We start from the raw sequence: 115,343 nt of genomic DNA on the forward strand, positions 1-115,343 counted from the left end.
AGGTTTTTAATGAAGGAGAGGTAGGACATAGCAGGTAAGTTATACTCCTCAGCGACAGCACAGGCTGGGAATCAGGTCAGGGGATAGGTGCGACAAGCACGCGATCGCGATCGAAACAAGCACTCCGCTTTTATATTAGTTTCAGATTCTGAATTTTAATCTCAATTCTTTCCGCCCAAAATGCTTAAAAGCTAATTTTTAGGTTCTCTGACCCAATCGCCAAGACTGGAAAAAAAGCCCAAAAGTTGCCAATTTGCGGAAGTTACTGAAGAAATTAATCTACTGATTCCCTTGCTTGCACAATTAAAAGAGAAAAGTAAGGCAATTTCAGATTAGGGCGATCGCTTAACCCAGCATAAATTACCTGCTCTGGTAGCGTCGCCCTTTCTACGACCCAGCTGCGTTCCAACAACCCGCGCTGCTGCAACACTTTCCAAACTTGCTCGTAAACTGAACTCACTTTCATCAGTACCACCACATCTGCCCATTCTAGAACGGCTTCCAACTCTCCCACCGTGTAGATCGCCGGTAATACGACGAGGCGCTGAGAGCGAATTGTCAGCGGAATTCTTAACACCGCTGCGGCAGCTAAAGGGGAACAGATTCCCGGCACCGTCTGCACCCTCACTTCAGGATGCAGTTGTTGCAGTGTCTGCGCTAAATAGGTAAACGTGCTATAAAAACTGACATCGCCTTCCGAAACAAAAGCCACATCTTGACCCAATTTTAGAGATTGCCAGACTTCTTGGGCTGCCGTTTGCCACGCCTGAGTCAAAATCTCGGTTTCTTGTACGTAAGGAAAATTTAAAGCTAATTGCATTTGGCTGGGATTCAGCCATTGAGCCACCATCTGCTGAGCGATTCCTGGCTTGCCTGATAACCCAGCGGGAAAAGCCACCACCGGCACCCGTTGCAAAATGCCGAGTCCCTTCACAGTAATCAGTTCTGGGTCGCCGGGACCCACGCCAATGCCGTACAAGATACCTGATTGCACAATAAAATTTAAAATCTAAAAGCCAAAATCCCAAATCTCAAATGCCTTTACCGACTGTCATTTTGCCCGGATATCTAGAAGGCGCGATCGCCTACCGTCCACTGGAACAATCTCTACAACAGTTGGGTTTCCCCACTGTAACCGTACCTTTGCGAAGTCGGGATTGGGTGCCCACTGTAGGAGGACGGTCGATGATTCCGATTTTGCGGCAACTCGACCGCACGGTAAAAGAAATGTTGCAGCAATACAACGTTTCTCAGCTTAACCTGATTGGTCACTCCGCTGGCGGCTGGATTTCCCGGATCTACCTGGGAGAAAAACCTTATTCTATTCACGGAGATGTCACAGAAGACGCTGGTTTGTGGCACGCTCACCCTTATGTTGCCACTCTCGTCACCTTGGGAACCCCCCATATCAGCGGGGAACGTTGGACGCGGAAAAATCTAGATTTTGTCAAGATGAACTATCCGGGAGCCTTCTACTCAAAGGTGCGCTACATCTGCGTTGCCGGTAAATCTATCTACGGGGCGAGGCGTCCGGGACAATGGCTAGCCTACAGCAGTTACAAACTCACCTGCGGAACGGGTAACACTTGGGGAGACGGGATTACGCCGATTGAAGCGGCTCATCTGGAAGGAGCAACCAATCTGGTCATCGAAGATGTCAAGCATTCACCGAGAACTCCTGGTATTTGGTACGGATCGCCAGTCGCTTTACCGTCTTGGGTGGAGTATTTGGCATGAGATGGGTCATGGTGATTAGTCATTGGTCTTTGGCTAATCACTGATGACTAATCCCAACGATTCAGCCTTCAGGCATACGCTCTTAGGACAACGAAATTCCTTCGGAAACTGGCTAGCATTCGATTAAGTTAAGAAAAGTAAAGTTTAGCCATGAAAACCGAGCAGTATGAATTTGTCCTTCGGCGTCTGGCTACGATCCTGGCTGTTGGGATTCTAACCTTGAGCCTAATCGCGGCTGTGACCGGAATCCTGTTAGCCTTCTACTACGAACCGGCTGCGGGTGGTGCTTATGATTCCCTGCAAGCGATCGCTAATGAAGTTTCTAATGGCTGGGTGATTCTCCGCGTTCACGATCTCGCGGGAAATGGCTTAATTGCACTGTCTTTAATCGAAATTGTCGTGATGTTTCTGGGCCGACAATTTACGAGTAGTTGGCTAACCGCTTGGATTAGTGGCATTTTATTGACATTAACCGCGATCGCACTTGGTTGGACAGCCATGATTCTCGACTGGAGTCAACTCGGCTACTGGCGTCTGAGCATCGAATTGGGAACCATCGAAGCCATCCCTTTTATTGGCTCTCAGTTACGAGACATCCTTACAGGTGGTGGAGCCATCACGACAGCTACCGTCGAACACCTCTATACCCTACACAGCTACATTTTATCCGTGGGTGCGATCGCGATCGCGCTAATCCATTTAGGTGGGCTATTGATACAGGAAATACAACAAAAGCGGCTTCAAACAAAATTAGCCGCCATCAACTTAGCCGCCGAGTCAGAATTCACGCAAGCAGAGAACGATCCAAAATCTCTCAGCCTCAGCAGTGCTGAGTCACAGCAATAGCAAATTTATAGCCGCAAATCTAGTTCCACTTAGTAGCACTTTAGCTATTAAGAGCGATCGCTACACATTTTGAACTAAGCCCTGAGAATGGAATGCTGGGGCGATTGCATTCCAAGTCTCAAAAACGCGAACTAAACGAAAATGAAGGGTTTTGTCACCTACTCCTGGCAGGTTTCGGTTGTGTACTTGCTGTGGCTGTGCCGCGACTGCCATTCCTCAAGCCTCTGTAGGTTCTGTTTGAGGTTCTGGTTTGAGTTCTCCCAAAAGGACACCCACACTTGCAGATGAGATGGGCACCTCCTCAACTTCCGGCAGTTTCTCTAGCGCTAGACGAGAAGACGGACTCGCACCCGATAAACGCTTCAAGAGTTTTGGTCGAGGGTCATGAAGCACATAAATAATCTGATCTCCCGCTTCCCAATCCTCTGTCGCAGGCACCACTTGGAAACGCCCCTCCCGTAAAAACAGTAACGGTACTAGCTCTCCAGAACGAATTAAGGCTTGTAGATGAGCCTGTTGAAACGAAAACCCTGGCTCTTTGAGTGACGTTTTGCCTAACTTCACCTGTCCATCGTTCAGGTATTGATTCCAATTCTTAATTGATAAATTAGGAATGAAAGCTTGGTGAACCTTACTATTATTAGTCGGTGTGTTCGCTTGGGGAAATACTGCCAATACACGAGGAGGACGAAACTCCTCAATCGCACGCTGCGCCAACACTAAATTCACCTCCCCATTATTCGTCATTGCCAGGAAGGTTCCCATTGAGTCAAGTCCAGCCTCTTCCAGAACTTCCGTATCCAAACCACTGCTTAAGAATACCCGCAGATTTTCCTGCTCTGCTTTTTTGCACGCTTCGGGGTCTGTGTCAATTATCACTACAGACTCTCCCTGTTCCTGAAACAAACGGGCAACCAGGCGGCTTAAGGGATTACAACCAATAATCACAGCACCAGTTGCTTCCTGGAGGTTGATTTGCAGCCATTGAGCGACCCAACGTGCGGTCAGTCCTTGCAAAAATACGGTCAGGATAATCGTGAGGAAGACCAGCGCTTTGATAGAATCACCGCCGTTGATACCCCGTTGTGTCAGAAAAATGGCAAATAGAGAAGCAACCGACGCCGAAACAATTCCTCTAGGAGCAATCCAGCACAAAAACAGCTTCTGTCGCCAGTTCAGGTCGCTATTGAAGGTACATAAGCCGATGTTAATCGGTCGCACGATAAACATCAGTGCCAGAACTGTAAACACACTTCCCCACCCCAGCGCAAATACACTGGCGATGGACAAGTCAGCTGCCAGCAGGATGAACAAGACCGAAACGCCAAGAATCGTTAATTGGCCTTTAAATCGCCGTAACATCCGTTCCTCTGGGATTGAGGAGGCACCCAGAACAATTCCCGCCATCACAGTTGCCATCAACCCCGACTCGCTGCGGATTGTTTGCGCTAAACCAAATAAGCCCCACAACCCAGCCAGAACGACCAAGTTATTTAAGTCCTCTGAAAGAAACTTGGCGCGTTTGATAATCCAACCCATCAACCAGCCACCGACAACGCCAATACCGCCGCCGATGCCTAAGCGCAAGACGAGACCGATGAAAGCTTCGATAGGGTCGGTATCGGCGTTCAAAATGGTGTCTAGCACCACGACAGCCAAGATAGCCCCTACTGGGTCAATTAAGACGCCTTCTCCCTCCAGTAGTGCTGCCACTTGCCGGTCTACTTGCACCTGTTTCAGCAGAGGACTGATCACGGTTGGTCCTGTTACGACCACCAAGGAAGCGTAGAGAAAGGCGATAGGCCAGGGAAATTCACCCAACCAGTGAGCTGCCATACCGCCGCCCAGCAGCGTGATCAGCGTCCCCAATGTCACCAAGTTTCGCAGACTGCCGGAAACCTTCCCCAACTCTCTCAGCTCTAGGTTCAGCCCCCCCTCAAACAGAATGACTGCCACTGCCAGGGCAGTAATGACCTCTAAGCCCGTACCTAGAGAATGGGGGTGTAGCAGGCGCAAGCCATCTGGCCCCAGTAGAATGCCAAACAGTAGCAAAAATACGATGCTAGGAACCTGAAGATATTGGGCTAAAACCTGGGCGCTGATACCTGCAACGACCGTGATAACGATTTGCAGGGTAAGTTCAAAGGATGTTTCCATGTTGTAGATTTTGATAAAACCAGCGAAGTTTTATCAATATCAATATCTTTGGTAAAGGATAGTAAATATTAACCCTTCCTGGCTGCTATGCAATAGTCAACCTGTCTTTGCATCGCACATTTTGAGATGAGTATCTGTATTTTAGGACACTCTGTTGACCAAAAAATATACTGAAAAGGCAAAAATTTGTCTGTGGTGCGAACAGGGTATATATAGGAGATGCGAATAGAGCAGAGAACAAAAGTGCGATCGCTCCTTTACTGAATGGCTTGCGTTCAATCAAGCCTCTAAATCCGTTTTTTGAGAAAAATCCAGTAGAACCTCCCCCCAAATCTTCTCCCTGAGCAACCGTTCCTACACTCAGAATGCAAAGAACCTCCTCCTGCTGTGCTGGTTCGATCCTTGCAAGCTGTTCTCAGCAAGCCTGCTTCTTGCTGGCATTCCACAGGAGGTAAGGGCATCAATAAACCCGGTTAGCTGCACTTGTGTTACTTTTATCATTTCTACGGTATCTTTTCGGATACCGCCACTTGCCCCAGACTTGTAAACTTGATCAGCACACGACTTGGATGCCTAAGACCATGAACGCATCTGCGAATTTTGACTTCGACGACGACAGGTTCAACGCACCACCTTCTCAAGTTATCCCTTGGTGCCAGATGATCAATCCTCGATATGGGAAAACTGGCATCCAGCCGCACGGATTGGCGATTAAGCTAGATAACGCTAATGCGGTTGGCTTTAAGCCGGATGCCACTTGGGACCAGGTGCAGCATGAGTTTAGCACCGGAGTCGAAACGCTGTTTATCACTAGCACCCCCCGCTTAGTTATCGTGCGGCGGGGACCATTGTCTGTGAAAGACCGTGAAACTGGGATGAAACTGGGTACGTTTAAAGATAACTACGATGCTTTCTTGGCAGACAAGCTTAAGTTTAAGACGTTCACTCGCCACTTGATTTTTTTAGTAGGGGAGAAACAAAAGCTTTTACATCAATTGCCACTGCAATTGACAGTGAATGGTGCGGCAGGTGCTAGTTTTGGAAAATCCTACTGCGAGATGAAACAAGGTCAAGTAGTCGGTGGATTTATTGCTGAATTGGAAAAGGCTTATGCTCAGTACCGCAAGCAGCCTTTAACACCAAAAGGACCCTTGTTTCATGCTCATGGAATTTTTTGCCCGTTAATTGAAATGGAGGAAAGGGGCAGCGGCACAAATACTGCCCTGGTGGCTAGTACAGTAGATTATGAGCATCCCACTGCTAAGAATTTAACAGAATATCTAATTTCTTCCAGTTCTGAGGAGTCTGCGCTCATCTGCAAGACTTTTGAGGAGTACCAAGACTTCGGAAAGGAAAAACCGAAAGAGGAAACCCCCGCGCCCAAAATGGAGATGGCAGGGGTATCTAGTTCATACGATTATCACGATGAATTTGAGTACGGTGAACCTCCTTATTAAATAGGGCAGAAGTAAAAAGTTAAAGATAAAAAGGCAAAAGTAAAAACTTCTTACTTTTGCCTTTTTACGTTTAATTTATAGGTGGGATTGGAACGCGATCGCCTCAATTTTTTCTGTTGCGGGAGGCTGGAAAATTTATTGTTTCAGGAGCAGGTAATACAGTTGCCCATTCCCGCCGGTAACACCCGCGCGATCGCCCGCCCGTTTACCCGTTCCGATAAAATAATCTACGCGACCGGGACCGAGAATTGCACTTCCCTTATCTTGGTCGAGTACGTAGCGGCTCACCAGACGCTGTTCGATCTTACCGGCACGATTAAAGTAGGGAACTCTTGTATGAATTAAAGCTAAAGCACCGGGCGGCATCAAAGATTTATCCGTCGCAATCGAACGCTCAGGTGTCACCGGCACCCCAACGCTTCCCATCGCTGGGGCACCATTGGTTTCGTTGAAGAAAACAAAGCGCTGATTGCGCGGGATATAGTTACTCAGCTCCAAAGGATTTTGCTGGAAGTATTTGATCAGCACAGGTAACGTTAGACCGGATAGGGGCAGTTTGCCATCTTTAGCGAGTTCTTTCCCAACACTGGTGTATGGGTAATCGGTTCCACCCGCATAGCCGACTGTCATCACACCCCCATCGGTCATCTGGAGCTGAGCAGAGCCTTGGATTTGCACCAGGAAGGCTTCTAAGCGATCGCTCATCCAAGCGATTTCTAGCCCTTTTAGCGGACTGTTCGCTCCCAGCAAGCCATCCTCCCCTTCTAGCTGAACCCTTGTGGGGTGGGGTTTGGGCCAAGAGTTAAAGTTTGACGGCATCCCATAGAGGGGATAGCGATACTCTGCTGTCTGCTTGCGGCTGGCTGTATAGGTGGGTTCGTAGTAGGCGGTGTACTGAACGTTCCCCTTATTGTCCTTGCCTACAGACTGGTACAAGACAAACTCACGCTTGATTGCGGCTTGCAGTTCGGCAGCCGAACGAGAATTAACAACTAGCTGCCGAAAGCGCTCCAAAGATCGACGGACGCGATCGCGGGTAATCCCTGGCACCGGATACTGCTGGTAGGCTTGAGCAGCACTGTTTGTCTGTAGATATCGCAGACTGTTATCAATAGAGGCGATTAAAGCTTTTCGGTCTCCGGCTTGACCGTTTTTTCCCCAGATTTGCTCATCAAGTCCCAGTGCATCTGACCGGCAACAGACGAGATTTAACAGGTTTGAGTTGACTGGTATCAGCGGAACAGGCAGAGGATCGTTAGCGAGGGCAGGCAAAGCGACATTTCCCAGAGCTATACCGAAGCTCAGGGACAGCAAAGCGAATGTCTTTCTCATTACTTACACCAAAAGGGGAAGCGATAGCTATTCGTAGTCACTTCTATCGACACTTCCAGCGAAGACAGGTTCCACTCGGATTGCCCTAATGCTGACGGGACGTATAACCATGTACTCGCCCTGGATATTTTTGATCGGCACACTGATAAAGTCCGCGGAGGCGGCTTTGGGCATCAGCTCACCGCTGTACCACTTCTGAAACTCTTGAATGGTTGCAAAACGCACTTCTGCTTTGTGACCACCTTCTATCATCAGGTGTACAGCGTATTCGGTGGGAGTTCTCGGCATACAGTCGATTGATTTTCAATCCGTCCTGATTATTATGAGCTGAGAATGGTCGAAAATAACAGGCAATTTCTACGGAATTTTCTCAATAAGGTGATTCGCCATTAGTCTGTAGCGGCCCACGAATGAAGAATGGTACTGGCTGAAGAGCCTTGAATTAAAATTTAGGCTTCACTGTTAGAGCCTGTTTTAACAGGCTGAAATTTATATACTGCAAGGATTTTAGGGAGTTTCAACTTACGTCTGGCACCAGTCGCATTACCCACCAGGGGTTTAAACTCCTTCCTACGAAAAGAATCAAGCCTTCTGAAGAAGACTGAGTAAGAATCTCAGCCCACTTCAATGGACTTGAGTCATGAACTTGAGTTCAATGACGAATGACTAGGAAAACAAATTAAACCGATGCAGCAGAGTTTCCAGCAGAGGCGGTAAAGTTTGATGCAGTTCCGACGCGGTGTTGAACAACAGTTGTTGATGGTTGGGAAGGTCAAAGGGAAACTGCCCCGACATCTCCGAACGCTCCATTTGAGCCAGTAGAATTTGTTCAGAACGCTTACTCTGAAAAGCGTAGCCAATTTCTATAGAAACATTGGGGCTAGGAATGAGTAGGGGCGTTTCTTCCCTGGAAATGCTAGTAATGGGTGTCCCATCAGCAACAAATAGCAGACTCTTCCGGATTTTTCGCATCTGCGTGGTGTTGAGGCGATTTGAGGCACCTGTGGGGCGATTGGATACTTCTAAGGTCAAAGGAAGACGCGATCGCTTGTTTAATGCTTCTAGGGCGTCAGTCAGTCCCTCTCGCAGGGCTTCACTCGACGCCGCATATTCAGTCTGATGGCAGAGGAAGATAATCGGTTCCAGATTCGCCATCACCGTCTGTTTGGTGAAATAAATCTCGTGGCTTGTCAGGTCAATGTTGGAGATTATGTAGCCACCGCTGCCTTCGATGTAAAACTCGACCGATTCCCCTTCTAGATAACGCTGAAACCAAGCTGAGCGTTTAACATCCTGGCTGTCTTCTAAAAAATCTGCCCGTAATCCAGACTTTAGCAAGCTATTTTTGCTCAGTCGCAGATCGTGGGGACGTTTCTCTAATTCTTTAATCGGCTCATACTCTTGGAGATACCAGCCTCTCAGGGCAATGATAGCCATGATGTCCTATCAATAATGCACGAATCTTGCACGTCTTTTTTAAGACGCCTGAGAAGGAATCTTAGCAGTATGCGGTGACATCTTCTCCACATTCGTCTGCTAGATAGCACAGCGCCCGGAAACGTAGGCTTACTACTTCTTCGTAAAGCGGATTCAGCTTGCACATTGGCGGAATGTGAAACAGGGTGCGACCAAACACTTTGACGTCGCGCTCAAAGGGGCACTGGGAAGGGATCAACTTGCACAGGCGATGAGCGAGTGCGCGATCGCGCACTTGTATGTTGTCAATCCACTCGCGTAGAGGTTGCAGGAAGTTCAACTGTTTCCCTGCTTTCATGGGTTGTTGAATTGGGGATACCTTTTGGGAAACCTCTTCTTGAGGCATCCAGAACCAGCTTGTCAGGGAAATATTTTTTACTGTATACTGGGATACATTCATGATGCTTCTCCTGTGTTAGACCGTCAGACTTTCAAAAAACCTAAATTTAACTGCCTGTCCTTTATCTACAACTGCGACTCTGCTTTTACCGGATGCTGGCTGTGGAATTTGAGCGTTTCTAGAAACTTTAATCGTTAGACCTACTTATCTAAGACGCGCGATCGCTATTTTTTGTTCTTTGCTCATCCCCTTAAGGGAGCCACTTCGCTTTTCGATAACACCTGATGTAGAAACAGCATGGGAGTGATGCAGTTAACTTTACAGGGGCAGTAGTTGGTTCATCTCAAATGCCGGTTTGACAGACAAAAGGCTTCTGAGAACCTTCTGTTATCATCCTCTCTAATTTCTTGTCTATCTTGCGTGAGGAACATCACTGAATATTTGTGAGTGTCCTCTGGAGGTTTCAGTGATTACACGTATATATTGCCACTGCACTCTCGCATAAACTTGTCTGCATAGAGGCTGTAAGGTATGTGGTTGCTTTGCTTTCGGCAAAAATGTCCCTAGACGCTTCGTGGCTCGATCGCTTACTAACTTTTTTAGAGTCAGAGCCCTTTATTTTTATCTTACAACGATAAAATAGCCAATCATTGATAATTATAAGGAGGGGTGAAAGACGATGAAAGAAACTAGCCAAGTTAGGTAAAACCTTTTTTTCACCTATCGGTTTTAATTCAGCAATTTTGCTGATGAAATACGAAATAAATTTAGCTAATAATTTACTGAATTAAAGGGGGGATTAAAAACGAAAGTTAAAGCATGAAAGCTACAGCTAATTGATTTGGCTTTCGCAAAACTTCTAAAGAGTAAAATTTAAAAACATTAAAAGTATATTTCAGGAACTTACGTCCAAAGTTATACAGTAAAGGTAAATTATGATAGCTCTACAAAATATATGTGAGTTCAAGGTAAAGATGAACACCCGAACTTTAACAACCTCTCCAATTAAGACAAATATATTGGGAATTGGAGTCAGCCGCACTAAATATAAAGAATGCACAGACTTGATTATTCAAAGTGCCCAATCACGGCAATCTTGTACTGTTGCAGCAGTCAATGTTCATAGCATTACCTCCGCTTATCTTGACCCAGATGGTCATGGCTACCAACTCAATCAATTTACTCTGGTTGCCCCTGATGGTCAGCCGGTGCGTTGGGCGCTCAATCTTCTTCGTAATCGTGATGAAGAGATACTTAACGAGCGGGTGCGGGGTCCAGAGCTAATGTTAAATATTTGCGAACAAGCTGCTGCTAAAGAAATCAGTATTTTTCTATATGGCTCTACGGAAGCAGTTCTGGAAACTTTACAGAAGAATCTACAAGAAAAATTTCCCAGCTTGATGATTGCCGGAACCATTTCTCCTCCATTTCGCTCTTTAACGCCACAAGAAGATGCGGCATACACCAAACAAATTCAGGAATCTGGCGCGGGAATTGTATTTGTTTCTTTGGGTTGTCCTCGCCAAGAAGCATGGGCTTTTAATCATCGCCATCAGCTAGACTGTCCGTTGGTTGCTGTGGGTGCTGCTTTTGATTTTCATTCTGGCAACATTCCTGAAGCTCCATTCTGGATGCAAAGCCTGGGTTTAGAATGGCTTTTTCGCTTTTTACATGAACCAAAACGCCTATGGAAGCGCTATTGGTTACTTAATCCTCTTTATTTGATTCTCCTGGCTTTACAGCTGCTCAAATTACTTCCTGTCGATCAAGAATCAACTGTAGAAGTAGAAACTAGCAACGTCGAGCGTCGCCCAGAAGCAATCAATCGCTAGTTAAAAAATGGTGTACCTGTTGCGGATTGAAGTCAATAGCGATAATGAACCTTCATCTAGCTTAGTCACCCGCGATGTGAACAACGATTTCTCGATAATGACCGCGCTGCCGATGTTCCCAAATATAGATTCCCTGCCAGGTTCCCAATAGCAATTTACCGCCAGCGATGGGGATTTGTTCAGAAGTATGAGTCACAGCAGTGCGAATGTGAGCTGGCATATCATCAGGGCCTTCCGTACTGTGGAAGTAGCGATCGCTTTCTGGCGCGAGTTTTGTTAAAAAGTTCTCTAAATCTTTGAGAACATCTGGATCGGCATTTTCTTGAATCAGCAGACTGGCTGAGGTATGACGCAAAAACAGGGTGCAAAGCCCAGTCTGTATCCGCGAATCTGCAACGATCGCTTGAACTTTGGGCGTGATTTTGTATAAAGATTTGCCGGGGGTTTGAACGGTAAGTATCTGTTGGTAATGAGTCATTGCGGCTCGAAAAAATTAACGGTTTTGGAAATAGCTGACGACGGCACGGGCGATCGCTTCGGTTCCATCTGTCGCCACCATCTGAGACTGATGGGGTGGAAGCATTGGTTGATGGAGAAACTCCCAGTTGCTTTGGAAGAAATCAGCAGGGTTTAGAATTTGATGATAGGTATGATTTTGGATGCCTTCAAGCAGCAGAGGCGCTTCGGCAAAGCCCTCTCGTGTTAGTGTCACAATGGGTATTCCCAATCGCAAAGCTTCAGCAAAAGTGCTGTATCCAGGTTTGGAAACTACGCGCCCACATACTGGCATAAAATCGACTGGGCGGTAAGATTGGTCTGTAATTTTTATTAGATTGGGTAAATCGGGTGCATTCCGGTCAAAGGTGATAAATTGCCAATCGGAAAACTTCAGCAAATTGTCGTAGGGAATTTCTTGTAACCCCAAGCCACCGAAGGTGAGCAAGATGGTTCGCTCGGTCGGTGTGGTGATTCCCCATTTAGATCGTAGGGCGTCTGGGCTGTGGCGGGGAGTGCCGCCGGTTAAACCGACATCGACGATCTGGGGGAAAGCACTCATCGATTCGTGGAAGGGCAAGCGAAACAAGCGATCGCATTTTGCATAACATTCGCTGATCCAATCCGCAACTGCAATAAACTCTCCTCCCCACGCGCGATAGATAAAGTCCCAGCCAAAATTACTCAGCATCCAGCAAGGAATCCCAGCAGCTTTGCCGATTGACGCTGCCAGTGGTGGAATATCTGCCAAAATCAAACCCACTCGGTTTTGACGAATAAAGTTTACTTCACTTGCAATGATAGATTTTTCTTGGGCGCGAATTTGTTGCACTTTTTCCAAAGTCGCGGCTTTATCCATTGCGAAACTATCAGCTTGCACAACGCCGATATCAAAACCACGAGGGCGATGAATAAAATCCCCTGAAATATAAGATTCTAGTAACCAGCGGGGTGCTGTTGTTACCAGAATCAGCAGAATTTCCGGATACATTTGTTGAACTGCCGCTGCGACGGATGCCGCTCGGACTGCATGACCGAAGCCATGATTGGTGATAGCGATGTATAAAATTGGGTGCTTAGCAGTCATTAGTCAGTAGCCAGTCGTGATTAGTCATCAGTCTAGTTGCCAATTCCTAAGGTCTAATGACCAGTAACTACTGACTCAATTTTTGAATGGCTTCAACAAGTTGGTCAATGTCAGATGGCAGGGTGAAATAGTGAACGCAGGCGCGTACACAGTCGGGATTGCGGATTGTCCGAACCAGCAAGTTTTGATTTTCTAAAGATTGTACTAATTGCTGGTGATTGCCCCCGCCTGAAAGCTGGAAGGAGACAAGACCGGATTCTGGCGGTGCATTTCGCAGACATTTGATGTGAGGAAGTTCGGCTAAACGTTGCCAGAGATATTGGCTCAAATCTAGGATTTTTTGGAAGCGAGATTCTGGTGTTCCCCATTGCTGATGAATCGCGATCGCTGCCCTAAGCCCAGCATAGAGAGGATAGGCAGAAGTCGCTACTTCATATCTTCGCCCATCCGGTTGCCAGCCAATTGGTTGACCGGATGAATTGGCAATAATGCTGCGCCAGCCGATAAACGTGGGGTTCAGGCTTTCTAAAGCTTCCGGTCGCACATACAGACCACCGACGCCTTCTGGCCCGCACCACCACTTGTGACCCGTGAAAGCATAAAAATCAATCCCTAATTCTGTCAAATTTAATGGCATTGACCCCACGGATTGAGCTGCGTCCACCAGAATTCTGATGGGGTGATTCTCGGTGGAATGGTTGCGGCAGGCGGCAGCAATTTCAGCCAGCGGCAAGACTTGACCCGTGTTCCAGAGGATATGACTCAGCACTACCATTCTGGTCTTGGGGCGCAGATATTCTGTAATCGCTGTTACAGGATCGCCTTCATTCAAAGTTCCCATCAGCGGGCAGCAGGATACTTCGATGCCAAAGCGCCGTTGGAGTTCCTGCACAGTTGCTACAATGCCTGGATGTTCGCAGTCAGAAATTAGCAGATGGTCTCCGGCTTGCCAGTCCATGCCCCATAGAGCAATATTGCAGCCGACGGTGACATCTTCAGTCAGGGTAATGGTTTCGGCAGGAACACCCAGGGAAGACGCGATCGCAACTCTAGTTTCCGTTGCCTCCCGTACCACCCAACTCCCTACCTCATTGGAAAACGGCCCCACACGCTGCACGTATTCATAGGATTGGAAAATAGCATCCAATGCTGCTTGGGGCATTGGACCTTGACCGCCATAGTTGAAATACGCTTTATTCACTAGAGCTGGAAATTGCTGCCGATGGTGTTCTAGCAGCGTTTGTCCTGGAGAAATGCTCGTCATAGTATCAATATTAGACTTCACTTGAACAAGGAATCGTCACTTCGTAGCTTTGCTGGATACGGCAGCGGAGGCGTTGCAATTAGTTATTGCTGTGACCGTTGCTAGATCATGTTAACTTATTTAAAAATTCCCATAAATCCGGTTTTTGGACTTGACAAGTTTACAAGAGCGTGAATTTAGTTTCACGAAGTCTCTGTCTCAGATTTCCCTTGTATGCAGGTTACAAAATGGCGTTGAGTGTCGGTTAAGTTGCTGTGCGTCTAATACCAAGTTTTCTTGTTGATGCTACACAACATTTAAAAACCAGTCATTTCCCTAGTCAATAACAAACAACAAGGGAGAATCAAAAATCGGTTCAAAGTTCATCTTATAACGAGTAAAGGAACTCGCTATGAATCAGCCAATTGAATTATCTTTAGAGCAAAAATTCAGTATTAGAAGCTTCTCAGACCAAGTGCAAAATATGTCCCGCGAACAAGCACAGGAATTTTTGATTATGCTGTACGAGCAAATGATCGTCAAAGAAAATATGTACAAGTCCTTTCTGAAGCACGAGTGGGGACTTGATTCAGGCAAAATGTCTGCATGAATCTTATCCGTAGTGCCACATTCGGGATGAGAAGTTAATGCTGGGCGATCGCACTCTCTTTAGCGAGGGACGGCAATGGTGGTCAACCAGGTTAGGTAGTATGGGATAGCCTTGCTAAAATACGCTCTTGCGTCGCATCCCTCCAGTTGAACCATGACCACCACTACTGACTTCCTTAGCCACCTCAACCCCTCCCAGCGCCGCGCTGTTGAGCATTTCTGCGGGCCTTTGCTGGTTGTTGCCGGTGCTGGTTCCGGCAAAACGAGGGCGCTGACTTATCGGATTGCCAATCTCATTTTGAAGCACCGGGTCGATCCGGAAAATATCCTGGCGGTGACTTTTACCAACAAAGCCGCACGGGAGATGAAGCAGCGGATGGAAAAGCTGTTTGCCGAACAGCTTGCTGAAAAAGAATATGGGAAGCCGCTGACAGCGTTACCAGCGGATGAACAGACGAGATTGCGATCGCGCGTTTACAAAATTTACATCAAAGACTTGTGGATTGGGACTTTCCACAGTCTCTTCTCGCGTATCCTTCGATACGATATCGAGAAATATCAAGACGAAAGAGGACGCAAATGGAGTCGCAATTTTTCAATATTTGATGAATCCGACGCCCAAAGTTTGGTGAAAGAGATTGTCACCAAACAAATGAATCTGGATGAGAAAAAGTTTGAGCCGCGTTCGGTTCGCTATGCCATCAGCAACGCCAAAAATCAGGGATTTTCCCCCAAAGAGTTTGAGGCAGAACAGGCGAATTATCGCGGACGAGTAATCTCGGAAGTCTACAGTAAATACCAAGATAGATTGGCAGAAAATAACGCGCTTGACTTCGACGATCTAATTGCAATTCCGGTAAAGCTATTTCAGCAAAATGAGCAAGTCTTAGGTTACTGGCATCGAAAATTTGGTCACATTTTGGTGGATGAATATCAAGATACCAACCGGATTCAGTACGATTTGATTCGCCTGCTGACGACGAACGGAGAAACTAGGAAGAATGAGTGGGATTGGAAAAATCGCTCAGTTTTTGTTGTCGGTGATGCGGATCAATCCATTTACTCTTTCCGCATGGCAGATTTCACCATCTTGCTAGAATTTCAAGAAAACTTTGGGGATGGTTTGCCGGATGACGATACGCGGACGATGGTGAAGCTGGAGGAAAATTATCGCTCTAGGGAAAATATTCTCCAAGCGGCAAATAAACTCATTGAAAATAATACTCAGCGGATTGATAAAATTCTCAAAGCGACACGCGGGGCAGGCGAACAAATTTTTTGTCACAAGGCTGACAACGAGATTGCAGAAGCTGAATTTGTCGTGAATCAAATCCGCAACCTGAAACATAAAGATCCAGAGCTAGACTGGGGGAATTTTGCGATTCTCTACCGCACGAATGCTCAATCTCGTGCTTTTGAGGAGTCCTTGGTGCGTGCGGGTGTCCCCTACAACATTGTTGGGGGTTTAAAATTTTATGACCGCAAAGAAATTAAAGATGCGATCGCGTATCTGCGGCTAATTGTGAATCCAGCAGATGCGCTGAGTTTGTCGCGAATCATTAATACTCCGCGTCGCGGTATTGGCAAAGCAACCTTGGATGCGATCGCTGGTGTCGCCCAAGAATTAGGCGTATCGATGTGGGAAATCCTCAAAGACGAAACCTCCGTCAAGACTTTAGCTGGACGTGCGGCGAAGTCTATCAACAGCTTTGTGCAGATGATTTGCCACTGGCAGCTACAATTGGACACTCTGCCAGCTTCGGAAATCGTGCAGGGAGTGATGCAAGATTCTGGTTATATTCAGGATTTAAAAAGTCAAGGCACCGACGAATCGCAAAACCGATTGGAAAACGTTCTTGAACTCAAAAACGCCGTTCTGCAATTTGAGGAAGAAAACGAAGATTCAAGCTTAGAGAGTTTTCTCGCCAGTGCTTCCCTATCTTCTGATTTGGATGACGTGAAAGAAGAGCGATCGCGCTTGTCATTGATGACGTTGCACTCTGCTAAAGGACTAGAATTTCCAGTCGTCTTTTTGGTAGGAATGGAGCAAGGATTGCTTCCTCATAACCGTACTCTCAACGATCCGGCGCAGCTGGAAGAAGAACGTCGCCTCTGTTATGTAGGCATCACCCGCGCTCAAGAACGACTCTATCTCACCCATGCCCGCGAACGTCGCCTCTGGGGTTCCCGCGAACCAGCCATTCATTCTCAGTTTCTCAAGGAGTTACCCGCAGATTTGCTGAGTAGTAATTTACCCAAAGCAACTGCTAATAGTCGCGCTGGTATGGCGTCAACATCTCCGAGACAGACATCCAATGGTGCCAACAGTCTAGGGCAGAATTGGAGCGTGAGCGATCGCGTCCTCCACAAAGCCTTTGGTGTCGGTCAAATTACTAACATTTTCGGGCAAGGAAACAAAATAACTCTCGCCGTGAAATTTCCTGGCATTGGTATAAAAATCATCGATCCTAAGATTGCCCAACTACAACGAGCGGAATAAATAGTGAGGAGAGCGGATTGATTCATTCAAAACTCAAAACGATTGAGATTTGAGCCGTGAGTAAAATCACTCCAAAAGAATACCACTCGAAAACTGGAAATGTTGTTACAGTTCGGAGTGCCTTGATTGAGGATGCAAAAGCTCTCGTTGATCTTCAATTTTCAGTTGCTCAAGAAGGCAAGTATATGGTGACTGAGGCTGAGGAATTTGACTTAACCAAATCGGAGGAAAAAGAAACAATTGAACAACATTCTCAGCAACCAGGGCAGCTTTACTTGGTGGCTGAGATTGACAACACAGTTGTCGGATTTGTTGAATTTGAGAATGGCAACCGAAGACGCACCTCTCATAGCGGGATACTCTCCATTTTTGTTTACCGAGAATGGAGAGGAAAAGGCATCGGCTCGTTTTTGCTGCAAGAACTGCTTGATTGGGCAGCGAATGAGCCGCTGATAGAAAAGGTAACTCTTGCAGTGTTCGCTACAAATCGCAGTGCGATCGCTCTTTACAAAAAATTTGGCTTTGAAGAAGAAGGAAGATGTCCTAAAGATATGAAATTAGCCTTAGGTAAATATATCGATACTGTATTGATGTACAAATTTGTAAAAAAAATGTAGAGACGCAATATATCGCGTCTCTACATAATAAAGGAAAGATGCTCACTTGATATCGAGTCCGCGCATAGCTAATAATGCCGAACCATACGCAGCGGCTGTGTGCATTGGCGGAACAATTGGCACTTGTAGATAACGACCACGAATTTTTGTCCAAGCGGGATTTTTCGCCCCACCTCCAGCCGTATAAACACGAGTTAGAGGAGTGCTACCGAGTTGTTGTAAAAGTTGGTATCCCCGTGCTTCAATACGGGCGATACTTTCGAGCAAACCGTGTAGAAATTCTACTGGATTATCGGGACGGGGTTCCAGCCGTGGCGGTAGATGGGGGTCGTTAATCGGGAAGCGATCGCCTTCTTTTAATAAGGGATAATAATCAAGCTGGCTCTCTTTTTCTGCATCTATCTGATTGCTGAGACTTTCTAATTCAGCATCGGTGAAGAATTTTCGTAGCACTGCACCGCCAGTATTAGAAGCACCACCCACTAACCACAAATCCCCCAGGCGATGACTGTAAATTCCGTATTTTGCATCATCTACGCGAGTGCGACTTAACAGCTTCAGCACTAGCGTTGAACCGAGGGAGGTACTCGCTTCACCGGGAGACTTGGCACCGCTAGCAAGAAATGCCGCAATACTATCCGTGGTGCCAGCATATACTAAGCAATGTTTGGGTAATCCAAAGTTAGTAGAAATTTCAGGTTTTAATTCAGCAACAGGTGTCCCTGGATCAATAACTTCAGGAAGATTAACAGGTAAATCAAGATTTAATAACCACTCTGGATAACACAGATTTTCAACATCGTAGCCTAATTTCAAAGCATTGTGATAGTCACTTATGCCCAGCTTCCCATGTAATAAAAAGGCCAGCCAATCTGCCTGATGAAGGAAGTAATAATTTTGAATTGTAGGAGTAGAGCCTTGTACCTGCCCTAAATTTTGAAGGAACCACAAAAGTTTGGCGAGGCTGGAGGTAGCGCTTAATACCGTGTGATTTGGGGGAGCAATTTTCCTTAGCCTTTCCATTACTTCCACCCCTCGCGCATCATTGTAGAGGATAGGCTCAGCAACAGGTTTACCGGGGTGATCGCACAGCAGCACCGTGGAAGAAGTTCCATCGATAGCGATCGCTTTAATTTCCCCACGTACTTCCAAAGGGATTTGTTCAATCAAGGAAAACAAAGCTTTCTCCCAGCTTGCAGCCAATGCTGCTTCCTCAAAGGGATATTCCGCCTCAGCTTGGATTGTCCCATCCGTGTGAATTGCGACGGCTCGTGCGCCAGAAGTGCCAAAATCAATTCCGAGGTAGAGGTTCATAATGAGATTATTGACTCAGGTTTTAAAGAGACTCAAGTTATTTTATTCGCTGTCTCTATTCAATTAAATTATTAAAATAAGTCTTTAGAGATAGGAATTTCAACTAAGAAGATTGCAAGTTAGTATTACATGAATCAGGTGAGTAAATTTATGCCTTATAAACAAATTGATGAATTACCAGATTCGGTAAGAAATCACCTACCCAAGCACGCCCAAGAAATTTTTCTCGCTGCCTTTAACAATGCTAACGAAGAGTACAAAGAGGAAGAAACTGCCTTTAAAGTTGCTTGGAGTGCAGTAAAGCGGGACTACGAAAAGGGAGATGATGGGAACTGGCATAAAAAGCCGGAATAGATATGACAAAAATAAACTCAGGTTTGCTGGGGTGGAGCGTATGGGGAGCTTTTTCCAGGTAAATCAGTGGAATGCGCGATCGCTATCACCCTTGCGATCGCTGTGTAGAAAATAACATCAACTGATTTATCGATGCGATCGCCTCCGGACGCAAGCTGAAGCCGCTCAGCAGCAAGCCAAAGCTGCTGCTACCCTAATAGCGAGCTGGATTAGCACAGAAGCAGCACGACTAGCGGCGAAACTGCGCGAGTTAAAGATTGACTTGGACACCTGGGTTGACGAGCTGGGTTCATGATGTGGAAAGCGATCGCTTCGCGGCTTCTCTTGTGAGTAGCAACAGCGAACAGCACTGCATGCAAACGCAATCGCAGTGGAAAGAGATGCGATCGCGCTTATTAACATCTGCAAACAACTCTGGAGTCCCGATCCTCTAATGGGTAGACAATAGTGCTTCATACCCAAAGTACAGAGGTCACAATGTCTGAACCCACAAGAAGTCCCCAACCAATCATTTTGATTCGAGGTTTTGGCGGACTCGACGTTTCCGACGAGAAAAAAGACACTTACCAGCGATTCAACGTTGGCACTGTTTACCCTCAAAAACAAGGTGAAAACTATATCTACGAGGGGCTAATTTTGCGGTTTATGAAGTCGAACTGGAAGTACCAAGACACCACCAACGTCGTCGGGTACTACGGTAAAACTTATCCCTACGAACCGCTGCTGCCTGAGAAACTGAAGCGCTCCACGGATAAGGATATCGTGGGAAAATTTATGCGCTTGAAGGAGCTGGGCTATTTTTCTGGCAATAAAATCATTATCGACCCCGGTATGGCGCTACATCTGCTGGAAACGGTAGAACAACCCTGGCAAACTCTCTGGGTATTTCGTTACTACGACTTGGACGAGCGAAAATTCAACGTGTATGGTGAAGCTCTAGTTCGCTTAATCGACTTTATTCGGGAACTCACAGTCCAAAAGGAAGGCTTTAAGCCCAAGGTGAATATCATTGCCCATTCAATGGGTGGACTCATCGCACGCGAGGCAGTTCAACGCACTTATCCAACCTTTAAGAAACAGAAGGCAGAGGATTACATTAACAAAATTGTCACCCTCGGTACGCCGCACCAAGGCATCAGTTTTCAAATTCTCAAAAATTGGATCAATATTAGTGCGGAAGATGAGTTAAAGCATTTTAATCCTGATTTTCAAAAAGACCCTAGAAATGATGCGGCTTTCGTTAATTTTCACAACTATTTTCCCGGAGAACGACTGCTAACAGTGGTTGGAACGAACTACCGTAGTTACGACACCGCGATCGCATCCAGGTTAAATCGCGCCTTCTCTCTAGAGGGCGAGTATGGGGCAAACTACAATCGCAGCGATGGTTTAGTTAAACAAACTTCGGCGCAAATCCCTGGCACACCGCGCACTTTCGTCCACAAGTGCCACGGGGGCGACGACTCGCTGATTACTTCACGAGAAGCGTTTGAAGTGGCAACCCGCTTCTTTTTCGGGAATGTGCGATCGCGTCTGCGCTTGGTGAAGGGAAAAGTCACTCGTGGTAAGGATTTCTTCGGCAAGAGCGAATTTTTTCTGGGCGTTTCTATCAAGCCGCGTGGCGTAGACTTCGAGCTTTTCCATCAAAGTAAAGATGCCGAAAATTGCTATGGCCCCTTTAGTCAAGTTGACCCGCTTGACAAAAATGTTAACTTCTCGGAAGCCAATCAGAATCTAGGCTTTCCTTGGGCAGATAATAACAAACTCATCTGGCAAGGGTACCTCGACACGAAAAAGAGCCTCACTGCCAAAGACATGGTGCTGCGCGTAGAATTTTACATTGGTGAACGCGATCTTTATGGGTTTGGTTTCTCGGACAACAAGATTTTCAACAAGCAATACTACGTTCGTGCCTTGCTACCAAACGATCTACAGCCCAACCTGAAACTCTACCTCCATGCCGATGAGCAGTTTATGCGAGAAGGCTTCCAGCCTTCGCCGCAGGAGGAGATGCAGAAGGTGAACGGCGGCTGGCAGTTTGATGTCAGAGAAACCGGGTTTGAGGGAACCTTCCGCATCGAACTGGATAAAATTCCCGAAAATGGTCAGCCAATCCCGTTTGTATAGGCAATTCTTGTTACCTTTCCTCAACCTCTCTCCAGCATGGGAGAGCTTTTAATTGTCCTCCTTCCCTCGTAGGGAAGGGGATTAGGGAGTTAGGTGTGTCTTAAGTAGCGATCGCAGAGTGGGGGCTGAGGACAGTTTGCTTTTCTTTACGAAACTCACAACACTTTTGGTCGGATCTACCTCCAGAATGGTTTTGAGTAACAACGCCGATTACAGCAACCATCATGTCTCAGCCCACGATAGAATCCATCCTTCAAGAAAAACGCTTATTTCAACCACCGGCTGAATTTTCACAAAAGGCACATATTAAAAGCCTGGAGGAATACCAGCAACTTTATGACCGCGCTAAAGCTGACCCCCAGAAGTTTTGGGCGGAACTTGCAGAACAAGAGTTGCACTGGTTCCAGAAGTGGGATACGGTGCTGGATTGGCAACCGCCATTTGCTAAGTGGTTTGTCGGTGGTAAAACAAATATTTCCTACAACTGCCTGGATAGGCATTTAACTACCTGGCGCAAGAACAAAGCCGCTTTAATTTGGGAAGGGGAACCGGGAGACTCGCGCACCCTAACTTATGCCCAGTTGCATCGGGAAGTTTGTCAATTTGCGAATGCGTTGAAGCAGTTAGGGGTGGAAAAAGGCGATCGCGTCGGGATTTATATGCCGATGATTCCGGAAGCCGCGATCGCGATGTTAGCTTGTGCCAGAATTGGTGCAGCCCACAGCGTCGTTTTTGGCGGTTTCAGTGCCGAAGCTTTGCGCGATCGCTTAATCGATGGACAAGCCAAAGTAGTTGTCACCGCTGATGGCGGTTGGCGCAAAGATGCGATCGTTCCCCTCAAGGAGCAAGTTGATAAAGCTTTAGCTGATGGCGCTGTCCCTAGCGTGCAAAATGTCCTAGTTGTCAAACGCACTGGACAAGAAATTTATATGCAGACCGGGGGACGCGACCATTGGTGGCATGAGATGCAGCCAACTGTCTCCGCCGATTGTCCAGCCGAACCGATGGATAGCGAAGATTTGCTGTTCATCCTCTACACCAGCGGCAGCACGGGCAAACCGAAAGGCGTTGTGCATACCACTGCTGGTTACAATCTCTACACCCACATGACCACCAAGTGGATCTTCGACCTTCAAGATACCGATGTCTATTGGTGTACCGCTGACGTAGGCTGGATTACCGGACACAGCTACATTGTTTATGGCCCCTTGTCCAACGGTGCCACTACTGTAATGTACGAAGGTGCGCCTCGTGCCTCGAATCCCGGTTGTTTTTGGGATGTGATTGAAAAGCACGGTGTCAACGTTTTTTATACCGCACCAACTGCAATTCGCGCTTTCATCAAGATGGGCGAAGAGTTACCCAACGCCAGAAATCTCTCTTCCCTGCGATTGCTGGGAACGGTAGGCGAACCAATTAACCCGGAAGCGTGGATGTGGTATCACCGCGTTATTGGTGGCGAAAAGTGTCCGATTGTCGATACCTGGTGGCAAACTGAGACGGCTGGCATTATGATTACGCCGCTACCAGGGGCAATTCCCACCAAACCCGGTTCTGCTACTCTTCCCTTCCCTGGAATCCTCGCTGATATTGTGGATTTGGAAGGCAACACAGTCCCCAACAGCGAAGGCGGCTATCTAGTAATTAAACATCCTTGGCCTGGGATGATGCGAACCGTCTACGGCGACCCAGATCGCTTCCGCCGCACCTACTGGGAACACATCCCCCCGAAGGATGGGCAGTATGTCTACTTTGCTGGAGATGGTGCCAGACGCGATGAGGATGGTTACTTCTGGGTGATGGGGCGGGTGGACGATGTACTAAATGTGTCAGGACACCGCTTAGGTACGATGGAAGTGGAATCCGCTTTAGTTTCTCACCCTGCCGTTGCTGAAGCTGCGGTAGTGGGTAAGCCGGATGAACTTAAAGGGGAAGAAGTAGTAGCCTTTGTTACTTTAGAAGGTACGTATAGTGCCAGCGAGGAACTGAGTAAAGAACTCAAAAAACACGTTGTAGCGGAGATTGGCGCGATCGCGCGTCCCGGTGAAATTCGCTTCACCGACTCCTTACCCAAAACTCGTTCGGGTAAGATTATGCGGCGACTGTTGCGGAATCTCGCTTCTGGTCAAGAAGTCTCCGGCGACACCTCTACCCTAGAGGATCGTGGCGTGTTGGATAAACTCCGAGAAGAAGCGTAATTTTTTTAAAGCAAAGGTACGTCAAGGTAAACGCAGAGTTTTGCAGAGAATTTCCTTGGCAAACCTTTGGGGTAAGGGCGGGTTTTAAACCGCCCTTACTGCGTACCTTTGCGTTAAAAAAAGTGTTGGTAGACATTGCCTAGTTGACAATTAAACTATCTTTAAGGTGGACTATTTTGGCATAGATTTTTATGAAGCTAAAAAGCCACTTGAAGCCAGCATTTATTCAACCGCTTACCTGCATTAGTCTAGGCATCCTTGCGGGAATCGGCATATCCCCTGTAGTTCTGGCTGAACCGATATTCCCAGGCGATCCGATAATAGATCAATCAGTTTTCTCTAACCCTCACCCTCCTGTCTTCAAGGACGGGACTCTAGAAATTGATCACCGTCCTCCAAGACCCTGCCGAACTGGTGACGACATCAAGCTAGTTATAAAGATAGGAGGAGGGGGAGAGCGAGAGCGCCGATACAGACCGCGCACGGATCTAGAACAGCAAGATTGTGAAAGATTGCGGCAGGAACAAAAGGCGAGAGAAGAGGCGAGACAAAGACAGCGAGAGGAACAAGCACGAAAACGGGCAGAAGAAGTGCGGCAGCTAATGCAGCAATGGAGTAACCTCTACAGTGCCAACAAATTGTCTGAGGCAGAGGTAGTCTTTAGCAAACTCATAGAAATGCACCCAAATGACGCTAGTCAGTATTACCAGTCAGGGAAAGAACTGTATGGTCAAGGCAAAGCCGAAGCAGCGATAATTATATATCAGCAAGCGATTCGCCTCAATCCTCGTCATGCTGTAGCTCATAACGCTATTGGAGTTATCAGAGCAAGCCAAGGTCGATGGGAAGAAGCCATTGCAGAGTATCAGCAAGCGCTTTCGATTAATCCTGACTATGCTGATGCGCTGAAAAATCTGGGACAAGCGCTGTGGCAACAAGGTAAGCGGGAAGATGCGATCGCTTCCCTAGAAAAAGCCAAAAAACTATATACACAACAGCGTCAGCCTTACGAAGTTAACCAAGTCGATTCGCTTTTGCGGCGGATGAGTGGATAGTAGAGTAGCGCAACGCTGAATTAGAATTTAAGGAGCGCGATCGCGCGTCAGGCGAGAAATTCGCTTTACCGACTCTTTACCCAAAACTCGCTCCGGTAAGATTATGCGGCGATTATTGCGAAATCTCGCTTCCGGTCAAGAAGTCTCCGGTGACACCTCTACGCTAGAGGATCGTGGCGTGTTGGATAAACTCCGAAAAGAAGAGTAATCCATAGGAAGCGATCGCTTACAGCTAACTTTCGATTTGCGCGATCGCCTCCACCACCGAAAATCCAGTGCGATCGCGCTGGAAAATGTGAAATTCTCTCTAGCCAAAAAAGTATTCTGCAACACTTCCAATTTAGAACGGTGACGTTCTCAAAAAACTGTACCAAGAAGTATAATTATTGATTTTTAACCCAAATTTAACTCGTATTCAGAGGTTTATTTTGAATGCAGTTACGTTATTTTTTTTAACTTTTTAACTTTTTGAAATGCTTGCACTCATCAAGTAAATTTCAAACCTATTAAATAGTTTTACAGAACTAAGGAATGTTTTGAGAATCAAGGATGCGTTATACCTAATTCTGACCCTAATTGAGGCGGACATTTATGCCCAAACAACTGGTACTCATGGATCATGATGGCGGTGTTGATGATTATCTCGCCACGATGCTGCTGATGACAATGGATGGCATTCAGCCACTCGGCATCGTTGTGACGCCAGCAGATTGTTATGTTCAGCCAGCCGTGAGTGCCACGTGCAAGATTTTAGATTTGATGGGACGTTCAGAAGTGCCAGTGGCAGAAAGTACGGTGCGAGGAATTAATCCATTTCCGCGACTATTTCGCCGCGATTCGTTTGTGGTCGATCATCTCCCAATTCTTAATGAACGGGAAACAATTCAGACACCACTGGTGCCAGAAACGGGTCAAGAATTTATGGTGCGATCGCTCCAAGCTGCACCCGCACCCGTCACACTGATGGTAACTGGCCCTTTGACAACAGTCGCCACTGCACTGGATATGGCACCGGAGATTGAAGGGAAAATCGAGAAAATTGTTTGGATGGGAGGTGCATTGAATGTTCCTGGTAACGTTAGTCGCGATATCGAACCAGGACAAGATGGTTCGGCTGAATGGAATGTTTATTGGGACCCTATTTCAGCAAATCAAGTTTGGCAAACCTCAATCCCCATCGTACTTTGCCCGTTAGACCTCACTAACAATGTGCCCGTAACTTCAGAAGTAGTGCGCCAATTAGGTAAACAGCGGCGTTATCCTATTTCCGATTTAGCAGGGCAATGTTATGCGCTGGTGATTCCTCAAGATTATTATTTTTGGGATATTTTAGCTACAGCTTATCTTGCCCATCCGGAGTTTTATGAAGTGCAAGAAGAGGAGACAAGAATTGTCACGGCTGGCATCAGTCAAGGACGAACCACAGTGGAACCTGGTGGAAGGAAAATCGGGGTGATGCAGAAGGTAGATAAGCAGCAATTCTACGATTACATTTTGCAGCAATGGGCGCGTTAAAGAAAATTTTATTAAATAAAGATGTAGGTAAAAAAAGGTAGGCTCTTGACAGTTCAGCGTTTGGAATTCTTTGATTTTTCCTCTCCAGCCATATAAAACAGTAGAGACGCGATTAATCGCGTCTCTACTCATAAATAGACGATTTGGTAACAATCAGCTTAACTTAAAAATTAATTCTTCCCTCATTGAGCAACTTGTAGCCGCCAGCCAAAGCAGCAAAGCCGACAAAGAAGTTCCAGAGGCTAGTTTGTCTTAAAATAACGCCACCGCTCATAAAAACTAGCACAATTCCTAAACCCAACAAAAATGCTCCAAAGGTGCCCGTTTCTCTTCTAAAAAACATCAAACAAATCACACCGCCCATAATGGCTAAAACGGAACCCATTGCTGGTAAGTTCCGCCAATAGTAAGGGAAGTAGTGACTAGCAAAAATAATATTTTTACCTAAAAAGTAAACTCCAGCCAGAAGTAGGATGAATCCTATTAATTTGATGAAGAGTCTAGTCATAATTTTGGCTATGGTTTCTCACTAAAGTTATTGTATGGAGCCGATTCAATGCCGCAATCCTTAGTTTTGCCGAACTCTTATCTCAGGTTGCAACTTCTGGTAGAGGAAATTACTTAAGCCTAACACTACGTAATAGCTAGCCAGAATAAAAAAATCGTGCAGAACCGTTCCCTGGACAAGGAAATCAAGGAATTTATGAGAATCGTTGATTTAAGTTAACATTCGTAAATATTTGTTCTCCGATTGTCAGAAATCAGTAAGAATACTGAATACTCAATCTTAATTAAAGAATTTGTATAACTTTTGTGAAATGTTGGTAAAATACAAAACTATTTTGAAGTTTTGTATTTTTAGCAACAGATCCGGATGACCCTACCGTGTGTTTGCTTGATTTTTCCCGATTGAGAATCCTTGGCTAAATTGCCTTGGATGGCTAAATTTCCCTTTTTTTTAACAATTTTGGATTTTGTGATGACTCCCTCATTGGCATCTGCTCAGGCTAAAGTTCAGTCTCCTCACGTTGCAATCCGCAACTCATCGAAATCGAATGTTCATTCTCTGGCAGCACTGTGGGCACGAAAATACTATCGTGCGGTTACAGTAGACTATGATGCCGAGCATCTGAGACAAAATGAATTTTTAAAAGAAGTAACGTCCAAGGAAGGTCGAGCTTGCACAGCGAACAAGCTAATGCAAAACCTGACTTTGGCGAGTGCCAAAGCCTGGACTAAGACAGAAACGCTGTTATCAGAGGAGATTCGGCGTCACGGTATCAATCCCGACTTAATCAATCCCTTAGAAATTGCTGCTGATACTCGCTACTTATTTCAAAAAGTTTTGAATGGTTATGCTGACCGAGCTACAGCACAACGAGTGTCAGTGATGGCAGGTACTGACTTTGGGCAGGTACGCGACAAATACACCAACGCCGATCCCCGTGCCATCGGCTTTGTAAGTATGCAGTTTCATTACACAGGTCAGATGTTACTGGAGTGGCTTTCGCCGCCAGAGAAAGCGCTGTGGATGCCGTACTTAAAAATGATGGACGATCATATGTATATGCCGCTACGAGCTGCCTACTCAGCAGCGGCTGACTATGACTATGATTCTCCAGTTCTAGCCGCAGTTCAGCATCTTCTACCGATTAGTAGCAAAATTGCTGAAACGGTTTGTAATCAGGTTTGCCGCCTACATTCCAACCATCGCACCTACAGTGGATCTCTGAGCGAAGCAGTCGTCAGAACCGCCAGCATTCGCGATGCTGAGATGTTTCAGGTTTATCTGTGTTTATGCGTTTTGGAACATGATATCCGCTCCGTACAGCGAGAACTGTTTCCTTTATGCGTGATGTTATATCCTCGCTTAAATGTGAGCTGGAGATTGGTACAAGATATGCTTCAGGCGATGGGTTGGGCAATGCATACCCATCTGAGCGCTGATGATATGGCAATCTTGTTACCTTATCTACGGACGATGACGGAAATGTTTTCTCTGGAAGTGTTTCAAGGCGGCTGAGGTGATAAGGAATTAGTGAGTAGTCATTCTTAACGAATGACTACTTATAACCCCCTAAGCTTCCCGAAAAGCTTATGCATTACCGATAAGTTCCACAATCCTTTAGCTGCAAACCTAGCAGATTTCAACAGGTGTGGGTCATGCATAGACAGAAAAGCGGTGAGGGAGAATATCGAGATCCTTTCGCCTAAAGGTCGCCACAAATAAATTTTTGGATGTGCCTACTGGCAGAGATGGAATAACCCTAAGGAGTTCACAATTTGGATTGTGAACTCTAAAATCTAGAACGCAGTTCCTTTATCAATTCACTCCAATTGAGCGAATGGAGGCAGTGTCCTTAAATTGCTTGGTCTCAAAAAAGCCGCCCGATGCTGATTTTGAAGGATAAACTCCCATCAAGCTTGCATCATTTGCATTTCCAAGACGGAAGGAGATCCGCTTTGTTGGTTGATTGGCAAACTGGACGTATTCTCTGCCTTCATTGTCGAGGTTGTAAGACAAGGTGGCATCTCCGTAGGCTGCCTCTGCTTGTTTGAGAGAGGTTCCGGGACCGACTCCTTTTTCAGTTTTATAAGCGGAATTTTCGGTAACTAAAGCATCGATTTTGCCCGAATCAGTGAGGGGATTCCCGGCTGGGTAGAGGATGTAGTATTGCACCTTTCCACCTTGACTGACAGCGATCGCATCAAAATCCACGATGTAAGGCGACTGCACCTTAAATTCAGCTTTTGAACCCAGTTCTTTTTTGAGTTCGCCTAAAGTCATTCCCAGCTTAGCAGGGCCAATCCCTGTGGCAGAAATTTTCTGGCTTTCAGAAATTGTTTCAGAAATTGGGCTAGGACTTGGAGATTCGCTAGCCGGGCTGGGACTAGGTGGCGCTTGCACTGTCTGGGGTGCCGCGCTGCTGGCGGGTGCGGATGCTTCTGGGGTTGGTGGCGTCGCCGTGCTACAACCCACAAGTGTCATGAGCAAAAGTAAGGAACTAGAGAGAAAAAATCGAGATTTCACGGGCTAAACCTAATGCAATATTTATCGAGTCTGTTATTGGGATGAGGTAATGGGTAATTGTCATTATCCTTAGTCCTTAGTCCTGATTTTGTTGCTACTAACTAAGAACTAAGAGCTAATAACTAATTTTAGGGTTCATCCACTTCTTTCGCCTCAGTTAGAGCCTCAGCCGGAATTTCTAGGGCTAACTGATAGAGGTGGCGGCGGGAAAAAGAGGTGGCTTTTGCTAACTGGCGACTAGCTTGCGATCGCGAGATTCCCGCTTGCAGGAGATGTTGTAACTCGGCTTTTAGCGCCTCTTCCGACAGCATTGGCATCGTTAACTCGGCACCGGCAACGACGAGGGTAAATTCTCCTTGGGGTTCGCGGGTGGCATAGCGATCGCTTCCTTCCCCAATAGTGCCCCGCCAAAACTCTTCGTGCAACTTGGTTAATTCCCGCGCTAGTACAATTTGGCGGCTGAGTCCCAATACAACTCCTAAGTCTTGCAGTGTTTGTCGCAACCGATGAGGAGCTTCGTAAAATACGATCGTGCGGCTTTCGCTTTGTAAGGCTTCCAAACGTTCTTGCCGTTCTTGACCTTTTGGGGGTAAAAAGCCTTCAAACACAAATTTGTCTGGGGGAAGTCCGGCGGCACTTAAGGCAGTTGTGACAGCAGTACAACCGGGGATGGGAACGACGGAAATTGCTGCTTCGATACAAGCTTTCACCAGTTCGTAGCCCGGATCGGAGATTCCCGGCATTCCGGCATCGGTAACAAGCGCGATTGCTTTCCCGATTTTGAGTTGTTCCAACAACTCTGGAATCCGCTGCTGCTGGTTGTGTTCGTGGTAACTCCACTGGGGTGTTTTAATTTGAAAATGCTGCAACAGCTTCCCCGTGTGGCGCGTATCCTCGGCTGCGATCGCGTCCACCGTTTGCAAAATTCGCACCGCCCGAAAGGTCATATCTTCTAGATTACCTATCGGTGTCCCGACGATGTAAAGTGTCCCCAGTTTTGGCTCAGTTTGCATCAAATCAATTAAAAATTAATAAGTAAAAATTAAACAAGAAAAATTTTCTCTTTAATTTTTAATTCTACATTTTTAATTGAATTCTAGGGGCTGGGGTTGGGCAATGACATAACCTTGGGCATAATCTATCCCTAGGCATTTTACCTTCTCTAAAATCGAGTCATTCGCAACAAACTCAGCAATTGTTTGAAGACCCATCACGTGCCCAACGTGGTTAATCGCTTCCACCATCGCCAAATCAACCGGGTCATCGGCTATATCTCTGACAAAACTTCCATCAATTTTCAAGTAATCGAGCGGCAGATATTTGAGATAAGCAAATGAGGACATCCCGCTGCCAAAATCATCTAAAGCAAAACGACAACCCAAAGCTTTGAGTTCCTTAATTAACCCAGATGCTTTACTCAGATTGGCAATCGCGATAGTTTCTGTAATTTCAAAGCAGATCATCTTGGGTGGAATTTTATAGATAGAAAACTGCTCTTTCAGAAATTCAATAAACTGATCGTCATTAACGGTAGCACCTGATAGATTAATAGTATACAGGGTAAAAGATGAAGGAGGTAGGATATAGGGTGTTAGCGAAGGCGAAGGGGAAACATTGCTAGCACCAGCAACAAAGGAGTTGCTCACGCTTCCCGTTGGTGAAGATGAAAAATTCTCAACTTGGGGTTCTGAATTCTGAACTCCAGAGTGGTGAAGCAGCTCCATGAAGGTGCGGATCACCCAGCGGTCTATCGCAGGCATCAGGTTGTATCGCTCGGCGGCGGGGAGAAACGTCATCGGCGGGATTAACTCGCCTTTATCATCCACGAAGCGCAGCAGAACCTCATAGTGTTCCTCGGTTTTTGATTCAGCATTCAAAGGGGCGATGGGTTGGTAGTACAAGCAGAATCGACTCTTATCGCCTGGGAACGAATTTTCTGGAGCAGCGGAAAGGTTCAGAGGTGCGCTTTGAGCGATCGCTTGATTCAATCGAGTCAACCATTGCACTTCCCTTTGCTGTTGCGCTAACTTTTCATCGTCAGCTTGATAGACATACACGCGATTTCGTCCCCGATTTTTAGCTTCATAGCAAGCCGCATCGGCAGCACTAACGACGCCCGCCAAAGTAGAAGTATTCGCGTCAAATGTCACTACACCAATACTGACACCGACTGTGAAAGTTTTGTCCTCCCACGCAAATCGAAACTCCTGAATGCTTTCTTGTAGAGACTGAGCGACTCGCACTGCTTCCTCTGTCGGACATTGATACAACAGCACGGCGAATTCATCACCACCCAATCGTGCCAGAACATCAGTTCTACGCACTCTGCTTTGCAACAAACTGCTGATTTGACGCAACAATTCATCGCCAGCAACATGACCGCAAGTATCGTTGACAATTTTGAACCGATCGAGATCCAGATAGCAAAGCGTGTGTTCCTGGTTTTGCATTCTGGTATTCGACACGGCTTCTTGCAAACGTTGTTCAAATTCGTAACGGTTGGGGATTCCCGTCAGAGGATCGTGGTTAGCTTGCCAAGAGAGTTTTTCATTAACTTTAGTGAGTTCGGCGGTTCGTTCTCCCACCAATTTTTCTAGATGTTCTTGATACTGTTTGAGTGTTGTCTCAGCTTTCTTGCGTGCGGTGATGTCCTCTACTATGCGAATACCGAATTGCGGTTTGCCCTCGCCATCCCGTACCTGGGACACCGTGATATTGCACCACAGCATCTGCCCATTTTTTCCCAGGTAACGCTGCTCCATTTGGTAGCAATCACGACCCCAAATCAGATGTCCATCCTTTCCTAGATAACGCTTCGCCATCTCAGAATAGTCATGTTTGCCGATAATTAAATTGATATAACGATCCCAACCCATATCGTCTGGAAGCGTATCTTTTTGAAAATACCCTTCGGGCAATTTATTTTCGTTGTAGCCCAACATCCGTTGGAGTGCCGGATTCGTTGTCACAACATGACCTTCCATGTCTGTAATGGCAATTCCTATGCCTGCTCCCTCAAATATTGAGCGAAAGCGAGCTTCGCTATGCCGCAATGCTGCCTCTGCTTGCTGGCGTTCGGTGATTTCCTGGCTGAGTTTTTGGTTCGCCTCTTCCAGTTGTACCGGACTGAGAATCGCGAGTGCTTTGGGCATCAAACTCACCAGTTTGATGGCTGTGTAGCAGGACACAAAAGCTGTAATCGCTTTGAGGGCACCTGAAAGCCAGTAGGCGGGGTGCCAAAGCGTCCAGATTTCCATGAGGTGGTTAGTACCACAGGAAACGATGAAAACCCCAAACATCACCAAGACCCCGCGAAATTGCACATCCCGCCGTTGATGGACAAAGTAAAACAAAGTGAAGGAAATTGAGTAATAGGCGATCGCAATCAACGCATCTGCCACAATATGCAGCGAGACTAACCCTGGTTGCCAGAGATAGCAGTGCCCGTGGGGAATAAACCAATTTGGAGAGATTAAATTTTTTAAAAATTGCAGCATTAGTCGTGAATCCTTAAGGATTAGCGGTAGGTTTGATTAATCTGCAAGGATGTTCAACAAAGGTTCCCGCTACTTTTAGGATGCCCAAAAAATTTGCTGCATTTCACAATTAATTGGCTTTCTAGATAAACTTTTGAGTTAATTTTTATGTGTTTATCGTTGTCGGTAATAATTTTAGCAACTAGCATTTAACCCACTTATCCGTAGAGAATTGGGTCAGTCGGAACAGGAAAAATAATCAATGACTTTTCAGGGACTTTTTGTAGGATTAGTTACCTTAGACCTGGTGTATTTAACGACAGGTCTACCCGAACAAAATCAGAAAATTGTTGCATCTGACTATACGGTGGCGGCAGGAGGCCCTGCGACCAATGCAGCCGTGACTTTTAGTTATTTGGGCAATCGAGCAAGCCTTTTCGGTATAGTTGGTATTCATCCAATTAATGGCCTAATCCGGACTGATTTGGACAGTCACTCAGTGACGCTCATAGACCTGTCACCTAGCCAATCTGAACCTCCGCCGATATCTTCTATTATCACGACTCAGGCAACAGGCGATCGCGCTGTGATCTCGATCAATGCGACTAAAAACCAAGTTAGCAGCGAAAGTGTTCCCCTTGATATTTTACAGGAGATTGATATTGTACTCATTGATGGGCATCAAATGGCAGTTGGAGAGAAAATTGCCCGATTAGCTAAAGAAAATCAGATCCCGGTTGTCATAGACGGCGGTAGTTGGAAGCCTGGATTTGAAAGAATATTGCCCTTTGTAGATTACGCCATTTGTTCGGCAAATTTTTATCCCCCAAGTTGCGATCGCGCACAGCAGGAAGTTCTTTCTTATCTATCCGCACTAGGGATTCCTCACATCGCTATCACTGGCGGAGAGAAACCTATCCAATATCTTTCGCAGGGTACAAGCGGATCGATAGAAGTTCCCCAAATAAATCCCGTTGATACGATGGGTGCTGGGGACATTTTCCACGGTGCCTTTTGTAACTATATCCTACGGAAAAGTTTTGCCGATGCGATCGCATCGGCGGCGAAAATTGCCTCTCATTCCTGTCAATTTTTTGGCACTCGTCGATGGATGCAGCAAACAGCACCAAAGTAATCAGAATTAACTAATCTTAAACTTGGGAGAGGGAACCGGCAGCATATAATAAATCAACTGGCTTAAGACAGAAACTTTCAGAAATGGAAAGCACTTCTCAACAAAGCGGTTTGACCCGCAGACAACATCTTTGGATTGCTGGTAGCCTCTGGACGCTAGTCGGATTAGGGCTTTTTAGCATGGGGTTGGTATTCTGGTTTAAATTCCCTTATTTGGGATTGTTAGACGGACAGCATTTGGGGTGGGGCGCAGCAGCTTTTAGTCTTGGCCTAATGAAGGGAAAATTGATTCTTGACCGCACTGCAAATCGCGTCATTAATCGGGTAGAAACGCTACAGGAACCAAACCCGTTTAAGAGTATTTTCCAAATGTTTGGAGTGAAAACCATTACTTTAATTGTGGCAATGATGACCATTGGTATCGGATTGCGACGTGCGGGTGTTAGCTTTGAAGTGAGGGGTTTAATCTACATAGCGGTTGGCGCTGCCCTGCTGTGGAGTTGTCGCCGCTACTGGATAGCCTCCACCCAAGTGCCGACAGCCGAGGAAGCGTAAAGTGACAGCATTAAAATTGTTAGGCGAAAACCGATATGAGGGGCTAGAAGAAATTGTCGCGATCGCTCGAAGTGTAGGTTGGGGTGCCGCCGATATCCTCCAGTCATACTATCGTGGCGATCGTAGCACCGATGATTTGGAAGTTGAAAACAAAAAAGATGGCCCTGTCACGGCAGCAGATGTCGCCGTCAACGAATACATCCTCTATAACTTGCAGGCGTCTCTCAACAACCCAGATTTCGGATATTTAAGCGAAGAAACTTATAAATCTCAGACACCAGCAGTAGAGCAACCTTGGGTTTGGATCGTTGACCCCCTGGATGGAACGCGAGACTTTATCGATCGGACGGGTGAATTTGCAATTCATATTGCCTTAACGCACCAAGGGCGTCCGATTCTGGCAGTGGTCGCGTTGCCAGAGGCAGGAAAATTGTATTACGCAACCAAAGGCGGCGGCACCTATATGGAAACTCGTGAAGGTCAACCCAAGCCAGTTCGCGTATCGAAACGCAACAACCTTGAGGAACTCACCTTAGTCGTTAGTCGCACTCACCGAGATGAGCGCTTCAATCAGCTAGTGCAACACCTGCCGTTTAAAAATAAACACTATGTCGGCAGTGTCGGCTGCAAAATTGCCACCATTATCGACCACCAAGCAGACGTTTATATCTCTCTGTCTGGTAAATCTGCTCCCAAAGATTGGGATATGGCGGCTCCAGAGCTAATTTTGACGGAAGCAGGCGGACAATTCACCCACGCTGATGGCACTCCCCCCAAGTACAACCAGGGGGATGTGAATCAATGGGGTTGTCTAATTGGGAGTAATGGTCACTGTCACGACACGCTTTGCGCCCAAGCCTCAGAAATTCTGGCTCAATTGGACGCGGCCGCTTAGGTCGCACTGTGCGATCCGGTTTTAGACGCGATCGCGTTTCCCACCAGTAAAACCATGAATTTTTCCTAGCACCATCATCAATTAAAAATTAGAAATTAAAAATGCCAAGTTTTTAATTTTGCATTTTTAATTGATGATTGAGTAGTCTTACCAAGAATAAATCGGATTACCTAGGAGTCAGATGTCTCCGGGGGCCAATACCGGGATTGATGACAGATGCCAACTCCTCATCGGATAACTTCTCGATTTCATTATTCAGTTCTTCAACCGTGAAGTCATAGCCACGTTCACTAGCAATCTGGATGAATGTTTCGGGGTTAGTGGTTGCTTTGAGTCTTGCTTGTAATGCTTGATCTTCTTTAACTGCTTTGAACAAACTGGCAGCGCTTTCCTGTGCCATGACAATACATCTCCATTAAATATGTGTGATTTAAATGCATGATTCCGATGCACTAAAGATATTCAGATAGTGCATCGAGTCGGCATCACATCTGAAGGGAAGCGAGTCTGCCCCCGGATGTCATGTCGGCTGAACCTAGTTACCTTTTAGGATAAAGATTTCTGTGATACAAGTCACAAAATATTGACAAAAATTAAAGCTGCCGGTATCTGCAAATACCGGCAGCTAAATACACTTGTGCTAATACATACCAGTGCTAATACATACCAGCACGAAGATTTTAAATTTCGGCGGAGGCGCGTTCAATCAAGCGACGAGCCAAGGTTTGAGTGCCTGTGTGTTCGTAATAGTTTGTTGTCACATCTAGGAAAGCACCCAGATAGTCCAACTTGTCACCAGAAACTTCCACAAAATTTTGCAGGTTACTGACAACTTTTTGCGGGGTTAAATTGTGAGAGGTGACAAAACCACTCATCCAGCCTTTAACAGAATCAAAGCTTTGACCGATAAAGTTGAGCTTACCTTCCGGACTACCGCCAGGAATCAAATCGTGGACACGCTGGTATGTCTGATTTCCTTCTAGCTCTGCGGGACTCGCTTGATTCAATCCGGAGGTAGCTTTGAGGAGGAAGTCAGAGCCAAGGGGAACTAAACCATCAAAGCTAATTAAAGCCACCATCCGCATCAAAGATTCGCCACTATAATCACCTAAAGAGGCGACAAAATCTCCAATGCTGTCTCCTGGGATGCCGTTGATTTGGCAAAAGGCAACCAACTCAACCACCAATTTTATACACAAATCAATCGTTTGAGCTTTGTCCGCTTTAGGAGTGATGTTGTTTAAAAAACCGAAAAGCGGAATTTTTTCGCCTACTTTGTTCGCCAAGGCGGCTGTACCGAGAGCTTTATCTGCACTATCAACAGTTTGATAGAGCCACATGGCTCGCTGATATCCCTGCGATTTGTCGTTGTACAGATAGACGGCGCGTTCGCCAATTTGCTGAATTAACGCTTCATCAGTTTCGCCAGTGACAGCACGAATTGTGTTGTCAAAGCCAACAATATTTTGCCATTGCCCCGGAACGACAAAATCAAGCGATCGCAAAGCCATCGTGGTGATGTTATTGGTTGGTAGCTCATCAACCAGTTCAAAAATCGATTTGCTCACAGTCGTAGTCTCCTTGTTTTTTCAGTCGTCATTCATCAGTAGCCAGCAGTAATCAGTCATAAGTCATAAATTGCAAACGAATGACTCATGACTGATTCCTCAGGACTACTTACTTTAGTCGAGACAGACCATTGAGATTAAATTTTTGCAGCCAAGCTTCGCGATCGCTCTGAGTAAAGGAAGCATCGCGGGATTGAATTTTGACTTGGTAGCGATCGCCTACTAAAACAGCAGTGCCATTATTCCCCTGATTCACCGCTGGATAGCCAGCGATTGTTTTAGTGCTACTCTTAAATTTCGCTGCGGCTGTGGGAGTGCTGGTGGTATCAGAAATAGACAGCACGGCAACATCCTTGCCACCTTTTTTCAACTTATACTCAGCAAAGCCTTTTTTCTCTTGAGCTGGTACAGTTTGGAAGCCACTGCTACCTTTTGGAAAAAATTTGTTAAAGCTGCTACCCTGTTCAGCCTGTTTAGCAACTGCTGGAGGAGCATTCCTCTGAGTGCTTTCCTTTTGCGCTTGGTCATAACGAGAGGGAGCTTGGGTTGCACAAGAAGTTACTAGCAGCAACATCGAGAGCAACAACGCCGCGAAAATTCTCCGCCCATTCTGAAAAATCATTACCGCCTCCTGATAGCTTGAGGTTTCATTTTTATCACCATCTTTACATTTTTGGCATCTAGCTATGGAGAAACTTAAGCGATTCTCAAGAGGTTTACTCACTTAAGCTGTGACAAGTCTCAACCCCAATTCTTCTTTTCCCTACATTCTACTTGCGCGGGATTTGACATCAGAATTCCCCAAACCCTTTTTTCAGGGAGAGAAGTGAAGTGTAGCGCCAATCAAGGGGAGGGATTGGGTACCTCAGAATCCATTGTGGAGAAAGGGGGAGGAGGTTCTGCCGCTCAAGAGCGGTGAGCAATGACAGCATAGAAAGGATCTCCCCCACTGGCACCCATCCACTGTAGGAGCTTCGGCGCGGAGGATTGGTGAGTAATGACTTCTGGGGAGCTAAATCCGGGGACTGAGGTGAAGTAGCTTTTCACTAGCTCAACCCGACTAGCTTCGGAACTATCTCGCCATGCAGCGATCGCTTTTTGATAGAACATCCGGTTGGAAAAGCTGATAATTGCTATTCCGCCGGGTTTGAGGATGCGGTAAATTTCCGCAAATACAGCATCCGGGTATTGCAGATACTGCACCGAGACACAGTTGAGAACGGCGTCAAAATCTTCATTCGGTAGGGGTAGCTTCGGATTTTTGTTGATATCTTGAACAAAATAACGATCGAAGCGGGGATTTTTAGCCAGTTCCTCCTCGTTCAGTCCGTGTCCTTCGATATGAGCAAATTTCATCTCTTCTGGTAGATGGGAAACCCAGCTACTCATCATGTCCAAGATGCGGGTATTCGGCTTCAAGCGATCGCGGTATAGATCCGTCAGTTGTTGAATAAACCCTTCGTCTACGTGGGTCACAAACCGCGGATAGGAGTAAAACTCCGTATCATCGGTATCGTCTAACTTAGTGCGTTGATTCGGTCGCAGCATCATCATCTAAAACTGAAGCTATCTTTACATCACCAGTTTAGAAAAATTACGAACTGTAAAGATATGCCCCTAGGCTAAAGCCACACCCGTGAGAGTGACGGCTGTTCACTTTAACTTGGCGTACCTCTGCGCCCCCCTTTGCGTTCTTTGCGTTAAAAAAAACCTCCTTCAAATCCTGGCGGGGTTTCCCTTGCCAGCAACCAAAAAACAAAGCTAAATTAATATTACGTACGCTAACTAATTAACCAATGTCTTCTACATCTGCTGAGAGCAAGCCTTTTGAGCAATGGCACGAAGTAATGGCACCCTATAGTTTGGGCTACCGGATCAAACTGCTCTCCCAGGTGTTTAACCGCAAGTTTCAGGAACGGCTGGAGCCTTTGGGACTGACTCCCTTTCACTGGGTTGTATTGTGCTGTTTGTGGGAAGAAGACGGCTTAGCCACTTGCAGTATTGGGGAAAAACTACAGCAAGTGGGAGGTACGATCACCGGGGTGCTAGATCGGATGGAAGAGCGGGGGCTGATTCGTCGGGAACGCGACCTTCGCGATCGCCGGATTTGGCGCATTTGGTTGACGGAAGCAGGCAAGCAACTACAAGAAGTCCTACCGCCAATCGCGCTAGAAATTCGGGAACAGGCGATGAAAGGGATTCCGATGGCTGAACGCGAACATTTTTCTCAATTGGTAGATCAAGCGATCGCGAATCTCTCTTAAGGCTTGTAGAAGATAGCGACAATCTTCATCCGACTGGGTGAAGCATCGCATTAGGGATTCATCTAAAAATATTACGTATACGAAATAAATGCTGTTTACCAATGATTTCATAAATATTACATATACGGAATGACCGCTTATTAAATACTTTGCCGAGCAGGTAAAAAGTGATAACAACAAACTGAACCAAGGACAGATGCCTCTCTAGAGGAGCGTGTTGGTCTAGTAGCAACAGCCCAACAGACAGTAGATAGGCAATCAGAACTACCTACAAGCAACCCCTGAATCCCAAGATTTATGAAAAAAAACGCCATCAAGTTCATGCCAGTTTTACCGGCATTGAGATCGAGAAACTATCAGTTATTTTTCGCCGGTCAGGGGCTTTCGCTCGTTGGAACTTGGATGACGCAAATCGCCACGATTTGGCTAGTTTATAGTCTCACGAATTCAGCCTTATTACTGGGTATAGTTGGATTTGCAGGACAATTTCCCAGTTTTATACTGACTCCATTTGGTGGGGTTGTAGTCGATCGAGTCTCTCGTCATCGGCTCTTAGTCATTACTCAAAGCCTCGCCATGCTCCAGTCCTTAGCGCTAGCTTTTGTAGCGCTAACCGGAATCGCCCAAGTCTGGCATCTAATTGTTTTGAGTATATTTCAAGGAATCATTAACGCCTTTGATGCCCCCACTCGTCAAGCTTTCGTACCAGAAATTATCGAACGAAAAGATGATTTAGCGAATGCGATCGCGCTGAATTCTTCCATGTTTAATGGGGCGCGATTGATTGGTCCTGCCATTGGAGGGTTGCTTGTTGCCTCAGTTGGAGCAGGTTACTGTTTTTTAATTGATGGTCTCAGCTATATTGCCGTCATTACTGCTTTATTAGCAATGAAGGTAAAGCCCAGTAAAATAGCAGTCTCTCACGCTCATCCTTGGCAAAGATTGAAAGAAGGATTTGTGTATACCTTTGGCTTTCCACCAATTCGTTCTATCATCTTGCTGCTAGCGTTAGTTAGTTTTATGGGAATGCAATATACCGTTCTCACACCAATATTTGCCACGCAAATTCTTCATGGCAACGCTGAAACCCTGGGCTTTCTGATGGCGGCGGCGGGAGTAGGAGCGTTAATTGGTGCAGTTCATTTAAGTACGCGGAAAAATGTTTTAGGCTTGGGCAGATTGATTGCTTATTCTCCGGCTCTCATGGGGATGGGATTGATTGGTTTTTCTTTGTCTCGCGTGCTGGGACTTTCTTTACTAATGATGTTAGTGGTTGGCTTGAGTTTTACTTTGCAATTCACATCTAGTAATACAGTTCTCCAAACTATTGTCGAGGATGATAAGCGTGGCAGGGTGATGAGCATCTACACAATGGCATTTTTTGGTGTTGTTCCCTTAGGAAATCTATTTGCGGGTTCTTTAGCAAGTCAAATCGGTGCGCCCAATACGTTAATGATTGGGGGAATCTTTTGTATTCTCGGTTCTTTCCTATTTACAAAACAGCTACCTGGTATAAGACGCTTGGTTCGCCCCATTTATACAAAAATTGGCATTCTTCCCCAGCGTTCTTAAATAAGAGTGTTATTGAACCGCAAAGGCGCGTTGGCGTAGCCTGCGCGTCAGCGCTTAGTACACGAAGGAAAGACGCTAAGAACGCCAAGCAAGAGAAACCAGAGGATTTTATGAATCACTTAAGATTGCTATAGTGAGTGAATATTAAAGACTGGTGAATGAGTATTAAAAGCGGGTAAATGAGGATTCAAGACTGGAGATTGAAAATTAAAGACTGATGAATCACAATTGGGTGAAAACAGTAATCCCCTCTTTTTTTGCCCGCTTCTCTTCTTCTCTCCCGCTCCTCCTTATTTAGCCCAAGTGAAGCGGAACGTCGCTCCAGTGCCCGCTGCGGACTCCAGCCACACCCTTCCACCGCGACTTTCAACAATTTTCTTCACCACCGATAGACCGATACCCGTTCCTTCAACTTTGTCCCTCGCTTCCAGCCTTTGGAAGATGCCCCAAATCTTCTGATGGTACTTGGGTTCGATTCCTTGCCCATTATCAGCGACTGAGAACTCGTAGTATTTTCCTAGTTCCCGAACACCAACCTGAATACACATATCCGAGCGATTTGCGTACTTGATGGCGTTGCCGATCAAGTTCATAAACACCTGCTGTAATGGCACCCGTTCGGTTTGCAACGTCGGCATATTTGGTACAACAATCGCAACTTCGGGCGGCGGATCGAGCAGTTCGATGACTTCCGACAGCAAAGAGGAGACATTCACCGTCTCGATCTGTTGTTGCACCCTACCCGCCCGCGAATATTGCAGAATGCCGTTAATTAAAGCTTCCATGCGATGAACTCGTCCCCGCAATAAATTTAGATGTTCGCGGGAGTCTTCAGTCAGTTTATCTGCGAGGTCTTCCTCAATCCATTCTGAAAGCGTAGCGATCGCTCTTAAGGGTGCTTTCAAGTCATGAGATGCAATATAAGCAAACTGGTCTAAATCCCGGTTACTGCGTTCTAGCGCCTGGGTCATTTGAACCAGTTCTTCCGCCTTTTTCTCAATTTCCTGACGCGATCGCACTTGTTCTGTCACTTCCACGGCGTGGGTCATAATGCCGTTGACTTTACCATTGGCATCTACTAAGGGTTGGTAGACGAAATTCCAAAAACTCTCTTCTAGAATGCCATCGCTGTTGCGGTCGAACATCGCCCGCATCTCATTGCCGACAAAAGGTTCGCCACTGGTATAAACCTGGTCTAACAACTCGAAAAAGCCTTGCCCTTGCAAGTCCCAGAACGCCTCGCGCACGGGTTTACCGACGATATCCCGCTTTTCCACAATCTGCATATACAGTGGGTTCACCGTTTCCGTGACATGGTTCGAGCCACGGGTGATGGCAATTGCCGCCGGTGCTTGCATGAAGACTCGCTGTAGTTCAGCACGGGCTGCTTGGGCTTCGGCTAAAGCGCGATCGCGAATCTCCCGCTCTTGCTTGCGTTCGCTGATGTCGCGAGAAACCCCTACAATCTCCACAACGTTGCCATTGGTATCGAAAATTGGGGATTTAATCGTGTGGAAGAAGCGAGTTTCGCCGTCAGCGCGGACATTCGGCTCTTCCAGAACCTCGATTGGCTGACCTGTTGTGAAGACTTGCAGGTCGTCTTGCAGGTACTGCTGAGTGTAATCGAGTTGATTGTAGGGGACATCCGTGATGCCGTGAAGCTGCTCAAGAGTCATTCCATAATATTCGCAGGCAGCTTTGTTGGCATACACCACAACTGAGCCAGGAGCCTTACAAAACACCATATCCTGCACGGAATCGAGAATCTGGGCATAGCGGTGTTCGCTCTGTTTCAGGGCTTCCTCGGCACTTTTGCGATCGCTAATATCGGTGTGAACACCAATCCATTCCCGAATGCTGCCGTCCGCTTCAAATACGGGGACGGCGCGCACGCTCATATATTTATAAATACCGTCGGAACGCCGCAGACGATGCTCGATTTGGTAAAGGGTGCCATTGGCAACCGCATTCAACCACTCTTGCACGGTATGCGCTTGGTCATCTGGGTGAACGGCATTGAGCCACCCCCAGCCTTTTAGCTGTTCGTAGGATTGCCCGGTAAACGCACTCCAACCCGGCTGTGGAGTGACAAATTCTCCCTCAGCTTTGGTGTCCCAGATAATTTGAGCTGTGGCTTCCACAAGCGAACGGTAGCGTTCTTCACTCTTGCGGAGTGCTTCTTGCACCGTTTCCACCTCGATTCGTGCTGCCTGTTCGCGCAATAGAAGCTGAGTTTTTTCCTCAGCTTCCTTCTCCTTGGTGATATCGACCATCACGCCGCGTAGCAACTTGGGGCAACCTTGTTCATCGCAGACCACACGCACCACATCTTTGAGCCAGACGACGCGACCATCCGATGCGATCGCTCGATACTGAAATTCGTGGTCTTTTGCTTGATTGGTTGCACTCACGCAAAAATTAACGCACCAGTCGCGGTCTTCCGGATGCAGCAAGCAATCCTGCCAAAACGTCGGCTCATTTAACCACTGACTGATAGGATAGCCGAGAATATCTTGAGCGCGATCGCTAACAAACGTGAATTTCCACGTCACAGCATCCATTTCCCAGACAATCGCATCCAGTCCCTGCACTAGCTCGACAAAGCGCCGATGTGCCTCTGCTGCACTTCGTGCCGCTACTTCCTGCTCAGCCGCTTCGCTAATGCTAACAGCTAGCGCTGTTGTTGATGCCTCAGCGTCTCGCTGTGCCGCTTCTAACTCCGTCTCACTCATCCTCAAGTCTTCTTCTCAGTATGACCATCGATCTAGATGCCCGACTGTTTGCCCAGGCTCCAAACGTTCCAGGAGCTTACTTTTGAGTAAATTCCGGGGCAATCCGATCTGTCTTTGCCGCCATTATAAAATCGTTCCGGTGCAAACCAGAAATCGCGTGAGTCCACCACCTCACCGTCACCTTACCCCACTCCGTCAGCAAAGCCGGGTGATGCCCTTCCGCTTCCGCTGCTTCGCCGACTTTATTAGTGAAAGCTAGCGCCGTCTGAAAATCTGCAAACTTGTAGGTGCGCTTAAGCCGCGATTCTCCCTCCTCTTCCACAATGTTCCAATCTGGAATCTCTGGTTTCAGTTCTGCGATATCCGCCTCAGTAACGCGTGGCGCATCCTTATGACAGGCAATACACTTTTCTTGTGTCAGATTTGCCATATTTCCCTATTTTCGGCACTTAAGTTGTCCGATTTTACCCAAGTGTTGTTTTTCCCACGTCTGCCATAATGCGGATTTTGGCTAGAAGGATGGGTGGGAGTGTAACCCGTGTGTTTAATAAGTGGAACACGGGTTACACTCTTCCTAAAACTCATGACCAAAAGTTAAATTTATCAGGCTCGTTTTGCCAAGCTAATACCTATCTTCGGATTTCTGTAGCTTTATTACGTTAAAAGTTAATCTTCTACTTCTAACTTCATACTTTGGCGTAGACTTGAACTCAAAAATTTGTTAATAGAAATACCCCAATTATTGCCTAAATTCTCACTCAGAGGTAGACAAGAGCCAAAGTCATAGCTATTTTCTTTGTCTAGTCCTGGCTTACCATGAATAGCTATAACTCGGCTCTTGTCGTCAAACACGGGAGCGCCACTCATACCTCTAATAGTTGGATTCGTATATTTAACGTTATAACCTTCTTGATAATCGTCTTCTTTATAATTTTCTATATCATTGTTCTCTTGGTTTTGCACTTTTTTATTAAGATTCTTAATATATGTAACTGCCTCCTCTTTTGACTTAACTATATTTAATATTTTTCCCGTGTTAAATTCGTAACCCTTTTGTGAACAATCTTTCCATCCAGAAATATGAACAGGTTTATTTTCAAATAAACTTTTTGTCAATTTAGCAACCGGATACTTTTTACCCGGACTATCAAACTCTATAATTGCTAAATCTAGCTTTGGGTCTTTTCGTATATTTTTAATTGGATGATTTACCTGATCATGGGTTATAGCCTGGTATGGATCATCTATTTTTCCGGGTTGGATACCCACAACATGCTTAGCAGTCAGGACAGAATAGATATCATTATCTTTGTGAATGATTACCCCAGAGCCAGTCCCATTTCTTCCACGAATAAGAACAGTTGTCTTTTGATCTGTATCCTGCTCTAGCCCACAACTTACTAAAACTAAATTTAAAATAAAAACAGAAAATATTTTTTTTTCTATTTTGCTTAGCATATTTTAATTATTCCTAGCTTAACACCTAATAATTATCAAACTTTGCTTAGCATATTTTAATTATTCCTAGCTTAACACCTAATAATTATCAAACTTTATCATAACTAAATCCTCTTGGGATTCCTTCTTCTTATATAAAATCCAATGCTTAGGATTTTGGCGATCTACTAATTTTAATTTAAAACTCTTGTTAAAAGATGTTGCTTTAGGTTTTAGTCTATTATTTCCCCAAAAAATTTCACTACTATCAATTAATATTTTTATTCCTCCAATGTCCCGTTCTATGAATCTATTATATTTATTATCTTGCGGTTTGTTACTAATTAATATAGTTTTATTATTCTCATTTACTATAAATTCAACTTTTTGATTACTCTGATCTATAAAAATTTGACCCAAATATTGGTAGGTTTTCTCGTTTCTTATCCTACTTTTATACTTACTCCATAGAAGATACCCTAATAAGATTGTTAAGATTAGAATGCCCGTCATACCACTTATTATTAAAGTTAAATTATTATTTTGTTCTTGATGACGTAGCGTATATGTAGTCTCTATAGTTGGGGATTTTATTTTAGCGAATAGCTGCTTCGGGGCTAGGGTTAGATAAGTTTCTATTGGAATTCCTAAAGCTAAGTATCTCATTAGATTCTGAACTTCTGGAGGGGAGCCAGAACCATCCGCAAAGGTGTATTGGCGGTTTCCTGGTGGATATTTTCCTCTGCCATTGATACCCACTAGCCGTCCAGCAACGTCCATAACAGCACCGCCACTCATTCCTTCCTTGGTTTCATTAGTGTAGCCGAGCTGATAACCGTTAACTAAAGGCTTGTTGATTAAATATACTGCACCAGATGTAAATGTGAACTCTGCTGGACACGCCATACTAGGCGATGTTAATTCACAAGGGAACCCAACGACAAAGACCTTATCTTCAGTTTTTAAGTCTGATGATTTACCTATTACAGCTTTTTCATAATGATAACCACTGGAGAACCATAATAATCCAAGATCGTTGTCCCCAAACTTTTGTTTTGCTTCTGGATGTGGCAATGCTTTGTGAAGCCAACCGTCAGGAGTTTGGACATAATACTCATTGGCGGATGACTTTACATGGGCATTGCTCAGCACTAAGTATAGGTATGATGGTTGGTCGGATGTTGGATCTTGTCGGTCGAGCAAAATTCCTGAACCACTAATTTCCACCCCATTCTGAGGATCTCCTGAAAAGACTCTAACTGTAATCATTCGGGTTCTATCCCGTATTTCATCTTCTGTTAGTTGGGTTAGTGTACCTAGCTGAATGGGCTGAGCAGTTGGTGGAGATTTTCCGACAGGACCAGCCAAAGTAAGAGCCTGCATGGACGGTTCCAAGAAGAAAAACCCCACGCAGGCTATGTTCATAAATAGGGTAAAAGTCCGGTTCATAAAAGTATGGGCTATGGAGTGCTGCAAACCTGTCTGGCGTATGCACCGCGACCCTGGGTTTGAACCCAAGCTTTGATATCAATGTATGTAGCGCAGGAACTTTCCTTTAAAGGTCGACCTGAGAAGTTCCGGTCGGTCATTGCGAATATATCTTCTAGAACAATCTTGGGATCTTGGGAAGGCTTAAGCGTGTAAATTAGGTTGTTGCAGCCCTTGCCGACGCTATTTGTCGTGCAGATTACCGGCAGATCATTCATCTTCCCATGAGTGATAACTTGATCGTTTTGGCTGAACAAGGTATTCAGTCTTGCACTCACTTGCTCACATCTTACTAACGGAGAAAAGCCCTTTTTGCTGAAGTAAGGATCGACCCAGCGGATAAACTGCTTCTGCAATTGAGAGGTTATGATTACTGTGGTTGGTGCGTTTTGTATCATTTGACACTCAAATCTCACGCTTGGTGTGTCAGCGATAGCAGGAATACTGAACGTAGCTGTAGATACTGCTGTCACAGCAGATGCAAAAAAAATATATACACTCTGTTTAAGTTTCATTTGTAAGGCTCCTTCTTTTGCGACTGGACTTTAGCGAACTTAATGTTTCTAGCCATCAATCATAATACAAAAGTATTTCATCCAGCCACATTTTATACCAAATGTTTATTTCCAGACTAAGCACTGATTTTCTCGTCAGGGAGGCGTAGGATTTTCACTCGGAGACACTGAGTTAGATGTTGCTGGAGATGACTTAGGGCGCAAGAAGATACTTCTTGGCTCTGAATTGCTTGTCGTCGGGCTAGATGTTGGGGATGGTCGATTATTAATTGGTGAAGGGGAGGAAGTTGGCTGAGGCGACTCAGGACGTAAGAAGATACTTCTTGGCTCTGAATTGCTTGTCGTCGGACTAGGTGTTGGAGACGACTGATTATTATCTGGTGACGGGGAGGAAGTTGGCTGAGGAGGTAAGGGAGGAGCCGGAGATTTGAAAATTATAAATCCCACGCCCAGAGCTGCGATCGCTACTATAGAACCTAATATTACAAATGCCAGCCATAGCGGAATCAAGGGTTTTGGATTGGGATTAGGTAGGCGCTGAGTTTTTTGCAATTTTTGCAATTCATTGAGAATTTCTTCTAGAGACTGGTATCGTTGCTGATGGTTATCCTGCACCATCTTGTCCAAAATTTTTGCAAGTCCATTGCTCACCTGTGCCTTATCTCGCCATATAACTTCAGCCTTACAGGGATGTGTTGGTAATTTATTAGGATACACTCCTGTCACTGCTTGAATTGCAGTCATCCCCAGTGCGTAAATGTCACTGTTAAATTCTGGTTTACCTTGAAGTTGCTCTCTAGGAGCATAACCAAGTGTACCAATGATTGTCGGTTTAGTAGGGTTCGCTGAACGTGCAAGAGCTGTTTTTACTGCTACTGCACCAAAATCAATGAGGACTAATTTACCGTCCCCGTCTCTCCTGATTAGATTCTCAGGTTTAATATCACGGTGAATCACCTTTCTACCGTGAACGAATTTCAGAATTTTCAATACATCTTCTAAAAAACAGACAACTTTATTTTCATCAAGCTTTTTTCCAACTGGTAGTTCCTCAATAAGGGGATGACCTTCGATATACTCTTGTACAAGGTAAAACTCTTGATTCTCATCAAAGTAATCGAAGAACAGGGCAATCTGGTCATGTCTAGGTGGCTCATTTAATTTCAATAGGGTTTGCGCCTCACGCTCAAATAATTTTTTAGCTATTACGAAATTTACTGGATCATCAGGATTAAGGTGTTTAAGAGCACACTTACTGCCAAATCGCCTTGTGTCTTTAACTAGGTAAGTCGTACCAAACCCCCCTTTTCCTAGCTCTTTAATAATTTCATAACGTTTATTTATGATTGTTCCTGGGATTATAGCCATAAAACGCTACTATAGAGAGTGCTTTCATAATGATTTATATATTAGCCGATTATTTTAATAGAGTGAGTTGCAACGCGAATTTACAAAGATTTCAATACAAAGCGCGATCACATTCTCTCAATACCAAAAACGCGATCGCACTCTTCCCATCTCATACGAAAACGCGATCGCATCCTTCCCAACCCACAGCAGCGCGATCGCATTCTCCGCAACAGAAGAAACGTGATCGCATTCTTCTAATTTTTTCTCTAATTCCTTGATACCTTTAGATCGCAAACCCCAAAACCACATTTAAGCTAAAGCGAATCTGTTCCCAGTATTCTTCCTCTAGCACACCCACCAAACCCAAAACGCGACGATGATCGACAGCACGAATTTGCCCGACATCAATAAAACGGTCTTGGTCTAATCCATTGGAGGGTGTTGCTTTGACATTTACAACGTAGGGGGCTTCTTTCTTTCCCGGTCGAAACGGCATCACAATTGTCAGAAGCCCATATTGGTTCATAATGTCATTTTGCACAATCAAGCAAGCGCGGGTTTTTTGCGCCTCAGCCCCTACTGTCGGAGCGAGCGTCACCCAACGGATTTGTCCCCGCCGATAAGTTAAGTTACTCGCTGGCATTCATGCCATCCCCAGCGACACTATCCCAAGCTGCAATTTCAGCTTGGTACTCTGGATCTTTAGCATCCTGTTGGAGGGCGGTAATCATTTGTGCCTCCAAAATACGGCGGCGGTGTTCTGCTAGCAGATCATTAATATAGGCGCTGCGGTTGCCTTTTGCCTGCAAATCTACAAATCGCAGGATGTCATCTTCTAAAGAGATTGTGACTTTCTGCATCAGTATGAGTTTTGGGTATGGTAATTTCATCATACTCAAAATTCTCCCAGTTCATTTCAGGCATCGTGTGTAAAGCGAACAGAGCAAACCCAGTAAATCGCATCCTTCACCAAGACAAAGTGCGATCGCTTATGTTCGCCACTGGTTCAGCCAGCGTACTTGCCCGATCCACTCAGATGCGTGTGTCTCTGACAGCAGGCGATCTAGAGCAGCAATTAAATCCGAGAGTGTCCAACTGCTTTGAGCCGCCAGGATAATGCCGCCATGTTGGGGGTATTCGGCTAAAATCAAAAAATCGCGGATGTTAAAGGTAAAGATACACCGTCCTTGTGCAGTAGCCCCTAATAACTGAGCCTCATCGCTGGCATCTAAAGGCATCCAATCAGTTGGTGTTCGGGTGACATCGTGACCGCGAGAAATTAAGGCTTGATGTAGGGCTTTAATAGATGTATCGGCATCAAGGTGCAACAGCGGTTTAGACATTTGCCGCTTCAAGAGTTTCTTCAGATGCGATCGCCATCTCTATTTCCGCCGCGTGCGCTCCAAAGTAAGCTAGAGCCTGCTTCACCTGAGCCTCACTCAACCCATACTCAGCAGCAATCTCCTTCGGGAATAAACCCCAAAGTTTCGCAGCAACTACCACTGTCTGCACGCGCAAGCCAGTCCCGCGCAGAAAAGGCATTGGCTGACCGCTAGCGCCGCGACGGTATGTAATTTCAGGAAATGCCGGATCGTCGAGTTGCTGGCTTAGCGCCCCTACCTTCTCTGCCACAGCCCACAAAATGAATTGATTTAGCGAAACACCTTGGGAAGCTGCATATTTTTCGGCATCTTGCTTTAACTGAGTCGGTAAGTTCAAGGAGTAACGTGCCATTGATTCTTCCTCAGCGTGCCAATATTATACACATCATATATTACGTCGTATGATATGTCATTTAATCCACAAGCGTCGTCAAGACAACTGTTTGGCTATCCTAATTTGTATCGGCACGCGATCGCATCCTCGCCCTGCCACAGCCAAAGCGATCGCATTCTCCCCAGCAAAAGAAACGCCATCGCTCTTTATCGGGTCGGTTAACCATACTGGGGGATTCGCGAGTTCTATGAGCAAAGTAAGAATAAGGAGATCGAGTAGTAAGAGGTAAAAATGCAATCAACTATTGAGCGATCGGCAACCCAACTACCGCCGCTGATTCCCCGCGAGATTCTTTTCGGCAACCCAGAACGCACCAGTCCGCGACTTTCACCGGATGGTAAGTATCTGGCGTACATCGCCCCCGACGAAAAGAATGTCTTGCAGGTGTGGTTGCGGACAGTCGGACAGGAAGACGACCGCCAACTCACCGCAGATAAGAAGCGCGGTATCCGGATTTTCTTCTGGACTTATAACGCCGACCAGCTGATGTATATGCAAGACTCAGATGGCGACGAAAACTTTCACCTCTATTCGGTCAATATTCACTCCAATATTGTCCGCGACTTAACGCCATTCCAAGGGGTGAAAGCACAGCCAGTGGATCTTGACCCCAAGTTTCCCGATCAAGTCCTGGTGGGGATGAACTTGAAGGACTTGCAAAAGTTTGACGTTTACCGCATTAACCTGGCAAACGGTGCGGTTGACTTATACGCTGAAAACCCAGGCAATGTAGTTAGCTGGACAGTAGACGCCCAATTCCAGGTACGTGCCGCCACCGCTGCAACTCCTGATGGGGGTTCTGACCTGTTATTCCGGGAAACAACCCAAGGCGATTGGGAAACGCTGCGTCACTGGGGTCCAGATGATGAAGGCGGTGCCGTCAGCTTCTCGGAAGATGGCAAAACCCTTTATATCAGCGGCAGTCACGATGCCAACGCCAGTCGCCTGATTGCTTTCGATGTCACTACTCGCGAAGAAACAGTCATTGCCGAAGATCCGCAATACGATCTAGGCGGTATCGTCATTCACCCGATTACACGAGTGATCCAGGCGGTTTCTTTCTACAAAGAGAAACAAGAATGGCAGGTACTTGACCAAAGTATCGCCGCAGATTTTGAAGCGATCGCCCAAATTCGTCCCGGAGAGTTCGGCATTTCCTCCCGTGACCTTGCCGACAAAAATTGGCTAGTCGCTTTCCTCACCGATGATGGCCCAGTCTACTACTACGCCTATAATCGAGATTCCAAAACCAGCACCCTCCTGTTCAGCAACAAACCCACACTCGAAGGGTTGTCGCTGGCATCCATGCAACCGATTTCTTACCAAGCCCAAGACGGCTTGACGATTCACGGCTACCTAACAACACCTGTAGGAATAACCGCCCAAAATTTACCAACCGTGTTGCTGGTTCATGGCGGCCCTTGGGCGCGAGATACTTGGGGTTACGACCCGCAAGCGCAGTGGTTAGCGAACCGGGGTTACGCGGTGCTGCAAGTAAATTTCCGGGGTTCCACCGGCTACGGTAAAGCCTTTGTCAACGCTGGCAACCGGGAATGGGCGGCGAAGATGCACGACGATCTCATTGATGCCGTCAACTGGCTGGTGCAACAAGGCATCTCCGACCCGCAAAAGATTGCTATCATGGGCGGTTCCTACGGCGGTTACGCAACCCTAGTGGGATTAACTTTTACGCCGGATGTCTTTGCTTGTGGTGTAGATATCGTGGGTCCCAGTAACCTGATTACGCTGATGCAAAGTATCCCGCCCTACTGGGAACCGCTGAAGGCGAATTTCTACTATCGGGTTGGCAACTTGGAGACGGAAGAAGAATTTCTCAAGTCGCGATCGCCCTTATTTTTCGTTGACCGGATTACTAAACCACTGCTAATCGCCCAAGGTGCTAACGATCCACGGGTGAAACAGGCGGAAAGCGAACAAATCGTCGAGGCGATGCAAAAGGCAAATAAGCCTGTAGAGTACGCCCTTTACACCGACGAAGGACACGGTTTCGCCCGTCCCGAAAACCGATTGCACTTTTACGCGATCGCAGAAGAGTTTCTCTCTAAATACTTAGGTGGACGCTGCGAACCGCTAGGAGACATCCCCGGACATTCCGGCGTACTCACCTCATAGAACCCATCCTTATCAATTGAGGTACGCAAAGTCTAAACTTAGCGTACCTCTGCGCTTACCTTTGCGTACCTTTGCGTTTAAAACCGAGCCTTTTGCACAGAAAAGCAGTATTCTAAAAAAAACTGAATTCTCGACAACTAAACTGTTATGGACGACTTTATGACAGATGCGATCGCCCAAGCTAAACAAGGACTCAGGGAGGGGGGAATTCCCATTGGTTCAGTTCTAGTTAAAGATGGGCAAATTGTCGGTAGAGGACATAATAAGCGCGTCCAAGACAACGACCCTGTTACCCACGCAGAAATCGATTGCTTACGCAATGCTGGCAGAATAGGCAGTTACAAAGATACAACGCTTTACTCTACCTTGATGCCTTGTTACCTCTGTGCGGGTGCTGTTGTCCAATTTGGGATTAAAAAAGTCATCGCCGGTGAATCTGCAACTTTCTCCGGTGCCAAGGAATTCATGGAATCTCACGGCGTTGAAGTGATTGATTTAAACCTGGATGATTGTAAGCAGTTGATGAGCGATTTCATCCAGAAAAATTCCCAGTTATGGAATGAGGATATTGGCAAGTAATTTTCCAAAAAATAGTTTTTAACTTCAACTCAACAGGGAAAACTTTTTGTTTTATCCTCTAGAACTTATTAATTTTTTTTGATAGAATGAACTCGATAAGGAAGAACTGAGCTTTAATATTTAGTTGAGACAGATTCCCATTATTTAAGTATACCTTGAAAAGGCGGAATTATCGTTACCAAATAGGCCATTAATCATAAAAATCTACTGAATATTCTTCCCTTTTTCCACTCAACTATAGAATCCCTCGTTCTCTGAGAAATGTGTCGAACGTCTCTCTATCCGGCAGAGAAGGCTGGGCACCGGCAATAGTTGCCGAAATCGCACCAGCGGCAGCACCCCAAACAACTGCCTCCCGCAGAGAACGCCCAAAAGCCAAAGCTGCTGCCAATCCCCCATTAAACGCATCCCCAGCCGCAACGGTGTCAACTGCCTGAACGGGAAAAGCGGGGACGAAGAACGTTTCCGCCTCTGTGGCACAGAAGACACCGCGATCGCCTAGTTTCACAATTGCAGTATCCGCGCCCTGTTGACGTAATGCGGCGGCTGCCTTGGCAGCGGTTTCTTGCCCATCCACAGCAAAGCCTACCAACTGCGCCGCCTCAATTTCGTTGGGGGTAATGATATCTACGAACGGATAGAGGAGAGAGGCAAAATCCCCCAGCTCTATAGCCGGTGCGGGATCGAGAATGACCTGAACCCCGGCTTGTTGCGCTGCCTTAGCAGCTGCAACTACGGCTGGCATCGGAATCTCGAATTGAAGTAGCAATGCAGCCGCACCGTCCAACAAATCACTCAGGCGTCCCACATCCTCCTCGTTCACTCGCCCATTGGCACCGGGAACGATGATAATGTGATTTTCGCCAGCGTCGCCCAGCGCGATCGCGGCAACGCCAGAATGAGCCGCTTCATCCACCAAGACAGCCCCAGTCTCGACACCAGACGCTTGAAGATTGGCGAGGAGTTCGCGTCCAAAATTGTCGGCACCCAGACGCCCCACCAGCTGAGTCGGAATCCCCAGGCGCGCCACTGCTACCGCTTGATTCGCCCCTTTCCCGCCCGCCGCCGTAAAAAAGTTATGACCCCGCAGCGTTTCACCCGCAACTGGCAATCGAGGTGATCGCGCCACGAGATCCATGTTGATGCTGCCGAAGACAATAACTTTGGTCATTGGTCACTCTGAAAAGGTTTGAATTTTGAGTTTTGAATTAAAAGGATTCCTAACTCAGAACTCAACATTCACCATGCTTCGGACTCGCTTACTGCACCGTAACCGCTGGTTCTAAACCCAAAGTCGCCATTAACCGCTCAATATCGAAGTTTTCAGCCATCATCTGGCGAACGCACTCGACCTTAATCGGTTCGTGTAGCCGCACTTGACCAAAGGCACGGTCAATAATTCCTACAGTCGTCAGCGTATCCAAGTCAACCGACAAAATCGGGATCTCTAAATCTTCAGCGCGGCTGAGGATAAAGTGTTGTGGCGGCAATTGCCCAGTCAAGATCAGGCACTGGGTGGAAGTTTCCAAGGCGGCTAGCTGGATATCCGTGCGATCGCCTCCCGTCACCACTGCCATATTCGTTCCCTTGCGGAAATACTTCAGCGCAGAGTTGACATTCATTGCGCCAATTGTCAAGCTTTGTACCATTAAATCCAACCGATCTGGACGGCACAGAACTTCTGCCTTCAATTGGCTGACCAATTCCCGAACGCTGACACTCCGCAGCAACTCGCTTCTCGGCAGCATTCCCAACACAGGAATCCCTTGTCGCTCTAGAAACGGTCGCACCAGCGTCTCGGCGGCTTCCAGATTCGCGGGAGGAATATCGTTGATCAAAACACCCATTAAGCGATCGCCCAGCCGCTTTTTGGCTGACAACAGCGCGTCCACCAACAGAACCGAGTGAAAACGCGCCACCAGTAAAACTGCCGCATCAACCGCCTCAGCAACTTGTCCCAGTGACAAGTCAAACAAGCTGCCTTCTTCCAAGGTTCCTGGCCCTTCTAACAACACCATCGGGGCACTAGGCACCCGCCGATACTGCTCCAGAGACTGACGGTAATCCGTCTGGTCTTCCCCAGATAAGCGTCGTTGAATCGTCTCTTCATCTAGAGACAGCAGAGTCGGTCGAATTCGGTTTTCTGGTAATTTCAATACCTGAGCCAGTAGCCGGACATCCTCTTCCATCGCATCTGTTTGCGATTCACTTAAACACGTGCCCAACGGTTTCCCGTAGGCGATATCTAGCCCTTTTTCTTTCAGCTGATGGGCAATCCCCAGGATCGTCGCTGACTTGCCGCTGTAAGCTTCTGTTGACCCGATAAGCAAATATTTAGCCGCTTTTGGCACACCCTCACTCCTCATTTCTACAGTGTTCAACCATCTGCTCGTAGCAGCTTACGATAGAACGCTTGGGAAAAGTCGATTGTGCGAGTGCGCTTGAAATTCAGAATTACATCAATTAAAAAATCGACTAACTCTGAATTTGCCATCATCACTTCGTAACTCAGTTCCGCATTTCCATCAAACTGCAACCGACACCGGGTCAAATCCAATGGGAGCCTAGACACATACCAAGTGGCAACAAAAGGAATGCTCTCGCCGCCTTCTATTTTGCGATTCCCTTCTAAAGACCCTTTTTGATAAAGGCTTATTGCCAAAGGCAACATATTGCGCTTAGTACCCTGGTAGTAGGGCATATAGACGCTGACGTCCCCTTGGTTTGCAGGCTGAAGTTGGTCAATTGACATTCTTAAATCTTCCTCAATTTCCGTCTAACTGGCAGTAGGGCTTTGTCCCTCATTTTCTGCGTGACAGCCGATTGGGAACACAATAGCTTAGAGTTCTAGCCTTGGACGGTGGAGCTAATGGTGATTCTACCTTAATATACGGGTTCCCGCGTCCTCCCCAGGATAAATTCATTCTTTAAAGGAATTCAGGAGCGTGTGGAACACTCAAAGAGCAGGAAAGAGTAATAAAGAACTTTTAGTTCTTATTTCTTCTTTTTCCCTTCGTAGGGATTTTTTTCCCTCTTTTCCCCGATTCCTAAGTAAAACTTCCTATCTGTTGCCGATTAGTTTACGCTGACTGAATAAAGTGATGGAATTATTCACGCGAGAAATCTATGCCTCCTTTAGTTGCCAATTACTACTTAACTTATCGCTGCAACGCCCGGTGTCACTTTTGTAACATCTGGGCATTAGAGCCACCTCAAGAAGCTGATTTTGCCACGATTCAACACAACTTAAAGGACTTGCGCCGCTTGGGTCTTAAGTATATAGACTTTACAGGTGGCGAACCCCTCCTACGTGCGGATGTTGGTCAGATTTACGCTGAAGCAAAACAGCAGGGATTCTGGACTAGCATGACGACGAATACAATTCTTTACCCCAAAAAAGCTAAGGAAATTCAAGGATTAGTTGACTTCTTGAATTTCTCTCTAGATGGTGCGGATGCTGAAACCCACGACCATTCGCGGGGGGTGAAAATTTTTGACACCCTGGTTGAGTCGGTGGCGATCGCCCAAGAACTCGGCGAACAACCCGTTCTTAATCACACCGTCACCGCTCAAAATTATCAAAACATTGACGAAATCGCAGAACTCGGTCTACGTCTAGGTGTTAGGGTCTGGCTCAACCCAGCTTTCACCGCCCACGACCACTACAATTCCAACAAGAATCCCACTCCAGATATGGTGGCAGCAATTCAAGCCGCCGCCAAGAAATATAAAAATGTCGGATACAATAAGGCTGCACTGGCGTTCATTGAAGCTGGGGGGAATGATACGAAGAATCCCCGCTGTAAAGCGGTCGATGCAGTAATTGCGATTTCTCCCGACGACAAGCTACTCCTACCTTGCTATCACTTTGCCCAAACCGGCGTTCCCATAAACGGAAAGCTTTACGACCTCTATCGCCAGTCAGAGGAAGTGGAATCCTACCGCAAATCTCAGGGCAAGCTGTCCGTGTGCGAAGGATGTACGGTATGGTGTTACTTGATCCCCAGCTTCTTTATGGGTGTAGATAAGTATTGGTGGTTGAATCAAGTAAGCTATGCCGGAGAATTCCTGGCCCGAAAAAGATTCTTACAACGAGCTTGAACCGTTCGATTCTCTATTGTCTGAATGTAGAGACGCAATCAATGAAGTCTCTACAGAAGAATTTGAGAGCGACTTTTTTCAGGGACTGGCAGGACGCAGACGTAAAGCGGCGTTCGCCTTAACGGTGATTTGGGGCAGCATCATTGCCTTACATATGTTTGTTTGGGGTTCGTGGTTAGTCCTAGTCCTAACCGGACTTTTGGTGATTCAGGCGTTCCGCGTCGTATTCGCGCGACCCCGACCAGTCCCAGCGCCGTTGTCGGAAGCAACAAAAGACCAATGGCCTTCTGTTTCCCTACTGGTGGCAGCTAAAAATGAGGAAGCTGTTATTGGCAACCTGTTGAAAATGCTGTGTAATCAAGACTACCCAGTAGATCGGTACGAAGTTTGGGTGATTGACGACCACAGCACCGATCGAACGCCCCTCGTATTAGAGCATTTGGCGAAGGAATATCGCCAGCTAAAAGTCCTGCGCCGAGGTGCGAATGGGGTTGGCGGCAAATCGGGGGCGCTGAATCAAGTATTGTCCTTGACGCGAGGAGAAATTGTCGGGGTGTTTGATGCCGACGCCCAAGTGCCCCCAGATATGCTGCGGCGGGTTTGCCCAAGTTTTGAGCGGCAACAAGTGGGTGCCGTGCAGATGCGAAAAGCGATCGCAAACCCATCGCTGAATTTCTGGACTCGCGGTCAGATAGCAGAAATGGCACTAGACTCCTATTTCCAGGAGCAGCGCATTGCCATTGGCGGCATCGGGGAACTCCGAGGGAACGGTCAATTTGTCCGCAGAGCTGCCTTGGAGCATTGTGGTGGGTGGAATGAAGAAACCATCACGGACGATTTAGATTTAACGATACGCTTACATCTGGATCGGTGGGATATCGAATTTCTGATCTTTCCCCCCGTATATGAGGAAGGCGTCACCAGTGCCAGGGCACTGTGGCACCAGCGCAATCGATGGGCGGAAGGGGGATATCAGCGCTATCTGGACTACTGGCGTCTGCTGGTCTCAAACCGAATGGGCACCCTCAAAAGCATTGATGCGTTCTCGTTTTTGCTCACCCAGTATCTTCTCCCCGCCGCTGCCGTGCCCGATTGCCTGATGGCGATCGCACGGAATCGTTTGCCTATTCTCAGTCCCGTTACCGGAATGACATTCACCCTCTTTTTCATGGGGATGTTTGTCGGTCTGCGTCGCACCCGGAAAGAAGAGAAAATGACAGCATCCGTCTTTTTCGTCACTCTACTGCAAACCTTACGGGGCGTCTTTTATATGCTCCACTGGATGGTGATCATCGCCGGGACTACTGCCCGGATGTCCGTGCGACCGAAGCGGCTGAAATGGGTTAAAACAGTGCATCAAGGCAGCAGCGAGGAAAGTTTTGAGTTTTGAAATGAGGGACACGGCATTGCCGTGTCCTACTACAAATGTCCTACTACAAAAAGGACACGGCACTGCCGTATCCTGACTCTAAAACCCTACATCATCATCCTCTTCCCACTCATTGGATAGCTCATCGGCAGGATTAATCATCTCTGCGAGTGACGAGGATGTTGGCATCGCAGGAAGCGACGGTAAATCTAAAGTCTCTAAATTTTCCTCTCCCTCGTCAGCCAGCTTGACAATTTCCCCTTTGAAAAAATCAGCGAGGCGTTTGGCAGCGATCGCAACTTCATCGTCCCACTCTCCAGATGACGGTGCAGATGGTTGGGCGGTAGCGGCTGAAGTCCGTGAAGCTGTAGAACTACCGTTTCTAAACTCATGCTTCGCTTGCGGTGGCAGATTAGAGGACGAACTGGTTGAAGGCGGTGCTGAGTAGTTGCTAGCGCCATTCTCTTTCTGGGTTTCTCCAGAAGGTTGTACGGGCGCTGATTGAGGAGCCGGTGTCCCAGATGCGATCGTTCCTACGGAATTTTGGCTGGGCGATGTTCCCAAAGAATCTGACCTTTGGGAGGTAGGCGGCTTTGAGACAGGATTAGACTTCAACTCAGTCTCCCCGGCAACTTGAAAGCTAACTTTTACCTTAGATTGAAAAGTTTTCAAAAAAGCTGCTTCCACATCTGGCAATTTTGTCTGAGCTAACTTTAATAAACCCGTTGTACTGACACTCAGGATTGCTTCCCGACCATTGAAGTTTAGTAACCGGCATCGTTGACGCAAAAATTCTCGCGTTCCCAATAGCTGGACGTGGTTAATCACCTGTTGCCAAACTTGAGCTAGTTCGACTCCTTGCTCCGCACCCTCCACCGGGTGAGAAACGGGCGCAGGGGGTTCGGTCGATTCTTGCGGTTCTGGTGGCGGTGCCGACACTGGGGACGTCTCTGGGGGCGTCTCTGGTGGAGATTCCTGCTGAATCGGTGAAACACTGGGGGGAGGGGTTTTAACGGCTGGCGTAGCCGGTTGGGCAGGTGCTGAATGTGGAGTGTTGGGTATGGACGATCCCCGCTCGACTTTTGCCTCTTGCCGCTCGACACGCGGGCGAGCCAGATTAACATTACCCACTGCCTGGGTCTGCTGACCGCTATTGGCTGCTGGCAACAATCCCAACAGCGTCACTTCTAACCACAGGCGAGGCTGAGTCGTATTTCTAATTTGAACTTCGCTGTCCTTAAGGTGCTTTTGCCCCTGCAAAATTGTCGGAATGTCCAGTTCCGCAAATTCGCATAGCTGAGTCCAGGTGGGCGCAGTCACAGCAACTAAATCCGGGCGTTTGGGGGCAGTTTTGGCGATCAGTAAATCGCGGTAGAAACCGGCAAGATTTTGGAGGACAATCAGCGGTTCTCTGCCCCTGTCCATGAGATGACGAGCTTTTTCCAGAACCGCTTCCGGATCGGAATCAGCGATCGCCTTCAACAACTCCATTAAATCTCGTTCTGGCACCGCTCCTACCAAATCCCAGACCGCCTCTACCGTCACTTGACCGGATAATAGGCTGAGTTGGTCGAGCAGACTTTCCGCATCCCGCAAGCCTCCTTGAGCGACTTGAGACACCAAGGTAATCGCCTCGGAGGTGATGTTGATGTTTTCCAACTGGGCAATCTTTCCCAGATGCCCGACCATCGCCTCTAAGGGAATGCGGCGAAAATCAAAGCGTTGGCAGCGAGAGATAATCGTCGGTAACACCCGCTGCGGGTCAGTGGTCGCTAGTACAAAGACAACGTGGTTGGGTGGCTCCTCTAGCGTCTTCAGCAAGGCATTGAACGCAGCTGAACTGAGGCTATGAACTTCGTCAATTACATACACTTTGTAGCGGCACTGAACGGGGGCATATTGGGCGCGTTCGATGATTTCCCGGATATTGTCTACGCCAGTATTACTCGCAGCATCGATTTCAATCACATCTAGCGCTGAACCTTTAGCGATTCCTTGGCAAACAGGACAAACACCACAAGGATGCTCTGTCGGCTGAGGATTCTGAAGACAGTTCAGCGATTTTGCCAGAATTCGGGCGCTGGAGGTTTTGCCCGTTCCTCTGGAACCCGTGAATAAATAAGCAGGGGCAATCCGTTCGGTGCGGATGGCGTTGCGGAGTGTGTGGGCGATCGCTTCTTGTCCCACCAAATCCGCGAACGTCTGAGGGCGATACTTGTGGTGTAGAGGTTGGTAGGTCACGGCAGGGATTTGTCAGGAGCTTAAGCGACAGAGGTGTCGATAAAAGTGTAACGTGTTGCTCTAGTCGAACCGGATGCGATCGATTTCGGGTGGTCTATGGGAAATTGGGGCGGTTTTCTGGAAAGCAAACGTTACGGTTAACCGATCAAAAGCTCATAATAGCCAGTAAAGTGTTCAAGCCCGTCAGATAAAATCTGAGTAAAGTGCGACGGGGGGACTCTGGCAAATGCTCAAGCAACTATGGCGATCGCTGGTGAGGTGGTTTCAGCGTTTATTTGGAACGGGCGGCAGGCGAAACCCAACACCCGCATCGGTTCGGGCGGAACCCCCTAAACCCCTGACGGATACAGATTATGAATTTTTGTACAGCCAACTGCTCGAAGGTGTCGCGCATGGTTGGCAGCAAGACCGGGTTTTGCGGTTTTTTGATTCCCTGGGCGATCGCGGTCAATCATCCCTCTGGGTGGGGTGGTTGAGGCGCTTTGGCGAAAGATTACTGGCTTCACCTGCACCCAATAATGAGTTAGCGGCGCGAATGGTGCAGCTCGGTCAGGTGGGCTGTGGAGAAATTGGGGAAGTTTCTTATGATATTGGGATGCAACTGCTGACCAGAAACGCTCCGGCACGAGCAGTAAACCCCCCCTCCGTCTCCTCTGTCTTTGAATACGAGGAGTACGACGCGCCGGAGGAGGAAGTCCCTGCGGTTAGCGAGGAAGGTGAGGAAGGCGGAGAACTCAAAACAGTCACCCTGGATGAGTTGTTGGTGATGTTGCAACAGGATAACGGTTTACTTCAGCAAATTTCCGAGCAACTGCAAATTGAGACGACCGATCCCCAAGTCATTGTGCAGGCATTGCTGAATCAATTCAATGCGGCAAATCCACCCAGCGCAGAGGAAGCAGAAACTCCATCATCAAGTGCAGATGAAGCCGAAGCTTGGTTTAATCAAGGGAATCAGCAAGCGAATTCTGGGGAATTGTCCGATGCGATCGCGAGCTACGATCGGTGCTTGGATATTAGCCCGGATAACTATATCGCCTGGAACAACCGAGGCGTGATGCAGAAAAATTTAGGACAGTTGCCAGAAGCGATCGCCAGCTTTGGCAAGGCGATAGAAATCAAACCCGACTTTTACGAAGCTTGGAACAACCAAGGCAATACTTTCCAGGACTTAGACCGTTTAGAAGAAGCGATCGCCAGCTTTGACAAGGCAGTAGAAATCAAAAGAAACGATCCAGAAGCCTTCTACAATCGGGGATTAGCGCTGGAAAACTTAAACCGCTACGAAGAAGCGCTAGATAGTTTTGACCGGGTGCTACAACTCCAACCCAACTATCCAGAAGTCTGGATGGTACGCGGCGAGACTTTACACCGCTTAGCTCGATATGAGGAAGCGATCGCCAGCTATGACCAAGCTTTGCAACTCAAGCTGGATGATTGGGACTCCTGGATCGGTCGCGGTAAATCGGCGCTTCATTCAGCAAAATTCGACCCGCTATTGAGTTCCGTCAGTCAGATCGCTCAAAACAATCCAGCCTTGAACCAACGCGGCGATGAAGGGCAATTGGCAAGCTATGAGGAAGGGTTGAAGTACGTTTCTCAAGAGACCGACCCAGAAGGTTGGGGCAGATTGCATCAAGCAATCGGCAATGCTTATTATGAGCGATCGCAAGTCAATCCAGAACCCGATCCGTTGCGCCGACAAGCCCTCATTGAGTACCAACAGGTGCTATCAAGCCTCTCCCAAGAGGATTTTCCAGAATTGCATCACGAGATTTTGCAAGACCTTCTGCAACTCCAACAATCTTTAGGACAACCCTCTGAATAATCTGACCGGGCAGCTTTCTCTCGCTTGGGGTTGCCCGTTTTTTGTACAATAACCATTCACCTCGCAAAACCACTTTCATGCCCTTGACTCGCACAATCCAAAGTATCTATACCGATGGTGCCTGCGTCGGCAACCCAGGTCCTGGAGGCTGGGGTGTTGTTGTCTATTTCACCGATGGTTCGGTCTATGAAATGGGCGACGCCGATCCCGCAACCACTAATAATCGGATGGAAATGCAAGCCGCAATCGGCGCATTGAAACTCGTAAATGGCATCGGACAAGAAGAACCCATCACCCTCTACACCGATAGCGAATACCTAAAAAACGGCGTTACTAAATGGGTGAAAGGTTGGAAAAAGAAGGGTTGGAAGACGGCAGAAGGGAAACCCGTCCTCAACCAAGACCTCTGGGAAATGCTCGATGAACTCAATCTTCCCCGGATCGAGTGGCGGTATGTCCGGGGTCACGCAGGAAATGAGGGGAATGAGCGCTGCGATGCGATCGCTCGCGCTTTTGCGACGGGGAAGACTCCTTCCTTGCAACAACCCATAGCAGAAGAGTCAATTGTTTCACCCGCCACTAATTCCATTCATAACAAAACGATACAATCGAGTGACGTATCTTCTGACCCTTCTAACCTCGACCTTGTCATGGTAGATTCTACTATTCCATCTGCTCTTGATTCTCAAGACAATCTGCCCCGTGAGGTGAGAGTCGCTCAGCTGCGTAATCTGATAGAAACTCTCCACGTGGCTGACGAAATTGCTGCGAAAGGCTACCTAATTACTAGCTCTGAATTAGCTGACTTAATGGATGTCAATGCCAGCGCTGTCACCAGTCGCGGAGACCACTGGGGTTGGCGTAATTGGATTGTGTCGCGGGTTCGCCGCGAAGGCAATCAAATTCTCTGGCAGCTAGAACGGGTGGATGCCGTTAACAGTAATTTCGATTCTTAAATGAGTTTTGGTTTTGGGTAATTGGAAAAAAGTTTTGAGTTTTGAGTTTTGAATTAAAGAACTCTCTGATAACTCAAAATCCAACACTCATCACTTTCATTACCCCTTTGCTTCATCAAACTCAAAACTATCCATAACTCCGACCGCGCCACTGCTTAGGAATACGGATAGCAGATAGAAAAATTCGCAGTACGGCTAAAGGATCTGCCAGAGGGGAAAGATAAAAGTAAACAGGTAAAAGTAAAAAGTCAAAGTTTCTTTCCCGTTTACCTGTTTCCGATCCCCTAAAGCTGGGGGAGCGAACTCTGCTTTCATAAGATGGCGCGATCGCGAGTAACAACGCAAACCGAATCAATACCAGAAATAAATTTAACCCGACAGCAGCCACCACCGGAAGTGTAGAAGTTCCCATCACTAGCCAGCTGAGTAAAACTAAGGATGCGGGTAGAGGTAAACCTTGAACGGCGAATAGCAGCCACAAGTCCCCCCATATCTGACCTCTAGAAGCAGCATCTTTTAGGTCAAGCGATCGCCCCCACTCTTTCCAAGTTTCGGCTGCTCCCTCATACATCCGCACCTTCAAAACCTTTGCTCCATCCAGAAAGCCCACCTTGAACCCACGGGAGGCAATATTGCGGGCAAGGGTCACATCGTCACAAAAAGAACTCCGGGCGCTGGTATAACCCCCTACAGCCTCCAAAACAGAGCGACGGCACAGGAAACACTGACCGTTCGCCATCACCCGCTCCGGCGCTTGCGTATTTGTACCCGCTGGATCGAATCTATAAAGCAGGGTCATTAAGAGGGCTGGTTGCAGCCACCACTCCCCTGGATACTTCAAAATAAACTGCGGTGACAGGGAAATTAGGTCATAACCCTCTTCTTTTGCTGTCCTGAGCAAACCAGCAACTAAACCAGGAATTGCCTGAGTATCAGCGTCCATTCCTAAAATCCACTCGCTCTTTTCGCAGCTGTGCAAAAATCCGGTATGTAAAGCCCAAGGACGCCCCACCCAGCTTGGCGGTAAGGGGTCATCCGTCATTAAGCGGAACCGGGGATCTTGCTGCTGCGCTGCTTTCACTAACTCTGGAGTTCCATCTTGGGAACGACTATCAACAACGATAATCTCCCGGACTTCGTAACTTTGGCGGGTTAGTCCAGCTAGTGCTGGGCCAATTCGCTCCGCTTCATTTAAAGTTGGAACCACGACACTGACAGCACCCAAGAGTTCGGGTGTGGCAGTGTGGGGTTGAACGGGCGATCGCCGAGACGGCCCTTTCAAGAGCCGCGAGAGCAGGATCGCTGTTGCTGGTGCCTGAACGAGCAGCAGCAACAGCGAGAGTGCGCTCTGTATGGTTAACCAATCGACGTTCACTTCACCGCCACTTTGACTTGAGTCACTGGGATTTCTGACTTCAAACTGGCAGGGGTTTCCGGGATAGATTCGCGGATCTCTGGCGGTTGTGCCATTCGCCAGAGTGTCAAAGCCGGAACAACACCCACAAGAACGCCCAACGAGACAGGTATCCAATACCCAGCCGCCAAGCTCAATCCGGCTGCATATCCAAAGTTACTTAGATAAACGGTAAGTGGGAAACCTAGCCCAGAACGCTCCAATAAAATCGGCGTTTTTCTCCACAATATTGCTCCCACACCGATAAATAGCGAGCTAGTGCCAAACCAACCCGCATAATTGCCGTAGGGTGTGCCAAAGAAGGCTCCTGGGTGTTCCCAATACCAAAAAGGCACCATCGTCTGACTCATCGCTGGCTCCAGCGCAAAGTCCCAAGAGGTGAACATCATAGCAGCTACAGCGATCGCGCCCACATAGCGAACCAAGCCTGGATTTTGCCGAGTTTTTAGACCCGCACAGGCAATTAAATAAGAAACCAATCCCATATAAAACCAGGACAAGGGAATGGTAAAAGGTACCAGTCCACCAATCTTATACCCCAAGCCATTTAGGTAGCTGTAGTCACCAAATGGAAAGCCTGTACTGGTTCCCAGCAATTCACTTCCCAAAGACAGACACACCGCAGGCACCATGAAAGTAAGCCAGTGCCACAGGCCCAGCTTTCTATAGGCATAAATGGAAACGGCGACCGTTCCTAAGACGATATTCACCACTCCACCCCAAGCCATACTCCACTGGAATGCAGTCTGCCCAGTCTCCCCTAAATTCATAATTATTTCAGGATGGGGTACGACTAGCACTAGCCCTGCCAGTCCAAAAACCATCGTTACAATATGACCAATCAGGCAGAAACGCTCGACAGTGACAAGTTGCTTCATTGCAGAATTCTTACTTCTGTATGTTCTTAATAGTAGTTTACAAATGTTTGTCAAATAACCCCATGCTTGCGCGGCTGTCGTCGTTCGTCGTCGCTGAGAAGCCAAAATTTAGTTGGAAGTCTCAGAATCTCGTGCCGGAAGTTCAATTCAGTCGTTAGCCCAACGACCTCGATCAACCTCTAAAAATTCCGAACTTCAAGGCGGCTGCTGGATTCCAGACTTCGAGGGCAGGACTCAAAAGGAAAAACGACAATCAAATAATTTCTTCGCCAGTCGGCATTTGGTTCGTCCTTGTCGGCGGTCAGTAGGGGAAAGCAGTTAAGATATTGGCAGCAACACCCAAAAGGCTTTTTCACCAAAAACCTGTTGGTTGCTTTTTTAAGCTGGGTTTGCTCTCAAAGAGCAGCTCGCCCGACCCTATCGGCTTCATGGCGCATGTACTCAACATGACTTCATTTCTGCCTAAAGAAACCAAATTTGCGATCCGTCCCGTTCAATACCGCGACCTAGATGCGCTGGAACGGCTTGCCGCAGAAGATTTTGACGCAGGAGACCAAATTTACTCAACGGACAATCTGGGTAGAAAAGTTCATCAAATTCGACCCTGGTTTGGTCCGCTGAAGTTCTTAAGCTGGTTTCCCAATCCTTGTCAGCATACTTTTTGCGTTTATGTCGCAGAGCAGGATAACCAAGTTCGCGGCACGATCCAGGTTTCACCCTTCAACCGCACGCGCAGCACTTGGCGGGTTGAACAGGTAGTTTTGGAGACAGGGGTACCGGCAGAAGTTGGCTCGCAGCTTTTGCGTTATTGCTTTGAGTCAATCTTGGAAGCTCGTACTTGGTTGCTGGAAGTCAATGTTAACAACAAAGCAACACTGGCTCTTTACCGGCAGAACGGGTTTCAACCGTTAGCGCAGCTGACTTATTGGGCGATCGATCCAGAGCTGCTTTCATCACTGCAAGAGCGCGAACCGGATTTACCTAATCTTCTCCCAGTCAGCAATGCTGATGCCCAGCTACTCTATCAACTCGACACGGTATCAATGCCGCCGCTGCTACGCCAAGTTTACGACCGCCACATCCATGACTTCAAAACCAGCTTCGCTGGCGGGTTTCTCACCAGCTTAAAGCAATGGATTGGCAAGACGGTTAGCGTGAGTGGCTATGTATTTGAACCGCAGCGCAAGGCAGCAATTGGCTATTTTCAAATTTTTCTGTCCCGCGATGGCTCCCAACCTCATGTCGCTGAGTTGACCGTACATCCAGCCTACACTTGGCTATACCCAGAGCTACTTTGCCAAATGGCTCGGATTGCGAAGGATTACCCTTCCCAGTCCTTACAACTGGCTTCAGCCGACTACCAGCCAGAACGAGAAGAATATTTGGAACAATTGGGGGCAGAACGAATTTCCCACTCGCTCCTGATGTCTCGTTCTGTGTGGCACAAGCTACGGGAGGCAAAGCCCATTTCCCTAGAAGGGTTACAGTTGGCTGAAATGCTTCAGGGTCTCCAACCCGCCCGCAAAGCAGTACCGGGGCGGATGTCTTGGCTGAAGTCGAAGCATAAGAAGCCGCAGGTGGAACCGCAGAAGGATTTATCCTCCTCCGTGGCGCTGCCTCCAAAAGGGGGAATCGTACTGAATTCCCAATCCCTTGATGCCACGAAAGCTAGCCGCACAGAGCGGGGAGAAGAGAATGGAGAGAATCTCGGCACTGGGTTTGGATGTCGGTAAAAAACGGGTTGGGGTAGCTGGTTGCGATGGCACTGGATTGATTGCCACCGGAATTGATACGATTGAGCGCACTTCCTTTGAGCGGGATATCGAGCAACTGCGACGCCTGGTTGAGGAGCGACAAGCGCAAGTTCTGGTCGTCGGCTTACCCTATGCGATGGATGGAACGCTAGGGTTCCAGGCGCAGCAGGTGCAGAAATTTGCGACAAGAGTGGCAGCAGCTCTCGAGTTACCGTTGGAATATATGGATGAGCGGCTCACGTCTTATGAGGCAGAGGAACTGCTGAAAACAGAAAGGCGATCGCTCTCCCAAAATAAGCCTCTAATTGACCGGAAGGCGGCAGCTTTGATTTTGCAACGCTGGTTAGATGAACGTCGAGCCGCAAACAAAGTCGCCAAGCAACTTGTAGAAACAACCTATATCGCGTCTGGCGCACAGATAGAGACATCGGAAATTCCCAATTGATTTGCAATTCCCGATTACCCATCACCGATTCCCAAATCAGATGATAATATGAGAGATTGCTGCATTCTAAAAAATAGACTTTCTCCATGACTCTGCCGCAACAGCGTAAACACGAAATTATGACTGAGTATCAGGTTCACGAAACTGATACTGGCTCGACGGATCTCCAAATTGCGATGCTGACAGAACGCATCAATCGTCTCAGCACTCACCTCAAAGCCAACAAGAAGGATCATGCTTCCCGGCGAGGTTTGTTGACAATGATTGGTACCAGAAAGCGTCTCCTGTCCTACCTGCAAAAGGAAGATAGACCTCGCTATCAAGCCTTGATTGGTCGCCTGGGTATTCGCGGTTAAACCGCCGATAAACTTATGTCTTCAGAAGAATCCCAACGGAATCGCTTACCGTTTGAACCCGCTAAGAAGAATCGCAAAAAACCAGCGAAAAACCAACCCACAACCCCAAGCACTGCCAAAAAGGAAGGTCAAGAGCCTTCCTCAAAAAAACTTGAATCATCGGCAGTCCCAGAGGTGGTGAGCAAGCGCATGGTTCGCCGGATGGCTCTTTTTTGCGGCATTCCTAGCGCTTTAGGCATTTTGACTTTTATTGTCAGCTATGTCGTGGTTAGCCAGCACTGGTTTAAGTTGCCCAACGCCGCAGTTGTACTTGTGAGTATGGGCTTCTTTGGGTTGGGCGTTCTGGGATTAAGTTACGGGGTTCTCTCAGCCTCCTGGGACGAAGAGAGACTGGGTAGTAAAATCGGCTGGAACGAGTTCACCACGAACTGGGGACGGATGACAGCAGCGTGGCGTTCTGCTGGGCAAAAGGATTCATAAATCCCGCGCAAATACCAGCAGTTCAAAGGTGAGTTTTACTTATAAGTTGTTTAGAGAACGATTGCCATCGGTCTCGCTCTTTCCTGGGGTTTGAACCCCAGGCTATTTTCATTTTTTGCTGGAGAGATAAACTCGGCGGTCTATCTAGGCAAAGCTAGAGAAGTATTATCTCTGGTGACTTTTGAAAAGCGAGATATTCGGCAGATAAGCAACCGAATTATGGATTTGGAAAAATGATTGTAGTCATGAAAGCTGGCACTCCAGAGGTCGAGATTGAGCGCGTTAGCTCTGAACTCGGCACTTGGGGACTGACACCAGAAAAAATTGTCGGGAAGCACAAGGTGGTATTAGGTCTGGTTGGTGAGACAGCGGACTTAGATCCCCTCCAAATGCAAGAAATTAGCCCTTGGGTTGAACAAGTTCTGCGGGTTGAGCAGCCCTTTAAACGGGCAAGCCGCGATTATCGTCACGGTGAAGCGAGTGACGTTGTGGTATCAACGCCTAACGGTAATGTCACTTTTGGCGAACACCATCCTTTAGTGGTGGTGGCTGGCCCTTGTTCGGTCGAAAACGAAGAGATGATTATTGAAACCGCACGTCGAGTTAAGGCGGCGGGAGCGCAGTTCTTGCGCGGCGGTGCTTATAAACCTCGGACTTCGCCCTATGCTTTTCAAGGACACGGTGAGAGTGCCTTGAATTTGCTAGCGGCGGCGCGGGAAGCGACAGGCTTGGGCATCATTACAGAACTGATGGATAGCCCTGAATTGGATGTGGTGGCAGAATTTGCTGACGTGATCCAAATTGGTGCCAGAAATATGCAAAATTTCTCTCTGTTGAAGAAAGTAGGGGCGCAAGAAAAGCCTGTGCTGCTGAAGCGGGGAATGGCGGCGACGATTGAAGATTGGTTGATGGCGGCGGAGTATATTATGGCTGCTGGCAACCCGAACGTGATTTTGTGCGAACGCGGTATCCGCACCTTTGACCGTCAATATGCGCGGAATACGCTGGATTTATCGGCAATTCCAGTGCTGAGAACGTTGACTCACCTACCGATTATGATTGACCCCAGTCACGGTACAGGTAAGTCTGAGTATGTGCCTGCGATGGCGATGGCATCTATCGCTGCTGGTGCTGACTCGTTAATGATTGAAGTCCACCCGAATCCGAAGAAAGCACTTTCTGACGGCCCTCAATCTTTGACTCCAGAGCGTTTCGACCGCCTGATGCTAGAAATGTCCGTTATTGGCAAAGCCGTAGGTCGTTGGCCTGAGCCTGCTGTTGCTTTGGCTTAGAGTTACAAGGGTGGGCAAATGCTCACCCTTTTTTATGGATGCGATCGCTACTGTTGATTAGTTTTGGAATGCGATCGCTACTTTTGATTAGTGATGGAATGCGATCGCTCCTGAATCAGATTTGGCATTTTTACTAAAATGTGCAAGCTTATCAACCACTGGGCGATTTTAACCGCGTCTACACAAACTCTCGTCCGCCTTCGCAGACTCTTATAAGCCGACGAAAGCGGGTTTTACTTTTCTTGCAGCAAATTAAATTCGCAAAATGCGATCGCTTTCCTCTACCCTCAGATAGGTTTTTGATGCCACAATAAAGAACAATACGGCAAACCTGCTTTTGTCAGGCTTTGTTTGTGTAGCCCCAGCCTACAGGCTGCGGACTTCTTAAAAGCTAAGTTCTGTAGGTGCGATATGGTGTCTTGGCGTTGGTTGATTGCTTCTGGCTTCATCGCTTTGTTATCGTCCGGCTGTACTAAACAACCCACATCTGGAGAGATTGCCAAGCAAGTCGGAAACAGTGTGGTTTTGATTACCTATGCAGACACAGAAGGAAGTGGCAGCGGCTTTTTCGTGTCGGGAGAAAATAAAGTCTGCACCGTACTCACGGCGCGTCATGTGGTGGCACCCAGTAGTAAATTGAAGCTGCAAACCAACGATAGAAAATTTTGGAACTCGGCGACTATTCAAAACTTCCCCAATCAAGATTTAGCACTCATCACCTTCGATCCAGGTAGCGAAAATTGCCCCTATAAAGCCCTTGAATTGGGCGACTCAGACACAGTGAATGTGGGAGACGGCATCTACATTACTGGTTTTCCTGGTGGTTCCTCTGCACCGCAGTTTGTACCAGGTACGGTGTCAGCACTTGGCAAGCTATCTGATGGCTATGGAATTTCCTACCCTGTTATAACCACTAGGGGAATGAGTGGGGGACCAGTGGTAAATACAGCGGGGAAGATAATTGCTATTCATGGACGCAGCGAGAGAGAACTTGTTGAAAAGGCAGAACGTACAGGTGAAAATTTACCGCCACAACAGCAGTCTGCACAAAGTGTAAATTCCGCTGATGGGGACGCACAAAATACTTTTAAATGGGGCATTCCTAGCAATACCTATAAAGTAAATCTTTCCAAGATACTTGCCGAGGCTGCGGCGACAACAAAGGCAGAAGAATTGTTAAACAGTGGCAATGATTTGTTAGTCTCCGAACGCTACAAAGAAGCTGTTATTGACTATGACAAAGCAATTGAGATTAAGCCTGACTACCATGAAGCTTGGAATAACCGAGGCTATGGGCTAAGGAAGTTGGAACAGTACCAAGAGGCGATCGCATCTTATGACAAAGCGATTCAAATCAAGCCTGACAAGCATGAAGCTTGGGCTGGTCGAGGCTATACGCTAGATGAATTGCAACAGTACCGAGAGGCGATCGCATCTTATGACAAAGCGATTCAATTCAAGCCTGACTTCCATGAAGCTTGGTATAACCGAGGCCTTGCGCTAAGGAAGTTGGAACAGTACCAAGAGGCGATCGCATCTTATGACAAAGCGATTCAAATCAAGCCTGACAAGCATGAAGCTTGGTATGGTCGAGGCTATACGCTAGATGAATTGCAACAGTACCGAGAGGCGATCGCATCTTATGACAAAGCGATTCAATTCAAGCCTGACTTCCATGAAGCTTGGGCTGGTCGAGGCTATGCGCTAGGGGAGTTGCAACAGTACCAAGAGGCGATCGCGTCTTATGACAAAGCGATTCAATTCAAGCCTGACTTCCATGAAGTTTGGGCTAGTCGAGGCTATGCGCTAGGGGAGTTGCAACAGTACGAAAAGGCGATCGCATCCTATGACAAAGCGATTCAATTCAAGCCTGACAAGCATGAAGCTTGGGCTGGTCGAGGCTATGCGTTAGGGGAGTTGCAACAGTACGAAAAGGCGATCGCATCCTATGACAAAGCAATTCAATTCAAGCCTGACTACCAATTAGCAATAGATAATCGCAAGAAGTTACTAACTCAGTTAGGACGCTCAAAATAACGGAGATTTATGAGGACAACATCGCCAAACTTATAACTTGCTATAGACAGCAGCTTCGGATTTTCTCAATTAGCGCCTATGCACAATACTTATAAGTAGCTATGTTGTCCCAGTCACAGCAGATTACTTTTTAGCAGTGTCTCCAGCATTCAGATCCTCATTTGCCAAAAAGTTCCCCAGATGAACAGACGGCGAAGCTGGAGACAAAAGAGGAGCAGATGGTTCACCCTTACTGTTTTGATCCACAGTATTTTTATTCTCTAAAGCCTCAATCATCTTCCTCAGAGACTCGTAGGGATCAACACCGACATCCAGCGTCACCAATAGGGGACAATTGTTGCCACTAATCTTAGTTTTGGCACAGATAACAGATTGTTTAGGGGTGTCAAGGTCAGTGCGATAATCAAACGCAATCAGACCATCTTTGCGATAACCTTCCAAACGGCTTTCAATCTCGCCGCAACGTTTTAGAGTGTTCCAGTCACCGCCAAAGGTTTTTACCATTCTCAGCCAAGGTTGCGCCTCTTTGTCGTTATGGTAAACCACTGTCCAAATCTCACCTTCCTGAGAGTAAGGTCGGAGTTCGCAAGTAAAGCGGTCATTTTTTTCGCTAAATAATAGTGGCGGCTTCCTGCCATTAGCTACGTCGTTGATAAAACTTGCACCAGCAATCACAGCACCGATAATACCTACCACCAAACCTGCTTTTGCTAAAGACATACAACTTGCCCTAAAACCCCGTAGTGAGATTAATTTTTCTAAGATAACTCATCTACACAGCTATCCAAAGGGGGATATATGAAGAGATAACAAAACTTGGCAGAGTAGGGGCGAAGCATTCGGGCGAAAAAATAGGCTATCGACGATAATTGATCTACCCGAAAGCTTCGCCCTGCCTCACAGATAACTTATATGTACCTGATTGACGCCAGCACCGACTTCACCCTGTCACAGGGAAGGGCGAAGCTTTCGGGTATAAAGATTTAGGGGAGGTTTCATAAGGTATCGCCCGAATGCTTCGCCCCTACAAGATTGGTGATTTATTGATGAGATATTCCTCGTCTTCATTGCAATTTAACGGATTTTCTAAGATGTAATGCCTGATGTTTTCGTATGCTTTCTCGTTGCGGATAATTTCTTCATAATAATCGCGCTGCCATAATGTGCCAGAACTTCTATTTAGGCGATTAACTCTGCGTGTTGCTGTTGATTTAAAGTTTTGAATAATTGCTCCCAGTGAACCTGATTTAGTTCCATTGGATAAGCTATTTTTAGAAGTTGATTTACTTGCTAATAATTCTTGATTGTCAACATTATTTTCGTTTTCATTAATGATAATAATCCCATGCACATGATTAGGCATGAGAACAAAAGCATCGAGTTCAATAAAGGGGAAATGATGAGGTAAATTATTCCAAACTGCCTCAACAGTTGCACCTATGAGATTGGGGTGCATTACTCCATCTACAATTTCCCCTAACAAACATTGCCTTTGATAACAGCAGATAGTGACATAATATGCACCTGCTTGCCCATAATCATATCCCTTGAGGCGAATGGAGCGACGATGGTGTTTGTCTGGGTTATAGGACATTTTACTGCCTCAGCGCGATCGCTCCGCTGTGTCATTACTCCCATAAAAAAATTACCCAGCCCTGGTTAGAGCTGGGTGATAGGAAAAACGGGCTAACCTAAAGTTGATTAACCCGATAGCTTGGGAACGCGCACACAAATTACTTTTGCACAACCAACTTAACGTTGGCATTTTGCAGACCGCGTTGCTTGACTTCAGCCAAGGTCTTGTTCACGGCATACTTCTGATTAATCGAGTTAATCAGTTCGGTTTGGTTGTGCTTCTTGGCGACGCCCCACAGGTCAGCAATCAGGTCGAAAGAGCCGTCGCTGTTGCGAGACCAACCGAGGTCATACTCGCCTTCCAGAACTGCAACGATGTCAGAACGAACCCGCTGACCGTTATAACCCCGAACATCTGCTTCGGTCTTGACGCTGATACCCAGGTCGCGAAGAGAAGCTTTCAGGATTTCGGCATCGGTGATTTTGGTACGCAGAGTGCTAAAGTGAGACATTTGGATTTCCTCCAGTAGAGAGTTAAGAGAAACGACAACTTGTGGATGTGAGTCTGCCGCCTGGACACATTACTGGGCGGCTTTTTTTGTCAAACTGCTAGCAAACTGCTAGCCTTTCCTCCTGTTGGGAGCAGGAGAAAGCTTTTAGAACTCCAGCCGCTGATACTCGGCGACGGAGGACGCAGCAGGTCGCGCTCGCTGTCTGGCCCAGTCCCTCAGGGCCGTTACCTGCTCGTTCATGGTTCGGGAAAGCGGCAGAGTAGCTTTTATTGCCGCAATGATATCGAGCTGGGTAAATTCTCGGTCTTGGGCAAAAGCTTCGTACATTGCCGCAACCAATCCCTGCTCAATTTCTGCCCCGGAAAATCCATCGGATACCTTAGCTAGCTGGTCGAGGTCAAAGCGAGAAATGTCTCGCTTCCGCTTGCTAAGGTGAATATTGAAAATCTCTTTGCGTTCTTCCGCAGTCGGCAAATCTACAAAGAAAATCTCATCAAAACGTCCTTTGCGGAGAAACTCACCCGGTAGACGTTCAACCCGGTTGGCGGTTGCCATTACGAACACCGGAGACGTTTTTTCTTGCAACCAGGTAAGGAAAGAACCAAAGATGCGGCTGGAAGTACCGCCATCTGAGTCAGCAGACCCAGAAGTACCGGCAAATGCTTTATCCAGTTCATCAATAAATAGAATCGCTGGGGAAATTGATTCAGCCGTTTTTAGGGCATTCCGCAAGTTAGCTTCTGAGCGCCCCACCATTGAGCCGTCGTACACTCGCCCCATATCTAAGCGCAGAAGTGGCAGACTCCAGAGGCGGGCAGTCGTTTTGGCAATTAGAGATTTGCCACATCCCGGTACCCCTAGGATTAACATCCCCTTGGGTTGGGGCAGACCATATTCCCTTGCTTTTTCTGTAAAAGCATTGGAACGTTGTCTCAGCCATCGCTTTAGCTCTTCTAAACCGCCAACCGAATCAATGGTTTCATCTTCTTCGATAAATTCCAAGATGCCATTGCGGCGGATTAGCTGCTTTTTCTCAGAAAGAATAATATCAACTTCTGTTTCGGTGAGACGTCCGGTTTTGACGAAAGCTTTCCGATAAACTTTTTCGGCTTCATCCCGCGTCAGACCCAAGGTTGCTTTTAGCAGTTTTTCCCGAACTTCAGTTGTGGTGCGGCGAGAACGGGTTTGCTCTAACTGGCTAGATAGCACTTGGTTCAGTTCTGCCAAGTCTGGCAAAGGATAGTCTAGAACGACGACTTCCTTTTCCAGCTCAATGGGGATTTGCTGAACGGGTGACATGAGAATGATAATTTTCTGTGTCCCTTTGAAGCTAGCGATCGCATCTCGCAGCCACCGCGTTGTTGCCGGTGAGTCAATAAAGGGGTGTAAGTCTTTGAAAATAAAGATTCCAGGCTCTCTTTGACGTACTACCCATTCAATCGCTGCCTCTGGGGAGACGGTGTTGTGTTGGGTAATATGGCGGGGTTGACCGTACTCGACGATGCCGTGGGTGACAGTCCAAATGTAGACGCGCCGAGCCAGGGATTTTGTCTGAGCAATATTGGCAATTGTTCGCTCCGCCCGCTCTTCTTCGGAAGTTACTAGGTAGATGAGGGGGTATTGAGCTTGAACCAGAATATCTAGCTCTTCTTTCATATCTATCGACCCATTAGAGACGGCACAACCACTAGCCAAACATTTATCAACCGCAACCAACGTGAGCAAGCGAGGAAATCAAGCAGTCTAAGAGGATTTGGAACTTTAACAGGGAACCAACGCCTCTTCTCCCTGAGAATCCGTGCCGAGTTCGCCTCTGGCACTTTCAAGGGTAGTCAGCTCTTCAGTGATTACGCCTGGTTGATTATCCAGGGAAACCATTTCTCCATCTCGCAGTACCACAGAGCTAGTACACTCCGGACAGGAATAAACTCGATGAGTTCTTCCCTGGGTTGCTTCTACCTCATCAACCACTTCTGGGTTTGTCAGGTAGAAGACGATCGCTCTTTCGACAATTGTTGACATGGGTTCCGTGTCAACAGCTGAGCGAATTTTGAGCTGGCGATGGAGACCTGGAGGAAGATACAACGTAACCTTTTGCTTGTCTTGCATATAACTTTTCAGTTGTTCTACCCGGGTATATTTCACAGATTATCTGCCTTATTCCGGGCTGTCAAGACATCATGCCAGCATGACGGCAATATTGTTACATTGCTTAATATTTTCCGGCAGAGTCGGGCGCACTAGCGTAAGGAATATAAGCAAGCAGAACGGAGATAGGTTTCGGCGGTGTCCATTGCTAAATACGTTGCCAGAGGCATCCGGCGTCCTAGATCGGTTGTTAGAAGTCATGTTAGAAATCAGAGGGTAGAAGCTTGTGGCAGCTGGCGTGTTGTTGTGTATGCGATCGCGCTCTGTGTAATGCTGTGGAGTTGTCGCGCCTCGGATACCCAGTCGCCAACTTGGAAAACTTATAAAAACCCGCGTTATAGCTTTGAGTTTCCTTATCCCAGTAACTGGATTGCTGCGCCAATGCCAGACAATCGGGATGGAAGAGCTTTTAGAGATCCTCAAGATCCAGAAGTGGAAATATTAGGGGTGGCGGGCGATCGCTTGCCAGAAATTGAACTTGCGCCATCAGGGCAAAAAGCCCCCCATCAATTCACGCAGCAGAACTTTACTACCCAACAAGGAGTTACCGGAAAACTTTACGTAGAACTGCGTTCAGATATCAGTTTGATGCGCCTGACATTGATTCAGGGAAGGATACGCTACTATTGGCAGGGGCGATCGCCCTCTAAAGAATTTCCCAATTATTATCGCTTCTTCTATTACGTTGCCGGACAATACCGCATCCCCTTGCAAGTGAAAGAAAGAGAGGGACAGAGCTTAAGAGAGGGAGATTCCAGCCAGTAATCAGATCGAAATCCTATAAAACTTCAAAACTCTCTAAAAATATAGGACTTTGGCAATTTTTAATTTTAACTTTTACTTTTTAAATTCCGGAAGGGATTAGGATTGGTCTGAGGAAACCCGCCTTATCCGATTCCCCCGCCTTATCCGATTCCCTGCCGATCCGCGTGATTTTGTCCTCAGAATTTATCCTAAGTATAAAGTGCCTTTTAATTCCATGCCCTCCGAAACCGAGTCACCCCAGAATCTACCAATCGAGTCAAAGCCATTGCGGGTTTTGATTGTAGAAGACGATCCCATGATGCAGTTGGGTTTGGAGCAGTCATTAGCCGCTTATCCGCAGTTTACGATTGTCGGACAAGCCGAAGATGGCTATTTAGGCGTTGAAGCTGCTCTTAAACTGAAACCGGATCTGGTAGTTATGGATATTGGTCTGCCAAGACTAGATGGAATTGCTGCCACCCAGCAAATCAAGGCAGCGCTTCCTGATATCCGGGTGGTGGTATTAACCTCCCATACGACAGAAACTGAAATTATTGCCGCCCTTTCTAGTGGTGCGGATGCTTACTGCATCAAAGGTGCCAGTGTCGAACGCTTGCTCTCTGCGATCGCTGCCGCCCAAGAAGGGGCCACCTACCTCGATCCGCAAATTGCACGACGAGTCATTGACCATCTTAAACCGCCTTCAATGAGCGGCAGTATTTCGACACTATCGCAGCGCGAGTTAGAGGTATTGAAATTAATGGTAGAAGGAAAAAGCAATCCGGAGATTGCTACCGTCCTCTACCTCAGCCCCAACACTGTCAAAACCCATGTCCGTGGCATCATGAACAAGCTGTCTGTAGATGACCGGGTTCAGGCAGCTGTCGTGGCGCTTCGTTCGGGACTGGTATGAACTAAATTCTGTAGAAACGCGATTCATCGTATTTCTACAGAAATGTCCGACGCTCCAAGTGATAAACTTGTGCGATTTGATGTCTATTTTCAGTAAACTGTGCTGACTGTTGGTGCGTCGAAACCTGTAGTCTTGGCTCGATTAAAGACTGTCTGCTGGTCAGAGGGGGAGATTTTGTAACCGCCTCTGGCTGAATCAAAATAAGCCCCGTGCGCCGAGCATATAAGTAGAATGACAACATGACCATGCACCCTTGAATTCAGTGTCAGGTCTCAGGTTAAGACAAATAGAAGCGATCGCACTTCATCCCCTTGTCTCACCCAACTGGGTGAACATCAATTCTGTCTTAAGCTAGATGAAAGATTGCCAAGGCTAAGTAAGCTTACGAGTCTTAAGTTGAATTTTGTCCAGTTACTTAGATGGTCAACAATACTTTAAAAAAATCCTATCCATAAAACTCAACTGTTTAAAAAGCCGTAATTATTGAAATAATATAATTTATTTTATCTACCTCATGCTCTTGATTCACTCGAATGGATGATGCCGAGAAAGGATAAACTTTAGAAATCAATAGAAGCCTTTTTAAAAGGGGATAAAAATCAATATCATCCAAAAGAATGAGCTAGTTGGGTGAAGTGGAAGCTGGGAGTTGAACATTACCTTAGTAAGTGTAAGAAACACCAAATCACTTCAAGGAACACTAACCATGCAAGCTCCAATTAATACTCAAGCAAATGCTAACGCTCAGACCAAAAAACCTGTACTTCAGCGCGGTTCCCAAGGAATAGCGGTTGAAGAACTGCAAAGACTTGTAACTCACTGGGGAAGTTATAACGGTGACATTGATGGGATCTTCGATATTGTAGTTGAAAATGCAGTGAAATCTTACCAGCACCGCGTCTTTTTGAAAGAAGATGGCATCGTAGGAAATCTGACTTGGCAGGCTCTTTACAAGGGTGCGCCCGTCAATATGCCAGTGCTGCAAAAAGGTAGCAAAGGTCAAATCGTAGTCACGCTTCAGCGTCTTTTACAGACAACTGGCGATTTTACTGCTGCAACTAGCCCAAACTTCGGCCCAGCAACAGATGCAGCGGTGCGCTCTTTCCAAAGGCGCTCTGGTTTAATTGCGGATGGAATTGTTGGCGATCGCACTTGGCACGCTTTGAGTAAGATTCCTCACTAAAGAAGGAATGTCACTCTCTTGACGCCTCTCCGTGAACGGAGAGGCGTCAAGAAATTTTTCTATAAGGTTGATGAATTAACCGGATTCGATATAACTTCAAAGACTAAAAGGCTAAGAAGCAACCCGATTTAGAGGTAATGTAAACCACAAGGTTGTCCCTAATCCAGGACTGCTATTCGCTCCAATTTCCCCGCCGTGGGCTGTGATAATTTGCTTGCAAAGATACAATTTTAAACCAGTGCCAGTCGAGCAACTGGATCTCGGATCTCGGATATAAAGATCGAATAAGCGATCGCACTCTTGTTGGCTCATCCCAATACCGTTATCCTGAAGCGTGCAACGCAGCATTTGAGTCTCGACAGTAGCGTTTAGCCGTAGGCTCAGTCTAGGCGGATTATGCTTCAAAAGATGATTGAATAAGTTTTCTAAAACTCGCTGTAACTGAGTCGGATCGACGATGACCAAGGGTAAATCAGCGGAAACAAGATTCGTCAGTGTCGCTTGATTTTGCGACAGCATTGGCTCTAAGTCTTGGAGAATCTTTGCAAACAATGTCTTTATTTGAACAGGCTCACGATAGAGGACAATGCCCTCTTCCTCGCTAGAATGAGTTTCTAATAAGGAATTAATCATTCCCAATTGCCGATCGTTCCCTTGAATCATGCGCTCGACAATTGAACGAGAAAGCGTAATTTTTTCCCCTGGCTGATTGAGTAAATTTTTTAGCACCATCACAGTTCCGATTACCGAAGTCCGGAGTTCGTGGGAAACTGTATGTAAAACCACGTCCTTGAGTTGGTTCATTTCTTGGAGTTCTGTCACTGCCTGCTTTAGCTGGGCGGTGCGCTCCTCGACAGTGCTTTCTAGACGGGTATTCAGGGTGGATACTTGTTCGTAAAGTTGTGCTTGTTGAATGGCGATCGCGACTTGGGTTGCTAGCGAACAGAGTAATTCAATTTCAAACTGCTGCCAATGGCGCGACCCACTGCATTGATTAGCGATCAACATTCCAAAAAACTCGTTTCCCACCAGAATAGGAACGCATAAACTGGCTTTAATTTGATATTCGGCGTAGTACGCAGTATGAAAGCGAGATTTAACGACTTTCTGCGTATCATCAATTACCTGAACCTGACCTTGTTTAAAGAAAGATTTAAGTTCTCTAAGGTAACGGTCACTTGTCACCCAGCCGAGAATTGATCGACAATCCGGTACCACTGATTCTGCTACAACCTTGCCTTGAGAATAGGCATCCAAGTGAGCGATGAAAACCCGGTCAGCTTGCAGAAATTGCCGAACCTCCCGAACGGTATTGTTGAGAATTTGATCGAGATCCAGCGATCGCCGGATTCTCAGCGCAATCTCTCCTAGTAAGCGAGCCGCGCTCAGAGCATGGATGCTAGCGCGATCGCGTTCTCCCGCAGCCCGGATTTGAACTTCCGCCTCCTTTCGCCTGGTGATATCGAGAATATATCCTTCGTAGTGGCTGATATTCCCTTGGTCATTGCGGACAACGCTGGTGAATTCGTGAACCCATCGCACCTGACCATCGGAGCGAATTAGGCGATAGTCCTGTTCCTGAAAATTTAAGCCAGCCGCATCATAGGCTTGAGTCTGAGCTTCAACTTGAGCTAGGTCATCGGGATGAATAACGCTACCATACGTCACCCTGCCACTAATGAAGTCATCCGGTTGATAGCCCCACTGACTGATGTTGGGCGAGACATATTCTACAGGTCGATTTTCTTGGGCAACCCAGCGGAAGACTGTAACTGGCCCTCTGATAAATAATCTGCGTTCTCGCTCTAGTGCTGCTTCGGCTCGCTTGCGTTCTGTCACTTCCATCAGCAAGCCATCCCAGAGAATATCACCGTTCGCCTGCTTTTCCGGACGGGAGGCGCATTGTACCCACTTAATTTTGCCAGTAGGCGTGATGATGCGACCTTCCCAAGCCCAAGGTTGCAGCGTGGTGGCAGAAATATCTACAGATTCTTCATACCCTTTGACATCATCGGGATGAATTAAATCCTTAAGCAGTTGAAAATTCGCCTGAATATTTTCTGGTTCTAACTCAAACAATTCTTGGTAGCCGGAACTGGCACAGACGATGGACTCACGACCATCCGGGCACCGCAGGTACTGGTAAATCATGCCCGGTATGTTGGCAACCATTCTTTGAAATCTCGACTCTTGCTGTCTGAGCTTGTCTGTTGTTTTCTGAATCGTTTCAATCTCGCCGTCAGCCAGAATTTTTTTGAGCTTTTCAAAGGCGGCTTCGTCCCGACAACACTCTCGGATGGCTTCTAGATATTCAGGCATTAGCAATTACTTCACTTTTTTTCAACTCAACCATTTTTCAATAATTTCACCGGATGAACAGGCTGAAAACTCTAAAGAATGAAGTCCGAAATCTGAAGAGCCGCGCTTTGCTGTAACTTTCAACTCCTGTTATTCTTCATTTTTCTATAACCTTCATTCTTTAGTATTCCCATCTCCGCTTTAAAAATGCAGTCGATAAGTGATTGTAAGTAAATTGGCACAAAAAATACAAGTTTTAATCGTTTTCCTCTGCCAAAAGGAAGAGTTTTACTGCGATCGCTCAAAGGTTTATTTTCTAATTTAAGATGATGTAAAGCATTTAAGTTTCTTTTAGCGAATCATCCAGTCGGGTGATTTTAAGCCATGCTCTAGTTATTGGTTAGTACCCATGACAAAGGATGAATCAGCGTTATTTCATCCGGCATCTTTATCGGAGAATTGCTATTGAAGGCGAGATACCCGACTTCTCTCGAAGTTGGGTATCTGAAGGGCTAGCATCTTACAAATTAAATAGGATTACTCGATTAAGCCGACCTGAAACAGCTCTTAGACTAATCAGATCCTTCTGCTTCGGGCGACATTGCAAAAGGTAAAGTAAACCAGAAAGTTGCACCGGCTCCTGGGGAGCTAGTCACGCCAATTTTGCCGCCGTGAGCTTGTACGATCTGCCGACAAAGATATAATCCCAAACCGATACCAGTTGAGCGTCTTGCTTGCGAACCACGAACATAAAGTTCAAAAGCGCGATCGCATTGTTCTGGATTCATCCCAACACCGTTATCTTCAATGGTGCAGCGAATCACTTGTTCTTCTATAGTCGCCCTGAGAATCATCGTCAGTCCGGGCGGGTTATGGTTAAAAGCATTAGTGAGCAGATTTTCAAACACGCGCCGCATCTGAAGTGGATCGGCGTTCACTGTGGATAGTTCAGATGGAATTTGATTGATCAGAATTGCCTGATTTTTGACACACAACGGCTCAAAATCCTCAACAATCTCTTGAATGAGAGAGTGGAGTTGGACAGGTTCGCGGTGCAAGGCAAAACCACGCACTTCGCTGGTGTGAACTTCTAACAGGGAGTTAATCAAGCGGAGTTGGCGATCGCTACTTTGAATCATCCGCTCTAAAATTGAGCGAGAAACTGGAATTGTCCTTTGTTCATTGCTATTTGCCAACAAATTTTGCAATACCAGTAACCAGCCAGTAAGCGGCGTCCGCAGATCGTGGGAAACGGCGTGGAGGAAGACATCCTTTAGTTCGTATAGTTCTTGAACTTCCTGCATTTTTTGCTCTAGTTGAGCGGTGCGTTCCCGAACTTGGCATTCCAAGTTAGCATTGAGTTCCTGTACTTGTTGGAAGAGACAAGATTGCTGAATGGCGATCGCGACTTGGGTTCCCAACTGCTCCAGTAAAGCAATTTCCATCGGTTCCCAGCGCCTCGCACCCCTACATTGATGAACAATCAATGCACCTAATAGTCGATCGCCTTCCACGCGAATCGGGACAGCCACGACGGCTTTGACATGATAATCGCGGTAATAGGATGCGATCGCAGGGTGAACTGTCACTTGGGTTGTATCCTCAACGACTCGAACCTGATTCGCCTCAAACAAGGTTCGCATTTCCTCCAGAGAACTTTGATCGTCAAGTACCCAATCTATAATCGGCGCGTAATTGGGTTCAACCGATTCAGCCACTACCCTGCCTTTTTCCGTCACATCTGAAGCGATGAAGACGCGATCGGCTTTCAGAAACGACCGGACTTCCGCCACAGTGGTGTTAAAAATTTCGTCCAAATCCAGGGATTTACGAATCCGCAGCGCCATTTCTGCCAACAAGCGATCGCGTTCTTGCACTAGGCGCTGCGTCATTTCTGCCTGCTTGCGCTCAGTGATGTTATTCTCCTTGCGGTCATCGGAATCAATTAACTCCCCACCACAAGCTGCCAGAATCGCTTCTAGTTCTAATTTAAACAGTCCGCGACAATCGGAACAGGCATCGGGAAGCGCCTGGGAACCCTCTGAACGCTGAAGGAACGGAAAAATCATCCCCGGTACGTTAGCGGTAATTTGTTGCAGCCGTAATTCGCTCTGGCGTAAAGTTTCAGTTGTTTGCTGATGAGCGATCGCTTTCCCAACACTGGCTGCCATCGTTATCAAACAAGCTTCCTCATCCTTTGACCACTGGCGATCGTAGTGACGATCGTCAAAGCCAATTAAGCCCCAAAGTTTGCCATTACAAGGAATTGGGACAACTAATATAGACCGGATTTGCTTGGGTGCTAAAACTTCCGGTTCGCCGTTTGGAAGTTCGCCAATTAAACCCCGAATCGCCTTTCCAGCTTGCAGATCGTCGTACCACCGACTGATGCGATAAGCCGTCAACGCCTGGTTTTGTAGATAGGGATTGTGAATTTGAGGCGTCACAAACTCTTTCGTCCATTCAAATCGCTGACTGAAGGTTAATTCACAGGTTTCCGAATCAGGATGAATCTCAAAAATATAAACCTGATCTGCTCCCGTTACTCTGCCTAAAGTTGCTAAAGATTGATTGACTCCGACTGCAAAATCACTATTTGTCAGCAGTTGGTGAGTCGCTTCTGCCACACCTTGCAGGAGATTAGAGCAATACATGGGACTAGCTTTCACATACGGTGTAGTGGAAACACGCTCCTCTGGATAGGGAATTTTTTGGCTCTGACTTATCGTTTCGTTCACTCTTTAACCCTTTTTATTCGATTGCAGTGGAGGCTTTCATCCTTCGCTCTAAAAGTCTTTTGTTGGGTTGAAAGCCAAAGGCAGCAGTCAGAAGAATGAATCTTCCAAAGGCAGAATTAAAAATGATGAATTTGTCCCCTGATTCACCATCTAGGCTTCAAGATTTATCCTTCCTATTTCCGAAAAAATACGGAGCTATCACCCGATCGGGTTAACCATCTGTAGGAGGGCGATCGCGCCTGCGCCAAGCGATCCTATTTATAGAGGCTCTTCACTTGAGACGCTGGCAGGCACTTCAAATGGCACTAACGACTTTAATTCCCCAAAAACTCTTCTCCAAAATTGCCCCTTTTCAACCCGTACAATTCGCCACCACTTTAGGAATTTTGTCTGCACTGCTGCTGAATACATCTACTTCGACGTTAGCTCAGCCAGCATCCGATATGTCTTCAGAACAACCCAACCAGCAATTAACTGTAGAACGGCAATCAGGAACGTGTCCCGCATCAGTCGGAATTTGGACAGTTTTGCTGCCTTCTGAAGGTGCCGCCGATCACACAGTTGTCGCTGACACGAAAGCGATCGCTAGTAATGGGAAAATTTCGTCTTCAAGCAATACCTTTGTGGAATATGAAGCTCCACTGCAAGAAGCTTATGCCTCCTGTGTCGGTCTAGCAAGTTCTCCAGATTTACACTCTTATAGCTTCGAGTTTCGCAATGGTAAAGTCTATTTTCGAGTGAATCTCGATTGGGTTCCTGGCTATACCAAGATTGTTTCTAAAACCGTGGCATCTGGGCGTCCTTTCGTGCATTGGCAAGCTAGCGAATAAAGGCGTGCAAAATCGCTCAAAATCGCTTTATCTATCAGCTTTTGAAATATCGCTCGTCTTTGTGAAGTCTAGTAGTAAGTGCTAGTTGCGTGCCTTTATCACTGAAGATTAATAATAAAGCGATCGCTTCTTGTCACATAGGAAGCGATCGCTTTATTATTAATCTTATCAACTAATTTTATTAATCCTTGGCGAACCACTCTTGCATTTTCTGCTTTGCAGCTTCTTTTACTTCAGAGTTGATATTCCAAACAATCATACCTAGGGCAGTCGTTAAGGAACCTATATCATCCCCAAATCCTACAGCAGGAAGAAAATCAGGAACAGCATCTACGGGCAATATTAAGTAAGCTAATGCTCCATATACAATTAGTTTTTGGTTAGTTGGAGTGTTTGGATGCTCAGCAGCATAGAAAAGAATTAAAGCGTTTTCAACAACATTTTTTCCAGCTTGCACTGCAAAATTTCCAAGCTTTTCCCAAAACAGATCATCTGAATAAGTAGTTTCAAAACTTGTCTGGGTATTTGCTGTTTCTGATGAAGAGAAGGGGGTGACGGGAATACCTGCTTTTACGAGAACTGAAGTTGCTTCTTTCATGGCATTAACTGCATAATCATCATTTAATCCACGTTCTCGAATCTCTCCCATCTTCTGAACAAATGCCTGTATAGCTTGCACCTGCTCATCTGTGATTTTCAGTTCTGCTTGAGCTAGCTTGATTGCTTTTGCTTCACCAGGGTTAAGAACCTTATCCACCCAAACAAGGTTCAGAATATAGAACATTAAACCAAAGCGAAGCGTATCATCTGCCTTAGACAGTTTTTTTAAAGAGTCTTCTAAAGTAGGAGGAAAAATAGCATAAGACTGCACCTGACGCTTTGTAGATTCAGACATATTATCCAGATCGGGAGTATGTAAAATTAGGTTCAACTCCTCTGGATCAATTGAGCCATCTGCTGCTGCAACTGCAAAAAGCACACCATAAAAGGCTAAGCGATCGTCCTCAGATGTTTGGGGTGAACTCGCTGGCTTTCTGGTGGTTTTTCCAACCGCCATAGCCGTTTCTGTTACTGCTTTACTCGCTTGTGATACAGCACTACTAACAGCTCCCCCAAACCCTGTCGCTGTTTCTGCTGCGGCTTGAGTTGCTTGCGATGCAGTGTTGCCGACAGCTTCTCCAAGATTTGTTGCTGTCTTAGTGATTGATTCCCAAAAATTTGGTGGGGTCATGAGTAATGGGGGAGTAGAGGTGGGATGTAACCCTTGACTCAAAGGATATCTCCCTCTCAACAAACAACGGCTCAGTGTTTTTACCCATGTTGGATGCGATCGCGCAACTGTTGTAGGTAAAAATATCGCCCGAAAGCGCGATCGAATCCAAAAAAAACCGTTCTCTTCAAGAAAACGGGTTTTTAAAAATGCCAACTTCCACCCTAATAACCACTCGCTGCCAAATCTAACTCATGTGCGTAAGCAACCCGTTCCACCCTAGTTTCAATCCTGCCATCTGGATACAGATTAAATAAACGAAATCCTGGCGCTTCCTCATCTAAAGAAAACTGGTGACTGTGAGGTTCAAACTGAATTGAAGTAGAGGGACTACCCAAGTAATGAACCTCACCACGCCGCCGATAAAATTCTTGATGAATATGACCAAAAACAACCAACCGCACCTGAGAATGGCGATCGATGACAGCAAACAGTTCCTCTGAATTTTGTAATGAACTGCCATCCAGCCAATCGGAATCAACCACAAAAGGAGGATGGTGTAAAGCAATTAGGGTAGGACGTTTATCTGCACGCTGTAGCTGATGGTCTAGCCAAGCTAAGCTTTCTGAAGAGAGTTTGCCATGTACGCAACCCGGTACGTGAGAATTGAGCAATAAAAACTGCCACCCTCCCGCTTCAAATGATTTCTCCGGACAAATTGGAGCTTCATTTAATACTTCTTGCATGACCAATGGTTGGTCATGGTTGCCTGGTAGCCAGTAAGTCGGAATTCCTAGAGGACTCAGCAGTTCTGCCAACCGCGTGTAAGATTGCGGCTTACCATCTTGGGACAAATCTCCTGTCAGCAGTAGCAAATCTGGCTGAGGGCGCATTCTTTGCAATTGCTCTAAAACCACATCAAAAGACTTGGCAGTAGGAAGCCCTAGCAATTCCTTTTTGGTATCTGCGAACAAGTGAATGTCTGTAATTTGAGCAATCAGAAGCGGGTTGGCTTGAGTCATAGTTTCTGTAATGAAAAGGTATTCTGGTAGCTGCTCAAAAAATCCTTAGTAAGTAAGTTAGTACAGTTCAGTAGCTTTTTTTGCTAGAACGACGGAGATTTTTCCCTTGGGTACAACCAAAGCTGACGAACGTCCCCAGCCGGAGGCAAGCGTCAACCACTCCGTAAATACACTTACATTTGGCGATTCGTACTAGATTACCGTTTCAGATCATCAAAGACTTGCGATCTAGGAACCCCGTGTCTGTGATCCTCATCACATCAGACAACCCGAATCTGCTTTGAATACAGCGACTCACCTTTCAATTCCTACAGAGTCAATGCGCCCGGAAAAAACTTTGGTATACTAAGAATCTGCAAACGCGGCGGCATAGCCAAGTGGTAAGGCAGAGGTCTGCAAAACCTTTATCCCCCGGTTCAAATCCGGGTGCCGCCTTTTTAATCTGGGATTCCGATCAGACCCCCACTACCAGCGATCGCTTTGCCGATGGCATAGGCGGGGATATTCTGGGATTCAAACCAGTTAATGGTTCGGTCGGCTTGGTCTGGGGGCACGAGGACTACAAAACCGATCCCCATATTGAAGGTATTAAACATATCGGCGGGTTTGACTTCACCAGCATCAGCCAGCCAGTTAAAAATAGGCGGAATCACCCACGATTTAAGATCGAGCTGGATAGATAAATCGGCACCAATACAGCGAGGTAAGTTTTCTGGCAAGCCGCCACCCGTGATGTGAGCCATGCTATGAATATCAAGCCCAGCCTTCCGTGCCGCTAAAACGGGTTTGACGTAAATCCGGGTGGGAGTTAATAAAACTTCCCCAAAATTCTTACCGTCTAAGGGCGCAAAGCCTTCCCCCCTGACCGCTGTTGGGGAGGCGTGCAAGTCAACGCCGCTACGTTCGACAATCTTCCGCACCAGACTAAAACCATTGCTGTGAATCCCTTGACTGGCAAGAGCGATCGCCACATCTCCCTCTTGCACCAAAGAACCATCCAATATCTGGCTCTTTTCTACAATCCCCACACAAAAACCCGCCAAGTCATACTCGCCTAGTTGGTAAAAACCCGGCATTTCTGCGGTTTCTCCTCCCAGTAGGGCACACCCCGACTCACGACATCCCGCAGCGATGCCATCAACCACCTGAGTCAGCTGCTCTGGATTTAGTTGCCCTGTTGCTAAATAATCTAGAAAAAATAACGGTTCTGCGCCACACGTCAACACATCGTTGACGCACATTGCTACAAGATCAATTCCGACGGTGTGGTGAAAGTTGAGCTGATGGGCGAGTTTTAGCTTGGTGCCCACTCCATCCGTCCCTGAAACCAAAACCGGCTCTTTGTATCCAGTTGGCAACTGAAACCAACCGCTAAAGCCGCCCAATCCACCTAATACTTCTGAGCGGTGCGTACTTTGCACCAAACTGCGGATCTTCTCTACAAAACTCCGCCCCGCCTCAACATCTACACCGGCGTCTCGATAATCCATGAATTCAAACCTGTTCAGCAGCGATCAAGAGACGTATTTTACTTGGCTAAGGCGACAGATGGGACAGCGATCGCAATTTTGTCCGCTTGAGCAATCTCGTATTGAGCAATCTCGTGCCCCTACTGAGTAACCAATTATCCACAAACTGGCTCAGCCGTTTATAAATCTCTGATAAAGTTCCGGAAACCTAATTTTTTTCTTAAACCCTATTGACCTCAACATCATAACCGTATTTTTTCGGGAATTCCTATGTAAAGGTCTGATAAAGTTGTTGCTTCCTAGTGGAAATCCCCGATCCCCTTTTCAAAAACTTCATGGTAGTCTGTTGCAGTTCCACAGACCAGGGTGAACACAGAACGAGTACGAGTTATCGATTGGGCAAATGAAGCCGTCTGGCACTACCGCTAGCATTTGGCTCTACGCTCGACCCCCCAGTACTTTTCACTAAGGACTTATGAATCAAAGATTTTTTTTCGGAATGTTTGCAACCCTTTTAACGACTGCCCTCCTGGGTACGACTACATCCAGTTATGCGGAGTCAATCAAGGGGGTTAACCAAGCTTCCGAATCCCGGGTTTCTCAGGCGCAACAGACAAACCAATCGAGAAAGGTAACTAAAAACGACCTTCGGCAAGCAGTCTCGCCCTTACCTGCCGCAACACCGTCAAACCTTCAGCCAACTAACGGTGTCAAATTGGGAGAATACCAGTCTCAAACCGCAATCCGTTGCTTAGTAAAACCTTGTCCAAGCGCAATGGATCGGGCGCTTGTTGCTAAAATTCTTCCCCATGAGTTAAACGGGTATCAGGCAGCAACACTCTATGTCCGCAGTATCCCAGTCTTAACCTTTCTCGGCTCCCGTCTAGCTCCCGCAGAAAGCACAAAAGTAGGAGAAACCCGGAGAAATTCAAACTCTCGTCAGCCAAGGTCAAACCAAGCGGCTGCTAACACTTCTCAGGACGATCCAGTTTGGCGAGCCACTGCTGTTGCTGCGAAGCTGAATCAGTTGAGCCGAGAGCAAGTGGATGCTAAAGCGATCGCAGTCGTTTGGAATGGTGATAAGAGCAACTACAGCATTAAAGTGAATGGCGAGGAACTGGTGCAGGTAAATGGAAAAACAAGACTACCTGACACCACTCGCAACGTTGCCGTCGATGCCTTACAAGCAACCAATCGACTGAGACGCCTAATGGGGAATGCGCCGCCACTACGGAAGATTGCAGGTGTGCCCGTAGCTAAGCCCAAGCCTCGCCAAATTGCCAATCGCCCTCGCTCCTCCAGAGTCGCTAACGAGCGATCGCGCATCGTCCAACAACCATCAAACGCTATTGCCTACAGACCAGTCCTCTCCGAGATTAAGGGCATGGCATCCTGGTATGGTTACGCTGGCAATGGCACTCAAAGTGCCAGCGGTGAAAGATTCAATGAGAATGCAATGACCGCGGCTCACCGTACCTTACCTTTCGGCACCCAAGTGCGCGTGACTAACACGAACAACGGGCGTTCTGTCGTCGTGCGAATCAACGATCGGGGGCCATTTATTCGGGGTCGGATTATTGACGTATCAGCCGGTGCGGCTAGAGTTCTAGGGATGATCAGCAGTGGTGTGGCACCAGTGCGGGTAGAAATTTTAGGCAAACCGCAGAAGGTAGCAGTGGATGAAAACTAACTTGTAGCCAGAAAGATACTTTTAGCCAGAAAGAGGTTAATCCCAGACTCTTGGCATTGAATGCCCTCTTTAACTAAACCACCGAATCCCCTTTTCTGGAGATAGACTACTGGGCAGAGAGTAGTGTTAGTGGTTAGTAGTTAATTACTCGAAAACTAACTACTAACCACTAACAACCAAAAAAGGGGGGTTTGGTGCGCCTGTTTACGACAACTGCTGGATTGCACTGCTACTTGGATTTATACCGGCATCGCTTGAGAATCGGTTTTGTACCGACAATGGGAGCATTGCACGCAGGGCATCTTAGCTTAATCCAACACGCTCGACGCGAGAACGATCGGGTCATCGTCAGCATCTTTGTCAATCCGTTACAGTTTGGTCCAACAGAGGATTTTCAACAATATCCTCGTCGGCTAGAGCAGGATTGGCAATTGTGCGAACAAGCTGGGGTAGATGCGATTTTTGCCCCCACCGCTGAAGAAATGTACGGAATGAGGAATGGGGAAAATACGCTTACACCTGCTCCCGATTCCCCATTACCCATTTCCAAAGACTTAACTCAGGTCGTTCCACCAGAGTCTATGACCTCATTGTTGTGCGGTCGCTCTCGTCCCGGACACTTTCAGGGAGTGGCGACAGTGGTAACAAAACTATTGAACCTAGTACAGCCGACTCATGCTTATTTTGGCGAAAAAGATGCCCAACAAGTGGCAATTATTCGCCGTCTGGTGGCGGATCTCAATTTGCCGGTAGAGATTGTCGGGTGTTCCATCGTCAGGGAAGCGTCAGGACTGGCACTCTCGTCCCGCAATCAGTATCTGAGTGCTGAGCAGAAAGAGCAGGCATCTGTCTTGTATCGCGGCTTACGGGAAGCGCAGAAGAAATTTAAATCGGGCGATCGCGATCGCATTGTTCTCATTGAGGCAGCTCAAAAGGAATTTGCCCTCGTCCCAGAGGTACAGATCGAGTATATTGAACTGGTTCATCCAACAACTCTCATGCCATTAGAAAAAGTTGACGAGGCGGGACTGTTAAGCATCGCGGCGCGACTGGGAACAACCCGCTTGATTGATAATGTAACCCTGCGCGATCGCCAGCCGATTCTGGCGATTGATGGCCCTGCCGGAGCCGGAAAATCAACCGTAGCCCGCACGGTTGCCCAGTCTTTAGGACTACTTTATTTAGACACAGGGGCGATGTACCGCGCCCTGACTTGGCTGGTTCTGGAATCAGGAACCAGCGTCAAAGATGAACCTGCGATCGCCGAATTAGCGAGCAGTTCTCAGATTCAGCTAAGCACCAGTGACGACCTCCAGACGCCAGTGCGGGTTTGGATTCATGACCGTGAAGTCACCCAGGCAATTCGCTCGCGAGAAGTCACAGCTCAAGTATCCGCGATCGCTGCCCAGCCCTATGTCCGTCGAGAACTCGTAAAACAACAGCAGCGCTGGGGCGTAAAAGGAGGCGTCGTCGCCGAAGGACGTGACATCGGCTCCCACGTTTTTCCGGACGCGGAACTCAAAATCTTTTTAACCGCCTCCGCTCAAGCACGGGCGCAACGCCGTCAGCAAGACCTGAAAAACCAAGCTCAGCCAGAGGTCAGTTTAGATCAGTTGGAGCGGGATATTCAAGAACGCGATACTCGCGACAGTACCCGTGCCTTGGCACCCCTGCGAAAGGCAGCCGATGCCATTGAGATCCAAACCGACGGTCTGAGCATTGCCGAAGTCACTGCACAAATTGTCAGCCTTTATCAGCAAAAGCTGTCTGTGCCTGTCTAGCGGCTGCTTTCCGAATTCACGGTTTCACAAAAATATCAAGGACTGTAAAAACTAACTTTCTTCCCCGGATTAACTTCCGGTTGGTCAGTATTCTGCTGTAACCTGCAACAGGGCAGACTTCACTGCCCTGTTCAAAAAATAAGCAATTTAACGATAAATGATATAGTTTTTAGCCTTTAGCGCTCTAGACAGGGACTCTAGAGACGAACAAAGGACAGCAGACGCACGTCCTCTAGCTAGCACAGTCATGCTCTCGCGAGTCGCGCCGCTAGCTGTGAAAAATTTTCGAGAAGAATTTTCGGGAAGTATGGTGTCTGGAAGTGGCGGAAGATGAATTGCCGCCCGGGTGAAAGGAGGAGTGGAGGGGACTTAACGTGGCAAAGTATGACAGATTTCTCTGGCGGGAAAAAACAACATTAATTGCTCTGGCTGCGGCTGCTAGTAGTTTTATAACTGGTCTCATGTTGCCAGTAAACCAACAAGGTAGCGATCCAGAAATTCTTCTATCCGCTACTGAAAAAATGGGGCATCACACCCCCGAAAAAAGTGGCATTGATATCCAAGCTTTAAAGGCGCAGCGAGATGAGGCATTTGTCAAGGTATTTTCTCGATTAGAACAGGAAGCACAAGACAGACGCCTGATGCTTTCTGTACCTAAGCAGTTTCAAGGGAAAACCTTTCAGGAAGTAACACTCAGCAGCAAAGAGAAAGTCATCGCCCTGACATTTGATGACGGCCCTTGGCCTAAAAGCACGTTGGAAGTGCTGGAAATTCTTAAGAAGAATAACATTAAAGCAACGTTCTTTATGGTGGGGAAGAACGTGAAAAATTTTCCCCATTTGGCGCGGCAGGTTGGCGTGGATGGTCACGCGATTGGAAATCACACTTGGAGCCACCCTTACCAGCGCTTCAACGAAGCTGGAGCTTCCAGTGAAATTGACCGTACATCCGACATGATTTATCAAGCTACAGGCATCAAGACAACTCTATTTCGTCCACCCGGAGGTCATCTTAACAATGGATTAGCCGCCTACGCCCATAAGAAGAACTACGCGGTTGTAATGTGGTCTTCTGACTCGAGAGACTATAGCCGCCCTTCGGTGCCAATATTCCTCAAGCACGCGCTAGCAGGAATCACACCAGGTGGAATTGTCCTGATGCACGACGGCGGCGGCAATCGCGACCATACGGTGCGGGCTTTACCCCAACTAATCACCGAATACAAAAAGCGTGGCTACAGGTTTGTCACGGTTCCTGAACTGATGGAGATGCAAGACAAAGAAGTTAAGTTAGCATCTGCTGCTAAATCAGCTCCTCCGAAAGCTCAACCGGCTAATCCAAAACTGAATAAGGGAAGATAATATTTCCTCTTTTCAGGCCCGATACAGAGTGGCTGGAGATTAGGAAAAAATTTAAAATTTTGAGTGGTGAGTTTTGAATTCAAGAAATTTATTTTCACTCATCACTCTGATTACCGCTAATCTGTACGATATAGATTACCGCTAATCTGTACGATATAGCAGGCATTTATAGAATTTATAGAGAAAATTTCTTCTCTATGATGCTGGTAAGGGGAACTCGATGGTTCCCCTTCACTTTTTAGTGCTTATTGCACCGAGCTAAGCACCTTTTCGGGTGTTGCTTCAGGATTGGCTTCTGGAGAATCAGCCTCGGAGGGAGGCACGACCTGCCAGAATTTGGCTAGAGACTCAGCCCAGTTGGCTAAGATATCTTTCGCCTTCTGGCTACCTGCACGTTCGGCGTGCAGCTCAATTAGCTCTTTGAGTTGTTGCTCACCGGCAGGGGTCCTGACTCGTTGCAGCTTGACAATTTCTGGATTTACCTTGGATGTAAAGCTGCCATCTTCATCTAGGAAGTAAGCTAAACCCCCGGTCATCCCAGCTCCCACATTGCGCCCTACTCTGCCCAAGACGACAATCACGCCGCCAGTCATGTATTCGCAACAGTGGTCGCCTGCACCTTCGATTACTGCCATGCCCTTGGAATTGCGAACGGCAAAGCGCTCACCGGCTTGACCATTGGCAAGCATGATGCCGCCCGTGGCACCGTAGAGACAGGTGTTGCCGACAATAACGTTCTGGGCAGGATCGTAGGTGGCTGATTGGGGCGGCTTGATAACAATTTCGCCACCATGCATCCCCTTGCCTACGTAGTCATTTGCTTCGCCTTCTAGGTTGAGGGTGATGCCAGGGAGGTTGAAGGCACCAAAACTTTGACCCACACTGCCTTGGAAGTTGAGGGTAATACTGCCACTCCAGCCGGTGTTGCCATATTGAGACGCGATCGCTCCCGCAATCCTTGCCCCAATCGTCCGGTCTGTATTCACCACGGTTACAGTTTTGGTCACGCTCGACTGGTTTGCGATCGCATCCTGAACTTCCGGGTCATTAAGCAGTTGGTCATCTAAAACGGGACCATTGCTATGAACTGCGTCGTGAACCAGCCAGGAACGGTCTTCACGGGTATCAGGAAGACGAATAAGGCAATCTAGATTCAGCGCTTGTGTCTTAGTGAGTTCTGTTGGGCGCACCTTCAAGAGGTCGGCTCGACCAATGATGTCGTTGAGCGACCGATATCCTAACCGAGCCAAGAGACTCCGCACTTCTTCTGCTGCAAAGTAGAAGAAGTTGACGACGTGTTCTGGCATTCCGGGGAAGCGCTTCCGCAAGTTTTCTTGCTGAGAAGCCACGCCTACGGGGCAGTTATTCGTGTGGCAAATCCGCGCCATAATGCAGCCTTCGGCAATCATGGCAATGGAGCCGAAGCCGTATTCTTCTCCGCCCATTAAAGCGGCGATGACGACATCCCAGCCGCTCTTAAAGCCACCATCTACTCGCAGAATCACGCGATCGCGCAAGCTGTTTTCCATCAGGACGCGATGTACTTCGGTTAACCCCAGTTCCCAAGGGCTTCCGGCGTGCTTAATCGAACTGAGTGGAGAAGCGCCTGTGCCCCCATCGTGACCGGATATCTGGATAACATCGGCATTTGCTTTGGCGACCCCAGCCGCAACCGTACCAATGCCGACTTCTGCCACCAGCTTCACCGATACCCCCGCTTTCGGGTTAATTTGGTGCAGGTCAAAAATTAACTGCGCCAAATCTTCAATTGAATAGATATCGTGGTGTGGCGGCGGCGAAATCAATGTTACCCCAGGCTTGGAACGGCGCAGCATGGCGATGTAGGGGCTAACTTTTGTCCCCGGTAGCTGACCGCCTTCTCCCGGCTTGGCACCTTGGGCGATTTTGATTTCAATTTGCTTGGCGCTCATTAGGTACTCAGGGGTGACGCCAAAACGACCGCTAGCGACCTGCTTAATCGAAGAAGAAGCCGTATCCCCATTCCTTAACCCTTTCAGATGTGGCAATACCTGGGAATGACCCATTTCATCGACATCATCGAGGACTTTGTAACGAACCGGGTCTTCGCCGCCTTCACCAGAGTTGGATTTACCGCCGATGCGGTTCATGGCGATCGCCAGGGTTTCGTGCGCTTCCCGCGACAACGCCCCTAAAGACATCCCACCCGTGGCGAAACGCTTGAAAATTTCCTCGACTGGCTCTACTTCTTCCAGTGGAATAGAGGGGCGATCGCTCTCCAGATCCAGCAAATCCCTAAGCGCCGTTACGGGTCGCCCTTGCAAGTGCTTTTGATACACTTCGTAGTGGTCGTACTGCGGGTTCTTCACCGCTTGATGCAGCGACTTGGCAACTTCCGGACTGTTCATGTGGTACTCGCCCCCTGGACGGTACTGCACAAAGCCACAGTTCTCCAGCTTTTTGCGCGGCACTTCTGGGAAAGCCGCCGAATGGAAGGACATTACTTCTTGGGCTAGTTCTGCCACACTCAAGCCACCCAAGCGCGACGCCGTTCCAGCAAAGCCGAGCTTCAGTAAATCTCCTCCAATCCCAATTGCCTCAAAAATTTGTGCCCCTTGATAGCTAGATAGCAGAGAAATCCCCATTTTTGAGAGAATTTTCAACAATCCAGCTTCTACGGCTTTGCAGTAATTTTTTTGTGCCTGCTCTAAGCTGATACTCTTGATTCTGCCCCGCTGCATCATATTTTGCGTCTTACTGTCGCTCCACCAATGACGCACGGTTTCCAGAGACAGATAAGGACAAACCGCAGAAGCACCGTAGCCAATTAGACAACCAAAGTGGTGCGTACTCCAACACTGAGCGGTATCGACAATTAGAGATGCCCTCGTCCGCAGACCCTGCTGGATCAAGTGGTGGTGTACTGCCCCTACAGCTAAGAGCGGTGGAATATAGCTAGATTCAGCACTGATACCAGTGGCGATGCGATCGCTTAAAATAATTATCTCTTTCCCAGCCCGGACTGCTTGTGCCGCTGCTTCGCATAAGCTTCTAACTGCTGCCTCTAAACCTTCTGGCCCTTTCTCAATTTCAAACAGCGTTGAGAACTGCTCTGTCTGGAAAGAGGAAGCGCAGATTTGCTCTAGTTGGGCTTCATTCAGAACCGGAGACTCTAACTTCAGCAACCGGGCATACTCTGGTTTCACTTCCAAGAGATTTCCCCGCTTACCCAGAGAAACCGACAGCGACATCACCATGCCTTCGCGCAGCGGATCAATGGGCGGATTTGTCACCTGGGCGAAGCGCTGCTTGAAATAGTCATAAAGCAAATGCGGCTTTTGTGACAGCACTGCGAGGGGAATGTCATCTCCCATGCAAAACGTCGGTTCTTTCCCAGAAGACGCCATTTCCTCAATGACCATTTCCACATCTTCGGTGGTGTAGCCAAAGGCAATTTGCTGGCGCAGCAAGGTTTGGCTATCCAGCTTTGGTTCTGGTGCAAAAGGCTCCGCTGCCAGATTTTGTCGGTGAGACGCTAGCCACTCTCCATAAGGATGGGTAGCCGCAATCCGTTCCTTAATCTCCCAATTTTTTTGAACTTCGTGGGTTTCCAGGTCAACGGCGATCATTTGACCTGGCCCCAAGCGACCTTTTTCCAGAATCTCTGCTTCGGGCAAATCGACCACACCGGCTTCGGAAGCGACGACGACGTAGCCATCCCGCGTGATGCTGTATCGAGCCGGTCGCAGACCGTTGCGGTCGAGGGTCGCCCCTACTTTTTTCCCGTCGCTGAATACTAGCAGTGCTGGGCCATCCCAAGGTTCCTGAAGCCCGTTGTAGTATTCATAAAAATTAACAATTTCTGGACGCTCCAACAATTCCGGCTGATTTTGGTACGCCTCTGGCACCATAATCGTCAAGGCTTCCAGGGGACTCCGACCCGTGCATACCAGCAACTCTAGTACGTTGTCAAGAGTTGCCGAGTCGCTATTATCGAGATGAACGAGTGGCTTGAGGTCGTTGATGCGTTCTCCCCAAAGCGGGTGCTTCAGCTCTGCCTCTCGCGCCATCATCCAGTTAATATTCCCCAACAGCGTATTAATCTCGCCGTTGTGCCCCAAAAGCCGCATTGGCTGAGCCAGAGGCCATTTGGGCAGCGTGTTGGTGCTGAAGCGGCGGTGATAGACCGCAAAGGCGCTCTTATAAACTGGATTTTTTAAATCTGTATAAAATTCTCCCAGCACGGCGGAGCGCACCATGCCCTTATAAACGATGGTGCGGCTAGAGAACGAACAGACGTAAAAATCTTCCGACCATTCTAGATCGAGGTCGCTATTGGCCTTGAGTGCCTTGCTGATACGGCAGCGAGCCAAATACAACTTTCGTTCCAGTTCATCTCCCTGCAAATGGGTCGAGGTACAGATCAGCTGCTCGATTCGTGGCTGGTTCTCTTTCGCCTGTACCCCTAGCACCTGGGGCTGTACCGGCACCTCTCGCCATCCCAAGACAGTTAATTCTTCCTGCTCGAGAGTTTTCTGAACAATGTCCTTGGCTCTGCTGGCGGCTTCGGTATCTTGGGGTAGAAATACCATTGCAACCCCTGTCTGCTGAGTTGGGGGCATTTCTATGCCTTGAGTCGCCAACCATTCTCCCAGCAGTTCCCACGGAATGGCGGTCATCAAACCGGCTCCATCCCCAGAATCCTGGTCAGCACTACAACCGCCCCGGTGTTCTAAGCAACTCAGGGCAGACAAGGACTTCTCGACTAATTCATGCTCTGGGGTTCCCTGCGGATTGGCAATGAAGCCGACGCCACAGGCATCTCGCTCCTCTACCAACCATCGCGGGCCAGGAGAGGTTTCTGCCCCCTTTAGCGTTCCCTGTAATTGTTGATTATCATTCACACTCCTGTTGTCCATGAGCTGATCCACGTTTTTCCTTTACTTACTGATACAAATTTCCCGTTCTCAGGTAGTTAACCCTGTGGCAAGACTTTACTAAACAACAGGATTAAAAATTGTCAAACAATGACAAAACTCGTCATCAATGTATTTAAACACTCATTTCAGTCTTCTCTCGCCGAGACTAGGTGATGCCTCCAAAGGCTGATTTATCGAGATATAGATGCCATTTGACCATGAAGGCTGCAACTGAATGACATTACTATTTTTTCTACTTTTTTGCGCTAGAGCCAAGGGTGACAAAACTGGTTGCCAGAGCGATCGCTTCCCGCAAGGTGCTGTTAAGAACCTCGTTCTAACCCGATTCCTATCCCAGCAGCCTACAAGAGTGACGGATTAGACATCTTATCATTATTTTCAAGATGCCTAACATAAATACCCGACGCCGGTCAAGGGACTGATAAGCATCCCCAAGACATAGAGCTAGGATAAACAAATTGTAGGGGCTATCGTCAACACCAAGTCTAGCCTGGGCTATGTCTTTAGCCGCTGCATTGAGAGCAAAGACTTCGCCTTATTGAGTTGTTGAATAAAGCGTTTTTCCGAACCCTGCGGTTATGCTTTTTATTATGAAGCTAAAAAAGCGGGCTTGAGAAGATAAAGTCATTGTTTTTTGATAGTTGTGCTGCTGACGCGCTGAGTTATTTTAGAAGTCGTGACTCTGTAGACACGCATCCAGCATTATCCAGGTGTATGGCAAATACGCCGCTACAGAAGAGCCGCCCTATTTATTGATGTTGTCGAATGATCAGGAGAACGACGTCACAGAGTGAGACGTTCGATGGTGTGGCGGGCATAATTGCCCCCGGTCGCCTAATCGCTTTCTCGCTCCCGTCCATTATTGCCCTCTCAGTTTACATGGCGACTTCTTCCCCGGTCGGAAGCACTAAAGAGCCGGTGCTAAAGGTACGGGAGAGGGAAGAAAAGAGCCAGATAGCACCACCGACTGCCAAGCAGCTGCCCGTAGCCCCCCATAGGCTCCCCCCCAAAGGATTACAGTTTTATGCCGCTCTCAGCAGCTCCTCGCCCAACCAGTTGCCCCATCAAGGATTGGCTGTTGCAGCTCCCACTGGGAAACTTCAAAAATTACCGGCACCGGAATTGCCCCTAACCACACAGGCGTTGGTGCCTTCAGCATCGCCTCAGATTTCTCGGTTGGGTTATCAAGTTTCTATCAATGGTCGCACCTTGCCAGCCACTTGGAGTCAGTGGCGGCTGGGGGCATCTATCCGCACCGGAATTACCGATGCCGGAATGGCTCAAACATTGGGGGTAGAGCTTTTAAATACTGGGGATGCCACCAGTCAGCCGGTGCAGTGGTTTTCCCAACCAGCAACGCAACCGCTAATGTTGGCGACGCAGGCACTGGGGTCGTATCGCTATCTAGATATTACCGATTTCGCCCAGAGAGCGGGTTGGCAGCTTGAGGTAAAGGGCACCAAGCTCTTAATTTCCTCTAAGCCAGCACAAGTGGCAGAGATTCAATCAACGCTGCAACCGAGGGGTTCGCGGATGACCATCGATCTCGATCGTCCGACGCCGTGGCAAGTGAGAAAAGAAGGTGAGGAATTAGTCGTCACAATCGATGCAGCGGCTGCTCCTGGTCTTCTCCAGCGTTTTTCTTCCGATCCACCAGTACCGCTGCTACAGGCTCCGAAGCAAGGGAAGGTTACAGAGAGGGACAGGGAAACAGAAGGAGAGATTCCCGCGATGGTTCCATTTCCCCATCGCTCGAAATTACCGACTCCTGTGCTGGCATCGATTCGGAACCAGACCCAAATCCGCATCAACATTCCATCTGGTCTATCTCCTCGCTTTTCCACCCTCCCCAACCCGAATCGATTGATTATCGATTTTCTTCCAGAGGCAATGGTAGAGCGAGATATTCTCTGGGCGAAAGGCATCCGCTGGCGACAGCAATATGTGAGTTTGGGTTCTTCCCGATTTCCAGTAGTTGGGCTGACACTGAATCCTCGTCTTCAGAGGGGTGTAAACTTGCCGCTTTTTAAAATTAAACCGATCTGGAGCCATCCTTCCAAGATGGAGGGAGTCGCTCCTCTAAGCGAGACAGCCCAGATGTGGCACGCCTCGGCGGCAGTCAACGGGGGCTTTTTTAATCGCAAGAACCAGTTGCCTTTAGGCGCAATTCGGCGGGATGGGCGCTGGTTATCTGGGCCGATTCTGAATCGGGGCGCGATCGCCTGGAATGATACGGGAGCGGTGAAAATCGGGCGACTGGCGCTCCAAGAAACTTTAATTACCGCAACGGGTGCGCGGTTGCCGATTCTTTTCCTCAACAGTGGCTACGTCAAGGCAGGGATTTCCCGCTATACCCCGGAGTGGGGAGCGACCTACACGCCTCTCATTGATGATGAAATTATTGTCGTTGTCCAGAACAAGCAAGTCACCAACCTTCTACCTGGAGGGATTGCGGGTAAAACTGCCTTCCCCATTCCTCGCGATGGTTTCTTACTTACCCTACGCGCCAACCGAGGGCCAGCCGGTTCTCTCCCGCTCGGCACAAAAGTACGGGTAGAGGGTGCAACGGTTCCTGGAGACTTTAACAGCTACCCGCAGATTGTCGGTGCTGGTCCTCTTCTGCTACAAAATCGGCAAATTGTGCTGAATGCTAAAGGCGAACAATTTAGCGACGCCTTTGATAAGCAAGCCGCAATTCGCAGTGCGATTGGAACGACCGCAGACGGCAACCTGATGATTGTTGCTGTTCACAATCGCGTCGGGGGAACCGGGCCTACCTTGAGAGAAATGGCTGCCCTAATGCAAAAAATGGGCGTGATTGACGCCCTCAACCTCGACGGTGGCAGCTCTACCAGCCTCTACTTGGGGGGACAGCTCCTAGATCGCCCTCCCTCCAGTGCCGCCCGCGTTCACAACGGTCTTGGGATCTTCTTCCAGCCTAGCCGGTAGCTACTGACTTAGGAATCTTTGGCGATTTAGGCAAATTGTCAACCGTTAAAACTTCTATGAAGACTTGATGTAGATTGCTGGAATTGCGTAGTTTACGGTTACAACAGCCTGGTTTGATTTGCTATGTTTGGCAAAGATTACCTCAATGTGTCAGCGATCGCTCACCACCATCGTCCATTCTCAAAATGTATTCACCATGCTGATAAAGCAACGGTTTTAAGGAGAAACAACCAATGGCTCAGGCGCAAGAAATTTCTCAGACTTCTACCTTCCCCTTACCCAGTTCGATAGCGACCAACGGCATTGCTGCAACGGAATTGCGCCCTTGGGGTTCTTTCACGATTCTGGAAGAAGGGCGAGGCTACAAAATTAAGCGTATTGAAGTGAAGCCTGGCCACCGACTCAGCCTGCAAATGCACTACCACCGCAGCGAACACTGGATCGTGGTTTCAGGCACAGCAAAGGTTGTTTGCGGCGAGCAAGAATTGACTCTGAGCAGTAATCAATCGACCTATGTTCCTCAATGCCACACTCATCGCCTAGAAAATCCAGGTGTGATTCCCCTGATATTAATCGAGGTTCAGAATGGGGAATATCTGGGAGAAGATGACATTGTTCGTTTTCAAGATGACTACGCCCGCAGTCAGCAGGCAGCAAAAAAAGTAGGCTAGCGTTAAAATTGGGTAGATCGTCGATCGACTGCCCTGTTTCAGTATTTTATTGAAAGCAAATTCCTAGGGCGTGCTTCCATAATCAGGTGGGAGTCGCCCTAGATTGTTTCCGGAAGGTGTGCGATCGCGCCGAAGTGTACAATTTATGTTTCATTCATTTGTTGCACTTCTCAGGCTGTTGTCATTCCTGGACGAGTCAGGAGTCATCTAAAGCGAGACAAGTGTTTCTACTCAGTTAGGCAATCGGTGAAACTGGAAAAGCTTCCTGATTACTCTTTCAGGGGTAGCGGTTAGGCGTTAAAACATCTAAGGCTAGCAAGCAAAACCAGAGCCTTGGGGACTAATCTAGAATAACTGCCAGAACACTGCATCTACCTCATGCTGGGAAAAACGCTCAGTGGTCGCTACCAAATAATCAAGCACTTGGCAGGCGGGGGGTTTGGCCAAACTTACCTTGCCGAAGATCAGCAGCTACCGGGCAATCCAAAATGTGTCGTTAAGCAACTCAAACCCAAAGCTAGCGATTCCTTAACTTTGGAGGTAGCCAGACGTTTATTCGATCGGGAAGTTCAAGTCCTCTATCGTTTAGGCAGTCACGATCAAATTCCACAACTTTTAGCTCATTTTGAGGATGAGCAAGAGTTTTATTTAGTACAAGAATTCATCGAAGGCGATGAACTCAAACAAGAATTACCCCTTGGGAAGCAATTAAGTGAGGACTTAGTCCTTGTCCTTTTACAAGATGTCTTAGAAATCTTAGTGTTTGTCCATCAACAAGATGTCATTCACCGGGATATTAAGCCGTCAAATTTAATTAGGCGCAAGCAAGATGGCAAATTAGTCTTGATTGATTTTGGAGCCGTTAAAGAAGTCGGTACTCAGACAGTGAGTGCCGCAGGGGAGACAACTTTAACGGTGGTTATTGGTTCGCCCGGTTATATGGCAAATGAACAACTCAGCGGTAAACCCCGATTTAGCAGCGATATTTATGCTGTAGGGATGCTGGGAATTCAAGCTCTCACCGGATTACCGCCATCCCAACTGCCAGAAGACTCCAAAACCAGTGAAATTTTATGGCGCGATCGCCTGTCAGTGGGGAAGCGCTATACGGTGCCCCTACTAGACGTTTTAGACAAGATGGTGCGCTATGACTACCGCCAACGCTACCAAACAGCAATCGAAGCTTTGCAGGCGCTCCAGCAGTTCAATACTGATGTCGTAACGGAGCAGATGCCATCCCCGACTGATAATGTCAGGTCATTACCGACGGATTCTTTGGTGCCTGTCACGCAGACTGTGTCGATTCAAATCTCATCAGCAGTGCAACCGATAAACCAGAATTCTTCTGTGGCAACATCGGTCATGCCAAAAGCACCACCCAAGCCTGCTCAAAAAGGGATTTCTCGTATCCCAAATAAGGCTCCTCTACTAATCAGAATTGGCGCAGGTATTGCCACGGCTCTAGTTCTGACAGTCGGAATTTTCTATTTTCAAAAATCTCCTAGCATTGGGGAAAAACCCCAAAAAATTGCTTTGATCAGGACGCTCCCCGGTCATGCAGGCGGCGTTACATCGATTGCACTTAGCCCGGATGGTCAGTTCCTTGTCAGTAGCAGTCTCGACCAAACGATTAAGATTAGAAACCTTCGCACCAAAGAAATCATTCACACGTTGACTGGGCACTCAGGATATGTTTATTCTGTTGCCATCAGCTCGGATGGTCAGACTCTCGTTACTGGGAGTGCCGATCAAACGATTAAGGTGTGGAACCTGCAAACGGGGGAACTGCTTCGCACTCTGGACGGCCATTCCGGGGAGGTGTATTCTGTTGCGATTAACCCCGATGGTCGGACACTCGTTAGCGGTAGTCAGGACAAGACCATTAAGGTGTGGAACCTGCAAACGGGTGAATTGGTGCGAACGTTGACCGGGGTAAAAGAAGGGCTAGATGAGGGCGTTCGGAATGTTGCCATTAGTCCAGATGGACAAACCCTGGTCAGCAGTAACGTTTATGACATCAATGTGTGGAATTTGGAGACGGGCGAACTGCGCCGCACCTTTGGGGGACATATCGAGGCAGTGAGGGCGATCGCAATTAGCTCGAATGGTGAGACCCTGGCGAGTGGCAGTCCAGATGGAACCACAAAATTGTGGAGTTTACAAACAGGTGAACTCCTGAATACCTTTCCTCATGGATCTCGATTGCCGAATGGCTCTTTTTCCGGGGGGGTGTATGCGGTTGCGCTCAGTCCAGATGGTCAGATGCTCTTGAGTGGCAGTGGTATTGGGGAAAACAGTCTGAAATTGTGGAATCTGCGGACGGGAGAATTGATCCGCACTCTGACGGGGCATTCCAACACAATTTTCTCAATTGTCATTAGTCCAGATGAACAGACGATTTACAGTAGTAGCCTGGACGGAACGATTAAGGTTTGGCGCGTGCCCTAAAGCACTCCGTGGTTGGGGAAACAAGGGGCGAATAGCGATCGCGTTAGCGAAGCGAGGCGTTAGCCTAGCGCTGACTTGTCAGTTCGCGCACTCTGTGGATTTCCCGATTCTCAAGGCTAAACTATCAGACAACTACACTGTACAAATGTCATGCTGGGAAAAACGCTCAGTGGTCGCTATTACATCGTCAAACACTTGGGAGGCGGGGGTTTTGGTCAAACTTACCTTGCTGAGGATCGGCAGCTACCCGGCAATCCACTGTGTGTTGTTAAGCAACTCAAACCCCAAACGACCGACCCCTTAACTTTGCAGGTGTCGCAACGTTTATTCGATCGAGAAGCCCAAGTCCTTTACAAGCTGGGAAAACACGATCAAATTCCCCAACTTTTGGCTCATTTTGAACAAGAGCAAGAGTTCTATTTAGTACAAGAATTTATCGAAGGGCATGAACTCAAGCAAGAATTACCTGTTGGCAAGCAGTTGAGTGAAAATCAGGTGATGACCCTCTGTGGGGGAATTTTAAAAATATTAGAATTTGTCCATCAGCAAGAGGTCATTCACCGCGATATCAAACCTTCAAATTTAATTAGACGCAAACCAGATGGAAAGATAGTTTTAATTGACTTTGGGGCAGTTAAACAAGTTAGCGCTCAACAAACTAACGCTGAAGGAAATACAACTTTAACGGTTGCGATTGGTTCGCCCGGTTACATGGCGAATGAACAACTCGGCGGCAAACCGCGATTTTGCAGCGATATCTATGCAGTGGGAATGATTGGTATCCAAGCCATTACAGGGATACCGCCCAGCCAGTTACCAGAAGATCCCATAACCAGCGAGATGATTTGGCAGGACAAGGTGCAAGTCAGCCAGCCGTTCGCAGATGTTTTGGACAAAATGGTGCACTATGACCACCGTCAACGCTACCAAACAGCAACCGAAGCTTTGCAAGCACTTCAATGGGTCAATTCTCAACAGTCAACGAGGACTTATCATGTACCGCCCACACAAACCCTAACGCCACCAGCAGCCACGAATCAACCACTCGTCACCTCTACACAACCACCTCAAACCTCCCCAATTGAGTTACAAACCAACCAGGACGCGGTTGCTGAGTTATCGGTATCCCCGGCAGATGCACCCCTTGGCAATGCTGGTATTGCGACTCCTCGAAATAAATCTCGTCGGCTGATAGGAATTGGAGCCGGTATTGCCACTGCTTTCGCTCTAACAGCGGGGATTTATTACTTTCCAAAACAAAGTAATTCATTGCCATTATTACAAATCGCAAATAGTCCATCACCGTCGTTACAAAAACTGAATAGTTCTTGGGGTCGGATAGAAAATATTGCTTTAGCCAATACTTTTATTGGGAATTCAAAAAATGTTTATTCGGTTGCGATTAGCCCGGATGGTCAAACCCTCGCAAGCGGTGGTGACGACAACACTATCAAGCTGTGGAATTTAAGGACGAGACAACAACTGCAAACTTTCAAAGGTCATTCAGACTGGGTTTATTCTATTGCCTTCAGCCCTGATGGGCAGAAGATAATAAGTAGTAGTGGTGACGGAACCATTAAAGTGTGGAATTTGCAGTCTGGGCAACTACTGCAAACCCTCAACTCAGGATCTGAAGACCGGGTTTATTCGATTGCGATTAGCCCAGATGGACAAACTCTCGCCAGTGGGAGTAAGGACAAGACAATCAAGCTGTGGAACCTGGGTACGGGGCAACTGAAAAATACTCTTAAGGGGCATTCAGGCTTTATTTTATCGGTTGCGATCGCTCAAAATGGACAAACTCTTGTCAGTGGCAGCGATGACAAAACAATCAAAGTGTGGAATCTGTCCACAGGTACCTTGATTAGCACCGTCTCTGAGCCTTCAAACAATGGTGTTCCTGCTGTCGCTATTAGCCCAGATAGTCAGATTCTCGCCACTAGCAACATTTCCGATAAAGTTTATCTATGGAATCTGCAAGAGCTTTTGAAGGGTTGTAAAGGCGCACAGCCATGTAGCCCTACACAAACTATCTTTGCCCATAAAGACTATGTTAATTCGGTTGCTTTCAGTCCCGATGGCCAGACTCTCGCGAGTGGGAGTCGGGACAATACAATCAAGCTGTGGAATCCACAAACAGGAGAGCTGAAAAGCCCGATTTCTAACCGTTCAGGCGCTGTAAATTCTGTTGCTTTCAGTCCTGATGGGAAAACCCTGGTCAGCAATGGTGAGGAGGGGAAAATTGAGGTTTGGCAATCGTCGCCCTAAAATATTGAGGATCTGGGGATAATTTTTCTAGAAAGCCTAGAAAGCGATCGCCTAAAACATTCACCATTTTTCTTGCAGCTTTTCTAGATTCCGGATAGTCAGACTCATGGGAACCCTCTTCTGCACCGCTCTGAGGCGATGGCTATCGTATCCTCAATTGCTGAACCGACAATTTGCCAAAATGGGATTGTGAACCATTCCCCGAAACAATTGACTCAGCGCCCTATTTATCTCGATTGCCACGCAACGACACCTCTTGATGAGCGGGTGTTAGCAGCAATGCTGCCTTACTTTACCGAGCATTTTGGCAACCCTGCCAGTATTACCCATGTCTACGGCTGGGAAGCGGAAGCTGCTGTTAAACAAGCAAGAGCAATTTTGGCAGACGCGATCAATGCCACACCGGAAGAAATTGCCTTTACTAGCGGTGCGACAGAGGCGAATAATTTAGCCATTAAGGGTGTCGCGGAAGCTTATTTTCAGAAAGGACGCCACATTATTACCGTAGAGACGGAACATAATGCGGTTCTCGATCCTTGTGATTATTTGCGATCGCTTGGTTTCGAGGTGACTTTCCTCCCAGTCCAAAGCGATGGACTTATTGATTTAACCCAGTTACAGAAAGCGATTCGTCCGGACACGATTTTAGTTTCGGTGATGGCGGCGAACAACGAAATTGGAGTGATACAGCCGTTAGCAGAAATTGGGGCAATTTGTCGCCAGCATCAGGTACTTTTCCATACGGATGCAGCGCAAGCAATTGCCAAAATTCCCCTAGATGTAGCGGCGATGAACATCGGTCTGATGTCAATGACTGCCCATAAAGTCTATGGCCCTAAAGGAATCGGCGCTCTTTACGTCCGACGCCGCAACCCTAGAGTCCAAATGGCACCCCAAATGCATGGAGGCGGACATGAGCGGGGGATGCGCTCTGGTACTCTTTATACACCGCAAATTGTTGGGTTTGCCAAGGCAGTAGAACTCGGACTCACGGAACTGGAATCGCAGACGCAAAGCCTCACCGAGTTGCGGGAACGCTTGTGGAAGCAACTAAGCGGTTTGACAGGGATTCATTTAAATGGGCATCCCACCCAGCGACTATCAGGAAACCTTAATATCAGTGTCGAGGGTGTAGATGGTGCGGCGCTCTTACTAGGATTGCAACCAGTGGTAGCAGTGTCTTCTGGATCGGCTTGTACCTCTGTCAAAGTGTCTCCCTCTCACGTCCTGACGGCGCTGGGACGCTCGGAACTGCTGGCTTATGCGTCGGTGCGATTTGGGATTGGACGGCAGAATACAGCGGAGGAGATCGATCGAGTAGCACAGCACGCGATCGCTACCATTTCTAGCTTGCGGAAGCAAGCTTCGATTGTCGGTTAGCAATCTAATTGTGCAAGCTTAGGCTGACAATGTTCTCGCTAACGCCATTGCCAATATAAGTTACGTCCGATCGGAGTAACAGCGCGATATAATACATCACAATAGAAGCAATTGCGGATCGAGGCTCCATCGGGTTGCCCCTCGTGTGAACCTGTCATGGTGGCGCTCGCGCAGCTAGCTTTTCTTTGAGACTTTCTGTTCATTCTTGGCAAAGTCCAGCGTTCAGCCTTTTTGAAAAAGGATGGCACTGGCAACTTAAATTCATCGGGGAAGAGTTGACCCAGCTTGTCGGTTACTGATTCCAGTGACTATGGGCGATCGCACCTTTATTCTCTCTAGGTAGGGGCGGGTTTAGAATCTATCCCTGCTGTCATTGAACCAGAAGGTAAAACAAAACCGGCCCGTACAGAGTTGTTTCTGGCTGACACTGTTATTTTTTTTGAGCAAAAGTGAGAGTCACCTCGAAAGGATGAAGGATGTAGGGCGTAGACCGAAGGTCTTCTCGAAGAGCAGCCCTTCGTTGTACCCCGAAGGGTACGGAAGGATAAATGTATACATTCCATTCCGCCTTCTGCCAGTGAGCAACTTCCGCCTGTCTGTTGTGCCTAAGCTTGCTGCAAATTTTGAGGAAATTGAATGCCAAAGCAAATTATCATCGCAGAGCAGCATCGAATCGCTGCCGTATTTTGGGAAGATCAAATTCAAGAACTCGTCGTTGCGACTGGCAACCATCAAGTTGGAGACATTTATCTTGGTGTTGTCGAAAATGTCTTACCTGGGATAGATGCCGCCTTTGTGAACATTGGAGATACAGAGCGCAATGGCTTTATTCATGTTACAGACTTAGGGCCGTTGCGGCTAAAACGCTCTGCCGGTGCGATTACCGAACTGCTGACACCCCAGCAGAAAGTCTTAGTACAAGTAATGAAAGAGCCGACGGGCAACAAAGGACCCCGGCTTACCGGAAACGTCAGCTTACCCGGACGCTATGTAGTGTTGATGCCCTTCGGACGGGGGGTGAGTCTCTCGCGACAAATTAAGAGTGAGAGCGAACGCAACCGGCTGAGAGCTTTAGCAGTTTTAATTAAACCCGCAGGCATGGGGCTGATCGTGCGGACAGAAGCGGAAGGACGGTCGGAAGAAGCTATCATTGAAGATTTGGAGTCCCTGCAAAAACAGTGGGAGGCAATTCAGCAAGAGGTAAACTCCACCAGGGCACCGGCACTATTGAATCGGGACGATGATTTTATTCAGCGCGTCCTGCGAGATATGTACAGTGCGGAAGTCAATCGCATCGTGGTAGATTCCCACACGGGAGTCAAACGAGTCAAGCAATACTTACTGAGCTGGAGCGGAGGGCGATCGCCTGAAGGGGTTTTGATCGACCATCACCGCGAGCGTCTGCCGATTTTAGAATACTTCCGCGTCAATGCCGCCATTCGAGAAGCCCTGAAGCCAAGAGTGGATCTTCCTTCTGGTGGCTACATTATTATTCAGCCGACGGAAGCCTTGACAGTCATCGATGTTAACTCCGGTTCCTTTACCCGCTCCGCAACAGCCCGCGAGACCGTCCTCTGGACAAACAGCGAGGCAGCCACGGAAATTGCCCGCCAACTGCGGCTTCGGAATATCGCCGGTGTCATTATTGTTGACTTTATTGACATGGATCAGCGGCGAGACCAGCTGCAAGTGCTGGAACACTTTAACAAAGCACTGAAAGTCGATAAAGCAAGACCGCAGATTGCTCAACTCTCAGAACTCGGCTTAGTAGAACTGACCCGCAAGCGTCAAGGTCAAAATATTTACGAATTGTTTAGTCAGGCGTGCCCGACCTGCGGCGGCTTGGGACATCAGGTTCGCCTACCCGGTGAGCCTGCCCGAAATAGCGGGGAAATTGCTGAGCATTCTGTGCCAGTGCCTGTAAGGGAAGTCCGGACGGCACCTTATCGAACCGAACGAAACGAACTAGGCGTCCGGGAAATTCCTCTCCCAGATATCCGTGAAAGTCGCATTGAAAGTCGTAGTGAAGCCTTAGATCTAGCGGTTGATGAGGATGATGACGATGCAATGGATTTGATGCATCATCCCAGTTATCAGGAACGGGGAGGAGTCAATAACAATAATCGCCGTCGTCGTCGCCGCCGTGTCGGTGAACCTCCCCTCAGAGAGGAAGTGACTAAAAATCCCGTTCGAGTCTCGACTTCCCCCCCACTGGTGAACCATTTCAGACAGAGTCCAGTGGCGGAACCCGAAGTATCTAGAGACACCGAGACATTTACAGCCTCGCCATTGCCCGTTTTACCCACTGTGGAAGAAGGTCGTCGAGGGTCAAGACCAGAGCGACCTAAGCCTTCCAGGCAGGAAGTGGAACCGCCGGAGATTGTTTCAATTGAAATGACACCAGAGCAACAAGATATCTATGCTTTGATGGGAATTTCTCCGTTGGTACTTTTGAATCGGCAGGTCAAAAATCCTAAATCAGCGATTGTCTCCGTCACTTTACCCGGAGAGTCTGCCCAAACTGCACCATCTGTAGAGTCAAGCAGAGAAGCTCTTAGCGTCATCGATAAGGATATTCCCGGCGTCGAGTCGGCGCTTGACGAGAAATTCTCTTACATATCCTCCGCCTACGAGGAAGATGAGCTAAGAGATGGGGGAGATGAGACTGAAGCAACGGACGAGGAACCACAAATTCAGTGGGAAACGCCTGAGGTACCGGAAGACCCCAGAGAAGAAAACACTAGCCAACAAGACACCAGGATAGAAGAAACTGTGGAGATGGAGAGCGCTTCCGCTGCCTCTTCCAGTGAAGCTGAGAGTAGTCCCGCGATCAATCGGCGGCGTCGTCGTCGGTCTTCTGCAACAGATTCTTCTGAAGGATGAAGGGTGTTAGCGAAGCGGCGCTTTCTTCGCAGGATGATGAATGAAACCAGAAAGGATGAAACCAGAAAGCTCGTTGGGATTTACCTAAAAATTTAATCTTGTCATCCTGTTATGATTCATCCTTCATTCTTCAGAAGCTAAATTCTCAAGGAGTCAAAGATCGTGTCGCCGGAAGTGCAAAATGCCCCCGCCGTCGTTAAGCGAATCCGTAAACCAAATTTTAACTTAGCGGATTTGCCAGAGTTAGCTGGCGACTGGGAACAGGTTGCCGGTGTGGATGAAGTGGGGCGCGGGGCTTTATTTGGTCCGGTGGTGGCGGCGGCTGTAATTTTACCGAAGTCTGCTTTTGAGGAACTTGCAGCCGCTGGGGTTAGAGATAGCAAACAGCTGTCTAGCTATCGACGCAGCAAACTGGCAGAACAGATTCAAGCGATCGCGCTTGACTGGAAAATCGGCTATGCCAACAATAAGGAAATTGACCAGATCAACATCTTGCAGGCGTCGTTGTTGGCAATGAAGCGGGCTGTCACTAAGCTAAAGGTGCAGCCGCAGATGTGTCTGGTTGATGGCAAGTGGTTGCTGCCAGAGCTGTCGATACCGCAACAAAGTCTTGTGAAGGGTGATGAGCGATCGCTGGTAATTGCTGCTGCCAGTATTGTTGCTAAAGTGTGGCGCGACGACCTAATCATGCGTTTTGCCACCAAGTATCCTGCCTATCATTTAGCGACAAATAAAGGTTACGGTACTGCTCAGCATCTATTGGCGCTACAACAATACGGCCCTTCAAGTTTACATCGAATGTCTTTTAGTCCTTGCCGGGTAGGGAATCAATAAAAAGAATTTACTGATGTTTTAATTCATTGCCAAATTAGGTTTGGAGTATGGCAGCGTCATGCCCTACAGAATGTGGATGGGTGTAATTTTTTTAATCCAAATTCTGTAGGCGAATAAACTCGCTTTAACAATTTTAAAATTCAAAACTTTCCGAAGGCTTATTGCTAATCGCAGGGAGCTGATGATGAGTAGCACTTGCCCACCGACGATAGTCTAAAAGCAGCTGATGCATCAATCGTTGTTTGATAGTTAGCAGTACGCTTTTGAGCAGAGCATTTCCAGTCGCTTCTAGAAACGGCTTAGGCGTAAACAAAAAAGGTGGTGGCAACTCAACTTTTACTTCTAAATCTGCTTTTCCTTTGAGATGAGTTGTTCCATTAAACTGGCATGGAGAAAGCTTACCAATTAAATTGAGCGCAAAGCGTTGGTTAATATATTCAACACCGCGAAGTTCGCACTTGGTGGATGTTAAATGAACCGTTCCATCCGACTCTGCCCATACTCTTAAATCCACAATCGGTTGAATGCTCAGCGTCATAAAGCTTAAGGGGCGCATTTTCAAGCGAAAAAGCTCGTCGCTGAGTTGTTCAATCCGGGTTGGATCGACCAGAGCCTGTACAAGACGTTGGGGCTGACGCAAATAATGCTGAATGGGAACTGGTTGTTCCGGAACAGCAATTTGAACAGATTGGGAGGCAACAAATTGAGTTTGCATGAGAGGATGGTAACAGAATGTAATTCTGTACGCTGGATTAAATTAATTTTACTTTACAGTTCTTAAAAAAGCAGACGGAATTTTTTCTGAAGCTAAAACCCGTTTTAGTCAACAATGCATCAACTAAAGCATTCTGTAATTATAAAAATTTATGAAGCAGGTCTCCTCTTTCTGAGGCATAAGAAATAGACACTGGGATAGGGCGTAAAGTAGCTCCACTCTATCCCTTGCGAGGGACAGGCTTGTTGGCACCGGCTTTCTGAGAAAGGTTAAAAAGGTGTCAGAATGACTATCACGGAAAAATAAAGGGCTAGCTTTAATGGTCGTATCCGTTGCACACTTAGGACCTCCTGGCACTTACGCAGAAGCCGCTGCTTTGGCTTATGTTAGCTGGCTAACCCAGATGGGAAAGGAAGCGTTGTTATGTCCCTATCCCAGCATTGCTCAGACGCTCCGAGCCGCAGCACAGGGACAAGTGGATCTAGCTGTGGTGCCGGTAGAAAATTCGGTTGAGGGCAGTGTTACGACAACGTTGGATACCCTGTGGCAGTTGGATACGCTGCAAATTCAACAAGCTTTGGTACTGCCAATTTCTCATGCTCTGATGTCACGAGCACCGAATTTAGAGGCAATTCAGACAGTTTATTCTCACCCACAGGCTTTGGCTCAGTGTCAGGGGTGGCTGGAGCGGTTTCTGCCGCAGGTGCAGCTGGTGCCAACAAATGCAACAACAGAGGGGCTACAGTATCTGGATGAGGACAAAACAGCGGGGGCGATCGCTTCCTCTAGAGCCGCTCAACTCTACAATCTACCGATTTTGGTTTGCCCAATTAATGATTATGTGGACAACTACACGCGATTCTGGGTGCTGAGTTTACAACCCGCTACCGGCGGCAATTGTACTTCTCTGGCGTTCAGCGTTCCTGCCAATGTACCTGGGGCACTCGCCAAACCGCTACAAGTGTTTGCCAGTCGCGACATTAACCTGAGTCGAATTGAATCTCGCCCGACGAAACGGAGTCTAGGCGACTATCTGTTCTTTGTTGACTTGGAAGCGAACACTACAGAGGTATCGGTTCAATCCGCCTTAGAAGAATTATCCACTTATACTGAAAAGCTCAAAATCTTTGGTAGCTATTCAATTCTGCCTGTAGGGAAACTCTAGCTTTGGGACTGTAGTCTTTAAAACTCAAACCAGACGCCATATCGAGCGTCTCTACAAAATCCCAAACTTTTATGTTTCAATCTGCTCAAGGCATTCCCGGATTGCCCGATTTAACGCATCCGGCTGAGCTAATGAAATTTGGGGGGCAGGTGCTCAGTACCTTCCTCATCATCGTCTTCCTGGTTGGCGCGTTGGGAATTGCGATCGCGCTACTAAGTTTCTCTCTGCGCCGAGATCAACCAGAGCAAGCGATTTTCATGGGTGAGTGGGTTGTTCGCTATTCCCGATTGCTGCGAAGTTTACCCCACGCTGCCTTAGTTTTAATTCTCATGGTGGGAGGTTTTTTTCTTAGCTCAACTTTAGGCAATCGCTACCACCACTGGGAGCAAGCACGAGTCGCTCAGGTAGCTGCCAGCGTTGCCGGTGATAGGCTAGAGCAACCCGCACCCCAAGTGCGCTACATCCTCAAAGAGCCTTACACTTATACCACTCAAGTTGAAGGCAAAATCGTCAAAGTCAACGATACGCGGGAAGTCAGCCGTTTGCTAACCCTGAGCGAATCGCAAGTTCAGGTAAAAATTGACCAAAGCACAGATGCCCAAGATCGTCGCGCAGTTTATCGCGTTGACTACAGTGCCGATTATAAAGTTACCAATCCGCTGACTGATGTTAGCAATTTTTTCTTTGAAGTTCCGCCGCCTGCCGGTTATTCACTGCTGCAAAGCTATAAGGTAGAGCGGGACGGGACTCGGCTTCAGCAAGCCAATCCCGGTGACTATGGTTTTCCATTCCGTCTCGAACCTGGACAAACAGCTAGTTTTAAAGTCACCTATAAAGCTCAAGGCGGGCCGCGCTGGGTTTATAGTGCAACTGGGCAATTACTCTCCAATTTCCGCCTCACCGCGCTGGCTAACTTCCCTGGAGCGGATTTTGCTAGTGGGATTATCCCCACAGAAAGTAAGGTTGAGGGACAGGGCACCCGATTCACCTGGGTATTTGACGACAACGTTTCAGTCCAAAATCCCTTTGGTGTCTTTACTTCGACTGGCCCAATTCGCAATACCGGCATCCTTCCCCGGTTGCTGTTACTTGCACCAGCCGTATTCTTGTGGTGGATATTATTGCTTTATCTATCGCTACCGATGAGTCTAAAAAATGTAGCGATCGCTGGCGGAATTTTCTTTGCTTGTCTGCTAACTTTAACCTATCTCAGTCGCCTGATTGATGTCAAACTGGCTTGGACTCTCATCTCTATTGTCTTGCTAGCCTTAGCGTGGGGCTTAGGGTCAAACCGCCGTGCTTCTCTTGCCGCTGTCATTTGCACGATTGCTGGTGCAGTTTTGCCAGTCTTAGGATTAGTCGTTCCTTACACTGGACTCACTCTCAGCGTAGCCGCTCTCTTAGGCGCTGTCTGGCTTGCAGTTCGTCACTGGTATGGCTTGTATGACTTGCGACCAGATGCTCGTGTTTAGTCCTTAGTCATTAGTCTTGGACCAGTAGTCATTAGTCTTGAATCAGTGGTTAGTTAGGCCTTTTTGCGCTGAACTAATCATTGAAGACTAATGACTAACAGCCAAGGAAGCTTACTGGAGGGCATCTTTGAGGACGGTACGAGCCGCGAGATGATTGCGCGTAGAAGTGAGAATTTCGGCTTCGCGCTCTAGGCGGGTTGTCGTATCTTGCATTTCCA

100 protein-coding genes and 1 tRNA gene (2 of these 101 only partly in view) are annotated in these 115,343 nt (G+C 47.4%); 50 read left to right on the top strand and 51 right to left on the bottom strand.

From position 1 onward, the window contains the following. On the bottom strand, nt 1–29 hold the 5' end (the start) of the coding sequence (locus H6H02_RS03150) for an energy transducer TonB (protein ID WP_190814582.1). The gene continues 1,684 nt to the left of window position 1, outside the view; 29 of the gene's 1,713 nt are visible here — the first part of the coding sequence; it begins with the start codon at nt 27–29; its stop codon lies beyond the left edge, outside the window. 245 nt (nt 30–274) lie between these two features. Then, nucleotides 275–994 (bottom strand): precorrin-2 C(20)-methyltransferase, encoded by a 720-nt coding sequence (locus H6H02_RS03155; protein ID WP_190814584.1) that lies wholly within the window; start codon nt 992–994, stop codon nt 275–277. Nucleotides 995–1,035: 41 nt separating this feature from the next. Between H6H02_RS03155 and H6H02_RS03160 the strand changes: the two genes are divergently transcribed. Together H6H02_RS03160 and H6H02_RS03165 are read left to right on the top strand one after the other, a co-directional pair. Continuing rightward, complete coding sequence (locus H6H02_RS03160; RefSeq protein ID WP_190814586.1) at nt 1,036–1,737, top strand: alpha/beta hydrolase; 702 nt, start codon at nt 1,036–1,038, stop codon at nt 1,735–1,737. Between the two features lie 150 nt (nt 1,738–1,887). Next, a complete protein-coding gene (locus H6H02_RS03165) occupies nt 1,888–2,583 on the top strand; it encodes a cytochrome b N-terminal domain-containing protein (RefSeq protein WP_190814588.1) in 696 nt (231 codons plus the stop codon). Nucleotides 2,584–2,799: 216 nt separating this feature from the next. On the opposite strand, the gene H6H02_RS03170 is transcribed toward H6H02_RS03165, so the two are convergent. After that, complete coding sequence (locus H6H02_RS03170) at nt 2,800–4,740, bottom strand: cation:proton antiporter (RefSeq protein ID WP_190814590.1); 1,941 nt, start codon at nt 4,738–4,740, stop codon at nt 2,800–2,802. 581 nt (nt 4,741–5,321) lie between these two features. On the opposite strand from H6H02_RS03170, the gene H6H02_RS03175 reads away from it, so the two are divergent. After that, complete coding sequence (locus H6H02_RS03175; protein ID WP_190814593.1) at nt 5,322–6,197, top strand: DUF5895 domain-containing protein; 876 nt, start codon at nt 5,322–5,324, stop codon at nt 6,195–6,197. A 135-nt stretch (nt 6,198–6,332) separates the two neighbouring features. Here the strand turns inward: H6H02_RS03175 and H6H02_RS03180 are convergent, their stop codons facing one another. The 4 genes from H6H02_RS03180 to H6H02_RS03195 all read right to left on the bottom strand — a co-directional run bounded on the left by H6H02_RS03180 (nt 6,333) and on the right by H6H02_RS03195 (nt 9,405). Continuing rightward, nucleotides 6,333–7,529 carry a murein transglycosylase A gene (locus H6H02_RS03180; RefSeq protein ID WP_190814595.1) on the bottom strand — a complete coding sequence of 399 codons (1,197 nt, stop codon included), beginning with the start codon at nt 7,527–7,529 and terminating at the stop codon, nt 6,333–6,335. A gap of 27 nt (nt 7,530–7,556) precedes the next feature. Continuing rightward, nucleotides 7,557–7,817 carry a hypothetical protein gene (locus H6H02_RS03185; RefSeq protein WP_190814597.1) on the bottom strand — a complete coding sequence of 87 codons (261 nt, stop codon included), beginning with the start codon at nt 7,815–7,817 and terminating at the stop codon, nt 7,557–7,559. A gap of 378 nt (nt 7,818–8,195) precedes the next feature. Beyond that, on the bottom strand, nt 8,196–8,966 hold the full coding sequence (locus tag H6H02_RS03190) for a hypothetical protein (RefSeq protein WP_190814599.1): 771 nt from the start codon (nt 8,964–8,966) through the stop codon (nt 8,196–8,198). Between the two features lie 61 nt (nt 8,967–9,027). Continuing rightward, a complete protein-coding gene (locus tag H6H02_RS03195) occupies nt 9,028–9,405 on the bottom strand; it encodes a Mo-dependent nitrogenase C-terminal domain-containing protein (RefSeq protein WP_190814601.1) in 378 nt (125 codons plus the stop codon). 914 nt (nt 9,406–10,319) lie between these two features. On the opposite strand from H6H02_RS03195, the gene H6H02_RS03200 reads away from it, so the two are divergent. Continuing rightward, a complete protein-coding gene (locus tag H6H02_RS03200) occupies nt 10,320–11,177 on the top strand; it encodes a WecB/TagA/CpsF family glycosyltransferase (RefSeq protein WP_190814603.1) in 858 nt (285 codons plus the stop codon). Nucleotides 11,178–11,238: 61 nt separating this feature from the next. Here the strand turns inward: H6H02_RS03200 and H6H02_RS03205 are convergent, their stop codons facing one another. The 3 genes from H6H02_RS03205 to H6H02_RS03215 form a co-directional block, all read right to left on the bottom strand. Continuing rightward, nucleotides 11,239–11,655, bottom strand: coding sequence for a secondary thiamine-phosphate synthase enzyme YjbQ (locus H6H02_RS03205; RefSeq protein WP_190814605.1), 417 nt, complete (start codon nt 11,653–11,655; stop codon nt 11,239–11,241). A 15-nt stretch (nt 11,656–11,670) separates the two neighbouring features. Then, on the bottom strand, nt 11,671–12,759 hold the full coding sequence (locus tag H6H02_RS03210) for a glycosyl transferase (protein WP_190814607.1): 1,089 nt from the start codon (nt 12,757–12,759) through the stop codon (nt 11,671–11,673). 67 nt (nt 12,760–12,826) lie between these two features. Next, the gene (locus H6H02_RS03215) at nt 12,827–14,023 is read right to left on the bottom strand and encodes an aminotransferase class V-fold PLP-dependent enzyme (RefSeq protein WP_190814609.1); all 1,197 of its coding nucleotides are present in this window, start codon (nt 14,021–14,023) and stop codon (nt 12,827–12,829) included. A 391-nt stretch (nt 14,024–14,414) separates the two neighbouring features. On the opposite strand from H6H02_RS03215, the gene H6H02_RS03220 reads away from it, so the two are divergent. The 3 genes from H6H02_RS03220 to H6H02_RS03230 all read left to right on the top strand — a co-directional run bounded on the left by H6H02_RS03220 (nt 14,415) and on the right by H6H02_RS03230 (nt 17,728). Next, nucleotides 14,415–14,612: an NblA/ycf18 family protein gene (locus H6H02_RS03220; protein ID WP_190415249.1), complete on the top strand. Its 198-nt coding sequence runs from the start codon at nt 14,415–14,417 to the stop codon at nt 14,610–14,612. Between the two features lie 153 nt (nt 14,613–14,765). Next, on the top strand, nt 14,766–17,111 hold the full coding sequence (pcrA, locus tag H6H02_RS03225; protein ID WP_190814611.1) for a DNA helicase PcrA: 2,346 nt from the start codon (nt 14,766–14,768) through the stop codon (nt 17,109–17,111). 56 nt (nt 17,112–17,167) lie between these two features. Further along, nucleotides 17,168–17,728, top strand: a complete 561-nt coding sequence (locus tag H6H02_RS03230) for a GNAT family N-acetyltransferase (RefSeq protein WP_199328956.1) — start codon at nt 17,168–17,170, stop codon at nt 17,726–17,728. A gap of 42 nt (nt 17,729–17,770) precedes the next feature. Here H6H02_RS03230 and H6H02_RS03235 read toward each other — a convergent pair whose 3' ends face one another. Continuing rightward, a complete protein-coding gene (locus H6H02_RS03235) occupies nt 17,771–19,042 on the bottom strand; it encodes an FGGY-family carbohydrate kinase (protein WP_190814613.1) in 1,272 nt (423 codons plus the stop codon). Between the two features lie 150 nt (nt 19,043–19,192). Between H6H02_RS03235 and H6H02_RS03240 the strand changes: the two genes are divergently transcribed. The 3 genes from H6H02_RS03240 to H6H02_RS03250 all read left to right on the top strand — a co-directional run bounded on the left by H6H02_RS03240 (nt 19,193) and on the right by H6H02_RS03250 (nt 21,523). After that, complete coding sequence (locus H6H02_RS03240) at nt 19,193–19,396, top strand: ChaB family protein (RefSeq protein WP_190814615.1); 204 nt, start codon at nt 19,193–19,195, stop codon at nt 19,394–19,396. A 257-nt stretch (nt 19,397–19,653) separates the two neighbouring features. Beyond that, a complete protein-coding gene (locus H6H02_RS03245) occupies nt 19,654–19,830 on the top strand; it encodes a hypothetical protein (protein WP_190814617.1) in 177 nt (58 codons plus the stop codon). 43 nt (nt 19,831–19,873) lie between these two features. Next, nucleotides 19,874–21,523: a hypothetical protein gene (locus tag H6H02_RS03250; RefSeq protein WP_190814619.1), complete on the top strand. Its 1,650-nt coding sequence runs from the start codon at nt 19,874–19,876 to the stop codon at nt 21,521–21,523. Between the two features lie 100 nt (nt 21,524–21,623). Here the strand turns inward: H6H02_RS03250 and H6H02_RS27505 are convergent, their stop codons facing one another. Beyond that, nucleotides 21,624–21,749: a hypothetical protein gene (locus H6H02_RS27505; protein WP_277922505.1), complete on the bottom strand. Its 126-nt coding sequence runs from the start codon at nt 21,747–21,749 to the stop codon at nt 21,624–21,626. Here H6H02_RS27505 and acs point away from each other — a divergent pair. From acs to H6H02_RS03265, 3 genes are all read left to right on the top strand, one after another. Further along, the gene (gene acs, locus H6H02_RS03255; protein WP_190814621.1) at nt 21,748–23,721 is read left to right on the top strand and encodes an acetate--CoA ligase; all 1,974 of its coding nucleotides are present in this window, start codon (nt 21,748–21,750) and stop codon (nt 23,719–23,721) included. The two genes, H6H02_RS27505 and acs, sit on opposite strands and share 2 nt — an antisense overlap. Nucleotides 23,722–23,912: 191 nt before the next feature. Next, nucleotides 23,913–24,776: a tetratricopeptide repeat protein gene (locus H6H02_RS03260; protein ID WP_190814624.1), complete on the top strand. Its 864-nt coding sequence runs from the start codon at nt 23,913–23,915 to the stop codon at nt 24,774–24,776. Between the two features lie 591 nt (nt 24,777–25,367). Next, nucleotides 25,368–26,291, top strand: coding sequence for a nucleoside hydrolase (locus tag H6H02_RS03265; protein ID WP_190814626.1), 924 nt, complete (start codon nt 25,368–25,370; stop codon nt 26,289–26,291). Nucleotides 26,292–26,454: 163 nt separating this feature from the next. On the opposite strand, the gene H6H02_RS03270 is transcribed toward H6H02_RS03265, so the two are convergent. Further along, entirely contained in the window at nt 26,455–26,799 is a 345-nt protein-coding gene (locus H6H02_RS03270; RefSeq protein WP_190814628.1) for a hypothetical protein, read from the bottom strand. Nucleotides 26,800–27,270: 471 nt separating this feature from the next. On the opposite strand from H6H02_RS03270, the gene H6H02_RS03275 reads away from it, so the two are divergent. Continuing rightward, complete coding sequence (locus tag H6H02_RS03275; RefSeq protein WP_190814630.1) at nt 27,271–28,314, top strand: hypothetical protein; 1,044 nt, start codon at nt 27,271–27,273, stop codon at nt 28,312–28,314. Nucleotides 28,315–28,614: 300 nt separating this feature from the next. Here H6H02_RS03275 and H6H02_RS03280 read toward each other — a convergent pair whose 3' ends face one another. The 3 genes from H6H02_RS03280 to H6H02_RS03290 all read right to left on the bottom strand — a co-directional run bounded on the left by H6H02_RS03280 (nt 28,615) and on the right by H6H02_RS03290 (nt 32,819). After that, on the bottom strand, nt 28,615–29,322 hold the full coding sequence (locus H6H02_RS03280; RefSeq protein WP_242040539.1) for a hypothetical protein: 708 nt from the start codon (nt 29,320–29,322) through the stop codon (nt 28,615–28,617). Between the two features lie 128 nt (nt 29,323–29,450). Then, complete coding sequence (gene rsmI, locus H6H02_RS03285) at nt 29,451–30,335, bottom strand: 16S rRNA (cytidine(1402)-2'-O)-methyltransferase (protein ID WP_190814632.1); 885 nt, start codon at nt 30,333–30,335, stop codon at nt 29,451–29,453. 72 nt (nt 30,336–30,407) lie between these two features. Continuing rightward, entirely contained in the window at nt 30,408–32,819 is a 2,412-nt protein-coding gene (locus H6H02_RS03290; RefSeq protein WP_242040540.1) for an EAL domain-containing protein, read from the bottom strand. 241 nt (nt 32,820–33,060) lie between these two features. Here H6H02_RS03290 and H6H02_RS03295 point away from each other — a divergent pair, with 241 nt between their 5' ends. The 3 genes from H6H02_RS03295 (at nt 33,061) to H6H02_RS03305 (ending at nt 35,382) form a co-directional block, all read left to right on the top strand. Continuing rightward, nucleotides 33,061–33,933 carry a sugar kinase gene (locus tag H6H02_RS03295; RefSeq protein ID WP_190814634.1) on the top strand — a complete coding sequence of 291 codons (873 nt, stop codon included), beginning with the start codon at nt 33,061–33,063 and terminating at the stop codon, nt 33,931–33,933. A gap of 83 nt (nt 33,934–34,016) precedes the next feature. Continuing rightward, a complete protein-coding gene (locus H6H02_RS03300) occupies nt 34,017–34,487 on the top strand; it encodes a hypothetical protein (RefSeq protein WP_190814636.1) in 471 nt (156 codons plus the stop codon). Nucleotide 34,488: 1 nt separating this feature from the next. Beyond that, nucleotides 34,489–35,382: an inositol monophosphatase family protein gene (locus tag H6H02_RS03305; protein WP_190814638.1), complete on the top strand. Its 894-nt coding sequence runs from the start codon at nt 34,489–34,491 to the stop codon at nt 35,380–35,382. A gap of 166 nt (nt 35,383–35,548) precedes the next feature. Here the strand turns inward: H6H02_RS03305 and H6H02_RS03310 are convergent, their stop codons facing one another. From H6H02_RS03310 to H6H02_RS03325, 4 genes are all read right to left on the bottom strand, one after another. After that, nucleotides 35,549–35,782 carry a Nif11-like leader peptide family natural product precursor gene (locus H6H02_RS03310; protein ID WP_190814640.1) on the bottom strand — a complete coding sequence of 78 codons (234 nt, stop codon included), beginning with the start codon at nt 35,780–35,782 and terminating at the stop codon, nt 35,549–35,551. Nucleotides 35,783–36,062: 280 nt separating this feature from the next. Continuing rightward, on the bottom strand, nt 36,063–36,950 hold the full coding sequence (locus H6H02_RS03315; protein WP_190814642.1) for a hypothetical protein: 888 nt from the start codon (nt 36,948–36,950) through the stop codon (nt 36,063–36,065). Between the two features lie 109 nt (nt 36,951–37,059). Beyond that, the gene (locus H6H02_RS03320; protein ID WP_190814643.1) at nt 37,060–37,572 is read right to left on the bottom strand and encodes a hypothetical protein; all 513 of its coding nucleotides are present in this window, start codon (nt 37,570–37,572) and stop codon (nt 37,060–37,062) included. Nucleotides 37,573–37,856: 284 nt separating this feature from the next. Further along, nucleotides 37,857–38,501 carry a class I SAM-dependent methyltransferase gene (locus H6H02_RS03325; RefSeq protein WP_190814856.1) on the bottom strand — a complete coding sequence of 215 codons (645 nt, stop codon included), beginning with the start codon at nt 38,499–38,501 and terminating at the stop codon, nt 37,857–37,859. 245 nt (nt 38,502–38,746) lie between these two features. Between H6H02_RS03325 and H6H02_RS03330 the strand changes: the two genes are divergently transcribed. Together H6H02_RS03330 and H6H02_RS03335 are read left to right on the top strand one after the other, a co-directional pair. Continuing rightward, nucleotides 38,747–39,214, top strand: coding sequence for a MarR family transcriptional regulator (locus H6H02_RS03330; protein WP_190814644.1), 468 nt, complete (start codon nt 38,747–38,749; stop codon nt 39,212–39,214). A gap of 297 nt (nt 39,215–39,511) precedes the next feature. Further along, nucleotides 39,512–40,786, top strand: coding sequence for an MFS transporter (locus H6H02_RS03335; RefSeq protein ID WP_190814645.1), 1,275 nt, complete (start codon nt 39,512–39,514; stop codon nt 40,784–40,786). 290 nt (nt 40,787–41,076) lie between these two features. Here the strand turns inward: H6H02_RS03335 and H6H02_RS03340 are convergent, their stop codons facing one another. The 11 genes from H6H02_RS03340 to H6H02_RS03390 all read right to left on the bottom strand — a co-directional run bounded on the left by H6H02_RS03340 (nt 41,077) and on the right by H6H02_RS03390 (nt 50,042). Further along, nucleotides 41,077–43,518 carry a PAS domain-containing sensor histidine kinase gene (locus H6H02_RS03340; RefSeq protein ID WP_190814646.1) on the bottom strand — a complete coding sequence of 814 codons (2,442 nt, stop codon included), beginning with the start codon at nt 43,516–43,518 and terminating at the stop codon, nt 41,077–41,079. A gap of 76 nt (nt 43,519–43,594) precedes the next feature. Continuing rightward, complete coding sequence (locus tag H6H02_RS03345) at nt 43,595–43,948, bottom strand: 4a-hydroxytetrahydrobiopterin dehydratase (RefSeq protein ID WP_190814648.1); 354 nt, start codon at nt 43,946–43,948, stop codon at nt 43,595–43,597. Nucleotides 43,949–44,184: 236 nt separating this feature from the next. Then, nucleotides 44,185–44,976, bottom strand: a complete 792-nt coding sequence (locus tag H6H02_RS03350; RefSeq protein ID WP_190814650.1) for a serine protease — start codon at nt 44,974–44,976, stop codon at nt 44,185–44,187. Between the two features lie 78 nt (nt 44,977–45,054). Next, complete coding sequence (locus H6H02_RS03355; protein WP_190814652.1) at nt 45,055–46,338, bottom strand: serine protease; 1,284 nt, start codon at nt 46,336–46,338, stop codon at nt 45,055–45,057. A gap of 77 nt (nt 46,339–46,415) precedes the next feature. After that, complete coding sequence (locus H6H02_RS03360) at nt 46,416–46,958, bottom strand: COP23 domain-containing protein (RefSeq protein WP_190814654.1); 543 nt, start codon at nt 46,956–46,958, stop codon at nt 46,416–46,418. Nucleotides 46,959–47,093: 135 nt separating this feature from the next. Next, nucleotides 47,094–48,326 carry a serine/threonine-protein kinase gene (locus H6H02_RS03365; RefSeq protein ID WP_190814656.1) on the bottom strand — a complete coding sequence of 411 codons (1,233 nt, stop codon included), beginning with the start codon at nt 48,324–48,326 and terminating at the stop codon, nt 47,094–47,096. A gap of 117 nt (nt 48,327–48,443) precedes the next feature. Beyond that, nucleotides 48,444–48,602 (bottom strand): hypothetical protein, encoded by a 159-nt coding sequence (locus tag H6H02_RS03370; RefSeq protein ID WP_190814658.1) that lies wholly within the window; start codon nt 48,600–48,602, stop codon nt 48,444–48,446. After that, entirely contained in the window at nt 48,592–48,951 is a 360-nt protein-coding gene (locus H6H02_RS03375) for a type II toxin-antitoxin system PemK/MazF family toxin (protein WP_190814659.1), read from the bottom strand. The genes H6H02_RS03370 and H6H02_RS03375 overlap by 11 nt, the downstream gene beginning before the upstream one ends. Beyond that, a complete protein-coding gene (locus H6H02_RS03380) occupies nt 48,938–49,168 on the bottom strand; it encodes a CopG family transcriptional regulator (protein WP_190537032.1) in 231 nt (76 codons plus the stop codon). The genes H6H02_RS03375 and H6H02_RS03380 overlap by 14 nt, the downstream gene beginning before the upstream one ends. A gap of 129 nt (nt 49,169–49,297) precedes the next feature. Continuing rightward, nucleotides 49,298–49,651 carry a DUF5615 family PIN-like protein gene (locus H6H02_RS03385; protein WP_190415305.1) on the bottom strand — a complete coding sequence of 118 codons (354 nt, stop codon included), beginning with the start codon at nt 49,649–49,651 and terminating at the stop codon, nt 49,298–49,300. Beyond that, a complete protein-coding gene (locus H6H02_RS03390) occupies nt 49,644–50,042 on the bottom strand; it encodes a DUF433 domain-containing protein (protein ID WP_190814661.1) in 399 nt (132 codons plus the stop codon). Before H6H02_RS03390 ends, H6H02_RS03385 begins: the two co-directional genes overlap by 8 nt. A gap of 54 nt (nt 50,043–50,096) precedes the next feature. Here H6H02_RS03390 and H6H02_RS03395 point away from each other — a divergent pair, with 54 nt between their 5' ends. From H6H02_RS03395 to H6H02_RS03405, 3 genes are all read left to right on the top strand, one after another. Beyond that, entirely contained in the window at nt 50,097–50,246 is a 150-nt protein-coding gene (locus H6H02_RS03395) for a hypothetical protein (RefSeq protein WP_190814663.1), read from the top strand. A gap of 69 nt (nt 50,247–50,315) precedes the next feature. Further along, a complete protein-coding gene (locus tag H6H02_RS03400) occupies nt 50,316–52,217 on the top strand; it encodes a S9 family peptidase (protein ID WP_190814665.1) in 1,902 nt (633 codons plus the stop codon). Nucleotides 52,218–52,364: 147 nt separating this feature from the next. Then, nucleotides 52,365–52,796: a nucleoside deaminase gene (locus tag H6H02_RS03405; protein ID WP_190814667.1), complete on the top strand. Its 432-nt coding sequence runs from the start codon at nt 52,365–52,367 to the stop codon at nt 52,794–52,796. Nucleotides 52,797–53,031: 235 nt separating this feature from the next. On the opposite strand, the gene rbsK is transcribed toward H6H02_RS03405, so the two are convergent. The 3 genes from rbsK to ebsA form a co-directional block, all read right to left on the bottom strand. Then, a complete protein-coding gene (gene rbsK, locus H6H02_RS03410; protein ID WP_190814668.1) occupies nt 53,032–53,967 on the bottom strand; it encodes a ribokinase in 936 nt (311 codons plus the stop codon). Between the two features lie 88 nt (nt 53,968–54,055). After that, nucleotides 54,056–55,147 carry a DRTGG domain-containing protein gene (locus H6H02_RS03415; protein WP_190814858.1) on the bottom strand — a complete coding sequence of 364 codons (1,092 nt, stop codon included), beginning with the start codon at nt 55,145–55,147 and terminating at the stop codon, nt 54,056–54,058. Nucleotides 55,148–55,173: 26 nt separating this feature from the next. Beyond that, on the bottom strand, nt 55,174–55,548 hold the full coding sequence (gene ebsA, locus H6H02_RS03420) for a type IV pilus biogenesis protein EbsA (RefSeq protein WP_190814669.1): 375 nt from the start codon (nt 55,546–55,548) through the stop codon (nt 55,174–55,176). Nucleotides 55,549–55,922: 374 nt separating this feature from the next. Between ebsA and H6H02_RS03425 the strand changes: the two genes are divergently transcribed. Beyond that, nucleotides 55,923–56,897: a radical SAM protein gene (locus tag H6H02_RS03425; protein ID WP_190814670.1), complete on the top strand. Its 975-nt coding sequence runs from the start codon at nt 55,923–55,925 to the stop codon at nt 56,895–56,897. Next, entirely contained in the window at nt 56,851–58,287 is a 1,437-nt protein-coding gene (locus tag H6H02_RS03430; protein WP_190814671.1) for a glycosyltransferase family 2 protein, read from the top strand. The genes H6H02_RS03425 and H6H02_RS03430 overlap by 47 nt, the downstream gene beginning before the upstream one ends. A 78-nt stretch (nt 58,288–58,365) precedes the next feature. Here the strand turns inward: H6H02_RS03430 and H6H02_RS03435 are convergent, their stop codons facing one another. Continuing rightward, nucleotides 58,366–60,507 carry a DNA polymerase III subunit gamma/tau gene (locus H6H02_RS03435; RefSeq protein WP_190814672.1) on the bottom strand — a complete coding sequence of 714 codons (2,142 nt, stop codon included), beginning with the start codon at nt 60,505–60,507 and terminating at the stop codon, nt 58,366–58,368. 226 nt (nt 60,508–60,733) lie between these two features. Here H6H02_RS03435 and H6H02_RS03440 point away from each other — a divergent pair, with 226 nt between their 5' ends. Together H6H02_RS03440 and rnhA are read left to right on the top strand one after the other, a co-directional pair. Next, nucleotides 60,734–62,335, top strand: a complete 1,602-nt coding sequence (locus H6H02_RS03440) for a tetratricopeptide repeat protein (RefSeq protein ID WP_190814674.1) — start codon at nt 60,734–60,736, stop codon at nt 62,333–62,335. A 77-nt stretch (nt 62,336–62,412) separates the two neighbouring features. Next, entirely contained in the window at nt 62,413–63,291 is an 879-nt protein-coding gene (gene rnhA / locus H6H02_RS03445) for a ribonuclease HI (RefSeq protein WP_190814676.1), read from the top strand. Nucleotides 63,292–63,418: 127 nt separating this feature from the next. On the opposite strand, the gene cruG is transcribed toward rnhA, so the two are convergent. Together cruG and cruF are read right to left on the bottom strand one after the other, a co-directional pair. Continuing rightward, nucleotides 63,419–64,666 carry a 2'-O-glycosyltransferase CruG gene (cruG, locus tag H6H02_RS03450; protein ID WP_190814678.1) on the bottom strand — a complete coding sequence of 416 codons (1,248 nt, stop codon included), beginning with the start codon at nt 64,664–64,666 and terminating at the stop codon, nt 63,419–63,421. Continuing rightward, nucleotides 64,663–65,583, bottom strand: a complete 921-nt coding sequence (gene cruF / locus H6H02_RS03455) for a gamma-carotene 1'-hydroxylase CruF (RefSeq protein WP_190814680.1) — start codon at nt 65,581–65,583, stop codon at nt 64,663–64,665. The genes cruG and cruF overlap by 4 nt, the downstream gene beginning before the upstream one ends. A gap of 446 nt (nt 65,584–66,029) precedes the next feature. Here cruF and H6H02_RS03460 point away from each other — a divergent pair, with 446 nt between their 5' ends. From H6H02_RS03460 to H6H02_RS03485, 6 genes are all read left to right on the top strand, one after another. Then, the gene (locus tag H6H02_RS03460; protein ID WP_190814682.1) at nt 66,030–67,316 is read left to right on the top strand and encodes a GNAT family N-acetyltransferase; all 1,287 of its coding nucleotides are present in this window, start codon (nt 66,030–66,032) and stop codon (nt 67,314–67,316) included. Then, on the top strand, nt 67,279–67,782 hold the full coding sequence (ruvX, locus tag H6H02_RS03465; protein WP_242040541.1) for a Holliday junction resolvase RuvX: 504 nt from the start codon (nt 67,279–67,281) through the stop codon (nt 67,780–67,782). Before H6H02_RS03460 ends, ruvX begins: the two co-directional genes overlap by 38 nt. 86 nt (nt 67,783–67,868) lie before the next feature. After that, nucleotides 67,869–68,138: a 30S ribosomal protein S15 gene (gene rpsO, locus H6H02_RS03470; protein WP_190415339.1), complete on the top strand. Its 270-nt coding sequence runs from the start codon at nt 67,869–67,871 to the stop codon at nt 68,136–68,138. Nucleotides 68,139–68,153: 15 nt separating this feature from the next. Continuing rightward, nucleotides 68,154–68,618 (top strand): PAM68 family protein, encoded by a 465-nt coding sequence (locus H6H02_RS03475; RefSeq protein WP_190814686.1) that lies wholly within the window; start codon nt 68,154–68,156, stop codon nt 68,616–68,618. Between the two features lie 233 nt (nt 68,619–68,851). Next, complete coding sequence (gene aroF, locus H6H02_RS03480; RefSeq protein WP_190814688.1) at nt 68,852–69,910, top strand: 3-deoxy-7-phosphoheptulonate synthase; 1,059 nt, start codon at nt 68,852–68,854, stop codon at nt 69,908–69,910. Nucleotides 69,911–70,321: 411 nt separating this feature from the next. Beyond that, the gene (locus tag H6H02_RS03485) at nt 70,322–71,947 is read left to right on the top strand and encodes a tetratricopeptide repeat-containing serine protease family protein (protein ID WP_242040542.1); all 1,626 of its coding nucleotides are present in this window, start codon (nt 70,322–70,324) and stop codon (nt 71,945–71,947) included. A 123-nt stretch (nt 71,948–72,070) separates the two neighbouring features. On the opposite strand, the gene H6H02_RS03490 is transcribed toward H6H02_RS03485, so the two are convergent. From H6H02_RS03490 to H6H02_RS03510, 5 genes are all read right to left on the bottom strand, one after another. Further along, on the bottom strand, nt 72,071–72,667 hold the full coding sequence (locus H6H02_RS03490) for a COP23 domain-containing protein (protein ID WP_190814689.1): 597 nt from the start codon (nt 72,665–72,667) through the stop codon (nt 72,071–72,073). Nucleotides 72,668–72,971: 304 nt separating this feature from the next. Next, nucleotides 72,972–73,541, bottom strand: coding sequence for a transposase (locus tag H6H02_RS03495; protein ID WP_190814691.1), 570 nt, complete (start codon nt 73,539–73,541; stop codon nt 72,972–72,974). 139 nt (nt 73,542–73,680) lie between these two features. After that, nucleotides 73,681–74,034, bottom strand: a complete 354-nt coding sequence (locus H6H02_RS03500) for a DUF1257 domain-containing protein (protein WP_190415354.1) — start codon at nt 74,032–74,034, stop codon at nt 73,681–73,683. 144 nt (nt 74,035–74,178) lie between these two features. After that, on the bottom strand, nt 74,179–75,690 hold the full coding sequence (locus H6H02_RS03505; protein WP_190415355.1) for an AAA family ATPase: 1,512 nt from the start codon (nt 75,688–75,690) through the stop codon (nt 74,179–74,181). Between the two features lie 105 nt (nt 75,691–75,795). Beyond that, entirely contained in the window at nt 75,796–76,143 is a 348-nt protein-coding gene (locus tag H6H02_RS03510; protein ID WP_190814862.1) for a hypothetical protein, read from the bottom strand. A gap of 177 nt (nt 76,144–76,320) precedes the next feature. Here H6H02_RS03510 and H6H02_RS03515 point away from each other — a divergent pair, with 177 nt between their 5' ends. The 3 genes from H6H02_RS03515 (at nt 76,321) to H6H02_RS03525 (ending at nt 79,022) form a co-directional block, all read left to right on the top strand. Then, entirely contained in the window at nt 76,321–76,947 is a 627-nt protein-coding gene (locus H6H02_RS03515; RefSeq protein ID WP_242040543.1) for a hypothetical protein, read from the top strand. A 214-nt stretch (nt 76,948–77,161) separates the two neighbouring features. Continuing rightward, nucleotides 77,162–77,839 carry a response regulator gene (locus tag H6H02_RS03520; protein WP_190814693.1) on the top strand — a complete coding sequence of 226 codons (678 nt, stop codon included), beginning with the start codon at nt 77,162–77,164 and terminating at the stop codon, nt 77,837–77,839. Between the two features lie 706 nt (nt 77,840–78,545). Continuing rightward, nucleotides 78,546–79,022: a peptidoglycan-binding protein gene (locus H6H02_RS03525; RefSeq protein WP_190814695.1), complete on the top strand. Its 477-nt coding sequence runs from the start codon at nt 78,546–78,548 to the stop codon at nt 79,020–79,022. 111 nt (nt 79,023–79,133) lie between these two features. Here the strand turns inward: H6H02_RS03525 and H6H02_RS03530 are convergent, their stop codons facing one another. After that, on the bottom strand, nt 79,134–81,341 hold the full coding sequence (locus tag H6H02_RS03530; RefSeq protein WP_190814697.1) for a PAS domain-containing protein: 2,208 nt from the start codon (nt 81,339–81,341) through the stop codon (nt 79,134–79,136). A 551-nt stretch (nt 81,342–81,892) separates the two neighbouring features. Next, entirely contained in the window at nt 81,893–84,058 is a 2,166-nt protein-coding gene (locus H6H02_RS03535; RefSeq protein ID WP_190814699.1) for a GAF domain-containing protein, read from the bottom strand. Nucleotides 84,059–84,357: 299 nt separating this feature from the next. Here H6H02_RS03535 and H6H02_RS03540 point away from each other — a divergent pair, with 299 nt between their 5' ends. Then, nucleotides 84,358–84,888, top strand: a complete 531-nt coding sequence (locus tag H6H02_RS03540) for a hypothetical protein (protein ID WP_190814701.1) — start codon at nt 84,358–84,360, stop codon at nt 84,886–84,888. Between the two features lie 181 nt (nt 84,889–85,069). Here H6H02_RS03540 and H6H02_RS26965 read toward each other — a convergent pair whose 3' ends face one another. Both H6H02_RS26965 and cpdA read right to left on the bottom strand, forming a co-directional pair. Continuing rightward, complete coding sequence (locus H6H02_RS26965; protein WP_242040544.1) at nt 85,070–86,314, bottom strand: DUF1232 domain-containing protein; 1,245 nt, start codon at nt 86,312–86,314, stop codon at nt 85,070–85,072. 8 nt (nt 86,315–86,322) lie between these two features. Beyond that, nucleotides 86,323–87,120 (bottom strand): 3',5'-cyclic-AMP phosphodiesterase, encoded by a 798-nt coding sequence (cpdA, locus tag H6H02_RS03550; RefSeq protein ID WP_190814703.1) that lies wholly within the window; start codon nt 87,118–87,120, stop codon nt 86,323–86,325. A gap of 363 nt (nt 87,121–87,483) precedes the next feature. Between cpdA and H6H02_RS03555 the strand changes: the two genes are divergently transcribed. Then, nucleotides 87,484–87,555 (top strand) — tRNA-Cys (locus tag H6H02_RS03555). A gap of 2 nt (nt 87,556–87,557) precedes the next feature. Here the strand turns inward: H6H02_RS03555 and purM are convergent. Beyond that, nucleotides 87,558–88,610 (bottom strand): phosphoribosylformylglycinamidine cyclo-ligase, encoded by a 1,053-nt coding sequence (gene purM / locus H6H02_RS03560; protein WP_190814706.1) that lies wholly within the window; start codon nt 88,608–88,610, stop codon nt 87,558–87,560. On the opposite strand from purM, the gene H6H02_RS27510 reads away from it, so the two are divergent. The 4 genes from H6H02_RS27510 (at nt 88,609) to H6H02_RS03575 (ending at nt 93,421) form a co-directional block, all read left to right on the top strand. Next, nucleotides 88,609–88,740, top strand: coding sequence for a hypothetical protein (locus tag H6H02_RS27510; protein ID WP_277922507.1), 132 nt, complete (start codon nt 88,609–88,611; stop codon nt 88,738–88,740). The genes purM and H6H02_RS27510 overlap by 2 nt on opposite strands. A gap of 324 nt (nt 88,741–89,064) precedes the next feature. Then, a complete protein-coding gene (locus H6H02_RS03565) occupies nt 89,065–90,279 on the top strand; it encodes a septal ring lytic transglycosylase RlpA family protein (RefSeq protein ID WP_190814708.1) in 1,215 nt (404 codons plus the stop codon). A 194-nt stretch (nt 90,280–90,473) separates the two neighbouring features. Beyond that, the gene (locus tag H6H02_RS03570) at nt 90,474–92,060 is read left to right on the top strand and encodes a bifunctional pantoate--beta-alanine ligase/(d)CMP kinase (protein WP_190814710.1); all 1,587 of its coding nucleotides are present in this window, start codon (nt 90,474–90,476) and stop codon (nt 92,058–92,060) included. 374 nt (nt 92,061–92,434) lie between these two features. Beyond that, entirely contained in the window at nt 92,435–93,421 is a 987-nt protein-coding gene (locus H6H02_RS03575) for a polysaccharide deacetylase family protein (protein WP_347342560.1), read from the top strand. 245 nt (nt 93,422–93,666) lie between these two features. Here H6H02_RS03575 and H6H02_RS03580 read toward each other — a convergent pair whose 3' ends face one another. After that, complete coding sequence (locus H6H02_RS03580) at nt 93,667–98,319, bottom strand: glutamate synthase-related protein (protein ID WP_190814712.1); 4,653 nt, start codon at nt 98,317–98,319, stop codon at nt 93,667–93,669. A gap of 786 nt (nt 98,320–99,105) precedes the next feature. Here H6H02_RS03580 and H6H02_RS03585 point away from each other — a divergent pair. The 5 genes from H6H02_RS03585 (at nt 99,106) to H6H02_RS03605 (ending at nt 108,056) form a co-directional block, all read left to right on the top strand. Continuing rightward, entirely contained in the window at nt 99,106–101,289 is a 2,184-nt protein-coding gene (locus H6H02_RS03585; protein WP_242040545.1) for a phosphodiester glycosidase family protein, read from the top strand. Between the two features lie 233 nt (nt 101,290–101,522). Further along, nucleotides 101,523–101,960, top strand: a complete 438-nt coding sequence (locus H6H02_RS03590; RefSeq protein WP_190814714.1) for a cupin domain-containing protein — start codon at nt 101,523–101,525, stop codon at nt 101,958–101,960. Between the two features lie 378 nt (nt 101,961–102,338). Next, nucleotides 102,339–104,408, top strand: coding sequence for a serine/threonine-protein kinase (locus tag H6H02_RS03595; RefSeq protein WP_190814716.1), 2,070 nt, complete (start codon nt 102,339–102,341; stop codon nt 104,406–104,408). Between the two features lie 150 nt (nt 104,409–104,558). Then, nucleotides 104,559–106,676, top strand: coding sequence for a serine/threonine-protein kinase (locus tag H6H02_RS03600; protein WP_190814718.1), 2,118 nt, complete (start codon nt 104,559–104,561; stop codon nt 106,674–106,676). A 210-nt stretch (nt 106,677–106,886) separates the two neighbouring features. Further along, the gene (locus H6H02_RS03605; RefSeq protein WP_190814870.1) at nt 106,887–108,056 is read left to right on the top strand and encodes an IscS subfamily cysteine desulfurase; all 1,170 of its coding nucleotides are present in this window, start codon (nt 106,887–106,889) and stop codon (nt 108,054–108,056) included. Between the two features lie 4 nt (nt 108,057–108,060). Here the strand turns inward: H6H02_RS03605 and H6H02_RS27515 are convergent, their stop codons facing one another. Continuing rightward, nucleotides 108,061–108,186, bottom strand: a complete 126-nt coding sequence (locus H6H02_RS27515; protein ID WP_277922508.1) for a hypothetical protein — start codon at nt 108,184–108,186, stop codon at nt 108,061–108,063. Between the two features lie 506 nt (nt 108,187–108,692). On the opposite strand from H6H02_RS27515, the gene H6H02_RS03610 reads away from it, so the two are divergent. After that, nucleotides 108,693–110,939, top strand: a complete 2,247-nt coding sequence (locus H6H02_RS03610; RefSeq protein ID WP_190814720.1) for an Rne/Rng family ribonuclease — start codon at nt 108,693–108,695, stop codon at nt 110,937–110,939. Nucleotides 110,940–111,173: 234 nt separating this feature from the next. Continuing rightward, complete coding sequence (locus tag H6H02_RS03615; protein ID WP_199328975.1) at nt 111,174–111,773, top strand: ribonuclease HII; 600 nt, start codon at nt 111,174–111,176, stop codon at nt 111,771–111,773. Nucleotides 111,774–111,906: 133 nt separating this feature from the next. Here the strand turns inward: H6H02_RS03615 and H6H02_RS03620 are convergent, their stop codons facing one another. Next, nucleotides 111,907–112,488 (bottom strand): DUF1997 domain-containing protein, encoded by a 582-nt coding sequence (locus H6H02_RS03620; RefSeq protein WP_190814722.1) that lies wholly within the window; start codon nt 112,486–112,488, stop codon nt 111,907–111,909. Nucleotides 112,489–112,807: 319 nt separating this feature from the next. On the opposite strand from H6H02_RS03620, the gene pheA reads away from it, so the two are divergent. Both pheA and H6H02_RS03630 read left to right on the top strand, forming a co-directional pair. Beyond that, nucleotides 112,808–113,653: a prephenate dehydratase gene (gene pheA / locus H6H02_RS03625; protein WP_190814724.1), complete on the top strand. Its 846-nt coding sequence runs from the start codon at nt 112,808–112,810 to the stop codon at nt 113,651–113,653. 71 nt (nt 113,654–113,724) lie between these two features. Then, nucleotides 113,725–115,125, top strand: coding sequence for a hypothetical protein (locus H6H02_RS03630; protein WP_190814726.1), 1,401 nt, complete (start codon nt 113,725–113,727; stop codon nt 115,123–115,125). A gap of 111 nt (nt 115,126–115,236) precedes the next feature. Here H6H02_RS03630 and H6H02_RS03635 read toward each other — a convergent pair whose 3' ends face one another. Beyond that, nucleotides 115,237–115,343: the end of an LON peptidase substrate-binding domain-containing protein gene (locus H6H02_RS03635; RefSeq protein ID WP_190415401.1), read on the bottom strand. Its footprint extends 535 nt past the window's final position; the window shows 107 of its 642 coding nt (coding positions 536–642); the start codon falls outside the window, past its right edge; its stop codon occupies nt 115,237–115,239.

It is taken from the genome of Coleofasciculus sp. FACHB-1120 (assembly GCF_014698845.1).
GTDB lineage: Bacteria > Cyanobacteriota > Cyanobacteriia > Cyanobacteriales > FACHB-T130 > FACHB-T130.

Bases quoted from the DNA above. Each gene is read 5' to 3' on its own strand.
- H6H02_RS03160 (WP_190814586.1), top strand. From the start codon at position 1,036: ATGCCTTTACCGACTGTCATTTTGCCCGGATATCTAGAAGGCGCGATC.
- H6H02_RS03165 (WP_190814588.1), top strand. From the start codon at position 1,888: ATGAAAACCGAGCAGTATGAATTTGTCCTTCGGCGTCTGGCTACGATC.
- H6H02_RS03170 (WP_190814590.1), bottom strand. From the start codon at position 4,740: ATGGAAACATCCTTTGAACTTACCCTGCAAATCGTTATCACGGTCGTT.
- H6H02_RS03175 (WP_190814593.1), top strand. From the start codon at position 5,322: ATGAACGCATCTGCGAATTTTGACTTCGACGACGACAGGTTCAACGCA.
- H6H02_RS03180 (WP_190814595.1), bottom strand. From the start codon at position 7,529: ATGAGAAAGACATTCGCTTTGCTGTCCCTGAGCTTCGGTATAGCTCTG.
- H6H02_RS03185 (WP_190814597.1), bottom strand. From the start codon at position 7,817: ATGCCGAGAACTCCCACCGAATACGCTGTACACCTGATGATAGAAGGT.
- H6H02_RS03190 (WP_190814599.1), bottom strand. From the start codon at position 8,966: ATGGCTATCATTGCCCTGAGAGGCTGGTATCTCCAAGAGTATGAGCCG.
- H6H02_RS03195 (WP_190814601.1), bottom strand. From the start codon at position 9,405: ATGAATGTATCCCAGTATACAGTAAAAAATATTTCCCTGACAAGCTGG.
- H6H02_RS03200 (WP_190814603.1), top strand. From the start codon at position 10,320: ATGAACACCCGAACTTTAACAACCTCTCCAATTAAGACAAATATATTG.
- H6H02_RS03205 (WP_190814605.1), bottom strand. From the start codon at position 11,655: ATGACTCATTACCAACAGATACTTACCGTTCAAACCCCCGGCAAATCT.
- H6H02_RS03210 (WP_190814607.1), bottom strand. From the start codon at position 12,759: ATGACTGCTAAGCACCCAATTTTATACATCGCTATCACCAATCATGGC.
- H6H02_RS03215 (WP_190814609.1), bottom strand. From the start codon at position 14,023: ATGACGAGCATTTCTCCAGGACAAACGCTGCTAGAACACCATCGGCAG.
- H6H02_RS03220 (WP_190415249.1), top strand. From the start codon at position 14,415: ATGAATCAGCCAATTGAATTATCTTTAGAGCAAAAATTCAGTATTAGA.
- pcrA (WP_190814611.1), top strand. From the start codon at position 14,766: ATGACCACCACTACTGACTTCCTTAGCCACCTCAACCCCTCCCAGCGC.
- H6H02_RS03235 (WP_190814613.1), bottom strand. From the start codon at position 19,042: ATGAACCTCTACCTCGGAATTGATTTTGGCACTTCTGGCGCACGAGCC.
- H6H02_RS03240 (WP_190814615.1), top strand. From the start codon at position 19,193: ATGCCTTATAAACAAATTGATGAATTACCAGATTCGGTAAGAAATCAC.
- H6H02_RS03250 (WP_190814619.1), top strand. From the start codon at position 19,874: ATGTCTGAACCCACAAGAAGTCCCCAACCAATCATTTTGATTCGAGGT.
- acs (WP_190814621.1), top strand. From the start codon at position 21,748: ATGTCTCAGCCCACGATAGAATCCATCCTTCAAGAAAAACGCTTATTT.
- H6H02_RS27505 (WP_277922505.1), bottom strand. From the start codon at position 21,749: ATGATGGTTGCTGTAATCGGCGTTGTTACTCAAAACCATTCTGGAGGT.
- H6H02_RS03260 (WP_190814624.1), top strand. From the start codon at position 23,913: ATGAAGCTAAAAAGCCACTTGAAGCCAGCATTTATTCAACCGCTTACC.
- H6H02_RS03265 (WP_190814626.1), top strand. From the start codon at position 25,368: ATGCCCAAACAACTGGTACTCATGGATCATGATGGCGGTGTTGATGAT.
- H6H02_RS03270 (WP_190814628.1), bottom strand. From the start codon at position 26,799: ATGACTAGACTCTTCATCAAATTAATAGGATTCATCCTACTTCTGGCT.
- H6H02_RS03275 (WP_190814630.1), top strand. From the start codon at position 27,271: ATGACTCCCTCATTGGCATCTGCTCAGGCTAAAGTTCAGTCTCCTCAC.
- rsmI (WP_190814632.1), bottom strand. From the start codon at position 30,335: ATGCAAACTGAGCCAAAACTGGGGACACTTTACATCGTCGGGACACCG.
- H6H02_RS03290 (WP_242040540.1), bottom strand. From the start codon at position 32,819: ATGCTGCAATTTTTAAAAAATTTAATCTCTCCAAATTGGTTTATTCCC.
- H6H02_RS03295 (WP_190814634.1), top strand. From the start codon at position 33,061: ATGACTTTTCAGGGACTTTTTGTAGGATTAGTTACCTTAGACCTGGTG.
- H6H02_RS03300 (WP_190814636.1), top strand. From the start codon at position 34,017: ATGGAAAGCACTTCTCAACAAAGCGGTTTGACCCGCAGACAACATCTT.
- H6H02_RS03310 (WP_190814640.1), bottom strand. From the start codon at position 35,782: ATGGCACAGGAAAGCGCTGCCAGTTTGTTCAAAGCAGTTAAAGAAGAT.
- H6H02_RS03320 (WP_190814643.1), bottom strand. From the start codon at position 37,572: ATGATTTTTCAGAATGGGCGGAGAATTTTCGCGGCGTTGTTGCTCTCG.
- H6H02_RS03325 (WP_190814856.1), bottom strand. From the start codon at position 38,501: ATGATGCTGCGACCGAATCAACGCACTAAGTTAGACGATACCGATGAT.
- H6H02_RS03330 (WP_190814644.1), top strand. From the start codon at position 38,747: ATGTCTTCTACATCTGCTGAGAGCAAGCCTTTTGAGCAATGGCACGAA.
- H6H02_RS03335 (WP_190814645.1), top strand. From the start codon at position 39,512: ATGAAAAAAAACGCCATCAAGTTCATGCCAGTTTTACCGGCATTGAGA.
- H6H02_RS03340 (WP_190814646.1), bottom strand. From the start codon at position 43,518: ATGAGTGAGACGGAGTTAGAAGCGGCACAGCGAGACGCTGAGGCATCA.
- H6H02_RS03345 (WP_190814648.1), bottom strand. From the start codon at position 43,948: ATGGCAAATCTGACACAAGAAAAGTGTATTGCCTGTCATAAGGATGCG.
- H6H02_RS03350 (WP_190814650.1), bottom strand. From the start codon at position 44,976: ATGCTAAGCAAAATAGAAAAAAAAATATTTTCTGTTTTTATTTTAAAT.
- H6H02_RS03355 (WP_190814652.1), bottom strand. From the start codon at position 46,338: ATGCAGGCTCTTACTTTGGCTGGTCCTGTCGGAAAATCTCCACCAACT.
- H6H02_RS03360 (WP_190814654.1), bottom strand. From the start codon at position 46,958: ATGAAACTTAAACAGAGTGTATATATTTTTTTTGCATCTGCTGTGACA.
- H6H02_RS03365 (WP_190814656.1), bottom strand. From the start codon at position 48,326: ATGGCTATAATCCCAGGAACAATCATAAATAAACGTTATGAAATTATT.
- H6H02_RS03375 (WP_190814659.1), bottom strand. From the start codon at position 48,951: ATGCCAGCGAGTAACTTAACTTATCGGCGGGGACAAATCCGTTGGGTG.
- H6H02_RS03380 (WP_190537032.1), bottom strand. From the start codon at position 49,168: ATGCAGAAAGTCACAATCTCTTTAGAAGATGACATCCTGCGATTTGTA.
- H6H02_RS03385 (WP_190415305.1), bottom strand. From the start codon at position 49,651: ATGTCTAAACCGCTGTTGCACCTTGATGCCGATACATCTATTAAAGCC.
- H6H02_RS03390 (WP_190814661.1), bottom strand. From the start codon at position 50,042: ATGGCACGTTACTCCTTGAACTTACCGACTCAGTTAAAGCAAGATGCC.
- H6H02_RS03395 (WP_190814663.1), top strand. From the start codon at position 50,097: ATGTCATTTAATCCACAAGCGTCGTCAAGACAACTGTTTGGCTATCCT.
- H6H02_RS03400 (WP_190814665.1), top strand. From the start codon at position 50,316: ATGCAATCAACTATTGAGCGATCGGCAACCCAACTACCGCCGCTGATT.
- H6H02_RS03405 (WP_190814667.1), top strand. From the start codon at position 52,365: ATGGACGACTTTATGACAGATGCGATCGCCCAAGCTAAACAAGGACTC.
- rbsK (WP_190814668.1), bottom strand. From the start codon at position 53,967: ATGACCAAAGTTATTGTCTTCGGCAGCATCAACATGGATCTCGTGGCG.
- ebsA (WP_190814669.1), bottom strand. From the start codon at position 55,548: ATGTCAATTGACCAACTTCAGCCTGCAAACCAAGGGGACGTCAGCGTC.
- H6H02_RS03425 (WP_190814670.1), top strand. From the start codon at position 55,923: ATGCCTCCTTTAGTTGCCAATTACTACTTAACTTATCGCTGCAACGCC.
- H6H02_RS03430 (WP_190814671.1), top strand. From the start codon at position 56,851: ATGCCGGAGAATTCCTGGCCCGAAAAAGATTCTTACAACGAGCTTGAA.
- H6H02_RS03440 (WP_190814674.1), top strand. From the start codon at position 60,734: ATGCTCAAGCAACTATGGCGATCGCTGGTGAGGTGGTTTCAGCGTTTA.
- rnhA (WP_190814676.1), top strand. From the start codon at position 62,413: ATGCCCTTGACTCGCACAATCCAAAGTATCTATACCGATGGTGCCTGC.
- cruF (WP_190814680.1), bottom strand. From the start codon at position 65,583: ATGAAGCAACTTGTCACTGTCGAGCGTTTCTGCCTGATTGGTCATATT.
- H6H02_RS03460 (WP_190814682.1), top strand. From the start codon at position 66,030: ATGACTTCATTTCTGCCTAAAGAAACCAAATTTGCGATCCGTCCCGTT.
- ruvX (WP_242040541.1), top strand. From the start codon at position 67,279: ATGGAGAGAATCTCGGCACTGGGTTTGGATGTCGGTAAAAAACGGGTT.
- rpsO (WP_190415339.1), top strand. From the start codon at position 67,869: ATGACTCTGCCGCAACAGCGTAAACACGAAATTATGACTGAGTATCAG.
- H6H02_RS03475 (WP_190814686.1), top strand. From the start codon at position 68,154: ATGTCTTCAGAAGAATCCCAACGGAATCGCTTACCGTTTGAACCCGCT.
- aroF (WP_190814688.1), top strand. From the start codon at position 68,852: ATGATTGTAGTCATGAAAGCTGGCACTCCAGAGGTCGAGATTGAGCGC.
- H6H02_RS03485 (WP_242040542.1), top strand. From the start codon at position 70,322: ATGGTGTCTTGGCGTTGGTTGATTGCTTCTGGCTTCATCGCTTTGTTA.
- H6H02_RS03490 (WP_190814689.1), bottom strand. From the start codon at position 72,667: ATGTCTTTAGCAAAAGCAGGTTTGGTGGTAGGTATTATCGGTGCTGTG.
- H6H02_RS03495 (WP_190814691.1), bottom strand. From the start codon at position 73,541: ATGTCCTATAACCCAGACAAACACCATCGTCGCTCCATTCGCCTCAAG.
- H6H02_RS03500 (WP_190415354.1), bottom strand. From the start codon at position 74,034: ATGTCTCACTTTAGCACTCTGCGTACCAAAATCACCGATGCCGAAATC.
- H6H02_RS03505 (WP_190415355.1), bottom strand. From the start codon at position 75,690: ATGAAAGAAGAGCTAGATATTCTGGTTCAAGCTCAATACCCCCTCATC.
- H6H02_RS03510 (WP_190814862.1), bottom strand. From the start codon at position 76,143: ATGCAAGACAAGCAAAAGGTTACGTTGTATCTTCCTCCAGGTCTCCAT.
- H6H02_RS03520 (WP_190814693.1), top strand. From the start codon at position 77,162: ATGCCCTCCGAAACCGAGTCACCCCAGAATCTACCAATCGAGTCAAAG.
- H6H02_RS03525 (WP_190814695.1), top strand. From the start codon at position 78,546: ATGCAAGCTCCAATTAATACTCAAGCAAATGCTAACGCTCAGACCAAA.
- H6H02_RS03530 (WP_190814697.1), bottom strand. From the start codon at position 81,341: ATGCCTGAATATCTAGAAGCCATCCGAGAGTGTTGTCGGGACGAAGCC.
- H6H02_RS03540 (WP_190814701.1), top strand. From the start codon at position 84,358: ATGGCACTAACGACTTTAATTCCCCAAAAACTCTTCTCCAAAATTGCC.
- cpdA (WP_190814703.1), bottom strand. From the start codon at position 87,120: ATGACTCAAGCCAACCCGCTTCTGATTGCTCAAATTACAGACATTCAC.
- H6H02_RS27510 (WP_277922507.1), top strand. From the start codon at position 88,609: ATGAATTCAAACCTGTTCAGCAGCGATCAAGAGACGTATTTTACTTGG.
- purM (WP_190814706.1), bottom strand. From the start codon at position 88,610: ATGGATTATCGAGACGCCGGTGTAGATGTTGAGGCGGGGCGGAGTTTT.
- H6H02_RS03565 (WP_190814708.1), top strand. From the start codon at position 89,065: ATGAATCAAAGATTTTTTTTCGGAATGTTTGCAACCCTTTTAACGACT.
- H6H02_RS03580 (WP_190814712.1), bottom strand. From the start codon at position 98,319: ATGGACAACAGGAGTGTGAATGATAATCAACAATTACAGGGAACGCTA.
- H6H02_RS03585 (WP_242040545.1), top strand. From the start codon at position 99,106: ATGATCAGGAGAACGACGTCACAGAGTGAGACGTTCGATGGTGTGGCG.
- H6H02_RS03590 (WP_190814714.1), top strand. From the start codon at position 101,523: ATGGCTCAGGCGCAAGAAATTTCTCAGACTTCTACCTTCCCCTTACCC.
- H6H02_RS03595 (WP_190814716.1), top strand. From the start codon at position 102,339: ATGCTGGGAAAAACGCTCAGTGGTCGCTACCAAATAATCAAGCACTTG.
- H6H02_RS03600 (WP_190814718.1), top strand. From the start codon at position 104,559: ATGCTGGGAAAAACGCTCAGTGGTCGCTATTACATCGTCAAACACTTG.
- H6H02_RS27515 (WP_277922508.1), bottom strand. From the start codon at position 108,186: ATGGAGCCTCGATCCGCAATTGCTTCTATTGTGATGTATTATATCGCG.
- H6H02_RS03610 (WP_190814720.1), top strand. From the start codon at position 108,693: ATGCCAAAGCAAATTATCATCGCAGAGCAGCATCGAATCGCTGCCGTA.
- H6H02_RS03620 (WP_190814722.1), bottom strand. From the start codon at position 112,488: ATGCAAACTCAATTTGTTGCCTCCCAATCTGTTCAAATTGCTGTTCCG.
- pheA (WP_190814724.1), top strand. From the start codon at position 112,808: ATGGTCGTATCCGTTGCACACTTAGGACCTCCTGGCACTTACGCAGAA.
- H6H02_RS03630 (WP_190814726.1), top strand. From the start codon at position 113,725: ATGTTTCAATCTGCTCAAGGCATTCCCGGATTGCCCGATTTAACGCAT.